The organism is Paenibacillus rhizosphaerae (genome assembly GCF_014192015.1).
GTDB classification, from domain to species: domain Bacteria; phylum Bacillota; class Bacilli; order Paenibacillales; family Paenibacillaceae; genus Paenibacillus_AQ; species Paenibacillus_AQ rhizosphaerae.
The window spans coordinates 576715-670580 of record NZ_JACHXJ010000003.1; the positions used below are offsets into that span (position 1 = coordinate 576715).

Below are 93866 nucleotides of genomic sequence, written 5' to 3' on the forward strand. Positions count from 1 at the left end.
CAAAGTCATTCTCTATCTGGACGTACAGATGAAACCGGGTGCCGCGGAAGAACATTACAACCTGATCCAGGCGCTGCTCGGCAACGCCATCACACCGGAGGAATTCGCCAAAAAGCAGGAAGAGGCACTAAAGGCCGGAAAGTAACCGTCGCGGTAAGGAGATCAAGGACGAACCGGGTGTTATGACCGGTTAGTCCTTTTCTCTGTCCGACCCGCATCGTAAGGAGGCAATCGTATTATGGACAAAGTCATGTCGAACAAAAAAATCATCGCCCTGTACGTGCTGCCGTCCCTGCTTCTGATTATGGCCATTATTTATATTCCCATCGTCCTTACCGGATACTACGGCCTGATGAAATGGGATGGCGTCAGCAGCATGAGTTTTATCGGGATGGAGAACTACGCCAGCCTGATGAAGGACGACGCATTCTGGAACAGCGTGTACCACTCATTTTTATTTGCGGTACTATCGACGGTGAGCCTGGCCGTCTACATGATCGTTGCACTGATCCTGGCCGGAAACATCAAGGGGGCGGGGCTCCTCCGGAAAATCTATTTGATTCCAATGCTGCTCTCTTCCGTGGCCATTGCCCAGCTGTGGCTTAAAATCTACCACCCGACAAACGGCATTCTGAATTCGTTTCTCGTGTCGCTGGGTGTGGAGGATCCCCCCGCCTGGCTGTCGGATCCGAAGCTCGTGCTGTACGCCTTGTTCATTCCGATTCTGTGGCAGTACGCCGGTTTCTACATCCTGATCTACTACGCCGCCCTGAAAAACATCCCGGCATCGCTCATCGAAGCAGCCCGGATCGACGGAGCCAATCCGTGGCAGATCGCCCTCCGAATCAAGCTGCCGCTCGTTTCCGAGGTCGTCAAAGTCACGATTGTGCTGGCCGTCGTGGGCTCGCTGAAATATTTCGACTTGATCTATGTCATGACGGACGGCGGGCCGAACGGGGCCAGCGAAGTGATGGCGTCCTACATGTATCAAAAGGCGTTCCGCGGATTCGACTTTGGCTACGGCAGTGCCATCGGCTTCTTCCTGCTGATCATCTGCATGGTCGCCACCTGGGCGATCCGCAAGGCAACCGCCTCCAAAGACACGATTCAATATTCATGATAAGAGGAGGTGCTTATGATGAGAACCGCAAGTCCGGCCGTATCCGTTCCCGTGATGCGGTCTTCCCGGCCTGTCGGCGCCAGAATCGGCTCCGGCCTGCTCTATGTAGTACTGATCGCGGGAGCGGTCCTGCAAATTTTGCCGCTGGTATGGCTGCTTTTGTTTTCCCTGAAGAATAATCAGGAGGTATTCAATCTTCCTCCCTTCGCCCTCCCCAGCCATCCCAAATGGGAGAACTATGAAAACGTATGGCAGCAGGGAAATATCGGCCGTTATTTTATGAACAGCGTCCTGATCACCGTCGTTGCCGTCGTGCTGACGATTCTGCTGGCCAGCTTTGTGACCTTTGCGATCACCCGGATGCGCTGGAAGCTCAGCTCCCTCGTCCTCGGCCTGTTCATGGTGGGCATGATGATCCCGGTGCATTCGACCCTGATTCCCTTGTTCATCCTGTTTCAAAAAGTGGGGCTCACGGACAACCAGCTCAGCATCATCTTGTCCTACACCGCCTTTAATCTGCCGATCACGATCATGATTCTGCTCGGCTTCTATTACGCGCTGCCGCGCGAGGTGGAAGAGGCCGCCATCATGGACGGCTGCTCCGTGAACCGCATGTTCTTCCGGATCGTCATGCCGATGACACTCTCGGTTATCGCTACGGCTGCGATCATTAACATGATTTATAATTGGAACGAGTTTATTTTCGTCAACACCTTCATCAGTTCAGACAACCTGAAGACCTTGACGGTCGGCGTCCAGAACTTCGTCGGACAATACACGACCGATTGGGGCGCCATCGGGGCGACCCTGATGATCAGCATCCTGCCGATTCTCGTCATCTTTCTGGTGCTCAGCAACCGGATCGTGGAGGGCATCGCAGCCGGGTCGGTCAAAGGCTGATACGTCTAGGCACACATAAAAAGGGCTGTCCCAAAGGTCACAAACTGACCTAAGGGCAGCCCTTTTTACTGATTCCCCGTTAATGCGGCACCTGGCTGCTGAAGTCATCCCTGCTGGATTGATCGGTCAGGTAAAATACAACGTCGCCGTCTTTTAGCGTAAACCGGTTCCCGAAGGCATCCTGGATGTTCCGGTTAAAGCCTTCCATCTGCCACTGATTCATCAGCGGGGCGTAAATGTACTGCAAATGCGGATTTTTCAAGTCGCCCGCCTGAATGGATTCGATGTTGAAGTTCACGACGATGTAGCCGTTCTTCAGAAAAATCGGGGACTTGTCATCCAGCCCGCCGTGCGTGCGCCCATATTCCGCGACATTCGTCCCCGCTTCGACCACATAGGGATCGGCCGGCAGGCTGTACTCGCCGTACCATTTCTGGATCGATACGTCAGCCCGTTCGCGGTCCACCGATTCGGGTACGGGATCCTTCAGGCTGAGAAACGTCCGCAGCTGCTCAGGCAGAATCAGCAGGCTGTAGCTTCCGACCGGCGTCTTTTGCTTCGTATACTTGTTTACATAGCTGCTGATGTATTCGTTCCGGTTCTGACCCCCGCTTGCGCCGCCATGATTAAACTTGTAGCCAGCCGTATCCCGCAGCTCCTGCGCGGGCACGTTCCGCAGCCGGTCATTTAAGATGACGTAACGCTGCACTTGATCTGCGGACGATCCGATTTTCACAAAATGCTTCGAGCTTGTGCTGTAGTACAAATCCACCGGTATCCGCGTATCGCCGCGGCTGTTGACGGCCTTCCCGTCTTTTCTGACATAATAGAAGCTTGGCGTGATGCGGATGCCGTCCAGCGGACCGAACATATTCCCTTTCGTTTTAAAATCAAACTTGAAGTGGTATCCGGTCTTGACGGACACGTTCTTGAAACCCTGCAGCGGGCTGCTCCCCGGACGGACCGGCAGCGTAAAGACGGCTGCATTGCCCCGCGGATCGCCATCGATCCCTTTCTGACCGACCCAGTAGGAGACGCCCGTCTGGAGCGCGCTGCCCTTCTGGGACCGGAACACGGTCTCCCAATTGTAGTCGGCAATATCGGTCACGTGAAAATCGTACAGCCGCCCAATGACGTCAACCGCCACCTCATCGTATGCGGCATGATGCACCAGACTGGTATTGGCGTTATTTTGCAGCGTATAGTCCGCCGGGGCATTTTCGGCAATATTGCGAAAGGCGATCTGGTATGGACCCTCGTCCACCCACACCGGCAAATCAAAGGTCGTGTCCAGCTGGCCGACCGGAATGTCCACCCATGTGTTTTTCGGAATAAAGGCGGTCCGGTTCCCATCATAGACGTCAAAAGGGAACTTGACCTGCTTGGTACGGAAATAATTGGCGTAATCCCGGTTGCCGTAGCCTGGGTAGCTGACATGCTGGCCGCTCGTCGGAATCCGGACGGTGAACGGACGCTCCAGTATCAGGGCGGACCGTCCGGCGTCCGGATTCGTTTTCTGGTTGTGCGCCGCATCGTCCGACACGGAGGAATAGTTAACCACCGGCGTATGGACCGTCACGGTGTTGATGCCGTAGATCGGAAATTCCTGGTTCTGCCCGCCGTTCATATTTCCCGGCATCAGGTCATATTCGATTTGGCCCGCGCTCGGCGTATCCTTTTTATTGGTTTTGCTGGGATCGATCAGATTTCCCGGGCTGTACAGCACGCTGTCGCCGATCTGGGGCGGCTCGGGAATTTGCGACGGTGTCGGGCCCGATTCCGCAACCTTCTGGTTGTTCATAATCGTCTGCCCGTTAAAGACCAGCGAGTCATTCGTCACCTGGATTTTGCCGACGGCTTTCTCCGCTTCCCCTTTTAGGGCGCCTTCGTCATTCGGCACCGACGGCTTGGACTTGCCTCCGGTCAGCGTCTGTCCGGCAGCCGTAAGCTCTCCGGGCGGAGCAGGCGGATCGTAATTCCCGCTCGTGGCGGCGGCATAATACGGTGGACTGTAGCCGCTCGGCTGGATGGCAATCCGGCCGCCCGGCAGGGCGTAATTGTCGAGAATCGCCTCACGGATTTGGTAGACCTCCAGGTTCTCGATTTTCCAGAAAGCATACCGCCGCTCAATTTGGTAGGTATAGGTTTTGCTTTCGGTTTCGCTCTGCGGGTCCGGCTCGGTATGCGTTCCTTTACCGTCAGCGTTTGGCACTTCTTTGCCCGGGTCCCATTTCAGCGTATACTCCTTGGTCACATTGACCGTATACGTGCAGGTCCCGGTCATCTGTACGAACTTGTCCTGGTACAGGTGATTCCGGGCGAGCACATTGCCGTATAAGCTCTCGGAGGTCGGAATGCCCTGGAGCACGTCAAACCGCTCGCTGCCGCGGGCATCCGCTTTGATTTTGGCCGTCACAACGGGGTCCATGTATTTGCCGGTGATGGACTGGCCTGGCGCCGGCTCGGTACAGCTTACCGCGGGATCCGGGGGGTCGACCGGAGGCGGTCCGTCCCCGCCCCCATCGCCGACAGTCACGGTAGCTGTGCCGTACAGGTAGTAGAGGCCGCTTTTCCATACGGCCGTGATTTTGGCCGTGCCTTTGCCTATTGCGGTGACGTTCCCGCTGCTGTCCACCGTCACCACCGAGCTTTTGTCCGAGCTCCACTTCGTCTCGGTGCGGGTGGTCACATCGACGAAGTCACCGAAGCTCGTATCGCCCTTCGCGCTGAAGGGCTTCGTACGCACTTCGGCTTTAAAGTTCTTCTTCTCACCAGGTTTCATCGCCGCACTCGTAGGGGTCACCCGCATTTCTTTGATTTCTTTGGCGGTGCCTTCCCATTTAAGGTCTAGATCGATATCATATTCAACAAGAAATTTTGGGTATCCATTTGGCCTGTTGTTGATATCCAGCTTCTCTCTATGAGTAAATGTTTCACCTCCAGTGATAACCCACAGAAAGAGACTTATATTATCTTCGAGAAATACTAAATTGGGTACATGCTTAGTGCCTGGCTTAAAATAAATACTATCAGTAAACTTTGTTCCGTCTTTCATCAATTTCAGGTTTTCTACAGCGCTTTTGGGAACAGGTTGACCGGCTAAATCTAAAAAATCACTCGGGGAGTAGTCCAATGTATTGATTTTTGCACCAGTTTCCGTCTCCAATGGGTATGGTGCGTTGTCTTTCCCTCCCATAGCAGCAATATCAGTGATTCCATTATCATTTCTATCTGCTTGAAACGAACCGTCATTTAATTGGTACCAAAATACTCCCGGATTAGCATGTGCCTTAGCGGTCACCGATTTTGTAACTACTTGGCGAATCTGAGGCCCAGTGGGAGGAGAAACAATGCTGTCGGGCGGGTAACTTTCAGCGGAGTATATATGTCTAAAAGGGAGACAACCAATCATTACTAAGGATAGAGTAAAGATTAACGATGATTTTTTTATGGACTTAACCAATTCGATAGTCACTCCCAACTATCATTTCTGCAATAAAATGGCGCCATAAGAGCCATCGTCAGCAAAGACACTTTCAATTTCTGAATTACCAGCTGTTAGATTTCTCTCTACAGAAGATGAACTCCATAATCTAGTCTCTACTCCCTTTTTAAACATATTAACTGGCCCTTCACTTGGAAGAGTAGTGTAACCAAATCTAACTGAAGTCAAGCCAAAAACTCTGCTTCCCCCTTGTAGACGATATTTAAGTCCATTTGAATAACTTCGTAAGTCAAAACCTTCTTTGTTTGCAATTACTGACGAATCTATAAACACTAAATAAGAATTTTCAAAAAATATTTTATCCGTATCCACAAACATCCGCCCATAAATACTTCCCGTCTGGTTCGCACTCAAACCACTCATAAAAATATAATGATATATTTTCACTTTTCCGGTATTGTTTCTAAGGCTTACGTCCTTACCCAGGATCGTTTTAAGCTCATGCCCCTCAGCATACTCATACGCCGGAATCACCGTCCGGAGGTTCGTCCCCGTCGTCCCCACTTCCCGCAGCTCGTTCAGTCCCTTGAACGCGCTCGGCGCCTTCGTCTGCGTCGTTTCGAAACGCTGAATGATCACCGCGACCTCCGCGCGCGTGGTCGTTTTGCCGCCGCCGAAGCTGTCGTCCGGATACCCGGACATCAGCCCCGTTCCGAGCATGACCGACACATACGGATAGTCGGCTTTGTTCAAACCGCCCTTGTAATACTCCGTCACCGGCACGATGGTGTCCTTCGTGTCCTCGATCGCCTGCATGTACTCTCCGTCGCGGGCCGCCAGTCCGGAGGCCATCCACTTCGCCATTTCCACTCGCGTTAGCGGAGTACCCGGCTTAAAGCCATTCGTGTAATCGGTCGGGCTGAAAAAGCCTTTCCCCGCCGCCTCGCTCACTTCCTTTTCGCTCCAGTGCCCGGCCAAATCGGAAAATACCGCTGTTCCGCCAGCGTTCTCGTTCGTCGAAACTCTGGCCAGAATCGCTGCAAATTCAGCCCGTGTAACCGGGTCCTTCGGTCTGAATTTACCGCTGCCGTCTCCTTTTAGGTAACCCTTGAATACCGCATCGTTAATGGCCTGATTCGCCCAATGGGACGCCGGTACATCTTTAAAAGCCGCCGCCGCGGCTGCAGGCACGGGCAGTTCGATCGCTCCTGCCGCTCCGAGGAGCATCGCCCCGGCCAAAATGATCATCAACATTGATTTGAACATGCTTCTTCCGCTCCAATCTTTTAAAATATGCAGCTTCTTGCATTTCCTATTTCCTCTTAAATTCACTGATCTTCAAGCTTCCTTATCCTCCCTGACATGCTGGTACAATCTAACTTCCTGATTCTTCCTGGTACCGTCTGTGCTACTGCTTCCTTTGTAGCTCTAAACCGAAACCCTCTTGCTAAATAAGTATGATTTTCTTAACCGACGGGACTGCTTGCCCACGCGTGGCCCTAAGCAGCCGCACCTCCTTATGTATTCCTGTGAAACTTCTTTCCTATTTGACATAGGACTACTTGCAGTATACTACAGCATTTTCGCAAAATTTGTCATTAATTGTCATGTCTCCTCATAACTTCTATTATATGGGTCTAATGGATATATAAGATGCATGTTTAGTGAAAAGTTCTTGCCCCATCCAACACAAAAAAACAAAGCAGGAATGCATTCCTGCTTTGCCGTCAATCCTTATATTTTACGAAAAAGCGCCCGCCTGCACCCCACCGAACCGGTTCGGCCGGAACGCTCCACACCACTCCGGCAGCGGCTTGCCCTCCACGCTGTCGGCGATCAGCGCGGCCGTGATTGGGCTGAGCAGGATGCCGTTGCGGTAATGACCCGCAGCCACCAAAATATGGCCGGCATGATCCAGCCGCCCGATCAGCGGCCGGCCATCGAGAACCGCCGGACGCAGTCCCGCCCAGCGGTGAAATGGCTGTACCTCACCAAGGACAGGCAGGACCTGTTTGTTCCACTCCGTCAGCCGCCGGATCCCTTTGTCTGTGACAGACGTATCGAATCCGGCGATATCCTCCGAGGCGCCGCACACGAGCGTTCCGTTCGCTTTTTGCACCAGGTACCCCTGGCTGGTGAACACAAGATGCCGAAGCGGCTCGCGCTCCTCGTTCCAAGCGTAGGCACAAATTTGTCCACGGATCGGGTACACAGGAATCCGGATGCCGAGGGTTTCCGACATCTCCTGCACCCACGCACCGGTGCTGATCAGCAGCCGGTCCGCTTCAAACCGCTCGCCACTCTGCGCCCTCAGCGCCACCCGCTCCCGCCATTCGGCCAGCTCGATCCGGCCAAGATGCTCATGAATCCGCACGCCGGAGGCCAGGCAGGCCCGTTTGACCGCTTCCGCCAAATCCGGGGCATACACATGGCTCTCCACCGGTGTACGCAGGGCGGCAACCGCTTTGCGGGTCAGCCCCGGCTCGGCAGCGAACAGCGCGCTCCCCGTTAATATTTCGCCCCCGGAGCCCCAGCTCCGCTGCCATTCCAGCCGGCTCTCCAGGGCCAGCAAATCCGCCTCGTGCCTAGCGACGTACAAGCTGCCGGTTTCGGCATATTCGAAGGAGACGCCGGAGATGTCCTTCACCGCCTGCTGCCACTGTGGATACAGCGACAAGCTCTCGCGGCACAACCGGAAGAACTCGTCCGGCGATTCCACGTTCTCCGAATACGGCGCGAGCATCCCTGCCGCCGCGCCGGAGGCCTGCCCGCCGCAGGGACCCTTTTCGACCAGCGTGACGTTCAGGCCGCGGCGGCGGAGCTCCAGCGCGCAGGATAATCCGATGATGCCGCCGCCCATTACGATGATGTCTCCGTTCATTGTACAGCCCCCTGTCATCCTTTTTTATTCGATCACAAGTGACTCCAGACCGCTGCTGGCCGAAGCATACCTCTTCTTCGGAATCCGCCCGGACAAGTAAGCCAAACGCCCCGCTTCAATCGCCAGCCTCATCGACCTCGCCATCATCACGGGGTCTTTGGCTTTGGCCACCGGGGTATTCATCAGAATGCCGGAGACCCCCAGCTCCATCGCCAGTGCCACGTCGCTGGCCGTCCCCAGACCCGCATCCACGATGACAGGGACTGACAGCTCCTCCACGATCAATCCGATATGGTACGGATTCAGAATACCGAGGCCAGTGCCGATGGGCGCTGCGCCGGGCATAACTGCGGCTGCCCCGGCCTCCTCCAGCTTTTTGCAGATCACCGGATCGTCGGAGATATACGGAAGTACCGTAAAGCCTTCCTTGACCAGCGTTTCCGTCGCTTTTAACGTTTCAATCGGATCGGGCAGGAGCGTGCGCTTATTGGCGCTGATTTCCACCTTGATCCAGTCGCTGAGACCCGACGCCCGGGCCAGCCGGGCGATCCGGACCGCCTCATCGGCCGTTTTCGCCCCGGATGTGTTGGGAAGATAAATATACTTCTGGGGCTCCACATGCTGCAGAATCGAGTCATCCTCCACCGAATCGAGATGGATCCGCCGGATGGCGAACGTCAACACCTCCGTACCGGAAGCCTTGATCGCCTCCATCTGCACATAAGGGTCGGGGAACAGCCCGGTACCCAGAAACAACCGCGACGACAGTTCCTGTCCGCCAACCTGCCAAGTATCTCTGCTCATTCTTTTCCTCAACCTCCCGCTACAAAATGGACCAGCTCCAGTTTCATCCCGGGCACGACCGGCGTCGTCTCCCACTGCTCGATCTTCAGCACCCGTCCGTCCGCTTCCACCATGACCGGCCTGCCGGACAGTCCCAGCAGGCGGAGTACATCGGCTACCGTCTCGGCCGCCAGCTCCCGCTTTGTTCCGTTAATGATCAGCTCCATCCACCGCTCCTCCTCTACTTTCAAGCTTGTGAATGAACGCCCGGCACACCGCTTCCGGGTCAGGGCTGCCGACGATTTCGCTCACCGCGCATACGCGGCTCGCACCGGCCCGGATCACTTCGTCCACGTTGCCCAGCTTAATGCCGCCGATCGCCACAAACGGGATCCGGATGAGCCCGGCGACTTCCCGAATGTACGAAAGACCAACCGGATCCACCACGTCCGCTTTCGTAGCCGTCGCATAGATCGGCCCGACGCCGATATAATCCGCCCCTTCCGCTTCGGCGCGCTGCGCTTCCGAAATCGCATGGGTGGATATGCCGATGATCTTGGAGCCGACAAGCTTTCTGGCTTCCGCGATCGGCATATCGCCTTGACCGAGGTGAATCCCGTCCGCGTCCACCTCCATCGCGATATCGACGTGATCGTTCACGATGAACGGAACGCCGTAGCGGCGGGTCAGCTCCCGCAGCTCCGCCGCCTTGCGCAGCAGCTCCACCCTGCCGCTCGTTTTGTCGCGGAACTGCACGATGTCCGCGCCTCCCCGAATGGCTTGCTCCATCACGTCCACCAGCCGGCGTCCCGGATGGAACGTCTCGCCGGTAATCGCATACAGACGAAAATCGACCATAACTGTTGCTCCTCTCTTTTCTTTTTACCTCCATTTCATGCCGGCTTCTATCATCGCGAAGGGTAAGCCTTCAGTCCGCGTAAGCGCCCTCTTACCCGGTTAACACAAAAAAACCATTCGAGAAAATACACGAATGGCACCGCAATTCGAATGATATTCTCTACGCCAGCATTACCTGGATCAGATTAACGGTCCGCAGCATAAGGCTGCCATCTCAGCCGGACTTCATCCAGCACCCGCATTCCTATTTAATTTCACAACCACTATAGCCCAAACCGCTGACTTTTGGCAATAGCCAGAGTAAGATCACCGCCAACGGAACGCGATCTCATCCATCGTAACGATTCTCGCAAAATTTCATATATTTGGGTGCGGCGAACTTCTTATTTTATCTCTCGCGTCATCACATATCGTCCCCGCCCGTGAATATAAATGTTTAACAAGCCAAAGTTTGTGCTGAGTATGGGAACATGGGAGGTGCCTGAACATGCCATCAGACGATCATTCGCTGTTTGTGGTGTCCAAGGAGGACTGGTCACTGCACCGGAAAGGGTACCAGGATCAGGTCCGCCATCAGGAGAAGGTTAAGGAGATTATCAAGCAGAACCTGCCCGACCTGATCACAGAAGAAAACATCGTGATGTCGGACGGTAAGCAAATCATCAAGGTGCCCATCCGGAGCCTCGATGAATACCGTTTCATTTATAACTACCAGAAGCAAAAGCATGTCGGCCAGGGAGACGGCGACAGCCAGGTGGGAGACGTGCTGGGCAGGGATCCGGTGCAAAAGCCGGGTCAAGGTGAAAAAGCCGGTGACCAGCCCGGCCAGGACATTACAGAAGCCGAGGTCAGCATGGAAGACTTGGAAAACATGCTGTTCGACCAGCTGGAGCTGCCGAATATGAAGCCGAAAGAGCAGCAGGAAGTCGAAACCGAATCGATCACGTTCAACGACATCCGCAAAAAAGGCATGCAGTCCAACATCGACAAGAAGCGGACGATCCTGGAAAATCTGCGGCGCAACGCCACCAGCGGCAAGCCGGGAATCCACCATATCAGTCCCGACGATCTGCGTTACAAAACGTGGGAGGACGTCGTCGTTCCCCATTCCAGCGCGGTCATCATCGCGATGATGGATACGTCCGGGTCGATGGGCACATTTGAAAAATACTGCGCGCGCAGCTTTTTCTTCTGGATGACCCGCTTCCTGCGCCGCCAGTATGAAAAGGTCGACATCGTCTTTGTGGCCCACCATACGGAGGCCAAAGAAGTCACCGAAGAGGATTTCTTTACCCGGGGCGAAAGCGGAGGCACGATCTGCTCGTCCGCCTACCAGAAGGCGCTGGAAATCATCGACCGGCGTTACCCGCCCGCCAAGTACAATATTTATCCGTTCCATTTCTCGGATGGCGACAACCTGACTTCCGATAACGAACGCTGCGTGCGGCTGATCGGCGAGCTGCTCAAAGTCAGCAACATGTTCGGTTACGGGGAAGTCAACCAGTACAACCGGAGCAGCACGCTGATGTCCGCGTACCGGAATATCAAGCTCGATCAGTTCATGTATTACGTCATCAAGGAAAAAGGCGAAGTCTACCAGGCGCTGCGTACGTTCTTTAAAAAGCAGGAAGGCGCACTGACCTAAGCCGAAGCACCGCTTCCTGGAACCCAAAATGATGGCATATAAAAAGTCGTTGTCCGGTTACGCTGAGTAACCGACAACGACTTTTTTTGCATAGCCAGATGACCTCTATATTGCATGACCCTTGATTTGCAGCCTTTTTCGGATGGGTAATCAAGCGCTCTTGGGCAATCCGGCCGACCACAATTTCGCCGTTTTCGTCCACACTGACGATGGACGGCGTCAAATGTTCTCCGAGCACGTTGGGAATGACCACCGCGTGGTCCTGAGCCCAGCAGGCCACCAGGCTGTTCGTCGTTCCCAGATCGATTCCGATCACAGCCAATGAAATCCCCCTCTTTCCTGTATGTTTCCTATTTCATTAGCCGGCCCGAGCCTTTAGCTCAGGCCATTCTAGCAATCCGTTCTCTATTCTACCAGCAGCCCCCTCTTTAATCCTATAATTGGACCGACTTAAGCAAGGCTTCCAAAATAATTGCTATACGGCACAAAAGTCTCCAGTACCTCTTCCACGCGCTTGACCCGCTCCTCCAGCGATCCTTTCAACGGGATATAAGGAATTCGGCGCTCCTTCAAATCGGCGATAATCTGCTTGTGAAACACATGCCGCTTCTGGTCTCCGCTGCGGTCCCACGTATCGTCATATGGAATATCGTCCTCACACAGGAAAAAGAGATCGTATCTGCCGGCGTTCTCCAGCGCCAGCCGGGTCAACAGCTCCGGAGCCCGGCCGTGATAATCCAGTGCAAACATATACGTCGTAATGGCATTCGTATCCACGAACAGGTACCGTTTCGCTTCAAGAAGCGCCTTCTCTTCGCGCTCGATATGCCCTACCGCAATCTCGTCAAAAGCCTCGAAGCTGATCCGCCGGTCCACCTGATGCTCCGTCCAGTAATCCCGGCCGTATTCGCTGGCATACGTCGTATTGTATTTGCCGGCCAGCGCTTCCGTCAGCGTTGACTTGCCGGTCGACATCGCTCCCACGAAGACCACCTTCGTAATAAGATCACGGTATACGATGTCACTTACAAATTGCCGATGCTTATACGGATCCTCCCGGATCATCGTCGCCGAGATCGGCACTACGCCCCTCGCCTCATCGACGCGGCGATCGACGGCGCCGAGCGCCTTGCTCATGTGATCGCCGTAAAACTCGCTCGAATAGAAATGCGTAACCAGCTCGCCGTCAAGCAGCCCCAAAATATACTGCTCCTCCCGGATTTCATGCTCCCGGTCATTCGAATAGCCGTCCGGACCGTCCCACGCTTCGATCACCCTGACGCCCGGATACAGCTTCCGGATCCAGCCGGCGCGGATATGCAGCGGAACGGTCGTGACCGTCGTATCGTAAATGACCACGATCAGTTCGTCCACTTCCTTCAGCGCCGTCTCCACCATGTATTGATGCCCTTTATGAAAAGGGGCGAATTTCCCCAAGGTCAGTCCCAGCGTTTTCATCGGTAAGCCTCCTTTGCCCCTTTGTTCCAGGTGTAATAGCCGTATGCCGCATTGATAAGATACGCGCTCCACATGACGATCATGAGCAGCCCGTCAGGACTGCCATCCAGGGTACGCAGCACCCACAACAGCACGGTAAAAGCATTCAGCACGATATACACCAGCCATTGTTCCTTATAACGCCATACCATCAGACAGGTCGCGACAACCGACAGCACGTTGGTGATCGCATCGATATATGGCGAGTTCTGGGTCGGGATCAGCGACAGGAAAAAACCGATCATCACGCTGCCCAGCACACAGGCGGCTCCGGTCCACAGAATTCCTCGGAGGTTCATGCGGCGCATCTCAAGCTTGCCGCCGTCCTGATGCTTCCGCCACAGGAAGAAGCCAACCACGTTCATCGGAACGAAGAACAGCAGATTCAGCAGCATCTCCCCATAAATCCCGTTCGTATAAGCCAGGTACGCATACCCGAACGTGTTGTACATGCCGAATACATAACTCATCAAGTTACCCTTCGCCGCCAATACCACGCACAGCACTCCGGTCAAAAACACGGTAAAGCCGAACAAGCTGTCCTTCATGATCACCGTAAGTCCGACCGCCATTCCGCAAAATACCCCGAGCCATACCAGCTCGTAGGCGCTCCATCCTTTAAACCATTTCCCCATGTCCGTCCCCTCCAGCTGCCCCATTACGCCTTCACAGATCGCCGTGACCGATGAGGGTAATGATGAATTATTCAATAATATCAATTTGATATTATCATTCTGTTGTTTACATCTTAGCAGGATGTTCTTCCGGAAGCAATGGTTTTTTTGAAAAAAAACAAACAAGGGCCCCGGGATAAATCCCGGAACCCTTGTTCCTCTGATCAGGCCTGCTTATTGAGCGCTTCCGCTCCAGAGCTCGACTCTTTCCTTGATCAGTTCCGTATATTGTTTTTCGATTTCCTGAGCGCCTGCGGCGTCCAGCTCTTTCAGCATGTTGTCATAAATGCTGTCGAACTGTTCCGGTTTCGCCAGGATGGCTTCCGGAATCCGCTTGCGGATGATATCCTGCGTTTTTTGGTAGATAACGTTATAGTTGCCGTCCTGAGGAGTGGCCATGTTGTAGGCTGCGCCCCAAGGTTTAACCGGGAAGTCCTTTTCAGACGGGAACAGATCTTTCCAGGTTGTTGCGCCGTATGCTTTCAAAGTATCTTTCTCCGGCTGCGTATAAGAAGCCACGATTTGATCCGGGAAGTTCGTCGTGTAGTAGTTGCCGGATGGATCTTTTACGCCGTCGCCGTAGTGAGCGGAGAAGGTAGTGTACAGTCCGATGCCGGACGTTTTCGTAAAGTTGGTGTTATCGTTGACTTTCTTGTCCTGTACGTCATCAGGAATGACGCGTTTACCGTCAACCATATTGTAGTGCTTGCCTTCGATACCCCAGTTGCGCAATACTTGGCCTTCGTCCGAAGCAAGGTAATCCAGGAATTTGATCAGACGAACCGGATCTTTACAAGCCGTTGTAATGCCTACGCCCCAGCCGGCTACAAATCCTGTATCCTGGAAGGAATGGTCTTTGTATTCATCACTCAGCGTTACAGGGAAGTGAGCGTAAGTGCGGTCCGCTTTGCCTGCGGTTTTGAGCGCATTCTCGGCATCGGAGTATCCCCACTCTTGGTCAATCAGACCCAGAACGCGGCCGCTGGCGATCTTGGATTTATATTGGTCGCTCTTTTGCACGAACGTATCCTTATCCAGCAGACCCACATTGTACATATGGTTCAGCCAGCGGAAGTATTCTTTCTCCTCCGGACGCTTGTAGTGCAGCTGAGCTTCGTTAGTTTCTGGGTTAATGAAGTACTCGCCGTCATCCGGAGCGCCTGTCGTCAAGAAGGCCGGATTCGTTACGGTGATCATGATTCTCCAGTCATCCGCGTCCAGCGTCAGTGGAATCGTCGGCTTGCCGTCGATCGTCGGATGTTTGTCTTTATACTGCTGGAGAACGTTTTCAAAATCCTTAACGGTTTTCACTTCCGGATAGCCAAGCTCTTTCAGCACGGCATTCTGGATTTCAAATCCGCCGCCGGCGTCAAAGTACTGCTGATCCACCGCTCCGTTCGTCGGAAGCACATAGATGGATTTGTCTTCATTGCTGTACGGCAGACGGTCCATGTACTTGCCGTATACCTTCTTGAGGTTCGGTGCGTACTTGTCGATCAGGTCGGTCAGGTCGATCATCGCGCCGGCTTCAACCAGTTTGTCGACGTCGCCTTTGGCGAAAATCAAATCAGGATAGTCACCGCTCGCGGCCATCAAAGAAATTTTATCTGTTCCTGCACCGGATACGGCATATTCCGCGTTGATGGTCACGCCCGTTTTCTTCGTAATTTCTTTACCGACTTCATCCTGCATCTTGTTCCAGTTCGGGCTGGCGTCAGCGCCAAAAAACGAGAACGTGATCGGGCTCGTATCGTCAGCCTTCGCTTCCTGCGCCGCATTGGAAGACGAGCTTCCGGAATCGGCGGACTTACTGTCGCCTCCTGAGCTGCTGCAGCCTGCGGAAACGAGCAGCATACTGGCGAGGAGCAGCATTCCAAACTTCTTCTTTGTGTTTCCCTTCATGTGAATCATATCCCCCTTCATTACTAATGGATAACATCATGCTGCATTCAAGTGCCGGCATGGCATCTACGCCATCACTGACGCAGGGCATTGCCGCATGTTGTGCCGAAACCTAGATGAATTGAATACGTTTACAAAACTCGGACTAACTAAACTTCCTCACTTCACTTCTCTGGTTTCTTGTTCGACTCCACCTCTTTGTTTAAAACGTTTTCGAAAACAGCTTGTAGGGAAAATGTGTAATGAAAGTGCTTTCATATTTGAATCATAAAAGATTTAAAAACGACTGTCAAGTCATTTTTATACATATTTTTAGAATTAATTTTCGATCTGTTTCCGATCGATATTTATCACAAATATGCTGATAAAAGAGCACTTTTTAGCTTGTATATTATATAAGGTACAAAAGCAAATAAAGTCATAAAAATACATCACAAATAGGACCTACTGCTATGAGCAGGCCCTACCTGATGAACTTATTGCCACTTTTTAAAAATTCGGATTACTTCGCTTCGGTCGTTCCGCCCCACAACTCGACACGGTCCTTAACCAGCTCGGTGTATTGCTGTTCCATTTTTTCCGCACCGGCAGCGTTCAATTCCTTGATCATGTTGTCATAGACTGCGTCGAATTTGTCCGGCGTCGTCAGGATCGCTTCCGGAATGCGCTTGCGGATAATGTCCTGCGTTTTCTGGTACGTTACGGTGTAATCGGAGCCTTCTTCAACCGAAATGTTGTATGCTGCTCCCCAAGGCTTAACCGGGAAATCCTTTTCTGAAGGGAACAGGTCTTTCCAGGTCGTAGCGCCGTAAGCTTTCAGCGTTTCTTTCTCCGCTGGCGTGTAGCTGGCCACGATTTGATCCGGGAAGTTCGTCGTATAGTAGTTGCCGGATGGATCTTTCACGCCGTCACCATAGTGAGCGGAGAAGATCGAGTACAGGCCAATGCCCGATGCTTTCGTAAAATTGGAAGCGTCGTTGATTTTCTTGTCTTGAATTTCTTGAGGAATAACGCGCTTGCCGTCCTCGACATTGTAGTGCTTGCCTTCGATACCCCAGTTGATCAATACTTGCCCTTCGTCGGAAGCGAGCCAATCCATAAATTTAATCGCCCGAACCGGATCCTTACAGTTGTTCGTGATGCCGATGCCCCATCCGGATGTAAAGCCTGTATCCTGGAAGGAGTGGTCCTTATATTCTTCGGACAAGGTTACCGGCAGGTGAGCGTAAGTTCTTTCATCCTTGCCGGAAGATTTCAGCGCGTTCTCTGCGTCGGCATAACCCCATTCCTGGTCGATCAGGCCAAGCACGCGTCCGCTTGAAATTTTGGACTTGTACTGGTCGCTCTTCTGCACAAATGTTTCTTTATCCAACAGGCCTTCGTTGTACATATGGTTCAGCCAGCGGAAGTACTCTTTTTCCTCCGGACGCTTGTAGTGCAGCTGAGCCTCATAGGTTTGCGGATTGATGAAATACTCGCCGTCGTCCGGGGCTCCCGTTGCGAGGAACGCCGGGTTCGTTACGGTGATCATGATTCTCCAGTCGTCTGCGTCCAGCGTTAACGGAATGGTTGGCTGGCCGTCAATCGTCGGATGCTTCTCTTTATAAGCCTTCAGCACGTTCTCAAAATCCTTGACGGTTTTTACTTCCGGATAGCCCAGCTCTTTCAGCACGGCATTCTGGATTTCAAAGCCGCCGCCAGCATCAAAATACTGCTGGTTCACCGCCGCATTGGTCGGCAGCACATAGATGGCTTGGTCATCGTTGGTGTACTTCAGACGGTCCATATAGTCGCCGTAGACCTTCTTCAGGTTCGGCGCGTATTTGTCGATCAAATCGGTCAAGTCGAGCATCGCGCCGGCATCCACCAGCTTGTTGATGTCACCTTTTGCGAAAATAAGATCCGGATAGTCGCCGCTTGCGGCCATCAGAGAAATTTTATCCTGTCCTCCGCCGGATACGGCGAACTCCGCATTGATTGTAACCCCTGTCTTCGCTGTAATTTCCTTGCCGACTTCATCCTGCATTTTGTTCCAGTTTGGACTCGCATCCGCACCGAAAAAACTGAAGGTGATCGGCGAAGTTGTATCGCCTGTATCTTTGGCCGCGGTATCCTCCTTGCCTCCGCCGCAGCCCGCAACCGCTAGCATTGATGCGATGATCAGAGAAATCGCGGTTACCTTGAACGCTTTCTTTGGCATTGCGTAAACCCTCCCCATGATGTCTAATCTTTTTCTTTATCTATTTTGTATAACAGGCTAGCCTGCTGATACCTTTATATAAGAATGTAACTTCTGAAAAAGCGTTTTTTACGATTTGACCGCGCCCAGCGTCATCCCGCTGACAAAATATTTCTGCAGGAACGGATAGACGATCAGGATCGGCACGGTCACGACGATGGTAATGGCCATCTTGATCGATTCCGGCGAAATCTGGGCCATTTGCTTGGCCATGTCGTTCGCGTTGATCGCTCCGCCGCCCTGCTGCGTGCTTTGCAGCACCTTCATCAGCTCGTACTGCAGGGTGGTCCAGGTGCCGTTGCTGCCGTTGTACAGGTACGTATCGAACCAGGCGTTCCACTGACCTACGGCAAGGAACAGCGCGATCGTCGCAAGTACCGGTTTACAAAGCGGCAGGATAATGCGCCAGTATACTGTAAAATCGTTGGCTCCGTCCAGCTTGGCCGATTCCTGAAGGGCATAAGGCAAGCCGTCGATAAAGGAACGGACGATAAACACGTTGAATGCACTGACGAGACCCGGCAGAACATATACCCAGAACGTGCCGATCAGGTTCAGGTCGCGCATCAGGATATATCCCGGGATCAGGCCGCCGGAGAAGTACATCGTCATCGCCAGGAATGTCGATACGAACTTCCGGGCTTGAAAATCGGGCCGGCTGAGCGTATAGGCCAGCATCGATGCGCTGAGCAGTCCCAGCAGCGTACCGACGATCGTGCGCAAAATGGAAATTTTCAGGCCTTGCAGCAAAGTGTCGTAAGCAAAAATTGTCTTATAATTTTCAAACGTGAACGCGCGCGGCCAGATGGTGATGCCTCCACGTACCGTATCGATGGAATCGTTCAGCGATATGGCGAGCACGTTCAGGAACGGATACAGCGTAACGATCAGCACGATCACCATGAAGATGGTGTTACATATATCGAAGATCTTATCGGATCGGGTCGCATTAAACGCTTTGTTTGGCATCTCGACTTCTCGCCTCCTACATAATGCTTTCTTTCGTAATCTTTTTGAAAATGCCGTTAGCCGTAAACAACAGGATGATGCTGACTACGGAGTTGAATATGCCGATGGCGGTACCGTATGAGAACCTGCCCATATTCAGACCGTAATTCAGTGCGTACAGATCGAGAACCTCCGAGTAATCCGACACCAGGTTGTTGCCGAGCAGGAACTGTTTCTCGAAGCCGATGCTGATCAAATGGCCAATCGACATAATCAGGAGTACCGAGATCGTCGAGCGGATACCCGGCAGCGTAATGTGCCACATCTGTCTCCAACGGCTCGCGCCGTCGACGCGGGATGCTTCGTACAGCTCCGGATCAATCCCTGTAATCGCTGCCAAATAGATGATCGTATTCCATCCTGTTTCCTTCCACACATCGGAACCGGTTACAATGTACCAGAACCAGCTTCCCTTCGCCATGAACTGTATAGGCTCGTCCGTGAGGTGGAGCGCCATCAGAATCTGGTTGACCGCACCGCCGTCGATTGAAAGCATTTTCGTAATAATGCCTGCCACAACGACCCAGGATACAAAGTGCGGCAGGTAAGAAACCGTCTGCACGAACCGCTTGAAGAACATGCCCCGCAGCTCATTAAGGAGAATCGCGAAGAAAATCGGAACTACGAATCCCAGAATGAGGCCCATGAAGCTCATCGCCAGCGTGTTCCGCAGGACCAGATAAAACCGGTCGTCTTGGAACAGCTCATGGAAATATTTAAATCCTACCCATTTTTGTTCGGAAAATGACCTCGCCGGTTTATAGTTTTGAAAGGCCATCGTCCAGCCCCAAAGCGGCAGGTAACTGAACACGAACACCCAAATGACAAAAGGGAGCGACATTAAATATAAATATTTTTGCTGGAGCACCGTACTCCAGAAGCCGCCCTTTCGTTTACGCTTTGGTGCTTTAGCAGTATCTTGACCGCCGCGGGGAATGGTGTTAGGTGTGAGCGCTTCCATTCAATAACCCCTCCTCTAATTGATAACTTCATCTTACTAAATGAAGCGCTTATAAAAATACCCATCGGATTTCACCTAAAATCATATAAAAATTAGATATAACGCTTTCATAGTCGAAATTTGACATGACTTTTTCACAAAAACCCCCCAAAAAATCTAATTTTCAGGGGGGGAAATCGCCTCGAAAACGTTTTTGAATGGCAGCATAGCCAATCTCATCCCCCAGCATCATGAAAGTCAGGAGACTACTCGGACGGCTCCTTTTTCCGGAATGAGGACGGGGAAGCTCCGACGTATTTCTTGAATTTGCTGTGAAAATAGTCCACGTTCGCATATCCGACACAAGCCGCCACTTGATGCACCTTGAGTCCCTGGGATAACAGATCCTTCGCATGCTCAATCCGCACGTTATCGAGGAAAGCGTTGAAGTTCTCGCCCGTATAGTTTTTGAACATTTTCCCCAAATAAGCGCTGTTATAATTAAACACCTGGGCCAGAAGCTCCAGCTTCAGGTTCTCTTTGTAGTTCCGGTGAATAAAATCGATCATCTGCTTCAGCACGGCATCCTTGCTCCCGCCGCCGATCCGTTCGATCAGGCTGCTCAGATGGGCGGCCGCCACGGCTTTCAGCTGCTCCCATGTCGGTTGGCGGAACGCCTCCGTAATGAACAGGGGCGCATCCTGAAGCAATGGATACAATGCCTGGTTCTGTCCCGACAGCTTGTTGATGGCCATGGTCAAAATATGGGTCACCGCCGACTTCACGGCCTGCTCAGCATGCCCGAAACCGACAATCCGCCCCTCCAGTTCGTCAAAAAAGCGGCCGACCGCTTCCATGCTCCGGATGTCGAGCGCATAATACAGCATATCCGACAGTTCGATTTCTCCGTTTGGATCGAGCGGCGCCTTCTCCGGGTAAGCCTCTGCTATTTGGCTCAAATCTCCGGGCAGCATCAAGCGCTCTTCATGGAACAGAAAACGATGGTGCAGCAGCTCGGCCGCCTCCGCATACGACTGTCCAATGAGCGAAATATCGGTGACCGCTCCCCCGGCGGCGGCAAACCAACCTTTGTTGTCCGGCAGCAGGGCACTCCATTCCGCGTAACAGCGGGAGGCATCGTCTTCCCGGGACATCCCCCGGTCCCACAGCACAGCCGCAAACGTTCCCGCCGGAAATACAATGACACGCTCCGCGGCGTCAAAATGGCCCGACAGCTTTCGTCTTAAGGTGGCCAAAGGTGCGTCGTCCGCCGATCCATGGATTTCGAGCAGGACGATCTGATACTTCGGCCAGTCCAGCCCCAGCTGCATGACCATCGCCGGATCCCGAAGCGCTTCTTCCTGCAGCAGATAGGATTCAAGCAGGTGCTCACGGAAGACATGGTCTTCTTCCGCCGAACGATGGGATTGTTTCTCCCGGGTCAGAATCGCGCCGATCCGCTGCAGCTCCTCCCCGAGCTCCTCCTCATCCAGCGGCTTCAGCAGGTATCCGTTCACGCCGTAACCGATCGCCCGCTTGGCATAATCAAAATCGGCATATCCGCTCAAGATTAGAAAATGCGTCGAGATCATGGCGGCCCGGGCCTCTTCGATGACGTCGAGACCGGTCATGCCCGGCATGCGGATATCGATGATGGTCAGCTCGGGCTTCAGCTCTTTGATTTTATCCAGCCCTTCCCGGCCGTTCGCAGCCGTATCCGCCACCGTAAACCCGAAGCTCTCCCAGTCGATGATCGTCTTGAGGCCTTCGCGGATCATCGGTTCGTCATCCACAATCAAAACGTTAAACATGCATTTCTCCCCCTGTTGGTATCATGAATTCCATCTTGGTTCCCTGTCCCGGGATACTCTTAATATGCAGTCCGAAGTCTTCTCCATACGTTAGCTTAATTCGCTGATGGATGTTCCGCAAGCCGATACGGTTTCCTTCCTCCTCTTCCGCATCCAGCGTCGCCAGAACAAATTGCCTGCGTTCCTCCGTCATGCCGGCTCCGTTATCGATAACCTCAACATGCAGCATATCTTCGCTCATCGAGCAGCGGACGCGCAGCATCCCGTCCACTTCCTTGCCTTCCAGGCCATGAATAATCGCATTCTCCACCAGTGGCTGAATGATCAGCGGCGGCAGCAGCACCCGTTCGGTCTCCGGCTCGACGATCAACTCGTAGTTCAAGCGGTCCTCATACCGGAATTTCTGGATTTCCAGGTACGCGCGGACAATTTCCATTTCCTCTTTCAGCGTTTTTTTCACACTGCCGATTTCGAGGTTTTTGCGCATCAGCTTACCCAGCAGCCGCACGATGTTGGCGATCTCCTTCTCCCCGTTCAGATGAGCCTTCATCCGGATCGATTCCAGGGCATTGAACAAAAAGTGCGGATTGATCTGGCTGGCCATCATTTTGAGCTTGATTTCCTTTTGCGCAACCTCAAGCTTGGTGTTCTTCTCATTGCTCTCATACACCTGGTTCAGCAGGTCGTTGATGCTTCGGACCATATAGTTGAACTGGCGGGAAAGCTGCCCGATTTCGTCGTTGCCGTCCAGGAAGGAAATCGTGTCGAAGTTCCCCCGGGCCACCTTGTTCAGCTGTCTGCTCAAATGCAGAAGCCGGTTGGTCGTCAGCTTGGATACGACGAATATCAGCGTAAGCGCCAGGATCAGCACACCGATCACCAGCCCCATGCCGATCCATCCGACCTTTTTGGCGTCCTGGACAATTCCCTGGGTCGAAAAGACCGATACGACGCTGAGCCCGTTCAAACTCGTCTGCGGCGTCAGCTTGTCCACGATAATGTTGGAGGAGACCCCGTTGACGCGCCGGCTGATCGTCTGTTCCTGTCCTTGATGCATATCGACGTCCAGGTCCAGCTGCTTCAGCGTTTTGCCGACGTTCTGCGGATTTTTGGCGGCTACGATGTATCCGCTGTCATCCGCGATGAGCGTATTGAACGTTTCCTTGCTCAGGATCGAGTTAAGCATGCTCTGGTTGAGCGTAATGACCAGGACTCCCGGGGTCCGGTAATCCTTGAACTTGATCCGGCGGACCAGGCTCAGCTTCATTTCGGTACCGATGTCACTGCCCTCCATAAAAAACCAGCCGATCCGCGGGTTGTTCATGGCCGTTTGGAACCATTCCTCTCCCTCGATCTTGGCGGTAACGTTTATAAACTGGGTGTTGTTGATCATCGTCTTGTTGTAATGATAGAAGCGGACGTTGCTGATCTCGTTATAGAGCCGCGGAAGCTCTTCAAAATCGTTATATTTCGAATAGGCCTGCACCATTTGCAGAATGGTCGTGTAATTCGTATTGACCAGGTCCTTCAGGTTATCGTCCAGATATAGTTTGTTGGAAATCGAGATGGGCACGGACAGCATGGTGGACAGCTGGCTTTTGATTTTATCCACATCGTTGGCTGTCTGTTCTATCGCATTGTCCAAAGCATCCTGTCTGAAATAGGCGGTAATGATGCCCCCCACAATCAGCACGGGGATCATGACGACGAACAGGTAGGAAAAGATCAATTTATTCCGGATCCTCATGTTGTTGGTTGCTTGCACAAAGTACTTCCACATGGTAACGCAGTCACCGCCCGCAAAAATATAAAACGCTTTCGTAAATATGAAACCTTAGAGTCATGCTCTTATATTCTAACATAAATCGACATAAAGACTGCATTATTTTCCGGGCTGCTGGGATTTGCCAAAACATGATTTCAGTGGCAGAATTCGGACTTTCGTCCGGTGATGTCAGTTCATACTTGAGGTGCTGCTGAATATATTGAAATATAGCCCCGATATCATATTTTATTCTTCCGCAGAAGGAAGGAGCAATGAACGAATGAGCGACGAGATCAAGCAGCTGGAATACGCCATTAGTGAAATTATGGAGATCGCTGACGGCTTCGGCCTGGATTATTATCCGATGCGTTACGAAATTTGTCCGGCGGACATTATTTACACCTTCGGTGCTTACGGAATGCCTACCCGTTTTTCGCACTGGAGCTTTGGCAAAACGTTCAACAAAATGAAAATGCAGTACGATTTCGGCCTGAGCAAAATCTACGAGCTGGTCATCAACTCCAATCCGTGCTACGCTTTTTTGCTCGACGGCAACTCCCTGATCCAGAACAAGCTCATCGTGGCCCACGTCTTGGCGCACTGCGACTTTTTCAAAAACAATTACCGCTTCTCCGCCACCAACCGCAACATGGTCGAAAGCATGTCGGCCACCGCGGAGCGAATCAGCCAATACGAACTGGAGCATGGCACCGAAGTCGTGGAGCGCTTCATCGATGCCGTGCTGGCCATCCAGGAGCATGTCGATCCGCAGCTGATCAAGCCGCAGCACCTGGATAAGCAGCGCTACATGGAAATGAAGCTGAAAGCGCAGAAAGAGTCCGGCAAAGTGCAGACCCAGCCCGGCGAGTACGACGACTTGTGGAGCCTCGATCACAAACCTGAGCCTGAGGCTCAGGAAACTGCGGCTAACCGTAAATTCCCGCCTGAGCCGGAAAAGGACATCGTCTGGTTCATTCAGGAATTTTCCGAAGTGTTGGAGGACTGGCAGCGCGACATCATGACCATGCTCCGCGACGAAATGCTCTATTTCTGGCCGCAGATGGAGACCAAAATCATGAATGAAGGCTGGGCTTCGTACTGGCATCAGCGGATCATCCGTGAGCTGGACTTGACGAGCGACGAGACAATCGAATTCGCCAAGCTCAACTCTTCGGTCGTGCAGCCGTCCCGGCACAGCCTGAATCCATACTATTTGGGGCTGAAAATCTTCGAGGACATCGAACGCCGCTGGGACCATCCGACCAAGGAGGAGATCGAATTCGGCGGCCGCAAACCCGGCCAGGGCCGTGAGAAAATTTTCGAGGTGCGTGAATTCGATTCGGACACTTCCTTTATCCGTAACTACATGACGAAGCAGCTAACCGAGGATCTGGACCTGTACGTCTTTGAGAAGAAGGGCCCCGAGTGGAAAATTACCGACAAAAGCTGGGAGAACATCCGCGACCAGCTCGTCTTCGCCAGAGTAAACGGCGGCAGCCCTTACCTCGTCGTCGAGGACGGCGATTACCTGCGGACTGGCGAGATGGTGATCAAGCATATGTACGAGGGCATCGAGCTCGACCTGAAGTACATGGAGCGCACGCTGCCTTACGTGTACCAGCTGTGGGGCCGCGCCGTTCATCTGGAGACGATCGTCGAGGACAAAAAGGTGATGTTCTCCTACGATGGCAAGAAGCTGCATCGGCGGTTCGTGTGAGGGGATCACTCTCGCACGCTGCTGCATACTCCGGTGGACACTTTTCTCTTTAGCCGACCGTAGCGCTCTTCTTATTGCATGATCAAAGAAGCAGATCTTACAGATGCCAAATATTGCCCCCCAGATTTCCCGATCGGTAACATGCCACGGTGGAAATCCGGGGACAAAGGCGACCGCTGCCCGCTTCTCCAGAACGATTCCGTCCTCTCCGCTGGTTCGAGCAATCCCGGTACGTGTAAATAACATCAAATACCTCTTGAACAGAAGAAAGTCTTTACGCAAAAACCTCCCGAGCCGCATGGTAAATCCGTGCATACACGCTCGAGAGGTTTTTAGAATTGGTAAGGAAAAGCCCGACCCAACTGACACTCAATCGGAGTTTCGCCCTCTACATAAAATTCGCGCTTCCTGATGAGCTATGCAATTGTGCAGACGCCTAACGCTCTGCACAATTGCATAGCTCATCGATGATCCTCACTCCTCCCTATTTAAAATGAGACGTCTAACCTCCGAGCAGCTTTTTTGGCTTCCTCCTTATGCCCAAGAGGATGAAGGCCACATAAATTACGATCGCAATCGAGTCAATTAACGAATCCGTAAGGGCCGAAGCGTCTTGAATTGCGGTTACGCCCAGAATAACCATCAGCCGGACAATCAGAAGCGACACGATCATCCATGCGGCAAACCGGACCTTCGATCGATCGCCTTGGAATGACATCAAAATAAACACGACCCCGAAAACCAGATTTTCCGCCGTAATGATATGCCAGACATACATGAATACCGTCCGTGTATCCGTAGAAATTGCATTTACCTGGAGCGCCGGAAGAACAGCGGATTGCCCGTTCCATGCATGTGTAGCGGCAAACAGTACCGCAAGAATGCCTGCAATCAAGAAATAAAAATTGCTAACCTTGATGCCCATCACATCCCTCCTCGAAAATTCCTGTTTCCTTCTTACGGATACCCTGATAAATTTCACGAACGAGCTCAGCCAGCCGCTGGTCTTTTTCTGGATTGAAGTCTCTTAACGTTTCGGCGGCTACGTCGAGCAGCTGACTGACCTTTTGAAGATGGTCAATCTTTTTGCGTGTCTCCGCATTCTTGGCATCGAGGAACGCAGCAACCTCCTGGCAGTAAGCAGGGTCTACCTTCTCCATCCTGTGGAACCCAAACTTCCCCTTGATTTCGTCGAGTGAAAAGTCCGCATACTGCATAATTTGAATATTCATCAGGTCGATGAGGTCGTTCTTCGAGTACTTGCGGTACCGATTGTTTTCCCGGGAAGGCGAGACAACTCCGATACGGTCATAGTAGCGGAGCGTATCCTTCGGGATTCCGAGTATCCGTGAAACTTCTTGTATAGAATAAAGTTTTTCCATAAGTTCACAATAACATTGGAGCAGACTCCAAGGTCAAGTCGATTTTTACATTTTTTTCTTATACAAAATCAAGAACCGCTGTCTACCTCCATTCATTGAAGTTCTCTAGGCGGATTGAATTCAGGGGCTCGCTCAACTATATACAGAAAAAGCCACCACGTTGAGTGGTGACTTATTTTCTAAATAGGACCGCCATCGCCTGCATCGACACACTACCCGCGCCCAATAACGTCCTTGCGGTGCTGCGCAGCCACCGCAAGGACCTTACCACCCCACTCGCCGCTGGCAGCAGCGGAGCGGGCGGAATCATGACGGAGAAGCGCCAGTGGTCGCCTTTGTCCCCGAATTTTCACCTTCTACACCATTCCCAAAAAATTCGGGGGCAACAGCGATCGGAGGCATGATCCGCACGCGGAGCGGGCTTTCCCGCACACATACGCTCATCCGTCGAACGCTCTGCACCGAAGAATCGCCAAAGCTCTGCACCAAAGCACAGCCCTACGCCATGCCCCGTCCTTGCGGTGCTGCGCAGCCACCGCAAGGACCTTACCACCCCACTCACCGCTGGCAGCAGCGGAGCGGGCGGAATCATGCCGGAGAAGCGCCAGCGGTCGCCTTTGTCCCCGAATTTTTACCTTCGATTCCATTCCCAAAAAAATCGGGGGCAACAGCGATCGGAGGCATGATCCGCACGCGGAGCGGGCTTTCCCGCACACATACGCTCTTCCGTCGAACACTTTGAACGCGCAACCTGCAGCGTCAATGCTCTGCAACGAAGTACTGCCCACGCTCATCATCGCACGCACGAAGCCTGCACGCTCACACATCCTTCCGCTCCGCCGCTGACCGCGGCGATCACTTCAGATGGACCACATATGTCACATTATTCGACTTCTCGCCTTCGTACACGGTCTGGTACACCATCAGCGACTTGCCGTCCGGGCTCCAGACGGCCGGAGAGTCATAGGCCTGGATCTCCGTGGACAGCGGCGTCGTTTTGCCGCTCGCCTTGTCGAACACGTACATGCCTTTCATGCCCTGCTCGCCCTCGGTGTACACCGAGAAGGCGATTTTGCTGCCGTCCGGCGACCAGCTCGGCCGGCCGAGGAGCGTTCCTTTCGCCACGGTTCCAAGCTTCTTGCCGCTGGCATCGATGAGTTGAAGCTCGGCGTCCTTGGTCGTGTTCCACTCGCGTTTCTCCAGGGCGATCGCGCTGCCGTCCGGCGACAGGCTGAACGTCACGACGCCTTCCTGGATCGTCTTGGCTTCAGGCGCCGAAGCCGTAAACGACTTCAGCACGGTGTAGCCTTTGTGGACGCCCAAATAGAAATAACGGTCGCCCGCTTTGCTCGCCATGCGCGGCACGTTGTCGGACAGCTCCGGATCGGAGAATTGGACCGGAGTCCTTTTGCCCTGGAGGTCGATCAGCTGAAGCTTGCTGTCATCCGTGCTGACGAGGACATGCTGCTCATCGGTCCAGAACATATCGGACAGCATGGAGAATGCGCCCGTTTTCGTTACGGTTCCGGAAGCCGCATCCAGGAGATAACCCCCGATATCGTACTTGTCCTTCGGGTTGCCCCCCGTAAAAAAGACATGCTCTCCGTCCGGCGATGCGGCGGCCAGATATTGACCGGCTGTGGCCGGATTTTCCGTCAATTTGCGTTCGACATTGGATGCAAAGTCATGGATCATCAGCACATTGTTTCGTTCCACGATGGCTTCGTGATCCGACAGCCAGGTTCGGCCGTACACGTCTTTTAGCTTTTCGATTTGCTCCACCTGGATTTCTCCGGTATTTTTCCGGCCTTCGGCGGCCGTATCTATAACAGTGATCTGCTTGCCCGGCTTGTCGATGACTTCCCGGCTTGCATTGTTCTGCGGCGAACCGCAACCGGCCAAGAGCGCACCTGCCATCATCACGCCGATCACTGGAGGAAGTAGTTTATGTCGTTTCATTTTGAGCTTCATCCCTTCCTGATTTCTTACCCCCATCCTACACGTCAATGATATCCGGCATACGTCGAAATGTTTCCAAGTTGTAAACTTTTATTGAAAAAAGCATCAGCTAAAGCCCGGTTCATTCCCTGTGGGAGAAACATCGGCTGTGTTTTCCTAGTTCTCCATGCTGGAGTGTCGCGGAAACGTAACGGTAAAATCGGTCTCCTCCGCATCGGAACGGACGAGTTCTAGCCGGCCCCCCTGCCTCTCCGCGAGCTGGGACGCCAGCGGCAGGCCCAGGCCGGTTCCGCCGGTGGAGCGGGCGCGGTCCTGGTGCAGCGTGGAGAACGGCTCGAACAGATGCGCCCACCATTCCCGGGGAATGATCCGTCCCGTGTTGCGGACCGATACGCTCACTTCATCTCCCGAAGCCCGGCTTTGAATGACAATCCGGCCGCCGGGCCGGTTGTACTTGATCGCATTATCCAGCAGATTCATAAATATATGAATGAAATGGTCCCGATCTCCCCACACCCGGGCAGGCTCGAAGTCGGTCTGTATCGTTAAATCGTATTTGGTAGCCTTGGCGCTGATCCGGGATACGACATCCTGCAGCAAGTCGGCAAGCTCCACTTCCTGCGCCTGGGATTCAAAATCGTACTTTTCCAACAGCGACAGGCGCAGGACATCCTCGACCAATTGATACAGCCGCTCGGATTCTTTGGCGATCGCGCTGCGTGCTTCCTCGATCAGCTGCGGATCGTCACCGTACATGCCTAGCAAATCCGTATACGCCTGGATCGATGTCAGCGGCGTTTTAAACTCGTGGCTCACGTTATTGATAAACTGCTTCTGCTGCTGCTCGAGTGCCTGCAGCTTCTCCACGGCCAATTGCAGATGGTGCTTCTCCTCCTGAAGCGCAGCCATATGCCCTTTGATGTCGCGGCTCATATGCAGAATGCCGGTTCCGAGCTGCCCGAGTTCGTCTTTCCGACGGAGCGGGGACCGCTCCGGATACTCCCCGCGGGAGATCCGGTCCGCTTCCGCCTTCAGCTTCACGATGTCCCTGACCTGACGGTATACATAAATAAATCCCAGAATAAAGCTCAGCAGCAATACAATGCCGCCTGTCCAAACCAGCCGGTACGCCATCCGGTTATAGAATTCATGCTGTGCCTTCAGCGACGTATGGAGCTGGACCACCCCCAGCATGCCGTCAGGCCCCTGCATCGGCGCAAGATAGATCAGGGAATCCGCCTCGGTAATGTAGGCGATTTTACCTTTCAGCGCGTAAGACAGGGCATCCCCGACATCCGGTTTTTCCGCCAGCGGCAGGGAATTGCCCACCTCTTGGCCCTTCGCGTCGTACAGGATCACCCGCATGTTGGTGGAAATGCCAAGGTCCACGGCCAGCTCCTGCCCCTGTTTTCCCATAAAATCGACCGGTTTCAGCCGTTCGCCCGTCAAATAATCCTGTTTGACCCTCATTTCGGCTACGTCGGCCTGCCGCTGCAGGCTCTCTTCCATCTGCTCGCGCTGATTGGTCCTGATTCCGCTGAGTACAAGCCAGCTGAGCACGCCGGTCGTAAACACCAGCAGCACCGCCAGAAAAAGCGGAAACTTCCATTTCAGGCCGAGGCTCATGAGCCCTCCTCCAGCGCCTTATAGCCGATCCCATATACCGTCTGCAGCATATAGTGGGCGTCGCCCAGTTTTTTCCGGAGCCGTTGGATATGGATATCCACCGTTCGGGTGCCTCCCGCATACTCCATTCCCCATACGAGATCCAGCAGATCCTCGCGGGTGTACACCCGCCCGGGGTGAAATACGAGCAGCGACAGCAGATCGAACTCCTTCGGCGTCAGCTCCAGCAGCCGGCCGCTGATTTCCGCCGTGCGTTTCGCGGCGTGAACGGTCAGCTGTCCAAGCACGGCTTTTTTTTCGTCCGGTACAGGCACGGGATCCTCCACTTTATCCAGCCGGCGGACGATCGATTTCACCCGCGCCACCAGCTCGCGGATATCGAACGGTTTGGTCATAAAATCGTCGGCCCCAAGCTCCAGACCCAGAACCTTGTCGACGATATCGTTTTTAACAGTCAGCATCAAAATGCCGAGCCCCTTGCGGTTTTCCAGCCGCCGCAGCACCTCATAGCCGTTGGCCTTGGGCATCATGACGTCCAGCACCAGCATATCCGGGCGGAAGGCATCCGCCTGCTGCAGCGCCTCCTCACCGTCCGCAGCCGTTTCAACGGCGAACCCCTCCCGTTTGAGCGCATAGGAAATCGCGCTGCGGATGCTCGGCTCATCGTCGGCCACCAGAACTCTTTTTTCCTCCATCGACTATCACGTCACTTTCATCCGTTGATTATAAGCGGTGCCTGATTTCCTATCATTATAAGATATTGTGCACCATTCACAACATTTCTTGTTCCAAGCCCCTGCCCTTTTTAGTATTGGGATGTCCCGGCCAATCATAGACCATCAGACGGGATGCAAAAAGGGACATGCCTGCCCGGCACATCCCTTCCCCTATTTTACCGCGATTGATCTTAAACCTTCACTTTGCCGGTCGACTGGCGGATGACCAGACTAGCCGGCTCCATAATTTCAGGCGGCGAGTATTCCGGATTTTCGATCATGGAGATCAGATGCTCAATCGACTTGGCGCCGATATTGTGTATGTTCTGGTTGACAGTCGTCAGACTCGGCTTAAACACCTTGGCCTCAAAAATATTGTCAAACCCGACAACTGAAACATCCCCGGGAACGGAAAATCCCCATGCTTCAATTTCATGAATCGCCCCCATCGCAGCCATATCCGAGGTGCACACGACAGCCGTCGGGGGAGACTGAAGATGCAGGAGCTTCCTCATGGCGACTATGCCGCCTTCAAAGGAATAGTCGCACACTTCCAGATACTTGTCCCTGTATTCGATGGAACAGTCCGAAAGACCCTGCTTATATCCCTGAAGCCGCCTTTCAGCTACCGTATGGCCGAGGGTACCGGCGATGTAGGCGATGTCCCGGTGACCCAGCCCGTACAGATGGGAGACGGCCATATGGACGCCGTTCACATTATCCGACGTAATATTTCCGACCCGGTTTCCCATGACGTCCGTATCCACAAACATGGTAGGAATATCGGAGCGGATCAATTCGCCGATAATCCGGTGGTCCCGCTCTACGCCGAAGATGACGACCCCATCCAGGTTTCTGCTCTCGCAGTGGTCGATAAAAGAATAACTGTCTTCGTTAAGCCGGGCAGAGAGGCGCATAAGATCATAACCGCTGTTCTCCAGCGCCGTTTTGATGCCTTCCAGAAGTTCAGCCACATACGGGTTCGTAAAGGGAATGTTGATCAGCACCCCCACGGTCCATGATCTCCCGGTAACGAGTCCGCGTGCAATGGCATTAGGCCGGTAACGAAGAAGCTCAATCGCCGATCTTACTTTTTTCCTAGTTTTATCGCTAACGTCCGGATAATGGTTAATGACTTTGGAAACGGTTGCGACAGATACTCCAGCCTCTTTCGCCACATCATGAATGGAAGCCACTATACAATCACCTCAAATACAAATCAGTTGCCGATCAGTTCAAAAATTTACGATTTCGAATATTCATGATGACGAATCTATTATACCTGAATGGTGAATGATGAGGTACTGGAACAAATGAAGCCTCCTTGACGCTCCTTGTCCGCGTTTACTGGTGATTTTGAATCTCCGCCAGATCCAGCGTCAGCTTCTCAATCGTCTTCACGAAAGCCGCCAGTTCCTGGGAGCTCTCCGCCTGTGCCCGGGCATGGACCGATGTCTGCCGGGTTTCCTGCTGTACGCTTTCCAGCCGGACCATGATGCCCGACACTTTATCCTGGATCGTCTCCAGCGCTTCCTGCGAATGGGCTGCGAGCTTACGCACCTCGCCGGCCACGACGGCAAAACCTCTGCCGGAATCCCCGGCATGCGCCGCCTCGATCGCCGCGTTCAGTCCGAGCAGATGGGTCTGGTCGGCGATGCCCTTGATCAGGCCGCCCATGTTCTCGATTTGGGTGACATCCTCCTGGAGCTCGTCCATCAGCGAATGGGCCAGGTCCTGGGAAGCCGCGGTCACTTTCGCCGTCTCGGCGATTTGGCCGGCACTCTCGTTCAGCTCGGCAATCATGCCGGTCAGCTGCTGAACGACTTCGGTTACCGCCCGGAGCACCTGCTCCCGCTCGTCGGCAAGCTCTTGGATCTTTTCCTTTTCCTTCATGTCGTAAGCTTCCAGAACCAATTGCGAATCGAGGTTGAACATCTTGGTCAGAGGATGGATCACCTCGATCCAGCGGTCCGGAATGGCCTTCTTGAACAGCTCAACCGCGATATCCAAATAAACCATGTAGCTGCCGAGATAATAGTCCGTGTTTAAGCCAACGCGCGAGTGTACCAATCCGATGGCGATTCTTTTCTCCAAAAACGGCTCGTCGATGACACCTTCGGCCAGCGACATCCAGTACTCCCGCTGGGTCGTCTTCAGCCTGTCGATCGTCGTTTTCCGTTCAATGATACGCATAAGCTCCGGCTCCGAAGTGATGTGCCGATAAAAATGGTCCACGACTTCATCGACCACTTTGCTGAATACGGGCTGGTGCGCCCGCAGAATCTCCAAATCCTTTTCCGTCAGTCCAATAAACTTCAGTTGGTTGTGCCGCGCTTCCGATACTTGAATCATGTAAAATGGCTCCTTTAGATATTTCCTGATTATACCAATTTCCATCAATCCATATAGATTGAACTAAAGTTTCGCATTGAACTTCCTGTTATAACCGCCCGGTAAGGCCTTTAACGTTCATTTCTTTAGTTCATTCTATATAACTTTGTCTATTATAGTCTATATCGACGACTAACCTACTAAAATATAGGGCGTCCGGGCTTATATTTTTAATACGGCTTTACGAATGAACTGGTACAACTCCCCGTCCATTCCAAATGGAAGGGCCTGATCGGAGTGATCCCGGTAATAACTTTCCGCCGACCGGCTCAACTGGTCATAATCACCCGCCGCATCCTGAAGGCAGCTCTTCCATCGTCTTGCAAGGTCTAACACGACGGGATCGTGCTCCGGCGTTCCTTTCTCCATTTCGGAGCGGAACCCGGAAATCAGCCTCCGGAATTCCTCATTCTTCTCCCTTATTTGTTCTGAATTCATAGAAGTATAATTCCGCTGGATGTTTTTTGCCATCTCCCGGCTAAAATGCTTGCTCCGGCTTATATTGATCATTTGCACGACTTCCATGAACCGGGAGGGGTCAACGGGCTGTCCGCGGTGCATCAAGCTGTAAATATCATTTAACCGATCCCTTAAGTCCAGCTGCATTTGAATGTGTTCATTGATCCGTGCAAGTTGGTGTTCCAGCAAATGTAAAGGATTAAAAGCCGGATCGGTCATCAATCGTTTTACTTCTTCCAGCGAAAATCCCAATTGTTTAAGTAAAATGATATGGTGAAGCCGCTGCAGATCGTCCTCTACGTACAAACGGTGTCCTTTTTCCGACGTGTGTGCCGGATGCAATAAGCCGATCTCGTCGTAATGGTGAAGCGTCCTGACGGTAAGGCCGGTTAATTGGGCGATTTCCCCAACTCTCCAGATTTTCATCGTTGTTGATCCTCTCTTGGTTTGATAAGGGTCATGGAATCGTTCTTCTCCGTTGCAATGTGTTGAGCAAGTTCTGAATCTCGATGGGACTAAATACATATTTCTCCCCGCAGTGGCTGCAGACCACTTCAGCCGGCTCTGCCTGCAGGACGAGATTAGAGAGCTCCTTCGGGTCGAGGCTCAACAGCAGCCCGCTAAGCATTTCCTTTGTGCATTCACAGTACCAATGCAGCGGCTTGATTTCCAGAAGGGCCCCTCCGCCCGGCGGGCTCAGAAGCAGCTCATGGGATGCCTCATGCTGTTGATTGGGGTACAGCATAAAATCGCACTTGTCCACCGCCTCCTGTACTTGCTGCATCAGCCCCGGATCTGCGCCTGGGAGCAACTGCGCTAATACGCCTCTGGATGACGTTACCCGCTGCTTCTGATGATCGATGCAAATGTTTACGGTGACCCACGTCGGTGTTTGTTCGCTTTGGCCATAATAATGAGAAATATCATCCGTGATATTGGCGTAAGGCATATCCGTAATTCCTGTAAACATCCGATTCGTTCCTGTTTCCTGCACCACCTGGATATTGCCCCTGCTCCCGATAATCTGCCCAAGCGATAAGCCCTCCGATGGCCGTTGAAACCACTCTTCACTGAGATATCCCCGAACGTGACCGGAAGCGTCCGCTTCCGCAAATATGTTTAAGCCCGCGCTGCTTGCACGGATTTTCAGGCTCATTTGCTGCGGATCTTTTAAAAGGCCTCCAATCAGCCCTGCCGCCGATACCGTTCTGCCCAATGCCTCCTTCAACACCTGGCTCATTGTTCTTCTATGAAAGATTTCTTGGAGCAAATAGGTATTATCCATAAAAATGATACGCACTTTTCCGTCAAACGCAATTGATTTTGCAATCCAGCTGCTCTTCATTGTCTACAATCCTTTCCGCGTTTCCAGTATCCCCACATCTTACTTCCTAACGTGACGTGAGGTTCAAGACCCGAAAAGGAAAAAAAAGACCCCCGAAATAATCGGGAGCCATTTTGCCGATGAAATACAATAGGAATGTCGGGCTGATTACCGGTTCAGCAAGCTTCCCACATAGCGCAGCAGCTCGTTCGCGCATACCGGGCAATAGCCGTGCTCATCAATCAGCCGTTTGCTCACTTCGTTAATCCGCTTGAGCTGGGCCGCATCCGGCGTTTTGGTCGACGTCGTTATTTTCACGATATCCTTGAGGTCTGTAAACAGCTTCTTCTCAATCGCTTCGCGCAGACGGTCATGATTATGGTATTCGAACTTTTTGCCCTTGCGGGAATAAGACGAAATCCGGATGAGGATTTCTTCACGAAACGCTTTTTTCGCATTTTCGGAAACGCCGATTTGCTCCTCGATGGAACGCATCAGCCTTTCGTCCGGATTCATCTCTTCATCGGTCAGCGGATCACGGATTTTCGTCCAGTTGCAGAACGCTTCGATGTTGTCGAGATAATTCTCGAACAGCGTTTTGGCCGACTCTTCAAAAGAATAGACAAACGCCTTCTGCACTTCTTTTTTCGCCAGCTCGTCGTATTCCTTTCGGGCCACCGCAATAAAGTTCAGATAACGCTCCCGTTCGTCCTTCGTAATGGAGGCGTGCTGGTCAAGCCCGTCTTTGATGGCCCGCAGCACATCCAGCGCGTTAATGCATTGAAGGTCCTGCTTAATCAAAGCACTGGAAATCCGGTTGATGACATACCGCGGATCGACGCCGGACATGCCTTCTTCCAAATATTCAGACTGCATTTCCTTCAAATCGGCTTCTTTATAGCCTTCGATCTCTTCACCGTCGTACATTCTCATCTTTTTGACGAGATCCATTCCCTGCTTCTTCGTCTCCTTCAGACGGGTCAAAATGGAGAAGATCGCAGCGGAACGCAGCGCATGCGGCGCAATATGGATATGCTTCATGTCGCTTTGCGAAATGAGCTTGCCGTAAATTTTTTCTTCATCCGATACCTTCAGGTTATAAGGAATCGGCATGACGATCATCCGGGACTGCAGCGCTTCATTTTTCTTGTTGGCGATAAAGGCCTTGTACTCGGATTCATTGGTGTGCGCAACGATCAGCTCGTCGGCGGAAATGAGCGCAAATCGGCCTGCCTTGAAATTGCCTTCCTGCGTGAGCGAGAGCAGGTTCCACAGAAACTTCTCGTCGCATTTGAGCATTTCCTGAAATTCCATCAGGCCGCGGTTGGCCTTGTTCAGCTCTCCATCGAAACGGTAGGCGCGGGGGTCGGATTCCGAACCGAATTCCGTAATCGTTGAGAAGTCGATACTGCCGGTCAGGTCGGCGATGTCCTGTGACTTCGGATCCGACGGGCTGAATGTACCGATACCGACACGGCTGTCTTCCGAGATCACCACCCGGGTGACGGGCATTTTCTCGATATCACCGTCGTATTCGGTCTTCAGGCGCATTTGGCAGGAAGGGCAGAGATTGCCTTCGATCCGCACGCCCAGTTCTTTTTCCACTTCCGGCCTCAGGTCCAGCGGAATGAGATGAAGCGGTTCTTCATGCATCGGGCAGCCGTCAATGGCATATACCGCGCCTTGGGGCGTTCTCGAAAATTTCTCAAGACCCCGCTTCAGCAGGGTCACAATCGTCGATTTCCCGCCGCTGACCGGCCCCATCAGCAGCAGAATCCGTTTACGGACGTCGAGCCTGCGGGCCGAGGAGTGGAAATACTCCTCCACCAGCTTTTCAATGGCACGATCCAGGCCGAAAATTTCCTGCTCAAAAAATTTATAACGTTTATGGCCGTTGACCTCTTCCACGCCGTATGATTTGATCATGTCATAGACGCGGGCATGCGCCGTCATCGCCGGTGATGGGTCCTGACGAAGAAGGTCGATGTATTCTTTAAAGGTGCCATTCCATGCCAGTTGATCGCTCTCTGCCCGATATGCCGCTACGCGTTCGAAAATATCCATGCAAGTACCTCCTATGACTCGGTTATGAAATCGCAAGCTACTCCTACAAAAATGCGTCAAGGGTCAACTGCTCCCATCGATTCTTAAAAAGTGTATTACATACCTATGCGGGACTGTGGGATTAGTTGACCTCTTTTTTCGCCCATGTCAGATTGTCTTTTTCTATAAAAGCAAGGGCGCTCCGACTTTCCCGGCGGGATATCTGCCCCTTATGATTCGGGTTCTTCTGTTGAGATGATATAATGAACAAAGAATTCAGAAGCGGATCACCGCAGAAGGAGAGCCTGAATATGTCCGTCCAGCATGAAACCGAACTTTACGAGCCATTGAAGGCTTTTTTTGAGCGGCAGGGCTACGAGGTCAAAGGCGAAGTTCGCCACTGCGATCTGGTGGGCTTGCATCCGGACGAGGAAGAGCCGCTGATCGTGGAAATGAAAAAGACGTTCAACCTCTCCCTGCTGCTGCAAGGAATCGAACGTCTCAAGCTGAGCCCTCATGTATATTTGGCGGTGGAGCGCAACCGCAGCAAGCGGGGTGCCGTGAACCAGCGCTGGGATGACATCACCGGTTTATGCCGCAGGCTGGGCGTCGGCCTTCTCACCGTTACCTTCTATAAAACCAAGAAGCCGCTGGTGGAAGTGCTCTGCGAGCCGGGAACACCTTACGTGCCAACCCGCAGGATGAAGGTCCGCAAGTCCCGGCTGCTCTATGAATTCCGCGAACGCAGCGGCGATTATAACGTCGGCGGCACCACCCGGGCGAAGCTGATGACGGCCTACCGGGAAAAAGCGCTTCGCGTCGCCGGCGCCCTCGCAGGCGCACCGGAAGGCGGCTTATCGCCGGCGCATTTGCGGGAGAAAAGCGGCGTGCCGAATGCGGCGGCCATCCTGCAGAACAATTATTACGGCTGGTTCCAGCGGATCTCCCGCGGCCGCTACCAGCTGACGCCGGCGGGCACCGCCGATCTGGAGCGCTATGCCGGCATCCTGGAGACGGGTGCATCCGGTTTGCCCGCCCTTGTGGAAACGGCCCAGCCGGCGCGTGCCTCACGCCGCAAAAAGACTTAGCTGCGCGCAGTAAATTCGCCGATCGCTTCGCCGATCAGATTCATGCCCAGCAGCAGCTCGTCACGGCCGGGGTGGGTAAAATTCAGCCGAATCCAGCCGCTTCCCCGGCCGTCCGGGTAGCACAGCGTACCCGGAAGAAAGGCTGCGCCCTTGCCCAGGGCGCATTTCAAGAGGGCCAGACTGTCCAGCCCATCCGGCAGCCGAAGCCAGATAAACATGCCCCCCTTGGGGATGACATATCTGGTATCCTGCCATGCCGGCCGCTGCAGCAGCCCGTTCATCAGCTTCAGGCGGGTGTCGTATTCGCGGTTCAGCATTTTGATATGCTCATGAATATCGAAGGCGGAGGATTCCAGCATATTGTGCAGAAAGCGCTGGTTCAGCGTGCTGGACTGCCAATCGGCCAGCTGCTTGGCGGCGGCCAGCATATCGATCAGCGGCCGGCTTCCCGCGGCCCAGCCCGTACGCAGGGCAGGGGCGATCGTTTTGCTGAACGAACCGATGTAGAGCACCCCCTGTCCTCTCCCCGAGCCGTCCAGCGCAAACAGAGAGGGATACAGGCTGGTAAATTCCGGCTGCGATAACTTTTCGAAATGAAGATCCCCGTAAGAATTGTCTTCTATAATGAGGATGCTGTGCTCTCTGCACAGGTCAAGCACTTCCTTGCGCCGCTCTAAGCTCCAAAGGACCCCCGTCGGATTGGAGAAATTCGGTGACGCTACCAGCAGCTTCGGCTGCGTCCGTTCAATCTGTTCCAGCAGACACTCCGGGATCAGTCCATTCTGGTCGCTGTCTACCGGAATGACGACAGCCCCCTGCATCTTGAACACCTGCAAGTACCCCGGCGAAGCCGGACTTTCCACAAGCACACGGTCTCCCGGCTCTACATAGATTCGGGCCATCAGATCCATTGCCTGCTGCACACCGGTCGTCAGCAGAATTTGGTCGGGACCGACATCGATGCGCTTGGTGCGCTTCCAGTCGTCCGACAACCATTCGCGCAACGGCAAAAAGCCCTGCGGCTCCCCATACTGAAGTGCCGTAGGACTATTGGAAATCACTGCTGCCGCTGCCGCCTCCAGCGAAGAAACGGGAAACAGCTCTTCGGCCGGAAGCTCCTCCGCAAAAGAAATAAAGGACTCCCTGTTCGCTAAGGACCGGATGAGATGAAGCGGTGACGACAGCATGACCGCCGTACGGGCTGCAAAGGAATACTGCATGGTCTCTCCTCCCATTAATCTCTATTGGGTTCGGTCTCTCTATATAATTTACAACCCTAAAGTATGTATTCGGAGACGCATGGAATTATGCCGTATTCAAATGTATACCGCTCGCTTCTGGCGCGAATGAAGCGCAAATTTTTCGATGGCCTGGGCCCGTGTGGACACCCCTAACTTGACGTAAATTTTGCGCAGGTAGTTATCGATGGATCTTCGGCTGACGGTAATTTCCGTTGCAATCTTATCGTAGGTAATCCCCTGTACGATCCGTTCCATAATAAAAATTTCCGTCTCGGTCAGATCAAACATCCCTTCGGCCAAAGGAGCCGCCTGCATCTGCCAGATCCCCTGCTTCAGCCATTCAATCGGAAGGGCGGCAAAGCCTTCGCGCAGCCCGTCGATCATCAGCATGAGCTGGGAGGCTGAGGCCTGTTTCGACAAAATCCCGCTTCCCCCGTGATGAATGATCGGATGCAGCAGCTTCAAACCGTCATGATCCGTCAAGATGAGGACATGGCTCTCCGGAGAATTGCTCTTCAGCTTCTCCAGCAGCGGTTCCGCCGTTCCCTCGGGCATCTGGTAGTCCAACAGAACCAGATCGGGCTGGTGCTCGATCACCAGCACCAATCCTTCGTCCCAGGTTGAGGCCATCCCCGTTACCTTCAGATTCTCGCGTTCCTCCAGTATTAACTTGGTGCCCAGCATACTTGTGGGGTGGCTATCGATAATCACAACCCGCCAAACTCTCGTCATTTCAATGGTAACCTCCTGGTACTGATCGTATTGAATATAAAGTACAGCAGCGTTTCTCCCCCGCTCACAAACGCGTTAAACGCTTGTTTAAAGACGTTTCTATTTTCATATCAAGGCTCGTTAAACGGTTATGTAATATATAAATCTATCAGTCTTAAACAGATTGTATCGCACCCCTATTATTTCGTGCAATCTATTTTTAGGTATTTTTATGACTTGTGTTCATTTTTGCGAAAATAATAGGGTAATGATAGAATGGGGACTGGAAAAAAATCAACAAAAACCGAGGTGATGAAATTGCAAACTTCGACAGGGCCTTCCGCACCATTCGGAAACCAGCCCAAGAGGGAGAAGCAACCCTCCGTCAAGTTCGTGCTGCTGATATGGATACTGCTGATTGTACTGGGCGTCGGCGCTGCCTATTTATATAGCAATCATGTGAAACAGGAAATGATAAAGCAGCTTCAGGCAAGTACGGAAAACCAGATGAACGATTTGCAAAAGAGTTACGAGGCTCAGTTTAACGAACTGTCCGGCCAAGTAAAGGAGCTGGAGAGCAAGGTACAGTCCTTTAACGAACTGCTGACGTTCACCAAGGATAACGCCACGAGCAAAACCGACAACAGCAACAAGCTGTATACCCAGCTGAACGAAGTGAAGAAACAGCTGGACACGCTGCAGAAGAAGATGGATCTGCTCAAATGAATGTAAGCATCAAACAGATCAACCGCTTTTTTCTGCTCGTGACCGCTCCGTTCGTTGGATTGTTCATCTATTTGCTGTTCAGCATCGGTCCCCTACATATCCAGGTCGATACCGCAGCGTACGTTCCGGCGGATACGCTTAAGCCGCATACCGACTCGCTGCTGAAGGAGCTGGACAAGGCCGACAAGACTGTGAAAGCAACCATTTCGTCCATCAGCAAGACGTCCAGGCTGTACAAGCAGACGACCGCGGCGATGAATGCGATCGAAGCGACGGCTAAGACACAAGCCGGGCGTCCCGAGCTCATCTATAATAAACGGATTACATCCAAGCTCGGCGTTCCTGTCGAACGCGTCGAAAGCGACCGGATCCGGATCGAGCTCTACAAGGTCAACCCTGGAGTGTATAAAGGATATGCCATGAAGGTGAAGCTCAAGGATCCTTCTGCCATGGGCATGAGCCTTGCCAAAGACAAGCTGGGAAGCTCCGAAACGACGCTGCAGGCCGTAAGCCGGCACGGCGCCGTGGCCGGGATCAATGCCGGAGGATTTGCCGACAACAGCGGCAAGCGTTATCCGCTCAGCACCACCGTCATGAACGGAGAGTATCTCACGGGGTTCCAGTCCAGCTTCAAGGATCTCTTTTTCGTGGGGTTGAACAAATCCGGCAAGCTCATCGGCGGCAAGTTCCGGAATCAATCCGAACTGGACCGCCTGCAGCCCAAATTCGGGGCGACCTTCGTGCCGGTGCTGCTCAAAAACGGCCAGCCCGTTGAAATCCCGCTCAAATGGAAGCAGTCTCCCAACCGTGCGCCGCGGACCGTAATCGGGAGCTACAAAGATGATCAGCTGCTGATCATCGTCGTGGACGGGCACAACGAAAACGGCAGCTCGGGAGCCACCCTCCAGGAACTGCAGAGCAAAATGCTCCATCTCGGCGTCATCAATGCCTATAATCTGGATGGCGGGGGCTCTTCTACCTTGGTGCTTAACGGCAGGGTGGTCAATCACCCGTCGGACGGCAGCATGCGGCCGGTCCCGACCAACTTTCTTTTTTATAAATAAGTATCCTTAAGCAGCAAAAAAATTATGAACAAAATGACGAATTCATTTATTTTTCCAGCAAGTGTGGGTATAATAGGCTTATTGAGCAATGGTAGTTCAGCGGGAGGTGGCCTTAAATGTCGTTCTCATTAACTTTTTGGATTTGTATGGTGGTGCTGCTAATGTTCCTGGTCGGCATCCTAACCGCAGCTTATAACGATGATAAAACTAAAGGACTGTAAGGCCGAAGGGGCTTCCTATATAGGAAGCCTTTTTTCATGGAAACCTGATCCATACAGGACCAGGTCATAAACGCAGCGGGCTATAAAAGAAAAACACCACGAAAATTCGTGATGCCCAAATGAATGTTATGCATGCTTTTGCAATTGCAGCATGTCGGATTGACACTGGCCGCAAATATACCGCTCTTTGAACTCCGTCACTTCGTCCATCGAACCGCAAAACACGCATTTCGGACGGTAACGCTCCAGAATGATGTGGTCCCCCTGCACCAAAATCTCAACAGGATCTCCTTCGTTCATCTGATAACGTTTTCTAAGCGACTTCGGCAGGACGATCCTTCCGAGCTGATCTACCTTGCGTACAACACCGGCAGGTTTCATGTTCAACACCTCTCCCTATGACTAATCAAATGTGAAGTGATTAGAAAGTACCCCCTGTGATCATTATTCATACTTTCCAATCCTGAAATATGGGTCTTTTCTAATAGTTCGATGTGACGATGTCGAATCCTGCTCCGGATCAAAATTTTATTACTTTATTTTAGAAGCTGAATTTTTCCGTGTATTTTATCCAAATACAGTCCTTATTCCATGCCCGGATAATCGAGCTGCCGCAGCGCTTCGTACACGATGATTGCCGCTGAATTGGACAGGTTCAACGAGCGGACCTTGTCCGTCATTGGCATGCGCATACACGTATCAGGGTTGGCAGCGAGCAGTTCCTCCGGAAGTCCCTTCGTTTCCTTGCCAAATACGAGAAAATCCTCGTCCTGGAACTGAAAGTCCGTGTAGCGTTTGTCGGCTTTTGTCGTCGCATAGAAGAAACGCCGGCCGGCATACATCTCCTGCACCTCTGCGAAAGATTCATGGTATTCAATATGAACCGCATACCAGTAATCCAGACCCGCGCGCTTCAACGTCGCATCATCGGTGCGAAAACCAAGCGGCTTCACGAGATGCAGGTGGGCTCCCGTCGCTGCGCAGGTTCTGGCGATATTGCCGGTATTCGCGGGAATTTCAGGTTCAACAAGTACAATGTGCAATGCCATAAATCGATGTCCACTCCCATTCAACATTCTATATAAAATGAACTAAAGCTAATCTTGCTTCTTCCTTGAATCCAATCTGGAATACAGGCGAAGTGCTTTCCCTTTACTTCAGTTCAATTTATATGGCTTAAGTTTAAAAAGCCTCTCGCCGACAAACGGCGAAAGGCGCTTCACTCATGGATGTTCAAGCTTCAGGCTTCATTACCCATGATTCTTTTGAAAATGGTTCATAAAATCGGCCAGTGCTTTGACACTCTCGTAAGGAACGGCATTGTAAATCGAAGCGCGCAGACCGCCGACACTGCGGTGTCCCTTCAGACCTACAAAACCTTCCTGCTCCGCTTCCTTAATAAACTGCTTCTCCAGCTCTTCGGAAGGAAGACGGAATGTAATATTCATAATCGAGCGGCTGCCCGCCTCCACCGGTCCGCGGTAGAAGCCTTCGCTGCTGTCTATTGTATCATAAATCAAGCCGGCTTTCTCCCGGTTGATCTTCTCCACTCCAGCCAGAGAGCCTTGTTCTTCGATCCACTTCAGCACTTCGTTGACCATGTATACCGAAAAGGATGGTGGGGTGTTGTAAAGAGAGTTGTTCGCCGCATGCGTGCTGTAGCGCAGCATCGTCGGAATATGCTTCGGCGACTCGGCCAGCAGCTCTTCGCGGGCGATGACGACCGTTACGCCGGAAGGTCCCAGGTTCTTTTGCGCTCCCGCATAGATAAAGTCGAACTGATTCACGTCGAACTCGCGGCACAGGATGTCGCTGGACATGTCCGCGATCAGCGGTACGCTGCCTGTATCCGGATACTGCTGGTACTGGCTGCCTTCAATCGTCTCATTGGACGTTACGTGCAGATACGCGGCATTTTCCGGAATTTCGATGCTGCTCAGGTTCGGAATCGACATAAATTTATTGTTCTCCGAAGAAGCGGCAATATGCGTCTCCCCGATCAAGCGCGCTTCCTTCTCCGCTTTGCTGGCCCAGCTGCCTGTCAACACATAGCTTCCGGTCTTGCCGGCCGTCAGAAAGTTCATCGGCACCATTGCAAATTGGGTGCTGGCACCGCCCTGCAGAAACAGCACCTGGTATCCCGAAGGATTACCCAGAAGAGACAGCAAACGGCTTTGCGCTTCGTTATGGACTTCCTCGTAAACCTTGCCGCGGTGCGACATCTCCATGATGGACATGCCCGTCCCCCGGAAATCCACGAATTCGGCTTGTGCGCGTTCCAGCACTTCCAGCGGCAATGCGGCAGGGCCGGCGTTAAAATTGTATGCTCTCTTTGTCAAAACAACTCCCCATCCTCTCTCTTATAGCGAATGATAATACGGCAATGATAGCAGTATTCCCAAAGGCCATCAAGTACAAAAAAGCACATAGTATGGCACCTTGCGGACGTTTGGTTTTTTTTCTATTACTTTAACACAGTTTGTTTAACGGAGTAAAGCGCTGCAGGAAGAGCAAATCAAAAGTCGACGGCATTCGGCAGAAACAGCCAGGGGATCCTCGGTAGTCGTCATCACCGGAGTTTTCCCAACAGTCCTACTCCTGCTCGCTGCCCCCGAACTGCCCACACTTACTTCCCTGCCCAGCGGAGCGGACACCGCAATTCCGAAAGCAGCGCAGCGGTCGCCTTTGTTTTCCCGTTTCTACCGCGGACAGCGGCTAAATTCAGGAAACGGGAAAACAACACGCGAGTGGAGGAATGCGGTGGCTGCGGAGCGTCCCCACAGAATGCGGTGGACGCGAACGCTGGCCCGGTATGGCATATGCTGCCGCATGCAGGCTTGGCTCTCCTTGGCAGATACATCCCCCTCTTCATAGAGGCTGCTGACGTGTCGTCTCCCTGAGCACCAGCACAACTACTTCCCTGAGCCGCCCACACTTACTCCCCTGCCCAGCGGAGCGGACATCGCAATTCCGAAAGCAGCGGAGCGGTCGCCTTTGTTTTCCCGTTTCTAACGCGGACAGCGGCTAAGTTCAGGAAATGGAAAAACAACACGCGAGCGAAGGAATGCGGTGGCTGCGGAGCGTCCCCCCCAAACAAAGAGGCTGCCCCTCCAGTCATTTCTGACCGGAGAAGGCAGCCATTTCTTGATACGAATTAGCAGTCGAAGTACAGACCGTACTCGTGCGGATGCACGCGGATCGAAACGGCTTTTGCTTCAGCACGCTTCAGGCTAACGAAGTTATCAATGAACTCTTTGGTGAATACGCCGCCTTCCAGCAGGAAGTCGTAATCAGCTTCCAGAGCGTCCAATGCTTCGTCCAGGGTGCCCGGTACGCTGCGGATCTCCGCTTTTTGATCGTCGGAGAGCTCATAGATGTTTTTGTCCATCGGTCCGTATCCGAGCTCAACCGGATTGATTTTGCGCTTGATACCGTCCAGACCGGCCATCAGCATGGCCGAGAAGGCCAGGTAAGGGTTCGCCGTGGAGTCCGGCGTACGGAATTCGATGCGGCAGCCTTTAGGCGTTACAGCCGCGACTGGAATACGGATCGCTGCGGAACGGTTACCTTTCGAGAACACGAGGTTAACCGGTGCTTCGTAGCCAGGAACCAGACGCTTGAAGGAGTTGGTCGACGGGTTCGTGATGGCAATCAGGGCCGGAGCATGGTACAGGATACCGCCGATGTAGTTCAACGCCATTTCGCTCAGGTTCGCATATGCGCCTTTTTCGTAGAACAAAGGCTCATCGCCGTTGAAGATGGATTGGTGAACGTGCATGCCGCTTCCGTTGTCGCCAAAGATCGGTTTTGGCATGAAAGTCGCCACTTTACCGTATTGACGTGCTGTGTTGTGAACAATGTATTTGTACAGCAAGAGGTTATCCGCTGTTTTCTTCAGAGTATCGAAACGGAAGTTGATTTCCGCTTGGCCTGCAGTGGCCACTTCATGGTGATGACGCTCGATGCGGAGGCCGGCTTCTTCCAGCAAACGACACATTTCGCTGCGGATGTCTTGTTGGGTGTCGACTGGTGCGACAGGAACGTATCCGCCTTTCACGCGTACTTTGAAGCCAAGGTTACCGCCTTCTTCTTTACGGTTCGTGTTCCAGGAAGCTTCTTCGGAATCCACGAAGTAAGAAGAACTGTTCATACCGCTTTCGTAACGGACGTCGTCAAAAATAAAAAATTCGGATTCAGGCGCAAAGAAAGCTGCCGTACCAACGCCGCACTGTTGCAGATATTCTTCGGCTTTGGCCGCGATGCTGCGCGGATCGCGCTCATAGCGCTCGCCGTCCGGCGTGTTGATGTTACACATGATGTTTAGTGTCGGATGAGCGGTGAATGGATCGACAAAAATCGATTCCGGATCTGGCATCATCACCATATCCGATTCTTCGATTCCCCGGAAACCGGCGATGGAAGAGCCGTCGAACGCAACCCCGTTCACGAACGTTTCTTCATCCACTTCAGAGGCAGGCAAAGAAATGTGATGCGCACGGCCAGCCAAATCTACGAAACGGAAATCCACCCACTCAATTGCTTTCTCCTGAATTGTTTTTAATACGTTTTCAACCGACATGCTCTCTTCCTCCCAATTTCCGAACATTTCCCCGCATTTAAAACGTAAACGTTCAGTATCTAATGATTTATGTCGTCATTATAAAACTTCAAACCTGACATCGTCAATATGTATGTAAGGTATTTTTAAAAATGGTGTGAGGTATCCTTACACTTTTCAACACATTATTTGCACTAATTGCAAATAGCCTGCACGGACTGATTTTCCGGGGAAAATCAGCCGGCAGGCTTCGATGTCTATCCGGTATTACCGGGGAAATATTATACTCCTACTTTAAAGGCTTCAGCAGGCGCCTTGGACGTACTGAATGTGCGCCCAACAAGCGGAGCCAGCTTCTCCAGGTCTTTAAGAAGTGCGGCAAACTGGTCCGGGAACAGCGACTGCACGCCGTCACCTGTCATTGAGTTGTCCGGATCTGTATGCATCTCAATAATCAGTCCGTTAGCACCAGCCGCAACCGAGGCTTTGGACATAGGCTCAACCAGCTCTCTGCGGCCTGTGCCATGACTCGGGTCGGAAATGACCGGCAGATGGCTCAGCTGCTGCAGCACAGGAATAGCCGACAAATCCAGCGTGTTGCGGGTATAGCTTTCGAATGTACGGATTCCGCGCTCACAGAGCATAACGTCTGGATTGCCGCCTGCGAGGATGTACTCGGCTGCATTCAGCAGTTCGTCATAGGTGGCGCTGAACCCGCGCTTAAGCAGTACCGGCTTACCGCAAGTTCCCAGCTTGCGCAGCAGGTCAAAGTTCTGCATATTCCGCGTACCCACCTGCAAAATATCAGCATACTCTGCACAGATATCCACGTATTCCGGTGTCATGACTTCCGTAATAGTCAACAGGCCGTGCTTTTGTCCGGCTTCAGCCATCATAATAAGACCTTCGACACCGATCCCTTGGAAGCTGTATGGTCCTGTCCGTGGCTTGAAAGCCCCGCCTCTCAGCACCTGTCCGCCGGCAGCCTTCACCAGGCCCGCAATTTCATCAATCTGCTCGGGGGATTCAACCGCGCAGGGTCCTCCCATGACGACGAGCTCGTCGCCGCCGATTTCCACGCCTTTTATCTTGATCACCGTGTTCTCCGGATGAAAATCACGGCTTGCCAATTTGTATGATTTGGTAATCTTCACTACATTCTCTACTCCCTTCATTTGACGCAAGTGCTCAGCAAGCTGCGGGTTGACCTGACCGATCAGCCCAATGACCGTCCGGTCTGCGCCTTTGGAGACAGAAGCCTGCAGTCCTTCCTTCTCAATCACACGCACAATATCCGCAATTTGTTCTTCCGGTGTCGTATTGGATGTAATTACGATCATGGCTTTTTCATTCCTCCTGTGAAGCGCCTCGCTTTGGCGTGCTTCAAGTATATTCTCAAATGATTCGGTATCTTTATCTGGTCTACCGTTCTCGCCTCTCACTTTACTAATACGCTTAAACGCGTTTTCGCTTTTAAGCTTTTATCCGCTAAAGCAACTATATCGGAAAACCACCCATCCGTCAACCCCTCAATCTAAAATGGGCATCATCTCCATACCGATTTATCTGGTCTATTTTGTCAAAAAAGAGCCAGATCATATCAGGGACAGCAAAAATCATGGTCTGGAAATAAAAAAGAAGCAGGCCTCCATTCTCGGAAGTCCTGCTCCTTTTCGTCCGGCATTATGCCTTAGTACCGCCTGCCGCCTTTACTGGCGGAAGCAGCTTATTCATATTAACCGTGCGCTTAATTTCCCACGTATCCGGGTTCTCCGGATCATACTGCTCCAGATACGCGATCACTTCTTTCGTGATTGGGGTTGGCGTCGAAGCGCCCGAGGTGACAGCCACCTTGGATATACCTTCAAGCCACTCGCGTTTCAGCTCGGTAATGTCGGCAATCCGGTAGGCCTTGACGTTGGCAATTTCTTCGGAGACCTGGGCCAGCCGGTTGGAGTTGTTGCTCCGCGGATCGCCGACAACGATCACCAGATCCGCTTGTCCAGCCTGCTCCGCGACCGCTTCCTGCCGCACCTGGGTGGCCAGGCAGATCTCATTGTGAACCTCGGCGGACGGATACAGCTCCAGCAGCTTTTTCATAATGGCCTTAATGTCCCATTGGCTCATCGTCGTCTGGTTCGTAATAATGATGCGCGAGGCGGATATACGCAGATTGGCAATCTCGTCTTCCTTCTCGATCAAGTGAACGTGATCCGGCGCAATGCCGATAGCGCCTTCGGGTTCCGGATGGCCCTTCTTGCCGATGTATATCACTTCGTAGCCTTCCGCCACCTTCTCGCGGATCAGATCATGGGTCTTGGTGACGTCCGGACAAGTCGCGTCTACTGTCGTAAGACCTTTGTCCCGGGCCAGCTTCCGGACTTCCGGCGAAACGCCGTGGGCGGTGAAGATGACCGTGCCGCTGTCCACCTGCTTCAGGATGTCCATCCGGTTCGGCCCGTCGAGCGTGATGATCCCTTCGTCTTCAAAAGAATTCGTGACATGACTGTTGTGCACGATCATGCCCAATATATAAATCGGCCGGGGGAGGTCCAGGTTCTGGGCCGCCTGGCGCGCCAGCACCATGGCATCGACCACGCCGTAGCAGTACCCCCGGGGCGAAATTTTAATCACTTCCATGACTTTCACCTGCTTTCTCTGGCATGCCTTAGCCTAACCATTATACCCTATTCCAAAGGGACGGGAAAGACGACCGGCAGCCAGATAATAAAGGTAGTGCCTTCTCCCTGCCGGGTAACGACCTCGACCGAGCCGTTCAGCTCGTCGATAATCCATTTGGCGATGGACAGGCCCAGCCCGATGCCCTCGGTCATGCCGCGGGACTGATCCGCCCGGTAGAAGCGGTCAAAGATATACGGCACCTCGTCCTTGTCCATGCCGATGCCCGTATCGGCAATCCGGATGCCCACCTGATCCTCATACAGCAATGCGTCAAACGTCACTTGGCCTTCGGGCGTATACTTAAATGCGTTTTCAATAAAAATGAACAGCATCTGCTGCATATAGTCCTTATTGCCGTTGACATAGACACCGTTCAGGATCGAAAAGTCACCGGTAATCCATTCGGCCTGCCGCGGCAGGAATTGGGCCCTTCTGGCTACTTCCTCCACGAGAATTTCAAGCGGAATCGGCTGCTTGTCAAATGTACGCCCCGTGTCTGCCCGCGCCAGAGAGAGCATGTCGCCGACGAGCCGGCTCATCCGTTTGGATTCGTCCGCAATGTCGCTGATGGCCTCCCGGGTCATCTGCTTCAGCGTCGCTTCATCCAGCTTCGGACGGTCTCCTTCATCGTCTGACCACATTTTTTCCAGAAGATCCACATTGCCGCGGATCGTCGTCAATGGTGTCCGCAGCTCGTGCGACGCATCGGATACGAACCGGCGCTGCGTTGCGTATGACTCCTCTAGATTTTTATAAAAGCCCTCCATGCGCCCCAGCATGCTGTTAACGGTGTCGATCAGCTGCCCGACTTCATCCTGGGGCCCGTCGTAATCGATGCGGACGCTGAGGTCCTGGCCATTCTGGATCTGACTCGCCGCTTCGATGACGTTGCCGATGGGGCTCATCGATTTGCGGGCCAGGAACAGACCGAGCGAGGAGGCCACGATGATCATGATCGTTGCGCTGATGACCAGAATATTCCGCAGCAGCGTCAGCAGTTCCACTTCATGTCCCGTATAAATGGCTAGCTGAAGCATTGCAACCACCTGGCCGGTGTTGCTTTCCGTAATGATGCCCTGGTATAGGTAAAAAGGGTTTCCCTGGATATACACGGTTTTAAAACCCTGCTGTTTTGGCGCATGGTTGTAATCGGGATAAGGGAATTTAATGTTTAAAGCCCCCAGGTTTTCGGACACGGATAATTTATTGTGGACATAATCAATCATCTGCACAAAAGTCTGCGAGGTCAAATCGGAAGGCACTTCAAAACTTAAATAATTACTCCTGCGGTTCCAGTTCAAAACCACGGTCGGCTCAATTTTATTATATTGCTGAGCCAGCCGCTCCCTCACGGAATTATACGTATTAAAATGGACGACCCCGTACACCGCCGAGCCGAACACAATTAGCGTTACGGCGAGAATGGCAGTGTACCAGGCGGTCAAGCGCAATCTTATGGACATTTCTTATGAATCCCCTCTCAGGATATAACCTGCACCGCGGATCGTTTGAATGACACGCTTCCCTCCGTGTTCTTCCGTCTTCTGACGGAGCATCGCAATGTACACTTCCAGCACGTTGGACTCACCGCTGTAATCGTAACCCCAGATTTTATCCATAATTAAGTCGCGGGACAGCACCCGCTTCGGATTTTGCATGAATAAATGAAGAAGCTCAAATTCCTTGGCCGTCAGCTCGAGGCGTTTACCGCCGCGCAGCACTTCCCGGGAGTCGACATCCAGCACGATGTCCTCATAGGTCAACCGATGGTCGCCGGCTTCCTCCTGCCCCGGCTTCCGGCGCAGCAGCGCGCGCACCCTGGCCAGCAGCTCTTCCAGCGCAAACGGCTTGACGAGGTAATCGTCCGCCCCAAGGTCGAGCCCTTTGACCCGGTGCTCGATTTCATCCTTGGCGGTGAGCATCAGGATCGGCACCTGGCTGCCGCCTTCCCGAAGCCTGCGGCACACCTCAAATCCGTCCACCTGCGGCATCATGACGTCCAGCACGACGATATCGGGCTCCCCGTTCAAAATGACCTTCAGTCCCTCTGCCCCATTGTTAGCGGTACTGACGTCGTACCCTTCAAATGCCAGCCCCCTGCGCAGCATGGAAATGATCTTTTCATCATCGTCAATAATCAAAATTTTCGATCGCATCAACGGACTACTCCTTTATCTCTTTATCTTGTATCATGGCAAATACCTCTGCTTCTTATTGTAGCAGTGAACATTTGCCTTTGCACCACGGTACGACAACAGCGGAAGGGGTCCCCCTTCCGCTGTCTTTATCAACGTATGGATTACTGGCCGCTGACCGCGCTGTTGTCCGTGAATTTATTTTTGTCGCCGATGGTGACCTGCAGATCCATCTTCTTGTTGTTGCGGACGATGTTCAGCGTCACTTTCGAACCGACCTTTTGTTTCTGGATATACTCCGTCAGTTCCGTGTTGGTTTTAAAGCTGGTACCGTTCACGCCGGTAATAATATCGTAAGGGCGGAGGTCCGCTTCGTAAGCCGGGGATTTATAGACGACCTCGGCTACAACGGAGCCTTCTTTCACATCCGTACCCATTTGTTTAGCCACTTCTTCAGTCATCGTCATCAAGGACGCCCCGATAAACGGAACCGGATCCTTCGGAATTTCCTGGTTTTTCTCCAGCTTGTCGACGACATTCTTGATCGTGCTTGTCGGAATCGCGAAGCCGATGCCCTGGGAATCGGCGCTGACGGCCACGTTCATGCCGATGACCTGGCCGTTCAGGTTGAGCAGCGGCCCGCCGGAGTTACCCGGGTTGATTGAAGCGTCGGTTTGCAGCAGATGCTGATATTTGCGGGTGCCGCTGCCGGATTCCTCGCTGATATCGATGGAACGTTCGCGGGCGCTCAGCACGCCTGTCGTTACCGTATGGTCAAAGCCCTGCGGGTTACCGATGGCTACAACCGGCTCGCCGACTTTCAGGCTCGAAGAATCGCCGAGCGGAACGGTCGGGAAGTTGTTGTTTCCTTCGATTTTCAGAACGGCAAGGTCGAGATCCTTGCTGCTGCCCAGAAGCTTGGCTTCATAGATCTTCTCGTCGTTCTCGATGGTGACCTGAATGACGTCGGCATTCTCGATCACGTGCTCATTGGTCAGAATATAACCTTCCTTGTTGTAGATGAAGCCGGAACCGATGCCGTAAGGAACGAGCTGCGAAGAGTTCGAACCCGAGCCCTGGGATTGGGAATCCGATCCCGATCCGCCGGAACCCGAATCGCCGCCGAACTGGTCTCCAAAGAAATAGGAGAACGGATCGTTCAGATAAGGATTACTTTGGGAATTGCTGCGGCTGCCTTGCTTAACGAGCGTTTCAATTTTAACGACCGCCGGGCCTGCTTCCTGCACTACTCCGGATACATCCGTCGGCTTCGATAGCGGCAGCGAGGTCGTATTCGCCTTGCCGGTCGTCTCGCCGTTGTCGGCTGCAGCCGAAACCGTCGTAGCTGTTTCGGACGTGAGCGACGTATTAGGCGTAAAAAGATTCATCCGATCCGCCGTAAACATCAGCCCCGTGATGACGACCATGCCGGCAAGGAAGGAAATCAGCACCGTTTTTACCGATGTCTTCGGACGCTGGTTAAACTGCCAGTTACCGCTGTTGTTGCCGCCATTGCTTCCACCCCCGCCACCTGTGCTTCCGCTGCGTCCGGGGCTGCCGGACTCTCCGGAGCTGTGGTACTGGCTGGAGGTTACCGGAAGCTGTCTGACCGGATTCGGAGGAGTAATCTCCACTTCCTCCGCTTGCGGCCTGTCGGAGGACTCACTGCCTGGATGCTCTGTATTGTTGTCTTTTCCAAGGGACTTAAACGGCCCGTAGGAATAGTAATAAGATGAATTATTCGAATCGGAAGACGGCTGTTCACGCTTTGTTGGCTCTTGATCAAACGAATCTTCCGGCTGGCCAAATCTGTTTCTTTCGTCCATGTGATTCATGCCTCCTGCTTTCCCTGATTTATAGCGTTCCGTTAGGGATATTATTTAACTGTTTATATCATGTACTATAAACCTTAATGACAGATTAAAAACAATTAAAAAGCAGATAAAACATGTCGGGAAAGACTATGACTGCACCCATCCTTTACGGTGGGCGTAGATGGCCAGCTGCGTCCGGTCCTCCAGCTCGCATTTCATCAGCAGATTGCTCACATGGGTCTTGACCGTCTTGATGCTGATATGCAGCTCCTCAGCGATATCCTTGTTACTTTTGCCTTCGGCGACGAGCAGCAGCACTTCCTTCTCGCGTTCGGTCATCCCGGTAGAATCTCCCTGGACGGTCCGCTGGCGGATGCCTCTAGTCAGGGCCTGGGATACGTCCCCCGTCATGACCGGCATGCCGCGGTTGGCCCCCTGCAGCGCGTAGATCAGTTCGTCGGCCGATACAGTCTTCAACACGTAGCTGACGGCTCCGGCTTCCACCGCGTCCACCACCAGGTCGTCTTCGAGAAAGCTCGTCAAAATGACGATCTTGATCGAGGGGTATTTTGCCAGAACGGCCCTTGTCGTTTCGGCACCGTTCATCACCGGCATCATCAGATCCATCAGCACCAGATCGGGATGCTCCTCCTGCGGCCGCTGGTCCAGCCAGACCAGCAGCTCTTGGCCGTTGCCTGCTTCCCCGATCACTTCAAAGGAAGGCTCCAGCATCAAATATGTTTTCAGTCCCATTCTGACCATATCATGATCATCCACGATGACCACCTTCACGCTATCTGCCATTTCGATTTCCCCCTGCCTGTATTGATGATCCGTTCTAAACTAAGTAAACTTCGGTATATGTACACGGATGGTCGTGCCCGAGCCTTGCCGGCTCATAATTTCGACCTGTCCGCCCAGTTTCTCGGCCCGCTCCCGCATCGTTGAAAGTCCGTACGATCCCGGTCTGTGCGGAATCGAGTCAAACCCCTGGCCGTCGTCGCTGATGCTGAGCACCACCTGCCGGCTCTCTTCGCGAAGCGACATGCTGACCAGTCTGGCGTGGGCATGCTTCACGATATTGGCCACCGCTTCCTGAATGATCAGAAACAGCTGATGCTCGATCGCTTCCGACAGACTGCCCTTCAGCTCGACCTCCTTCATGCCTTTGAGGCCGTTTTGGCGGCAGTAGTCCGGAAACCACACCTCCAGGGCTTCGGCCAGACTTTTCCCCTCCAGCTCGACGGGACGGAGCTGCGCAATCAGCGCCCGCATCTGCTTCTGGGCCATCTGGGACATCGTGATGAGCTGCTCCATGACCACTTTGCCCTGCTCCTCGTTCCGTTCAAGCACCCTCGGCAGCGAAGATGCCGACATATGAATGGCGAACAGCTGCTGACTGACGGTATCGTGCAGATCCCGGGCCATCCGCCGGCGCTCTTCGATGACAGCCGATTCCGCGGCTTTTTCCTTTTCGATGACTTCCTGCTCGCCCATCCGCTGCAGCAGCTCCATTTTCTTTTCAATGGAATCCATCACATTGTTGAACTCATGATAGAGCCGGGCAAACGTCGGGTCATCGGTTTCGCCGATCCGTACCGACAGATTTCCTTTGGAGACCTGAAGCATGTTAAACTCCAGCACATCGATGCGTCTCTGGATCCGCTGTCCGGCCATGTATCCGATGATGATCGACAACAGCAGAAACCCCAGGCAGGAATAAATCCATACCCAGGTTCCTTTAATGACGAGATATCCGCTGTCGCTGCCGATATAGAAAATCGCCGTCATCAGAAGGCCGGTCAGCAGAAAGTAAAACAGCAGCATCCATTTGGTGTTTTTCATGATACTTTTCATTCGATCAACCTACTTTGTTTACTTTAATATCACCGATAAACGCGCTGACGTTGATTTTGATTTTTTTGCGCGCTTCCTTGTAATACGGCGTACGGGTCGAAACGTTGCCTGCAAATCCGCTCCGCGATTCGTTCAGCACCGACATATCCCCGATAAAAGAGCTCGAGTTCACCGTGACGCCCAGATCGGTATCATCCGGGATGTACACCTTGATATCGCCGATAAACGCGGAGATGTTGATCTTGGTCTCCCCGTAAGGAATATGCGCACGGGTCAGGTCCAGTACCGTGTCTCCAATAAATTGGGACAGGTTGGTCGGCTTCAGCTGGAAGGAGTCACGTCCGAGATAAATATCCCCGATAAAAGAGGACTTGTTGATTTTCCCGTCGTGGTCGGATTCGCTGAAAGGACCGTGGTGATCCCAACCATGGTCTTCCGGTTCACGGAACGGTCCGCCCCGGCGGGCTTCCTCTCTGGCGTAGTGCTTGTAGTATCTTCTGTAGTGCCGCTTGTACTTGTTCTTGTAGTGCTTCTTCATCCGATCCATTTCGTCGTCATCGTCCGGATCCAAATCGTCCATATCCACGTCTTCCTCATAGGAGGATTTCGGCGGAACGCCCTGCGGTCCCTTCTCCTTGCTGTACGGGATGCCGAATTTTTCCTCGAACTGCCGGTCCAGGGACGAACCGTCAAGCTCTACAGGCTCCGGCGGCACCGGCGGTTCCGGCGTAAACATAGGCTCCTCGGGACGGCGCTTGTCGGCTGGCGGAGGGGTCCGGTCATTCGGCTTGAAAATGACGTACAGCCCGCCGATAATCAGCAGCGCTGGAATGATGATTTTAAACAGATTGCCCGGCGAAATCCAGAGCCATCCCAGATTACGTCCCAGGAAATAGGCCCCGATCAGGAGCAGTATCGCCCCGCCAAAGAATGAGCGCCGGCCCTTGGCCAGCTCCTTGAGTCCCAGAACGACCAGAATCACCGGCCAGTAGTCTCCGACCAGCCCCCAGAAGCTGACGTCGATATACCCAAGCTGATTCAACAGGAATACAACTCCGATCGCGATCAGCACCAGGCCTCCAAAAAGGCGGTCTACCCATTTTTTTTGCATAACCGTATCTCCTTTAACTCCATTGTTCATATCCCATAAAGTTCGCGTCGCTTGCGAATCTGATATCAGTGTACAATAACGGCGGCCTGGCCGACAGCGGCGGCGGAATGATCCTGTTCTCGGTCCCCAGACCGAGGTATATACCTTTTTTTTCCAGACAAAATAAAACACCCGCTTTTCAGCGGGCATTTTAGCAAACTTGACGGAAGAATGATTATTGTTGGTCATTTTGTTTGAATTCTTCGTCAAACTTTTGGTTAGGTGTTTTGAAGTTGCTGCTTTGGAATTTTTGCTTTTGCGTAGTGGAAGATGCGCTCTCGTTTCCGATTTCTGCAAACTCCTCGTCAAACTTTTCGTTTGGCGTTTTGAAGTTGTCTTGTTTCTTTTGCATTTGGGTTCACCTCCCTGTAGCTTGTCTGGCCGGGGATTCAGCATCGCTTTGCCCCTGTCGTAGTATGTGAAGCCTCCTGGAATTTATACCGTTCTACGGCAAAGTTAAAGGTTGGGAATCGATACTACATATATGGCACCAAAAACAATAAAAGCCCTGGAGCGCCGCGTTCCGGGCCCAAGGCTTTCAAATCAATTTAAGTTAACCTTATACCGCTTCATCCAGCAGTGAAGCCGGGACGGTCTTATACGTCTGGATCGCTTTCCCCAACGTCCGCAGCATATCCTCGCTGCATTTACCGTTCCCCCGCTTGATCACAAAAACGTCCACCTCTTTTTTCCCCCACTCCTTATACACCTGCTTGGTTGTGGAGAAATACAGGTCGATCTTGCGGCCCTTGATGGCCGAACCGGTATCGGCAACAACACCATAACCGTACCCAGGCACATACAGGATCGTGCCGAGCGGGAATAATTTCGGATCGGCCGCGATCGTCGAAATCGTATTTTTATCCCTGCGCACCTTCACACCGGAATACGTAATGCCATATGACGGATGGCTCGGATGTTTGCCCGTGGATTCATAACCCGCGGTATATCCAGTCGCCGTGACTTTGACCGTGCGGATAACCTGCTCCTGGCGCGGCATCAAGACCGGCATCGACGGCTCCTTTACGGCACCCGCCTCCTGCTGCGGCTTAACCTCGGCTTTGCCGATCGCGGGAACAGCCGCCCTGGCTGTGTATTTGGGCATAAACTCATTTTGCTTAAATACGTTCTGTTCCGCCCGCTTTTTCAAATCAACCACCTGAAACATTTCCGGCTTCGTTGCATATTTTAACGGCTTTTGATAATAATCATTAGCCGCCAGCATCGGACTCTTCCCACTTTCATTCCCCGTAACCCCGTCACTCCCCAGCAGCGAGAAGGATGCCGCGTACATCTTCGGGGCTCCTGCAAGCATGCCAAACAGAAACATACAACACAAAATCCTCTGCCATGTTTTCACCTTGTTCATATGAAATCCTCCCCCTTTACTTGCGAGGATGTCCATATGTTCCGGCGTTTATACATGTAAAATTGAGGTCGTCTCACTTTGCAGAGGATTGTGCAAGCTTGTTATGTTATCGTTTTACGCTAGTTTGGTCTTAGAAAATTTCGCGTTTCGCGATTTGTTCACGGAGCAGCGAAATCGCCTCTTCCACGGTTTTGGCCCCGATGTCGCCTTCGCCGCGTTTGCGGATCGATACGGTTCCCGCGTTCATCTCGTTATCGCCGACGATGAACATGTACGGAACTTTCTCCAGCTGTCCTTCGCGGATTTTGTAGCCAAGCTTCTCATTGCGCACGTCCGCTTCCACGGATACGCCTTGAAGCTTCAGCTTCTCAGCCACTTCCTTGGCATAGCCTTCGAATGCGATGGAGACCGGAATGACTTTGACCTGCACCGGAGACAGCCACAGCGGAAGGTTGCCGGCAAAGTTCTCCAGCAGGAACGCCGTAAAGCGTTCCATCGTGCCCAAAATACCGCGGTGGATGACCACCGGACGGTGCTTCTGCCCGTCGTCGCCGACGTATTCCAGTTCGAAGCGCTCAGGCAGCAGGAAGTCCAGCTGTACGGTCGACAGCGTCTCTTCCTTGCCGAGGGCGGTGCGGATCTGCACGTCAAGCTTTGGACCGTAGAAAGCGGCCTCGCCTTCAGCCTCGAAGAACGGGATGCCCGTCTCCTCGACAACCTCGCGCAGCATACGCTGGGACATTTCCCACATGGCGTCGTTCGGGAAGTACTTCTCGGTGTCCTCCGGATCGCGGTAGGACAGGCGGAAGCGGAAGTCGTGGATGCCGAAGTCCTCATACACCTTCGTGATCAGCTGAATGACGCGCAGGAACTCTTCCTTGATCTGATCCGGACGGCAGAAAATGTGGGAGTCGTTCAGCGTCATCGCGCGCACGCGGTGCAATCCTGTCAGTGCCCCGGACATCTCATAGCGATGCTGCATGCCAAGCTCGGCGATCCGGATCGGCAGATCGCGGTAGCTGTGCATTTCGCTCTTGTACACCATCATATGATGCGGACAGTTCATCGGACGCAGGACCAGCTCTTCGTTGTCGAGCTCCATCTTAGGGAACATGTCCTCTTGGTAATGCTCCCAGTGTCCGGATGTCTTGTACAGCTCTACGTTACCGAGAACCGGCGTGTAGACATGCTGGTATCCCAGGCTTTCTTCAAGATCCACGATGTAGCGCTCAAGGGTGCGGCGCAGCTTGGCGCCTTTCGGCAGCCACATCGGCAGGCCTTGTCCCACCAGCTGGGAGAAAGTGAAGATTTCGAGCTCTTTACCGAGCTTGCGGTGGTCGCGCTTCTTGGCTTCTTCAAGGAAGTGAAGATGCTCATCCAGCTGCGCTTTCTTGACAAAAGCGGTTCCGTAAACCCGCTGCAGCATTTTGTTCTTGCTGTCACCGCGCCAGTATGCACCGGCCACGCTCATCAGCTTGAACACCTTGATCTTGCCGGTGGAAGGCAGATGCGGTCCACGGCACAAGTCGAAGAATTCGCCCTGCTCATAGATGGTGATGACACTGTCCTCAGGCAGTGCGTTGATCAGTTCAAGCTTGTATGGATCCCCGAGCTCGCCGAAAATGTCCAGCGCCTCCTGGCGGCTGACTTCCTTGCGGACGATCGGCAGGTTCTCTCCTACGATGCGCTCCATTTCTTTTTCGATCTTCTGCAGATCTTCCGGATTGAGCGGATGCTCCAAATCCATGTCATAGTAGTATCCGTCCTCGATGACAGGTCCGACGCCGAGCTTGACCTCTTTGGCGCCGAACAGGCGCTTCACGGCTTGTGCCGTCAAGTGCGCCGTACTGTGGCGCATCACTTCGAGGCCTTCCGGCGAATCGAGCGTGACAATTTCCACCGCGGCTCCTTCCACGAGCGGAGTGGACAAATCGACCACGATGCCGTTCAATTTCCCTGCGGCCGCATTTTTCTTCAGGCCGCTGCTGATCGAAGCGGCGACGTCTTCAATGGTGCTTCCGTCCGCATATTCGCGGACCGAGCCGTCTGGCAGTTTGATGCTTACTGACACGTTGTATTCCTCCTTGGCATTTCGGCGGACAGCCGCCCTTTTCAAAATAGTACAGGCAACGCAAAAAAACACCCATCCCTATACAAGGGACGAGTGTTTTACCCGTGGTTCCACCCAACTTCGACAGAACTCCATATTCCCTGTTGCCAGTGAATACGAAATTGCTGTCCTTCAGCATCAGATAACGGAATGACCCGGCGGCTTATACTGCGCTTCCCCGACTGATCGAGATTCGGGAAAACAGGTTCCAAACCGCAGCTGTAGAGGGGTAGACCGAAGCCGGAATTCGTGAGGAAATTTCAGCCAAGTTCCCTCTCTCTGACCGTCCGTATCTTCAGGTCCATGTCTCTGTCGACGCTTTTATCGAATTATGAGTTATTATAAATCCCTGCTCAGCGGCGAGTCAAGCTATATCTTCCCCGTTTCGCGGAAATAGGCGTGGCAGTCCGGGCAGTAACGGCAAATTTCCACCCGCTCATCAAAAATCTGCATCAGCGTGCGAACGACGGTCATATGCGGTTCGCGTGTGTGAATGACAATTTTGGCAGGCGACACGGAGATCAGCGTCGTGACAACCGTATCCTCCATTTGCAGGTCCTGCTGGTCCAGACGCTCCACCACAACGCCTTCGTCATGGCGGTACTCCAGCGGCCTTAAGTCGCCGTCCAGCACGAGCAAATCCTGGCCTCCCTTATGAATGACATGGGCGATCGGCACCTGCGGCTGCTGGAAATAGACGAAGTATTTCAGAATGCTGACAAACTCCTCATACTGCCGGTCCATCAAAAACTCATCCACCGCGTACTCCACGACTTCCTTCAACTCTTTAACGTAAGCAGCGGCACGAAAGGTTAGAAACCCGTCCACATGGAGCAGCGGCCGTTCGCTTAAGCACTGCTTGATGCCGCGAACGAGCATATCGTAACGGCGGGACCATGCGCCCCCTTCGGAGTTTTTTTCCAGGCTCATCCGGCAGTGCTTCAAAATTTGCTCTTTTTCCTCCGGATCAGGAAATTCAAAATCATCGGCCAGAATCTTCTCGACCAGCCGCTGCTCCTTTTCCTGCAAAATGTAGTGGGCCACCGTCTTGGCGGCAGCGGCGTAAACCTGCTGCAGATGATGCTCCTTAAAGAACCGCGGATCGTCCTCCCGGCAGCTCCACAGCATCATATCCTCATGGACCGTACAGCTGATTGCGAGTGATTTGTACTTGTTATGTAAAACCTGGTTCGCTTCCGAAACCATGCGCTTATATTCCTCCGCTTCCTGCGGACTAAAGGTTCGGGCTGCTATGCTGAACAGTTCCATGGAGAACACTCCTTTCAAATTCCTTCTTACAAAGTATATGTTTTAGCCGGGGGGATATACGGGAGGGATCGATGGAAAACAGGCTAACATTTCTCAGTTAAAATCGACATGAAATGCTTGGTAAACGGGCGTTTCCGCTGAATAAAAAAGATACCTTTTGCCGGGAAATAATAAAGGGCCACCCCCTTTGAACAACAAAGGAAGAAGCCCCTATTCATATCTGAAATCGATCGGTACAAAAAAACCGCTTCGTCTTAACGAAGCGGCTCGCTCGATCATGAAATATTTAATATTAGTTCTGCATGACGAAGTCGTTTTCCACTTGGGAACCTTCTTCGAAGACGCGAAGCGTCTCGTATCTCGTGTTCCGCTGCGCCGGGATTTTACCTGCTTCGCGGATCAGCTGCAGGATGGAATTGATGTTAACCTTGTGCACCGCACCGGCGGAGGACACGACGTTCTCTTCCATCATGGTGCTGCCGAAGTCGTTGCAGCCGTAGCTAAGCGACAATTTGCCCACTTCCGGTCCCATCGTTACCCAGGAGGACTGCAAATTCGGCACGTTGTCCAGCACCAGGCGGCCGATTGCCACCGTCTTCAAATACGCTTCCGGCGTTTCGCGTTCCCGCTTCAAGCCCGTATTGTCCGGCTGGAACGTGAATGGAATAAAGGCGAGGAAGCCTTTGGAGTCATAACCGTTCGCAATACATTCATCCTGCGCGTCGCGAATGCGCAGCATATGCAGGGCACGCTCTTCCATCGATTCACCGAAGCCGATGACCATCGTGGCCGTCGTGTTCATGCCGATTTTGTGCGCCATTTGCATGACGTCCATCCAGTCGCGCCAGGTTCCTTTATGCCGGCTGATCTTGGAGCGGATCCGGTCGTCGAGGATTTCGGCGCCGCCGCCCGGCAGGGAATCCAGTCCCGCCGCTTTCAGCTCGCGCATGACTTGTTCCAGAGACAACCCTGATACTTCCACCATTTTGCGGATTTCGGCCGGTGAGAAGGAGTGCATCGTGATGTTCGGGAACCGCTGCTTGATGCCCTTCAGCAGGTTCGTGTAGTAATCGAACGGCAGATAAGGGTTTGTTCCGCCCTGCATCAAAATTTCCGTGCCGCCGACGTCTTCGGTTTCCTTGATTTTTTGGAAAATCACTTCGTCCGGCAAGGTGTACCCTTCTTTGTGCCCAGGGACACGGTAAAATGCGCAAAATGTGCAGTATGTATCGCACACGTTTGTATAATTGACGTTCCGTCCGATGACGAAAGTCGTAATTGGATCGGGATGAACCCTCTTCATCATGATATCGGCAGCATGACCCATTTTCTCCACTTCGTTGCTATCGAACAATGTCACGCTGTCTTCCAAATTCAGGCGTTCGCCCCGCAGTGCTTTATCCAGGATACGGTCAACCGCACTCATATTTGGCAGCCTCCTATCATATGTGAATTTTGTAACATAAATTAAACATGACCACTACCATCTTAACACAATTGGCGCATGGGGCAAACGAAATTCATAGAATCCGTTGGCCGAATCCGGGCTGACGCGGGTGGCGTGGCTGGACGAAGGAAAGGCACCGCCGAAGCGGTGCCTGAGTTGATGATTTAGCCTTGAAGCGCCTGATCCAGATCGGCGATCAGATCGTCGACGTCCTCGAGGCCGACGGAGAAGCGGAGCAGCCCGTCGGTAATGCCGCGCTCCAGCCGGACCTCAGCCGGCATCGCCGCATGGGACATCATCGCCGGATAGGACAGAATGCTCTCCACCGCGCCCAGGCTGACGGCCACGAGCGGGATTCGCGCGCGGTTCAGCACCTGCTTGGCCCGCTCGCCGGAGCCCACGTCAAACGAGACGACGGCTCCATAGCCGGTGGACTGCTTCTCGTGAATTTCTCTGCCGGGATGATCGATAAGCCCCGGGTAAAAGACCTGCGTAATATCCTGACGCCCTTTGAGCCAAGCGGCCAGCACGGCGGCGCTCTCTTCGCTGTGCTTCATGCGCGCCTGCAATGTTTTCATGCCCCGCATCAGCAGCCAGCTCTCCTGTACGCCCAGCACTGTTCCCAGACCGTTCTGCAGCTGCTTCAGCTGGCGGCCGATTTCCTCGGTGCGGGCGACGGCCAATCCGGCCAGCACGTCGCTGTGTCCGCCAAGGAACTTCGTCGCGCTGTGCAGCACGATATCCACGCCTACCTCAATGGGACGCTGGTAATACGGCGTCATAAACGTGTTATCCACCATGGTGAGCAAATCATGCTCCTTGGCCCACTTGGTGACGGCTTCGATATCGGTAATCTTCAGCGTCGGGTTCGATGGGGTTTCCATATATACGGCCTTGGTGTTCGGCTTCAACGCAGCCTTCACCTGATCCAGGTCGGTCATATCCACGAAAGTGCTCTCTATGCCGTGCCGGTTCAAGATGCTTGTAAGCAGGCGGTAAGTTCCGCCGTATACGTCCTCGGTCACGATCATGTGATCGCCGGCCGACAGAAGCATAAACGTGCTCGAAATGGCGGCCATGCCCGACGAATAGGCGAACCCGCGCACCCCGCCTTCGAGCAGGGCGATATAGTCCTCCAGCGCCTGGCGCGTCGGATTGCCCGAACGGCTGTAATCATGCACCGGCGGATTGAAAATGTCCGCATGGTGGAACGTAGACGCCTGATAGATCGGCACGCTGGAAGCGCCCGTCGCGCCATCGATTTCCGAGCCGAAATGGAGCAGCTTGGTTGCGAATTTCAAATCCTGCTTGCCTTTGTCCTGATGTCCTTTGCCCAAATCACTCATCCTTGGCTGCTCCCTTCCACTTCCTTGATCGCGGCATCCAATGCGCCGCCCAGATCCGCAATGAGGTCATCGATGTGCTCGATGCCCACCGAGAAACGGAGCAGACGGTCGTCGACGCCGACGGCCTTGCGGATTTCTTCGGGAATATCAGCATGCGTCTGTACCGCTGGATAGGTCATCAGCGATTCCACGCCGCCAAGGCTTTCCGCAAAGGCGATCAGTTGGATGTGGCGAAGCACAGGCTCCACGTAGCGCGCGTCCTTCACTTTAAAGGAGAAAATACCCGTATTCCCCCGGGACTGCCGGTTCTGGATGTCATGTCCTGGATGATCCGGAAGCGCCGGATAAAACACTTCGGCAACCGCCGGATGCGTCTGGAGGTACTTGGCCATCGCCGTGGCATTGCTTTCATGGCGCTCCATCCGCAGGGCCAGCGTCTTCATTCCTTTCATGAGCTGATAGGAATCCGTCGGCCCGAGCACCGCACCGATGGAATTGTGCAGAAACGCTATTTCCTCGGACAGCTCTTTGCCTTTGGTCACGATCAGGCCTGCAAGGACATCGTTATGACCGCCCAGGTATTTGGTCGCGCTGTGCACGACGATATCCGCGCCGAGCTCGATCGGACGCTGAAAGAACGGCGTCAGGAGCGTATTGTCCACGATGGACAGCAAGCCGTGGCGGTGGGCCCAATTGGAGACGGCCTCGATGTCCGTGATCATCATGAGCGGATTCGTCGGCGTCTCGATAAACACCGCCTTCGTATTCGGGCGTCTGGACTGTTCCAGCTCGTCCAGGTTGTTGGTGTCGACATACGTTGCGGTAACCCCGTATTTGGAAAGGATCCTTTCCAGCAAGCGGTATGTACCACCGTACAGATCCAGCGAAACGATCAGGTGATCGCCCTGGCTGAACAGGGTGAAAATGGTTTGCAGCGCAGCCATGCCCGAGCTGCAGGCAAAGCCGGCGTCCCCGGATTCCAGCTTCGCCGCTGCGGCTTCAAGCACCTTGCGGGTCGGGCTGGCGGTCCGGGCGTAGTCAAAACCGGTGCTTTGGCCAAGCTTCGGATGGCGGAAGGCTGTTGCCTGATAAATCGGGAAGTTTACTGCTCCGGTCACGGGTTCTTCGACGGAGCCGATTTGGGCCAATCTGCTTTCAATTTTCCATGGGTCCTTTTCCATGTGCGTATCCTCCTGTAGGGTCGACTAAATTTGCGGCCAGACTTCAAGACTCTCCCCGATATCATAAGGAGTTTCCTGATATACATAGTAATTCAGCCAATTAGAGAATAATAAGTTGGCATGCGAGCGCCAGATAGCGAGCGGGGCCTGACTCGGATCGTCGTTCGGGTAGTAGTTGACCGGAATTTTCATGTCCATGCCTTTCGCGATATCGCGCTCATACTCCCATTTCAGCGAATCCGGATCGTATTCGGAGTGGCCTGCCACAAAGATCTGCTTGCCGTCCCTGCTTGCTACCATATGGATGCCGGCTTCCTCCGATTCCGAGAGAATCTCCAGCTCCACAACATGCTCGATATCCTCGCGCCGCACCTCGGTGTGGCGGGAGTGCGGTACATAGAAAACATCGTCGAAGCCGCGGAGAAGCTTCACGTTGTTCTTCATCACCCGGTGCGGGAAGACGCCGAAGCATTTTTCCTTCAGGTCCCACTTGGGAATGCCGTAGTGGTGGAACAATCCGGCCTGGGAGGCCCAACAGATATGCATCGTCGAGGTGACGTTCGTTTTGGTCCAGTCCATGATCTCGCGGAGCTCATCCCAATAGTTCACGTCCTCAAAATCCATCTTTTCGACTGGCGCGCCGGTGATGATCATACCGTCAAAACGGCGGTGCTTCACTTCTTCGAACGTTTTGTAGAACGACTTCAGGTGCTCCGAAGGCGTGTTCTTGGAAATATGGGAGCCCGGATGAAGCAGCACAATGTCGACCTGCAGCGCCGAGTTCCCAAGCAGGCGGAGAAGCTGGGTTTCTGTCGTTTCCTTGGTCGGCATCAGATTGAGAATCGCGATGCGCAGCGGACGAATGTCCTGGTGATACGCTTTGGTATCGTCCATGACGAAAATATTTTCCCGGGTAAGAACTTCTTTCGCCGGTAAAGTGTCGGGAATCTTGATCGGCATCGTTATCATCTCTCCTTTTTTCTGAAAACCGCGAAAATCGTAGCTTGAGAAGAAGCCGAGTATACAAAAATGACCTTTCCCACACAAAAGAGAAAGGTCATTACACGCTCATTACTGCGCCTCTCTCATCTGTCAGGAGACAACGCCTAATAAGCCGCTGCCATGTTCCTGCAAGAATTAGCACCGTGCGTAAATACCGCCGGTTGCCGGGTTTCATCGGGCTAGTCCCTCCACCTGCTCTTGATAAGATTTCGCTGTATTCAATTTTTCATTGTCTTGTTCCTTACTTTAAATCATAAGCCCATCCTTCGTCAAGACGCGGATTTGTCATTTTCGGCAGCATTTCGTGCACCGATCGCTGACCGCTTCCATACCCTGTTATCGGGACCTGCCGGCCGCCATTTTGTTCTTGAAAGGAATAAAACCCGGCGTTATACTAGACAAGTGTTTCATACCCCGATATGACTGAGGTGACATGAAAGATGGAAGGCGACCCGAGCCCGAAGCTGAATGCATGGAAAACACAACTGCATAGATCAAAGATCAGCTTGCCGGCAGAGGGAAGTTTTCATTTTCGTGCCCGTACGTTTCTACAGCAATCCCCCGAATCCCGCTGACCGGCAGCGCTGATTTCTTTTCTATGCTCAAACATCTTGAGCAAGGAGTGAAATCATATGAAAATCCGGTTGGTAAACGAAGGAGTATTTAATCCGATCGATGACCTGCAAACTGTACTGACCCCGCCTTTGGCCGGCTTTTACTGGATCGACGCTGACGTCGACGACCTCGCGGAGCTGCAGCCGCTGTTTTCGCTGCATGATCTGGCGGTTGAGGACTGTCTCAGCGAAGAGGAGCAGCGCCCCAAGATCGAAATTTACGAAAACCACTATTTTATCGTGGTCAACAGCATCCGGTTTGACGACGAGGAAATTTTTCTGCGCGCACTGAACGTTTTCCTCGGAAGACACTTCATCATTACGGTGACGAAACAGAAAATCAACGAACTGCGGACGCTGAAGCCGATCCTGTGGGAACAGGAAGTCAGCGGGCCGGACCGTTTTCTGTACCTGCTGATTGACCTCGTGGTTGACAACTACTTCGTGGTCGGCGACCGGATCGAAGCCAAAATCGAGAAGCTCGAAGAAGACATTCTCATGCATACGAAAAAGTCCCATTTGAACGAAATTATCGGCCTGCGAAGCGAGATCCTGTGGCTGAAAAAAGTGCTGGGTCCGCAAAAGGATGTCATCAATACGTTAAATAAAAAAGACCTCCGGCTGATTGACGATCAGCTGCAAAAATATTTCAGCGACATTTACGAAAATGCGGTCAAGATTTCCGAAACATTCGATACGTACCGCGATCTGATGAGCAACTTGCGCGAGGCGTACCAGTCAAGTATCGCTAACCGCGCGAACGAGATCATGAGAGTGTTTACGGCCATGACCGTTATCTTCATGCCTTTGACGATCATTACAGGAATCTATGGCATGAACTTCGATAACATTCCGGAAATTCATTGGAAATACGGCTATTTCATGATCCTCGGCATCATGCTCGTCCTTGGTCTCGGTATGGTTGTCATTTTCAAGAAAAAGGATTGGATCTGAAAGTCAGCGCATAACCCCATCATGATAAATTGGAAAACAGGACGAAGGAGACGGCCGCACGCGGTTAGAGCCTTCGTCCTTTTGCATGTCACTGGCCATATGCCCGTGCAAGCTCCGTTTACCCTGCGCTTCTGTGGCTCTCGGGCTGCCGGCGGAACCGGATGCGGATCAGCCGGATCCGTTCATAACGCTGCTCCATACCGCTTCCCGCAGCGGCATCCTCTCCGTATACTTGCAGCAGCACCGGCTTCAAGAGCGCGTCGCCCAGCTCCTCCAGCGCGGCCCACACCCGCTCCTGCTCCTCCTGCGATATCTCCTTCAGCTCGCTTTCGATCAGCCGCTCCGTGTCATACCCTTCCTTCTCCAGCTGCTCCAGCGCCTCCACCAAATCTCTGCGCGGCAGACCGCATTCCTGTTCCAGCTGCTTCAGGTTCATTCCCTCATAGATTCCCTTCAGCATGGTGCGCCGGATACGGTATTTATCCAGGTCCTGCTTGTACTTATGCTCCTTCTGCTTGTAGGTCCACGATAGATACGACTGGTCGTCCAGGGCGTCATTCACCCAATCCAGCGGAAATTCATGGCTGCGCTCCACCGTTCCCGCAATTTCGATCAGGTCGGCTCCGTACTCCGACGCCTTGCTCTCCCCGACGCCCGGAAGCTGCAGCAGCTCTTCGATCGTCTGCGGCACGAAGGCGCTGATCAGGCGGAGCACCCGGTTGCTGGCGATAAAATAAGGGGCCTTGCGTTCGCTGGCCGCCTTCCTTCTCCGCCAGGCGGTCAGCTCGGCGTACAGTTCCTCGTTGTTGTGCAGTTCGCTATAGCAGTACAGCTTCTGGACGGTATGGCTGCGGCCCTTCAGCTCCTCTTCCTCATGGAACGTGCCGTCGATCAGCGGGCGGAATCCTTCGCCGAGCTTGACGGCGAGGCCGTGCCTGTAAATGTACAGCATCTCATTCCAGGAACCGCCTTCATACCATTCGGAATCCATGGCTTCCCCGGTCATCTCCAGATCCCTCCAGCCGAGATGCCAGGTCCCCTCCTCTTCGCCAATCCATACCTGGGCGAGCTTCTCATCCTCACTTCCGGCATCCTTCACAAGCCGGTTCATAAATACGATCTGCATGTTTACCAATTCCTCCATCCACATAGGGTAATCAGCACAACGCAAAAAAGCACCTCTCTTAAGTTAAGAGAGGTGCTTCCCCATTCGTACAGATGTGCTGTTATAGTTGATCATACCATATTATGTAAAATGGTCAATGGGTTTTAGCCAAATCTTCGCCAATTAATATTTCATTTGGTTCATCGTAAATGCCCGGATCCCTTGGTAAAAAATAAATCATGCGATTCCAATCCGAGAATTTTTCTGGAAACCAAGGCAACTCCGCCAAAGAGCGTTAATTCATGAATATGGTGGTCTAGCGAAATAATTTGCGTGGAGCCAAGCGGATCAAGTGATGAATATTCTTTAATAATCTCGTCTAGTAGGCATGGGAAAAAGGCGATAAATCGTGAGGAAAGGAACACAGCATCCGGAGCGCTGTATTGGATTAAATTATAAGAGATTTGTGCAATTGCTATGACCCATTCCTCCATGATAGCCGCAATTTGTTCATCCTTTAACTCCATTAACAGAATAAAATCATCCTCTAACGTAAATCCTGGTCTGTTTTTCAATTTGCCGATCCGGTCAAGCACCGCTTTTTCGGAATAAATCTCTTCTAAACGCCGATTTTTTTTATTTTCCGACATGATAATGGATCGTCCTATTTCACCGGACAATCCGTTTAAGCCTTTATACAGGCGTCTCTCGATAATCGTTCCTACGCCTATTCCGTTATGAATGTTTAAAGCCAGAATGTTATCGAATTGAATTTCCTCGGTATGACGGTAAAAATCCCGGATATAAATCGCCGTGAGATTGGCTTCATTCTCGATGATAACGGGAACGTCGATCAGTTCCTTCAACGCATCGATTAAATTAAAGGATTGAAAGTCCAGGAAAGGACTATACAGGATCTGATTATCCAATACCGGTGCGTGAAGCGAGATGGAGATTCCGACCAATCCGTTGATCGTATCATACTTTTCCAAATTCAAAATCACATTTTTCATCAATGCAAAAATTTCTTTTACTTTGTTGGTATATAATTTCAAAGACACATGATGAATAAGCTCGCCATTAATATAATTGATGGAATATTTTAAATAATTTACGCCCATATCAAACGCCAATACAAACCCAAACTTACGATTAAAGCGTATTAAATTGGGCCGACGCCCGCCAATGTTGGATGCTTCTCCTATGCCTAGCTCTTCAATCAAACCTTGGTCTTGAAGCTCACGTACAATAGAAGAAACCGTGGATTTCTGAAGATTGATTTGGTCGGCTATTGAACTTCTAGACGTCTGATCAGTATTAAATAGAGCTTTTAATACTAACTTTTTGTTATTTTCTCTCATAACATCCTGATCAGTTTTCATAATCATTTGTTGTAATCCCTTTCAAATGTTATCGTACTTAGAAGTATAGCATATTAATTCACATTACTACTAAGAAAGAGCCGGAAGTCATATTCTTCCAGCTCTTTCGGGGATCACAATTAATTATTTTCAAGCTCTTTATACATAAAATAATCGAAATCCGCCGGCAAATCATAACCGGAATAATCAACATTAGCCATCCCGACAAACGCTCCCGTAAAGAAGCCGCCGTAGGACTGTACCACGTAATCGTCGGACAAAATCGCGGCATCCAGCGTTACGTCGATATCCGTCCACTGCTCGCCGTCGAAGGAATAGGCGTAGGTATACGTTTCTTTCCGAACCTTCACTTTAAAATGCACGTATTCCGCATGTTCGGGAACTTTAACGGCTTTATCCTTCAGAAAGCTCGTCAGAACGCCACGGTCATTTTGCGTTACTTCAATAACTCGTCCATTGATTTCGTTCCATGTCACATGGATCATCGACCAATGTCCCGTATTGTAATAGTTCACGAGTCCCGCCATCTGCTGGAAGGTGTAAGGCGAATACGCAACTGCCGTCTGTGCGTCGAAATAAAAGGACTGCCAGCGTCTTGCGACAAGCGACTGCTCGTGTTCATTCGTTAAGGAACCTTTGCCGAACAAGCGCAAGTTCCCCGGTTTCTCCGTCAGAGAACCCATCTTCTCATCAAACGGAACGCGCAGCGTACTAAAATTGATATTTAATGCCGCGGAATCAAAATGATCCGTTTCCGGATAGGTCGGCGCATACTTCGTTTCCGTGCAGCCTTTGGGAGCTTCGACAAACCGGCTTCCCTGCTTGCCGCCTACGATATACGGCCATTTTTCCTCGTTCCACTCCACTTTTTGAATCGCCGTTTCTCTTCCCAGCGTGCACCAGCCGCGCGGATCGCGGATCGATTCCGTCTCGCGGTGCCAGGGGCGTCCCGTCAAATGCGCGAAATACCATTCGCCCGACGGCGTATCTACCAATGAGCCGTGCCCGCATTTTTGAAGCTCCCCGTCAGGAGAATCAAACGCGGTCAGGAATACATCGCCAGGCTGCGTTTCGTAGGAGCCGAATAGTTCTGCCGAACGGGCAACCACCTCTTGGTGGGAATAAACCGTTCCGCCTTCCGCACAAAACAAATAATAATACCCAAATAATTTATAAATATGAGGGCCTTCCACCAGCTTAACGTCGGTCCCTTTATAAATGATTTTTGCCGTCTCCGGAAGCAATCTTTGTTGCTCAACCGAGTATTCCGTCAGCTTTATGCCGTTAAACGGATGGCGATACTCTCGATGATCCCATTCCATCTGGACAAGGTATTTTTTTCCGTTGTCGTCATGGAATAGCGAAGCGTCAAACCCTACTCCGTTCAGCTTAATCGGGTCGCTCCAAGGACCTTCGATGCTTTCGGCGGTAGTCAAGTAATTAGTCATGTCCTTGAAGGCGCCTTCCGTCACTTTCACGTCGGTATAAACCAGCCAAAATTTCCCGTCGGCATAGGACAAATCCGGTGCCCAAATGCCTGCCGAATCCTTGTTCCCTTTCATATCCAACAGTGTTCTCGTGGAGAGCGGGTGCGTAATCAGCCGCCAGTTGACCAAATCCTTTGATTCGTGGATTTGCACGCCCGGAAACCATTCGAAGGTTGAGGTTGCAATATAATACGTTTCGTCAACCCTTACGATGGACGGATCCGGATTGAACCCCTTTAATACCGGATTTTCGATTTGCATAAAAGTATCCCCCTGATCTATTCAATCTATCAATTCTTGAAGTTGTGTTCAAAATCACCTTTTACGCTTTCATTTCAGCGCGTTTTTCGTCAAGTTGTTTGTTGATGCTGTCAACGTCCTTATCAGACAGTGGATAGAATTTCATCACAATCATAGAAACAACAGCAAGAGCAGCAGGTATCCAAATAGCAGTCACATTAATTCCTGATACGGCAAGAGCTGTTTGTTGATCGGCATGTTCGTCAAATCCATAAGCGGCAAGGAACCACAGTGGAACGGCACCGCCAATCGTGAAGCCAATCTTGAAGAACAGCCCCATAATCGCGTTGATGATAGCCGCATTACGTTTCCCCGACTTCAATTCGCCATATGAAACCACTTCAGGAACAAGGGCCCACATGAAACCAGTCGCCGAAGTCAAACCCCACTGTTTGATGAAAGTCGAAACATAAGCCAACCAAAGTTGATCGTGCATACCTTCAAGACTCCAAACCCAAGTCAGGATTTCGCCGACCACAAACATACCGAGGAAGAAATAGAAGAAGCCTTTTTTACCGAATATTTTCTTGAGTTTTGGCCAAAACGCCGCAAAAGCGATACCAGGGATGGAGGCAATCAGCCCCACAGCACCCATCCACTCGGAGTGATCAACGGTATACTGGTTAAAGTATCCGTTAACCGTATTCATGAAGAACATAAATGTAAATGCCAACATGAAGAATACTCCCAAGATAACCAATGGCTTATTATTCTTAAATTCAACAAAGAAATCGGAGACTTTAACATGTGCCGACTGCTCTGCATTGGCGACAACGCGTTCTTTCGTCAGCTTGTAGCAAAGGAACAGCGCAATGGCCCCAATAACCATATAAACGGCATAAACGCCAAACCAAGCGTGATCTGCAGAAGGGTCAGTATAAGTTCCCATATGAAGTTTTAGCCCAAACAAGCCGGTGTCTTTGAGTTCACGGTCTTTAGGTGCAGCCATTTGAACAAACATTGGGAACAAGGTATAGACAAGAAGATTGGCACCGTTTGCAAGCATCATACGCGTTGTTGTGATTTGGTCAACAGATTTAGGATCACGGGTCAATGAAGCGTTCAACGAACCGTAAGGAATATTGACGACGGAATAAACCAAGTCAAGCAAGAGATAAGTGATGAAGGCATAGGGCACAGAGTCGCGAATCCCAGGAATCGGCGCAAACAGCAGCGCAGCCAAAATAACGAGCGGAATGCCTCCACGAAGTAACCAAGGACGATATTTGCCTGCTTTTGATGAGCGTTTATCAACAAAGGTTCCGACCATTGGGTCCCAGATAACATTGATGATCCGGACTATGGCGAAGATAAAACCTGCTGTTGCTGTACCGATAGAATTGACAGTCGTCATGTAGAGGGCAAGGAAGCCTCCGACTGTACCAAAGACAAGGTTTTGAGCAAAGTCTCCAAAACCGTAGCCAAGACGTTCAGAAAGACTAAGCTTGTGATACTCATTTTCCTGAACTTGTTTTGTGTTATCACTCATGATGAAAACTCCTTCTAAGATGTTAATTTTACCAACAAATTAGGTCTACTTGTCACTTCACTAAACTTCTAAACCCAAGTTAATCTTCTCACTTCGTAGGGGAAAAATTCGTTGAATACGAAAACTAAATAAAAGCCCTTACATTTTTACAAACTCGTATGAAGCTTTTAATTAAAAATAAAAAATTAGCTCAATTGCTTATCATTCCGACTCATTATTTTTCCCCCTGATAAATTAAACCTTTGAAACTTATATTAGTTCGTCCATCAAACGAACTAAGTATAAATTAACACAATACTTATCAATTATCAACTTCATGATTTAGACATTTATAATATTCACTACTTTGGGCACGATTTATTAATCATCTCGGAGCAGCTCCATCGGAAGAGAAACACTGCAAACGAAAAATGTTGATACCCTGAATCCATCCGTTCTAGCCAGTCGTAAATACGCGACCCAATAAAACATTGTTTTCGCCTCCAGTTTCACCCAACTGTATCCGTTCAGAAAACATAAAAAACCCGTAATTATTTATAATTACGGGGCTCAAAACTTATAATTTCTGTTATTTTTTTTGTCAGGTGTAAAAAAACTCTAACGAAATGATTCAGGGATGAACCTAAACTTCATTCGGCATAAATGCGAAAAAGAGGGCTATTCAGCCCTCTTTCCTTTTTTTCAATGCAAGCCATCACATGAAAGCCCGCTATTCGGTCTGAGCCTTGATCTTAACCCGCAGCCAGCGCTTTCTTGGCGAGCGCGAGCGCGCCGCACAAGCCGGCGTTGTCGCCAAGCTGAGGCGGAACGATGTAATTCTCGATATCGTCCATGATGGCTGGCACCTGAACGTAGCCGTTCAGCTGTTTGCGCAGCTCAGCATGAATCAGCGGGAACAGCTGCAGCTGCTTCATGACGCCGCCACCCATAACGATTTTTTGCGGAGACAGGATCAAAATGTAGTTCATCAGCGCCTGAGCGAGATAGTAAGCTTCCATCGCCCAAGCCGGATGGTCGGGGGTCAATTCCGCACCCGGAACGCCCCAGCGTTTGGACAAGGAAGGTCCGGCTGCCAGCCCCTCCAGGCAATCGCCATGATAAGGGCAGAAGCCTTCGAACTTGTCCTCCGGATGACGGCGGACCAGAATATGTCCCATTTCCGGATGGGACAGGCCATGGATCAGCTCGCCGCCCACAACCGCGCCGGCGCCGATGCCCGTGCCAACGGTAATGTACAGGCAGCTTTCGAGCCCCTGGGCTGCCCCCCAAGTCGCTTCGCCCAAGGCGGCTCCGTTGACGTCGGTATCAAATTCGATCGGCAGATCGAAGTGCGAGCGCAAATGCCCGACCATATCAAAATTGCTCCAGTAGGGCTTCGGCGTCGTCGTAATCCGTCCGTATGTAGGACTTCCCTTCACCGGATCAATCGGCCCGAATGAACCTGCTCCGATCGCCGCGATGTCTTTGCCCTTAAATAAATCGACCACCTGGGCCATCGTTTCCTCCGGCGTCGTTGTCGGAAAGCTGATCCGTTCCAAAACGGTACCGTCCTCTTGACCGATTCCGCATACGAATTTTGTTCCCCCTGCTTCAATAGCTCCTAATAGACTCATCGTAGTCGTTCCCTCCTGCAGCGGGCCTCCCCAGCCCTGTATAAATGCCATATACCTTTATCTTGTCTATCTAACAATCACGGGCATTATAGCCCAGTTAATCCGTGAAAGTCAATCCGGGTAGAGCACAAAAGAGCCGGCGCTACAAAAACGCCAGCCCTCTGCACCCGCTAGCCGATGGCCAGTCCCATAAGAGAACACAGGCTCTTCATTTCCAGTTCTTCAAACTTGCTGATCACCTGATGGTGATCGAGAGACAGCTGGCACACGTCCAGCGAGCAGGCGACTGGCACGCAGCAGTGAATCTCAGCCAGCTTGCGCGACAGGTGCAGCATGTCGAGGTCGGCCTCGATCTTGGCGCGTACACTCTTGGACAGCTGGTCCAGATGATCCAGAATGCCTTCAACGGACTCGTATTCCTGCACGAGCTTGATCGCCGTTTTCTCGCCGATGCCCTTCACGCCGGGGTAGTTGTCGCTCGTATCGCCCATGAGCGCCTTCACGTCGATAATCTGCCGCGGGCGCAGCTGCTTCTCTTCATACAGGGATTCCGGTGTATACACTTTGTAGTTGCCGTGCCCTTTTTTCATAATAATGACCGTCGTCTGATCGCTGACGAGCTGCAGCAAATCGTTATCGCCGGACAGGACCATCACGTCCATCTCCCGTCCGAACTGATCGGCCAGCGTACCGATGCAGTCGTCCGCTTCATACCCTTCCGCGCTGATATTCGGAACGCCGAGGCTGTCCATCACGTCGCGGATCATCGAAAACTGCGGAATCAGATCATCCGGGGCGTCCGGGCGATTGCCTTTGTAAGCGGCAAACTGCTGTCCGCGGAACGTGCCGCCGCCGAGATCCCAGCAGCAGACCACATGGGTCGGATTAAACGTTTGCACGGCATCCCAAAAATAACGAATAAAGCCGTAGATCGCGTTCGTCGGAACTCCCGCCTTCGTGCGGCGAATGTAGCCGCTGGACGCGGTCGCGAAATAAGCTCTGAATAATAAGGCCATGCCATCCACCAGCATCACGGATTGGCGTTGTTCATTTGCTGTCACTTCTTGTTTCTCCCCTTGTCTGCCTGTTTCCCCTGGATTCCAAGGTTCGGCACTGCTTCCTCTAGTATAGCATATCCGCCGGGGCATTAGGCCCTTCCTGATATGACCATTCCCGGCTCGTTCCTGCCTTTTTGTCCCGCCCGTTCAAGTCATAAACCAGACAGCCTGTAACATAAAATTTGTGAAGAAGATCTCCCTTCATCCTGAATCACCCGGCAGGAGTTTTTCTCCAAATATCGAATCTTGAAAAGGATAAACCCACCTAATAAGCAGGAGGAATGAATATGGGAAAAACGATCAAGGTCGCTGTCATCGGCTGCGGGACCATTGCCAGAGCGGCGCATATCCCCAACTATTTGAAACATCCGGACGCCGAAATCAAATATTTTTGCGACTCGGACAAGAAGAAGGCGGAGCAGGCGGTCAAGGATTATGAATGCGGCACCGCCGTGGAAAATTACCAGGACATCCTGGACGATCCCGAGATCGATGCCGTCTCCGTATGTACCCCCAACGATGCTCATGCCGCCATCTCCATCGATTTTTTACGGGCGGGCAAGCATGTCTTGTGCGAAAAGCCTGCGGCCCGCACCTACGCGGAAGCGCTGGAGATGCAGAAAGTGCAGCACGAAACGGGCAAAGTACTGAATATCGGTGTCGTGAACCGGTTCAACAAAAGCGTGAACATGATCAAGAACCTGATCGAGAGCGGCGAGCTTGGCGAACTGTACCATATCTATGCAAGCTTCCGCGCTCACCGCTCCATTCCGGGACTTGGAGGCGCGTTTACCACCAAATCGATTGCCGGCGGGGGCGTCCTTATCGATTGGGGTGTCCATTATCTGGACATCGTCATGTACTGCGCCGGCGATCCGCGCCCGCTGACGGTATCGGGTCAGGCCTACTCCAAGCTGGGACGGGACCTGCCGAATTATGCCTATCTGAACATGTGGGCGGGGCCCCCGAATTACGCCGGTACGTATGATGTCGACGACTTCGTTACGGCCATGATCCGCACCGAAGGGCCGGGCATTACGATCAACGGCGCCTGGGCGCAGAACATCGGCACGCCCGAAACCTACATCGATTTTCTGGGCGACAAAGCAGGGATCCGGCTTCAATACGGAGGCGACTTTACCATCTACGGGGCCAAGGACGGTGCTTTGCTGGAAACGAAGCCCAAGTATTCATCGAGCGACCATTTCGAAAACGAAATCAACGGCTTTCTCGAATGCATCCAGACCGGCGTGAAGCTGCCGTCCCATATCGATACCGTCATCGTCACCTCGAAGATGATTCAGGCGATCTATGACTCTTCCGAGCAGCGCAGGGAGATCGAGCTGTAATAAACGACTGAGGGGGATTGCTGCTTGAAAACGATCGGTTTTATCGATTATTACCTCGATGAATGGCATGCCGAGCATTATCCGAAGTGGATCGAACAGGCATCGGGCGGCACCATGAAGGTGGCCTATGCCTATGGAATGGCCGATTCGCCTGCCGGGCGCACCAACGTACAGTGGAGTGAAGACAAAGGAATCGAGCTGCTCTCTTCGATTGCCGAGGTCGTGGATCGAAGCGATTACATCATCGTCCTCTCACCTGACCATCCGCAGTACCACGAGCCGCTCGCTCAACTTCCGCTGCAATCCGGCAAGCCTACCTATATTGACAAAACCTTTGCCCCGGACCGGCAGACCGCTCTGCGCCTGTTCGACCTAGCTGTGCAGCACGGGACACCGCTGTTCTCCAGCTCGGCGCTTCGGTTCGCCGGGGAGTACGCCGGGGCTGAGCGCGCCGGCATCGAGAACATCATCAGCTTCGGTCCGGGGCGGTACGACAATTATTCGATCCACCAGATCGAGCCAATCGTCTCGCTGCTGGGCCCCGGCGTCCGCCGGATGATGTATACCGGAACGCCTCACGCCCCGTCGTGGCTGATCGGATTCAGCGGGGGCCGCCAGGCCGAGATCCATCATCTCGGCGGGGGATGTCCCTTTTCGCTGACGGTCAGCTATGATTCCGGCGAGACGAACGTGCTGAAAGCGGACTCCGATTATTTCGGGCTGTTCGCTGGGGCGCTCGTCCGCTTCTTCGAAACCGGCGTTCCGCCTGTCGATCCGGCCGAAACGGTAGCGATTATCACGATCATCGAACAGGGCTTCAAGGCGAAGGAAACGCCTTATCAATGGGTAGAGCTTCCTTCGGAATAGATCCTCGAACGCAAAACAAAACGGTGGCATGGCCGCAGGGAACTGCTAGAAACCTCTCCCTGTTGGTCTTGCCACCGTTTTTTTACGGAATCCCAGGCTACGCCCAGTTCTCCTCAAACAGTTCTTCTTTATAGCCGACCGTCACCTTGCTGCCGTCGGTTACGATCGGACGTTTGATCAACCGCCCGTTACTGGACAGCAGCTTGATCTGCTCTTCCCGGCTCATGGCCGGCAGCTTGTCCTTTAAGCCCAGCTCCTTGTATGCCTCTCCGCTGGTGTTAAAAAACTTCTTCAAATCCAGCCCGCTCTTCTCGACCAAGCGGGACAGCTCGTCCGGAGCCGGCGGTTCCTCCCATAAATGCTGAAGCTCCAGCTCGTGGCCGTGCGCTTCCAGCCATTTAACCGCACTGCGGCAAGTACCGCATTTGGGATAATGGTACACTTTCAATTTGCTCATCGTTACTCACTCTTTTCATTGATCAAGGTCATGTTGCTTCGCCTCGGTAATCAGGCGGGTCATGTCGGGCGGCAGCGGCGCTTGAAAGGTCATCCGCTCCCGGGTGACGGGATGCTGGAAGGACAGCTCCCAGGCGTGGAGCGCCTGCCGCGAAATGCTGTGATCCAGCAGCACCGCCGTCTGCTCGGATGGGGTGAATCCCTCCTGCAGTACAGACTCCGCCGTCCACTCTTCTTCAGGCGGCAGCTTTCGGTAAACCGGATGCCGATACAGCTTATCGCCGATCAGCGGGCAGCCGATACTGGTCATATGGACACGGATCTGGTGGGTTCGGCCCGTTTCCAGCTTCAGCTGGACGAGCGAAGAAGACGAACCGTACGCTTCAACAACCTTATACCGCGTCAGCGACGGATACCCGTCCGGCGTGACGATACGCCGATGCGGCTCCTCCGGGTCGCGGTCGATCGGTCCGTCCATCTCCCCTTCTTCCGGAGACGGAACGCCATGAACGAGGGCCAGGTACCTTTTGTCCACCTCATTTGCAATCATTTGTTCCGAAATATGCTGGTGGACATATGGATTTTTGGCGATGGCGATGACGCCCGAAGTTTCCTGGTCCAGCCGGTGGACGGCTCGAAAGCGGAACGCCTCGCCCTTGTCCCGCCAATAGTGAACCACACCGTTCGCCAGGGTTCCCGTATAGTGCCCGTGCGTCGGATGCACGATGATGCCGGCTTCCTTGTTCACGATCAGCAGGTGCTCATCCTCGTACAAAATGCGAAAAGGAATGGGCTCCGGCAGAATATCATCCGAAATTTCCTTCTCCATCCGGATTTCCACCACATCCCCATCCCTGACCCTAACGCTGATGTACACTCTTTGGCCATTCACGGTAATCCCCTGTTCCGTCAGCTTCAGGCGGGACTGCAGCTTGCGGGATACGTGGAGTCTCTTCTGCAGAATCGTCTTCAGCAGCCACCCGTCTTCCGAAGGCGGGACGGTATATGAAATCGGGGGATAGTATTCGCTCATTTTTTCCGTCCGAATACCTTTTTGCTGCGCACATATTCGATATCCGCCACGCCGCTGCGGGCGTTGGCCGTCCGGGCCACGACGAAGAAATAGTCCGACAGCCGGTTCAAATACCTGCGCACGTCGGGATTAATCTCTTTCTCACGCCCCAGCGTGACGACTCTACGCTCTGCGCGGCGGCAGACCGTGCGGCATACATGCAGCGTGGATGCCAGCAGGGTGCCCCCAGGCAATATAAAGCGCTCGAGTTCCGGCGTTTCCTTCATATAAGCATCCATCCACTGCTCAAGCCGCGTCACTTTATCGGGGCCGACCTTATATTTGCTCTCACTCAGCTTCACAAATGCCAGGTCGGAGCCGCAGTCAAACAGCTCATGCTGAATCTCGATCATATTTTCTTTCAGGTCTTGCAAAGACTCCGCTTCCATCAGGCTAATCGCCTGGCCCACAAAGCAGTTCAGCTCGTCAATCGTGCCGTAGGCCTCGACCTGCAGGTCATCCTTCAGAACGCGCCCGCCAATGACGGACGTTTCGCCTTCATCGCCTGTGCGTGTGTAGATTCTCACGGGCTTCTTCTCCCCTTTATCGCGTATTAACCTGCATCAAAGGAATCGCGAAAGCCGCGTCCCCTGTGCTGGATTTTTTACTCCGCTAATGCCTTAAGCGCCTTTACCGCATTGTCGACCGATTTGGCCGAGATTGGAATAGTGGCATACAGCTTCTCCGGTACGTATTTCTCGTCTTTGAAAAATTTCATTTCACGGACAGGAATGCCGTACAAATGCTCGGTCGTGTCCGTCGTGCCGTCTTCTTTTTCCTCATTGCTAGCGAATACGCCGGCCGGATATTTTTTCGGGTCAAAATACGAATCTAGCACGGTATGGCCGCCCATTTTGGCGTAATTCTTCATATCATCCTCCGGCAGAAAAATGATGTCATGCCCGCCGGCAGCATATTCAACCATCAGCTTCTCCGGGTTATAAATCGGACTGGCCGATACTTTGACCTTCAGGTCGGGCCCCATCACTTCCTGAAGCTTGTCCTGCACCTTCTCATACACCTGAGACGGATCGGATTGATTGTCAATCATAAAGACCGATAACGCGTTTTTATCTCCCTTGCCGCAACCCGTCAGCAATACAACGGCAAACACAACCAGCAGCGCCAGCTTCCCGTATACCTTCAACTCCTGCTCCCCCTTTTCTCCGATAGGTTCAATATATCACAACCTGATGAGAGAAAAAAAGAAGACCCCGTTCCGGGGTCTTCAGCCTGCCGATTAAGACTTCTTTTTCGGGCAGCTTTTCATATATTCGTTTATTTTCAAATCCAGCAAACTGCTGATTTCGATTACGATTTCCGATGTAAAAGACTGTTCCTGCATAAAGATCTGTTCCATTTTTTTGCGGAGCATCATGATTTCGTCTTCCAAGGATAAAGTTTTCGTCTGATCTGTCGTTTTGGTTGACCATTTTACATTGTTACTGCCTTCAGCTGCGTAGTGTCCGCGGAATGCAGGCAAATCGTATTCAGCGCAAAACAAGGTCATCCCTCCTTGGCAAGTCAATTTTTGCTCCCAAAATAGAATTATAACATACAAATAAATAAATAAAAGTGAAATTTATGTTAAATTCTACTAGAAACAGGGAATCATTGTTCAGCTGGTTTTCAGTTTGTGGACAAATTCTCCAATGCGCCCCAGCGCCTCAGTCAGCTGGGCGACAGAGGTGGCGTACGAGCAGCGTAGGAAGCCTTCTCCGCCTGATCCGAAGGCCGTTCCAGGCACAACGGCAACCTTCGCTTCCATCAGCAGGCGCTGGGCGAATTCATCCGAGGACAGCCCGGTCTCAGCGATGCTGGGGAAGGCGTAAAAGGCCCCTTGCGGCTCATGACACGGCAGTCCGATATCGACGAAGCCCTGCACGATCAAACGGCGCCGCTGGTTGTAGGACTCGATCATCCGGTCCTTTTCTTCCAGCCCGTTGGTCAGCGCCTCCAGCGCAGCCACCTGCCCCATCACCGGCGCACACATGACTGTGTATTGGTGAATCTTCAGCATGGCGGCAATCAGGTCGGGATGGGCACAGGCATAGCCCATACGCCAGCCGGTCATGGCGAATGCCTTGGAAAAGCCGCTGACCAGAACCGTCCGGTCCATCATGCCCGGAATCGAGGCGAAGCTGACATGCTTTTGCGTATACGTCAGTTCGGCATAGATCTCGTCGGAAATGACGATCAAATCATGCTTCTCCACTACTTTGGCGATCGGCAGCCAGTCTTCATACGTCATGATGGCACCGGTTGGATTGCTCGGGTAGCATAAAATCAGTACCTTGGACTTCGGCGTGATTTTGGCCTCAAGCGCCTCAGCCGTCAGCTTGAAGTCGTTCTCCGCGAACGTCTCGATGCCGACCGGAACCCCGCCGCCGATCGAGGTGATCGGAGAATAGGATACGTAGCAGGGCTCGGGAATGAGAATTTCGTCCCCAGGCACAATCAGCGCCCGCAGCGCCAGATCGATCGCCTCGCTGCCGCCGACCGTCACTAGAATTTGGTTGGACGGCTGGTAGGAAACCTGAAAGCTGTCATACAAATACTGGGCGATAGCTTCCCGGAGCTCGATCATCCCGGCATTGGAGGTGTAGGCCGTGCGCCCCCGCTCAAGGGAATATACGCACGCTTCTCTCACATGCCATGGAGTCGTGAAGTCCGGTTCCCCTACGCCCAGCGTAATAATGTCCTTGCTTCCTTCGGCCAGGTCAAAAAATCGGCGGATTCCGGATGGCGGAATATCACGGACCAAAGGAGCCAGATAGGATTGCATCGATTTCGAATTCTGCTGATTCTTCGTTTCTTCATTCACGATCATGACACATCTTCCTTTACGGTGAGATCATGAGACGGTTATCTTCTTCACGGTCTTCAAAAATAATTCCGTCCTGCTTATATTTCTTCAAAATGAAATTCGTCTTCGTCGACAATACCGAATCAATCGGCGACAGCTTCTCGGAAACGAAGTTGGCCACTTCCCGCAGGTTGCGCCCTTCCACTTCCACAAGAAGGTCATAGGCTCCCGACATGAGATACACGGATTTGACCTGCGGATACAAATAGATCCGCTCCGCGATCCCTTCAAAGCCCCGCCCGCGTTCGGGCGTAATCTGCACTTCGATCAAGGCGGTTACCGTCTCGTCTTCAATCTTGCTCCAGTTCACGACCGCCGCATATTTTACGATGACATGGTCTTGTTCCAGCTCCGCGATCGCTTCCTTGACCGCTTCCTCTTCAACACCGATGAGCGTTGCCAGCAGGGCCGGGGACCGTCTCGCGTCTTCGTTCAACAGGTCGAGGACCTTCAGTTTCAAATCCGTCAGTTGTTTCATACAGCATCCTCCAGCGCTTGTTCCACGGGCCTTCTTCACTATTACGACAAGGACCCGGGTTCGAGATTAATACTAATATTACATGAAATTATCATGCATGCAAAGCAAAACCGTCTCCCCGGCGTGGGCCGAAATGGAGACGGCAAAATGGGTCCATGCTTCATAGAAGCAGGATTTCGGGTACTTATTGTTATCCGCTTGGTGACGCCGCGCATGAGAACTACACGGCGCCTGTACCTCTGGCAAATTACATATAATACGGATTTTGGGAGCTTTGCTGCTGCTGGTACGGATTGGATGCCTGGGCATATTGGCCCATGGCGCTTGTTTTTTGCTGCACGAACTGACGGTTCTTTTGCTGCAAATTGCGCGCATCCTGAATCGACTTGTCCACATCTTGGCGAAGCGCCTTGGAAGACGTGGAGTACATATTCAGCTGCTTCATTAGATTGTACAAATCTCCCTGCATGCGGAGCGTATCGTTCGTCAGCTGCGTGAACATTTGCCGCACGGTCGGACAGGAGGATTCCGTCGTTGCCGTGGTGTATTCACGGACCGTTCTTTTCAGATCGGCCAGGATCGTGTACAAGAGGTCCTCGTCCTGCATGAACTGCGAGTTATTGGAAGTTTGATAATACATTGCGCAAATGCCTCCTAAGCTATCATTGTTGGGGACTCGTCGGCGCCAGCGGCTGGTGCTGCTGAATGGCCTGTACGAGCAAATCGATATGGTGGTCCAGCGACCGGATGTATTGCTGGCATGCCTGCTGAATCGTCGGGTTCTGCGTAGCAGCGGCCGTTGCCGCACACTGTTTGATCAGCAGATCCTCATTGGAAATCGAATCGACGATATATTCCAGCTCCTTGCCGGTAATCGCCTGCATTTGATTGGACTGCATCGGTATTCCTCCTCTAGATATCTCTAACTCCATCCGTATTATGTCCCGGAGAAGGTTTTCTATGTATTGTCAGGCAGGCCTCTTTCATCAGCCGATCTGCCGGAACAGCTATAAATTGCGCATGTGGAGCAAATACTTTGAATACTACCGATAAGGGGCGAAACACACATATGATTCTGAATAAAGGGAACTTGGCATGGCCGTCTACATTGAAGACGGCACCCGCTTATCCGGAGCTTGCGGAAGATCTCTCCTGCGATGTACTGATCATTGGCGGCGGCATGGGTGGAGCCCTTCTCGCCCACAAGCTGTCCGGGGCCAATCTTCAAGCCGTTTTGCTCGAGAAGGGACGGATCGCTGAGGGAAGTTCTTCAGCCAATACCGGCCTGCTTCAAAGCTTCAACGATAAATCGCTGACCTCCATCATCCATACGTTTGGCGAGCAGACCGGCATCACCTTTTACCAAATGTGCAGGGACGCGATGCGCCAGCTCAAAGAAGCAGCCCGCGTCCTCAAGCTGGAACCCGAGCTTATTCCCCGGAGCAGCTTGTATTACGCGAGCACCGAGGAGGATGTGGCTTACCTGAAAGAGGAACACGAAACTCTTCGCAAGCACGGTTTTGAAACGTCATATTGGGATTCGTCCGATATCGCATCACGGTTTCCCTTCTCCAAACCCGCGGCGTTGTATACGGCCGGCGATGCCGAAGTCAACCCGTTCCGGTTCGTTCATGGCCTCGTTCAGTATGCGGCGGATCATGGAGTACGGGTGTACGAAAACAGCCCGGTCGTTCATTTGGAATATGAAGAAGACGGCGTGGTTTGTTATACGCGCACCGGCCGGATCTTCGCCCGCAAAGTCGTCCATGCGAGCGGCTATGAAACACAGGAAGAGAAACCGGACCGCAATGCACTGCTTCAGACGACCTATGCGATTGTCACGAGCCCCGTACCCGATTTTACCGGCTGGCACGAGCGCTGCCTGATCTGGGAAACGGCCCGGCCGTATCTCTATATGCGGACCACCCCCGACAACCGTATCGTGGCAGGGGGACTGGACGAGCATCCGGTCGCTCCGGAGGAGAGGGAGGGCCGGATCCGGCATAAAAGCGAAATGCTGCTGAACGAGATTAAAGCTCTTTTTCCCCGTTACGCCGGCATCCAGGCCGACTATGCCTGGGCTTCGCTTTTCGGACTCACCCACGACGGACTGCCCATGATCGGTCCGCATTCCCGCTATCCTCACAGCTATTTTATTGAAGCCTATGGCGGCAACGGGACGGTCTACTGCATGATTGCGGCGGATCTGCTAAGTGATGTTCTTTGCGGGAAAACGCGCCCCGAGCTGGAGATCTTCGCTTTGGAGCGGACCTCGAAGCCGTCACCGAAAGCTCAGGTCCCCGGCTTCGGATTGACGGATTAGCAGCCACGCAGCCAGGGTGGACTTCCGAAAGCTGATCTTTTCCCCGTACCCAAAAATCCCCTGACTCCGAATGAAGGAATCAGGGGATTTGCTGTGTAACGCGATTGTTCAAGTGCGTGCCGATTTCCCCGGCTTGAGCAGCCGTCTCACGCAGATCCAGCTGAGGATCGGTGATGCGCCCAGCACGAGCATCAGCACGGTAATGGTGCTCTGGTCTTTGCTGAAGGACAGCACGATGATGAAAATGAGCGTACCGAGAAGGCGGCCGACCATCAGGCTGAGCTCACGCAGAACGACCAGCTCGACCCGCTTTTCTACGTTTTCGTCGCTGGTCCCCATCAAGTCGAAGCCGGACGAGACCATCGGCAGGATGTACAGCGGCATAAAGATAGCCGTTCCTATGCCGAGCAGCAGCAAGGTGAAATAATTGACCTTCCAGATGAGCGGTACCATGACCACCCACAGCAGCAGGGCGCCTACCAGCATGCCCACGCTCCGGTAGGCCGGTTTGAACCATTTGCCCGCCAACCAATACGTGGCCAAGGAGACCGCGGACGTAATAAGCGAGAATTGTCCCAGCTTCGACTCCTGCTTCGTGGCTACAAACACAAGGAGATTGATCAGAAAGGCGAACACCCCTTCCCGAATCCCCTGCGCCGCCAGACCCGGAGCCATCAGGCGCCAGGGGCTGCCCTTGTCCTTCAGCTGCTTCACGGGCTCGAGCCATTCATAGGTTCCGCCCTTCTTCCTCTTTTTCAGAAAGAAGCTGAGCACCACGCCAAGCGCATAAATGATCAGGGACGCCGTAAAAATGATCCGATACCCCCGGTCACCCTTCAGCATGGAAATGAGCAGGCCGGAAAACCAGGGCCCGACAATGCCCGTAATGGAGCCGAGCAGACCGACCCACCCGTTAAACAGGTCGCGGTTCTCGGGATCGGTGACTTCGAAATACACCACGTTAAACGCGATCCAGAAAAGCCCGATCGCAATCCCCAGCAGTATGCCGAGCGGCCAAATGTAGTAAATTGCCTTTTCCCCGACCCACAGAACCAGCAAATAAAAAAGGCCCGTCAGCCCGATCCCCAGCCTGAGGGCGTTCATTTTGTTATACTCCTTCACCCATTTGCCTGCCAGCCAAAAGGTGAGCCCGACGGCCAGCTGCTGGGCGACAGTAAACCATCCGATCATCGCGTAATCCTGTTTGCTTTTCCATAAATATACGTTGAGAAACGTACCCGACAAGGCGCCGGATAAAACGATCAGCCCGTTAACGGCAAGCAGCAGTATCGTTTGCCGGTTCAGCCGTGCAGATGATTTCGATTTCATAATTACCCCCTTCATATCCGGGTCTACTTCATTAGTAGTTCCCTAAAAGGGGGCAAATCATCGATCGGTTTGCTTTTTTTACGATTTCTTCTCTTGGCTCAAGTGGTCAACCATCCGCAGCCGGTCTTCCTCGGCCAAATTGTATTCGACATGGAAGCATCCCGTGCAAATATACATTTGAACTTGAAAAGGCGGCGTTAATACCGGACCTTGGAGTACGCCGAAAGCCGCGGGCTGAAATGGATCTTCAACCTGATGCGTGCCGGCAAGCACCATGTAATCCCGGCATTTCGGGCATTCCGGCACTTCTTCCTGCTCATCCAGAATTTGCTCCACCGTCTCCTCGTAATTCATGAGGTCATGGCTGTCCTCATACTTATCGAGCGTCCGGATCGACGGAGACAGCTGCTGCGTGTCTTCCTGATTCCAAAACGGAATGGTTTTATCGTCATCCTCAGGAAGCTCCCAATCCGTACCTTCGATTCCCTCATGCTCTTCATTTACGTCCGCTTCCTCTTCCTCTTCACCCAGCTGGATGCTCAGCGTCCGGTAACCTTTCAGCTCATTGTGGCAGTATGGGCATTCATCCTCGGGGCCCAGTTCCTCGTCCCATACGATTTCCGTCTGGCACCAAGGGCAAACCGTGGTTTCCATATGATCCATCTCCTTAATGTTTCATCAAATATACGACGCCCACAACAAAAAAGGCGACCGCAGCGACGAACAAAATCCTCGCCAAATTTTTCATGTGTTCCTCCTACATTAAACAGGCTCCAATCACATATGAAAGGGACACCGGGATCAGCATAGAGATCAGGCCGACCGCCCGGTTATCCCGTTTAATTTCTTCGTCCACGGAAAACACCGGGGTTAAAAATTCGTACAGCAGGTAGGCGATAAACAGCAGCAGAAAGCCGTAGAAGGCCCACTTCATCATGTCATAGATCGACGTTTTGGACTCGATGCTGTACCTCAGCACATTGCAAAGGCCGAATATTTTGCCTCCGGTAGCCAAAGCGGCGGCGATATTGCCTCGTCCGATTTCATCCCAGCACTGGTACCTCGCCACGATTTCAAAACAGTACAGAAAGACGATCAAGCCCAGAATCGCTACCGAAAAATAACCAATCAGCGTACCGATCGGATAGGCCAACAGCAGATCAGCCCCGTTCTTCACTCCCAACATCCCCCTGTTCCCGGCTGAAATTCAGGCTCACACCCATATTATTTAAGCTCAACCACCGTCACGCCGGTTCCGCCTTCGCCGTAATTTCCCAGACGGTAACTTTTAATATGCTTGTGCTTGCGGAGATATTCCGAGATTCCCTGTCTCAAAATTCCCGTGCCTTTCCCGTGAATCAGGTATACTTGGCCGAGGTTGCCCAAAAACGCTTCATCGATAAAACGGTCGACTTCGATCAGCGCCTCTTCCAGATTCGCGCCCCGCAGATCCAGCTCGCTGCGGATGTTGTCATCCCGCGTGCGCTTGACCGTAGTCGCATGCCGCTGCACCTGCTTCTCGGCCGGTTTGTTCGCATTCACCAGCTCGAGGTCGTCCAGGCTGACCTTCATCTTCATAATGCCGAGCTGCACCACGGCCTCCTTTGCGCCTGACAGCTCCACGACATGGCCCTTCTGGTTCAGGCTGTAGACCATGACTTCATCACCGGGCTCAATCTGACGCGGCGCCTTGGCCTTCGGTTTGGCCGCTCCCTTCTTGCCCTGCTGCGGCTCAGCCTCATCCAGCTGCCGGCGGGCGGCGATCAGCTTATGCTCCTTGACCGAAGCCCCTTCCTCCTTGGCCAGCTGCCGCAGATCGGCGATAATCTGCTCCGCTTCGCGGCGGGCTTTGGCAATGACTTCCTTGGCTTCGGCCCGGGCCTTCTCGATCAGCCGGTCGCGCTGCTCCTCGAGCTTCTCGAGCTCCTGCTGGTGCCGGCTCCGGAGCTGCTCCATCTCCTGGCGCAGTTTCTCGGCCTTTTCGCGTTCGCTTTCGGCACCCAGCCGGTTTTCCTCCAGGGAGGCGATCATATGCTCAACGCGCTGATCCTCTTCTTTCACTTCCCCGCGGGCATAATCCAGGATCACCTGCGGAAGTCCAAGCCGCTCCGCAATCGCAAACGCGTTGCTTCGTCCCGGAACGCCGACGAGGAGCCGGTAAGTCGGACTCAGCGTGTTCACGTCAAATTCCATACTGGCATTAATGACGCCTTTGCGTTCATAAGCGTAAGCTTTAAGTTCGCTGTAGTGGGTGGTAGCCACCATCCGGCAGCCCAGGCTGTGGATTTGTTCCAGAATGGAGATGGCGAGGGCCGAGCCTTCGGCCGGATCGGTCCCGGCTCCCACTTCGTCAAGCAGCACCAAACTCTTCGGCGTCATATGGTTCAAAATGCGGATAATATTGGTCATATGGCTGGAGAACGTACTCAGGCTCTGTTCGATGCTCTGCTCGTCTCCGATATCGGCATAAATGGCGTCGAACACACAGAGCTGGCTTCCTTCCTCCGCGGGAACGAACAGACCGGACATCGCCATCAGGCTCAGCAATCCGATCGTCTTCAGCGTGACGGTTTTACCGCCGGTATTCGGCCCGGTCACGATAATAGACGTATACGAGTTGCCCAGCTCCACGTCGATCGGCACAACCTTTTCCATGTCGATCAGCGGGTGGCGCCCCTTCTTCAGCTTCAAGTATCCACGGTCGTTCATTCTCGGCTGGCTGGCCTTCATGACATGCGCCAGACGTCCTTTGGCAAAAATAAAGTCGAGTTGTCCCAGCAAATCGATATCGAGCAAAAGAAGATCCGCTTGTTCCCCGACAAGCGCCGTGAGCTTTTGCAAAATAATTTCAATTTCACGTTCTTCCTTCATCCGGGTTTCGCGTAGCTTGTTGTTCATCGCCACGATCGATTCCGGCTCAATAAAGAGCGTCGCCCCGGAACCGGACTGATCATGCACAATCCCGCCAAAATAGGAACGGTATTCCGCTTTAACCGGAATGACAAACCGGTCCCCGCGGATCGTAATGAGCTGGTCCTGTAGCATTTTGGCCACGCTGGAGGAACGGATCATCGAATCGAGCTTCTCCCGGATCCGCACCTCGCCGGATCTCAGCTCCCGACGTACCTGGGCAAGCCCCGGACTGGCGGAATCGAGCACTTCGGCGCTCTCGTCGATGCAGGCTTTAATGGCATCTTCCAGCGGCTTCTGCTCGGATAAATTTTCGCTGATCCCTTCCAGAAGGGGAATCGGCTCGTCCTCGTGAACATTCGCGATGAACCGCTTGATCCGTCTCGAACCGTTCACGGTGTTGCCGATGGCCAGCAGCTCGTGCGGGCTCAAAGTGCCGCCGATTCTGGCGCGCTTCAACGGAGCGGCAATGTCCGTGATGCCGCCGAAGGACGGATTTCCCTTCAGACGGTCTACGGTATACGCTTCGTCGGTTGCCTGAAGCAAACGCTTTACCGACTCCAGATCGGTATCGGGCTTCAAGGTCTCGGCCGCCTCCCTCCCCATCGAGGTTTGGGTATAGGCAGCGCATTTATCTAAAATCTTGCGGTATTCGAGCGTATGCAAAATCTTGTCGTCCAACAGTATTCACTACTCCTCTCGTGCAATGCTTATATTATATACGAAATGTTTGCCGCTTCGCCATTTGCAGCGTTAAATCATTCCATACATAACATGGCGAAAATTGAATACAATAAGGTTTGCATAACACAGTATTCATGTGTAAAGGAGGCCAGTTGCATGCATTTTCTGGGTCATGTCGTTCGCTTTATCGTGTCCGCCATCGTCCTGCTGATCGTAGGCTGGATCGTTCCCCAGTTTTCTGTCGGGGGATTCTGGAGCGCCCTGCTGCTCGCTTTGGTTATCGCTCTGCTGGGTTGGATTATTGAAGGAATCTTCGGCAAAAGGGTTACTCCCTTCGGACGCGGGATCGTCGGCTTCATCGTCAGTGCCCTCGTCATATACATCGCCCAATTTATTGTCAGCGGCGTTGAAGTCACCCTTCTTGGCGCCATTCTCGCCGCTCTCGTCATCGGTATTATCGACCTGTTTATCCCGGTGTCCGCGTTTAATGCCGGAAGGGACAAGCGGTAAGCCGTTTCCCGAATGAAAACCCCTGCCTAAGGACAGGGGTCTTTCCTTTTTTATCCGGCATAATCGGCTGCGTCTTCTCCCGCGGTCACCACTTTGTTTTTCCCCGTCCGTTTGGCCTGGTAGAGCGCCATGTCCGCTTTTCGAAATAATGACTCCTTGTCGTCCCCCTGCTGGAAATTGCAAAGTCCGATGCTCACCGTAACCGGCTTCACCGTATGCGGCAGAGCGGTTCGGGCAATCTCTTCACGCAGCTGTTCGGCCATGTCTTCTGCTTCTTCCAGTGTCTTATCCGCCATAATAATGGCAAATTCCTCTCCGCCGTATCGGGCGGCGAAATCATTCGGCGTCACCGTTGACATCACCTTCGAGGCAACCTCTTTCAGCACGACATCGCCCACTCGATGCCCGTAATTATCGTTGACCTTCTTAAAATTATCGATATCGATAATCGCCAGCTGCAGCGGAAGCTGATACTTCTCGCAGTGCTCGAGCAGAGCCTCCAGGTATTCGTGAAACGCCTTGTGATTGTATAACCCGGTCAGTGCATCGATTTTGAGCAGCTTGTCCGATATCGTTCTTTCCACCAGGAGCTGCTGCTCCGATTTCATGACCGATTCCAGATGGCGCATAAATTCCTTGACCCGGACCAAAATCGTATGTCCAATCATTATGCTGACAATAAACACGCTTTGAATTTGGATGAATTCCTGAATGGGTTTCTGATAAAGGGAGCGTTCGGTGAGATAGATGAGACAGTAAAGGAGGATCGTTAACGTGCCAAAGCCATATAGCAGTTTGCGGTCAAAATAAACGACGGAAATGAGAACGGGCAGCAGGAGTGCCATCTGTGCCCCGTCCACGATCGGCTGAATGATGAAATAGAACAGGTAGGAGAGCAAAAATCCGCAGCCAACCACGACCTGCTTCCTGTATTTAGGTTCGAATCGCAGCCAGGTCTGTGCCGCCACCATGAGCAGCAAGATGCAGCCATCCGGGATGCCCAGACGCAGCCAATCCTCCGGCCCGCCCCCGGCGGTCACGAAAGGAATGCAGCCTAGCAGCAGCAGAACCGCCTCCGCCGCGAAAAACATCAGCGTCACAATCCAATAGGCGTTCAATATTTTGCGGTGCCATAAATCTTCCAAAATCAACTCCGTGCGATCCATTGGAATGTCATTCCCCTAATCTTCTAAACAAGAATATTTGCGGGCTTCGTACATCGTCAATGCTCATTATATCTTAAACCCAAGATAAGTACTATCTTTTTTCCAGCCAATCCTTTTCCTGGGCATGTTCAATCCAGCAGTGCCGCGTTCACCAATTTTTCAAATGCGCCTCGCCCGGACATATCCAATTTAAGGTATGATAAGGCTTGGAACCATGTTGAAATGATGAAGGTGTACATAAAAAGGAGGATCACAAGTGAAGAAGACCCTGGCTGTCGTCCTTTCCTGCGTGCTGCTTCTGGTGCTGGCTGCTTGCGGACAATCCAAGAGCGACGATTCCGCATCGAGCAGCGGAGTCACCGAAACCGGTGTAGCTCCGAGCGAGGAATTGGTGATCAAGGCGACAAACTATGCATTCGACCAAAAAGAGTATCATCTCAAAAAGGGCGTTCCCGTCAAAATTACGCTCGAAAACGACGAGGGAAACCACGGCGTTCTCATCCCGGATCTCGAGCTGCAGCTTGACGGCAAAAAGAAGTCCGCGGTCGTCACGCCGGAAAAAGCCGGCACGTTTGAAATGGCCTGCTCGGTGTTCTGCGGAGCGGGACATTCCGGCATGATTGCCAAAGTCATCGTGGAAGAATAAACATAGCGGACTTGAACCAAAAAAGATAAAATCCCCTCGAAGTATGCTTCAGGATGATGCATGATCCGTCCTGCCGCTTACTCCGAGGGGATTTTCATTTAGATGTAAACTGTGGATGGTTCAAGAAGTCAGCTCTGATCCTGTTCGATCAGCTCGATCCACTCGTTATATTCGGTCTGCAGCTTGGAATACTCGTCCTGAAGCAGACGGTACTCTTCCTCCAGCTTGCCGGTCTTCTCCAGCTGAATCTCATGCTCTGCCTGAAGCAGGCGGTATTGATGCGTCACCAGCTCGAAGCTTTCGCCCACCTGGCGAAGCTCATCCGCGACCATCTCCTTCTCGCTTTGGATCCGGGTAAGCTGCTGCTCGCCGGCAGCGATCTGCTGCTGCCAAGCCTCAAGCTCTTCTTGCAGCTCCAGCTCACGGCTGCCCCAGACTTCCTGCTGGTCCATCATATCCTTCAGCTTATCCTGATAAGACTGCATGGATTGCTCGGCACTGCGCAGTAGTCCGCGCAGCTCAGTCTCCCGGTCGGCCGCTTCATCCAGCTGCATCGAAGCTTCCTCCAGCTTCTTCACCGCAGCATCTTTTTCCTCCAGCAGAAGCAGGTATTCGATTTCGGTATCCTCCTGGCGGCTCTGGGCTTCCTTCACCTGGCGCTGCAGCTCCTCATACTGCCGCTGCAAGCCCTGATACTGCTGATTCAAGCTGTTGTACTGCTCGCGCTGCGCTTCGGTCTGGCTCCGCAGCTGTTCATTCTGCTCCTGAGCGGCCCGGTTCACCCGCTGCAGCTCTTCGTACTGAGCCTGAACGTCCTTGGCCTGAAGCTCCAACGCTTCAAACCGGGCTTCAGCTTGCTCCGTCTGCCGGCGCAAAGTGCCGTTGTCGCGGGCATATTCCTCGGACTGCAGCCGCAGGCTCCCGATCATTTCCCGGCTGTCCGCAAGCTGCTGCTCCAAGTCCGCAAGCTGCTCCGCTCTGGCGTCATGCGCCTGCTGCAGCTCCTGATACAGCTCCTGGTGGTCATCATATTCCATCCGCAGCTCGTGATACTGCTCCTGCCGTTCTTCCAGCCGGAGCTGCAGCGTACGATTCTGCTCTTGATGGCCTTCGTTCTGCCGCTGCAAGGTCAAATATTGCTCTTCGAGGTCT

At 52.7% G+C, this 93866-nt stretch carries 81 protein-coding genes, 2 pseudogenes and 2 riboswitches (1 of these 85 running past the window's edge); of the genes and pseudogenes, 14 read left to right on the forward strand and 69 right to left on the reverse strand.

The features are described 5' to 3' along the window. The 3 genes from FHS19_RS19280 to FHS19_RS19290 form a co-directional block, all read left to right on the forward strand. A protein-coding gene (locus FHS19_RS19280; protein WP_183583455.1) for an extracellular solute-binding protein crosses the window boundary here: on the forward strand, window positions 1-145 show its 3' portion. 1193 nt of this gene lie to the left of the window's left edge; 145 of the gene's 1338 nt are visible here — the last part of the coding sequence; its start codon lies beyond the left edge, outside the window; it ends in the stop codon at window positions 143-145. Between the two features lie 93 nt (window positions 146-238). Further along, a complete protein-coding gene (locus FHS19_RS19285; protein WP_183583456.1) occupies window positions 239-1120 on the forward strand; it encodes a carbohydrate ABC transporter permease in 882 nt (293 codons plus the stop codon). Window positions 1121-1174: 54 nt separating this feature from the next. Then, on the forward strand, window positions 1175-2020 hold the full coding sequence (locus FHS19_RS19290; RefSeq protein ID WP_376771942.1) for a carbohydrate ABC transporter permease: 846 nt from the start codon (window positions 1175-1177) through the stop codon (window positions 2018-2020). Between the two features lie 79 nt (window positions 2021-2099). Here the strand turns inward: FHS19_RS19290 and FHS19_RS19295 are convergent, their stop codons facing one another. The 6 genes from FHS19_RS19295 to thiE form a co-directional block, all read right to left on the reverse strand. After that, on the reverse strand, window positions 2100-4976 hold the full coding sequence (locus tag FHS19_RS19295; RefSeq protein WP_446686415.1) for a DUF5704 domain-containing protein: 2877 nt from the start codon (window positions 4974-4976) through the stop codon (window positions 2100-2102). Window positions 4977-5504: 528 nt separating this feature from the next. Next, entirely contained in the window at window positions 5505-6731 is a 1227-nt protein-coding gene (locus tag FHS19_RS19300; protein ID WP_183583457.1) for an S-layer homology domain-containing protein, read from the reverse strand. A gap of 475 nt (window positions 6732-7206) precedes the next feature. Beyond that, window positions 7207-8346, reverse strand: a complete 1140-nt coding sequence (gene thiO / locus FHS19_RS19305; RefSeq protein WP_183583458.1) for a glycine oxidase ThiO — start codon at window positions 8344-8346, stop codon at window positions 7207-7209. Between the two features lie 24 nt (window positions 8347-8370). Further along, entirely contained in the window at window positions 8371-9150 is a 780-nt protein-coding gene (locus FHS19_RS19310; protein WP_183583459.1) for a thiazole synthase, read from the reverse strand. A gap of 8 nt (window positions 9151-9158) precedes the next feature. After that, window positions 9159-9356 (reverse strand): sulfur carrier protein ThiS, encoded by a 198-nt coding sequence (gene thiS, locus FHS19_RS19315; protein ID WP_183583460.1) that lies wholly within the window; start codon window positions 9354-9356, stop codon window positions 9159-9161. Further along, window positions 9340-9987, reverse strand: coding sequence for a thiamine phosphate synthase (gene thiE / locus FHS19_RS19320; protein WP_183583461.1), 648 nt, complete (start codon window positions 9985-9987; stop codon window positions 9340-9342). Before thiE ends, thiS begins: the two co-directional genes overlap by 17 nt. Before the next feature lie 140 nt (window positions 9988-10127). Next, a riboswitch (TPP riboswitch) is annotated at window positions 10128-10237 on the reverse strand. A gap of 237 nt (window positions 10238-10474) precedes the next feature. Between thiE and yhbH the strand changes: the two genes are divergently transcribed. Beyond that, entirely contained in the window at window positions 10475-11632 is a 1158-nt protein-coding gene (yhbH, locus tag FHS19_RS19325; RefSeq protein WP_183583462.1) for a sporulation protein YhbH, read from the forward strand. A gap of 127 nt (window positions 11633-11759) precedes the next feature. Here the strand turns inward: yhbH and FHS19_RS34980 are convergent. The 9 genes and pseudogenes from FHS19_RS34980 to FHS19_RS19370 all read right to left on the reverse strand — a co-directional run. Continuing rightward, window positions 11760-11954 (reverse strand): annotated as a pseudogene (locus FHS19_RS34980) (Hsp70 family protein); the annotation flags it as partial. Window positions 11955-12082: 128 nt separating this feature from the next. Beyond that, on the reverse strand, window positions 12083-13090 hold the full coding sequence (locus FHS19_RS19335) for an AAA family ATPase (RefSeq protein ID WP_183583464.1): 1008 nt from the start codon (window positions 13088-13090) through the stop codon (window positions 12083-12085). Then, window positions 13087-13764, reverse strand: coding sequence for a nicotinamide riboside transporter PnuC (pnuC, locus tag FHS19_RS19340; protein WP_183583465.1), 678 nt, complete (start codon window positions 13762-13764; stop codon window positions 13087-13089). Before pnuC ends, FHS19_RS19335 begins: the two co-directional genes overlap by 4 nt. 213 nt (window positions 13765-13977) lie before the next feature. Further along, on the reverse strand, window positions 13978-15705 hold the full coding sequence (locus tag FHS19_RS19345; RefSeq protein WP_183583466.1) for an ABC transporter substrate-binding protein: 1728 nt from the start codon (window positions 15703-15705) through the stop codon (window positions 13978-13980). Between the two features lie 502 nt (window positions 15706-16207). Next, window positions 16208-17905 (reverse strand): ABC transporter substrate-binding protein, encoded by a 1698-nt coding sequence (locus FHS19_RS19350; RefSeq protein ID WP_183583467.1) that lies wholly within the window; start codon window positions 17903-17905, stop codon window positions 16208-16210. Between the two features lie 108 nt (window positions 17906-18013). Beyond that, complete coding sequence (locus FHS19_RS19355; protein ID WP_183583468.1) at window positions 18014-18913, reverse strand: carbohydrate ABC transporter permease; 900 nt, start codon at window positions 18911-18913, stop codon at window positions 18014-18016. Between the two features lie 16 nt (window positions 18914-18929). Beyond that, a complete protein-coding gene (locus tag FHS19_RS19360; protein WP_183583469.1) occupies window positions 18930-19913 on the reverse strand; it encodes an ABC transporter permease in 984 nt (327 codons plus the stop codon). Between the two features lie 245 nt (window positions 19914-20158). Further along, window positions 20159-21703, reverse strand: coding sequence for a response regulator transcription factor (locus FHS19_RS19365; protein WP_183583470.1), 1545 nt, complete (start codon window positions 21701-21703; stop codon window positions 20159-20161). After that, the gene (locus tag FHS19_RS19370) at window positions 21696-23483 is read right to left on the reverse strand and encodes a sensor histidine kinase (RefSeq protein WP_183583471.1); all 1788 of its coding nucleotides are present in this window, start codon (window positions 23481-23483) and stop codon (window positions 21696-21698) included. Before FHS19_RS19370 ends, FHS19_RS19365 begins: the two co-directional genes overlap by 8 nt. 265 nt (window positions 23484-23748) lie before the next feature. On the opposite strand from FHS19_RS19370, the gene FHS19_RS19375 reads away from it, so the two are divergent. Continuing rightward, a complete protein-coding gene (locus tag FHS19_RS19375; protein WP_183583472.1) occupies window positions 23749-25185 on the forward strand; it encodes a SpoVR family protein in 1437 nt (478 codons plus the stop codon). A gap of 502 nt (window positions 25186-25687) precedes the next feature. Here the strand turns inward: FHS19_RS19375 and FHS19_RS19380 are convergent. The 11 genes from FHS19_RS19380 to FHS19_RS19430 form a co-directional block, all read right to left on the reverse strand. After that, window positions 25688-26110 carry a hypothetical protein gene (locus FHS19_RS19380; protein ID WP_183583473.1) on the reverse strand — a complete coding sequence of 141 codons (423 nt, stop codon included), beginning with the start codon at window positions 26108-26110 and terminating at the stop codon, window positions 25688-25690. Then, window positions 26094-26567, reverse strand: coding sequence for a MerR family transcriptional regulator (locus FHS19_RS19385; protein WP_183583474.1), 474 nt, complete (start codon window positions 26565-26567; stop codon window positions 26094-26096). Before FHS19_RS19385 ends, FHS19_RS19380 begins: the two co-directional genes overlap by 17 nt. 440 nt (window positions 26568-27007) lie before the next feature. Continuing rightward, on the reverse strand, window positions 27008-27394 hold the full coding sequence (locus tag FHS19_RS19390) for a hypothetical protein (RefSeq protein ID WP_183583475.1): 387 nt from the start codon (window positions 27392-27394) through the stop codon (window positions 27008-27010). Between the two features lie 28 nt (window positions 27395-27422). Continuing rightward, the gene (locus tag FHS19_RS19395) at window positions 27423-28526 is read right to left on the reverse strand and encodes a PD40 domain-containing protein (protein WP_183583476.1); all 1104 of its coding nucleotides are present in this window, start codon (window positions 28524-28526) and stop codon (window positions 27423-27425) included. Between the two features lie 156 nt (window positions 28527-28682). Further along, on the reverse strand, window positions 28683-30152 hold the full coding sequence (locus FHS19_RS19400) for a sensor histidine kinase (RefSeq protein ID WP_183583477.1): 1470 nt from the start codon (window positions 30150-30152) through the stop codon (window positions 28683-28685). Then, window positions 30149-30847 (reverse strand): response regulator transcription factor, encoded by a 699-nt coding sequence (locus FHS19_RS19405; RefSeq protein WP_183583478.1) that lies wholly within the window; start codon window positions 30845-30847, stop codon window positions 30149-30151. Before FHS19_RS19405 ends, FHS19_RS19400 begins: the two co-directional genes overlap by 4 nt. Before the next feature lie 212 nt (window positions 30848-31059). Next, the gene (locus FHS19_RS19410; RefSeq protein WP_183583479.1) at window positions 31060-32064 is read right to left on the reverse strand and encodes a LacI family DNA-binding transcriptional regulator; all 1005 of its coding nucleotides are present in this window, start codon (window positions 32062-32064) and stop codon (window positions 31060-31062) included. Window positions 32065-32212: 148 nt separating this feature from the next. Next, entirely contained in the window at window positions 32213-33220 is a 1008-nt protein-coding gene (locus FHS19_RS19415; protein WP_183583480.1) for a globin-coupled sensor protein, read from the reverse strand. 201 nt (window positions 33221-33421) lie between these two features. Further along, complete coding sequence (locus tag FHS19_RS19420) at window positions 33422-34144, reverse strand: MerR family transcriptional regulator (RefSeq protein WP_183583481.1); 723 nt, start codon at window positions 34142-34144, stop codon at window positions 33422-33424. Between the two features lie 31 nt (window positions 34145-34175). Next, the gene (locus tag FHS19_RS19425; RefSeq protein WP_183583482.1) at window positions 34176-35063 is read right to left on the reverse strand and encodes an Hsp33 family molecular chaperone HslO; all 888 of its coding nucleotides are present in this window, start codon (window positions 35061-35063) and stop codon (window positions 34176-34178) included. Between the two features lie 147 nt (window positions 35064-35210). Then, complete coding sequence (locus tag FHS19_RS19430; protein ID WP_183583483.1) at window positions 35211-37106, reverse strand: ATP-dependent protease PrkA; 1896 nt, start codon at window positions 37104-37106, stop codon at window positions 35211-35213. Between the two features lie 290 nt (window positions 37107-37396). On the opposite strand from FHS19_RS19430, the gene FHS19_RS19435 reads away from it, so the two are divergent. Then, window positions 37397-38173 carry a DUF2161 domain-containing phosphodiesterase gene (locus tag FHS19_RS19435; protein ID WP_183583484.1) on the forward strand — a complete coding sequence of 259 codons (777 nt, stop codon included), beginning with the start codon at window positions 37397-37399 and terminating at the stop codon, window positions 38171-38173. Here FHS19_RS19435 and FHS19_RS19440 read toward each other — a convergent pair. Continuing rightward, a complete protein-coding gene (locus FHS19_RS19440) occupies window positions 38170-39393 on the reverse strand; it encodes an aminotransferase-like domain-containing protein (RefSeq protein ID WP_183583485.1) in 1224 nt (407 codons plus the stop codon). The two genes, FHS19_RS19435 and FHS19_RS19440, sit on opposite strands and share 4 nt — an antisense overlap. Before the next feature lie 96 nt (window positions 39394-39489). Next, a complete protein-coding gene (locus FHS19_RS19445; protein ID WP_183583486.1) occupies window positions 39490-40146 on the reverse strand; it encodes a response regulator transcription factor in 657 nt (218 codons plus the stop codon). 297 nt (window positions 40147-40443) lie between these two features. Here FHS19_RS19445 and FHS19_RS19450 point away from each other — a divergent pair, with 297 nt between their 5' ends. Both FHS19_RS19450 and FHS19_RS19455 read left to right on the forward strand, forming a co-directional pair. Beyond that, window positions 40444-40851: a hypothetical protein gene (locus tag FHS19_RS19450; RefSeq protein WP_183583487.1), complete on the forward strand. Its 408-nt coding sequence runs from the start codon at window positions 40444-40446 to the stop codon at window positions 40849-40851. Then, a complete protein-coding gene (locus FHS19_RS19455) occupies window positions 40848-41915 on the forward strand; it encodes a phosphodiester glycosidase family protein (RefSeq protein ID WP_183583488.1) in 1068 nt (355 codons plus the stop codon). The genes FHS19_RS19450 and FHS19_RS19455 overlap by 4 nt, the downstream gene beginning before the upstream one ends. 347 nt (window positions 41916-42262) lie before the next feature. On the opposite strand, the gene FHS19_RS19460 is transcribed toward FHS19_RS19455, so the two are convergent. From FHS19_RS19460 to metA, 20 genes are all read right to left on the reverse strand, one after another. Further along, window positions 42263-42517, reverse strand: a complete 255-nt coding sequence (locus tag FHS19_RS19460) for an AbrB/MazE/SpoVT family DNA-binding domain-containing protein (protein WP_076170632.1) — start codon at window positions 42515-42517, stop codon at window positions 42263-42265. A gap of 203 nt (window positions 42518-42720) precedes the next feature. Continuing rightward, window positions 42721-43185, reverse strand: a complete 465-nt coding sequence (gene trmL, locus FHS19_RS19465) for a tRNA (uridine(34)/cytosine(34)/5-carboxymethylaminomethyluridine(34)-2'-O)-methyltransferase TrmL (protein ID WP_076170633.1) — start codon at window positions 43183-43185, stop codon at window positions 42721-42723. Window positions 43186-43386: 201 nt separating this feature from the next. Continuing rightward, on the reverse strand, window positions 43387-44475 hold the full coding sequence (gene serC / locus FHS19_RS19470) for a 3-phosphoserine/phosphohydroxythreonine transaminase (protein WP_183583489.1): 1089 nt from the start codon (window positions 44473-44475) through the stop codon (window positions 43387-43389). A gap of 815 nt (window positions 44476-45290) precedes the next feature. Further along, entirely contained in the window at window positions 45291-46715 is a 1425-nt protein-coding gene (glnA, locus tag FHS19_RS19475) for a type I glutamate--ammonia ligase (protein WP_076170635.1), read from the reverse strand. Between the two features lie 260 nt (window positions 46716-46975). Beyond that, entirely contained in the window at window positions 46976-48034 is a 1059-nt protein-coding gene (aroF, locus tag FHS19_RS19480; protein ID WP_076170636.1) for a 3-deoxy-7-phosphoheptulonate synthase, read from the reverse strand. Window positions 48035-48377: 343 nt separating this feature from the next. Further along, window positions 48378-49334, reverse strand: a complete 957-nt coding sequence (locus FHS19_RS19485) for a 4-hydroxy-3-methylbut-2-enyl diphosphate reductase (protein ID WP_183583490.1) — start codon at window positions 49332-49334, stop codon at window positions 48378-48380. Window positions 49335-49381: 47 nt separating this feature from the next. Further along, a complete protein-coding gene (locus FHS19_RS19490; RefSeq protein WP_183583491.1) occupies window positions 49382-50839 on the reverse strand; it encodes a sensor histidine kinase in 1458 nt (485 codons plus the stop codon). Between the two features lie 3 nt (window positions 50840-50842). Continuing rightward, entirely contained in the window at window positions 50843-51532 is a 690-nt protein-coding gene (locus FHS19_RS19495; protein ID WP_183583492.1) for a response regulator transcription factor, read from the reverse strand. Between the two features lie 143 nt (window positions 51533-51675). After that, the gene (locus tag FHS19_RS19500) at window positions 51676-53337 is read right to left on the reverse strand and encodes a S1C family serine protease (protein ID WP_183583493.1); all 1662 of its coding nucleotides are present in this window, start codon (window positions 53335-53337) and stop codon (window positions 51676-51678) included. A gap of 135 nt (window positions 53338-53472) precedes the next feature. Beyond that, window positions 53473-54129, reverse strand: coding sequence for a response regulator (locus tag FHS19_RS19505; protein WP_183583494.1), 657 nt, complete (start codon window positions 54127-54129; stop codon window positions 53473-53475). Window positions 54130-54168: 39 nt separating this feature from the next. Then, window positions 54169-55182, reverse strand: a complete 1014-nt coding sequence (locus FHS19_RS19510; protein WP_183583495.1) for a sensor histidine kinase — start codon at window positions 55180-55182, stop codon at window positions 54169-54171. Window positions 55183-55186: 4 nt separating this feature from the next. After that, window positions 55187-56293: a cell wall-active antibiotics response protein LiaF gene (gene liaF, locus FHS19_RS19515; RefSeq protein WP_183583496.1), complete on the reverse strand. Its 1107-nt coding sequence runs from the start codon at window positions 56291-56293 to the stop codon at window positions 55187-55189. A gap of 214 nt (window positions 56294-56507) precedes the next feature. Next, window positions 56508-56684, reverse strand: coding sequence for a hypothetical protein (locus FHS19_RS19520; RefSeq protein WP_181909105.1), 177 nt, complete (start codon window positions 56682-56684; stop codon window positions 56508-56510). A 207-nt stretch (window positions 56685-56891) separates the two neighbouring features. Then, window positions 56892-57437: a 3D domain-containing protein gene (locus FHS19_RS19525; protein ID WP_376771943.1), complete on the reverse strand. Its 546-nt coding sequence runs from the start codon at window positions 57435-57437 to the stop codon at window positions 56892-56894. A 394-nt stretch (window positions 57438-57831) separates the two neighbouring features. After that, window positions 57832-59772: a threonine--tRNA ligase gene (gene thrS, locus FHS19_RS19530; protein ID WP_183583498.1), complete on the reverse strand. Its 1941-nt coding sequence runs from the start codon at window positions 59770-59772 to the stop codon at window positions 57832-57834. A 408-nt stretch (window positions 59773-60180) separates the two neighbouring features. Next, window positions 60181-61080, reverse strand: a complete 900-nt coding sequence (locus FHS19_RS19535) for a putative sporulation protein YtxC (protein ID WP_183583499.1) — start codon at window positions 61078-61080, stop codon at window positions 60181-60183. Between the two features lie 292 nt (window positions 61081-61372). Further along, on the reverse strand, window positions 61373-62506 hold the full coding sequence (gene mqnC, locus FHS19_RS19540) for a cyclic dehypoxanthinyl futalosine synthase (RefSeq protein ID WP_183583500.1): 1134 nt from the start codon (window positions 62504-62506) through the stop codon (window positions 61373-61375). 185 nt (window positions 62507-62691) lie between these two features. Beyond that, window positions 62692-63873, reverse strand: coding sequence for an aminotransferase class I/II-fold pyridoxal phosphate-dependent enzyme (locus FHS19_RS19545; RefSeq protein ID WP_183583501.1), 1182 nt, complete (start codon window positions 63871-63873; stop codon window positions 62692-62694). Then, a complete protein-coding gene (locus tag FHS19_RS19550; protein ID WP_183583502.1) occupies window positions 63870-65054 on the reverse strand; it encodes a PLP-dependent transferase in 1185 nt (394 codons plus the stop codon). Before FHS19_RS19550 ends, FHS19_RS19545 begins: the two co-directional genes overlap by 4 nt. 24 nt (window positions 65055-65078) lie before the next feature. Next, window positions 65079-66014 (reverse strand): homoserine O-acetyltransferase MetA, encoded by a 936-nt coding sequence (gene metA / locus FHS19_RS19555; RefSeq protein ID WP_183583503.1) that lies wholly within the window; start codon window positions 66012-66014, stop codon window positions 65079-65081. Window positions 66015-66136: 122 nt separating this feature from the next. Further along, a riboswitch (SAM riboswitch) is annotated at window positions 66137-66264 on the reverse strand. Between the two features lie 424 nt (window positions 66265-66688). Between metA and corA the strand changes: the two genes are divergently transcribed. Continuing rightward, window positions 66689-67624: a magnesium/cobalt transporter CorA gene (corA, locus tag FHS19_RS19560; protein WP_183583504.1), complete on the forward strand. Its 936-nt coding sequence runs from the start codon at window positions 66689-66691 to the stop codon at window positions 67622-67624. A 118-nt stretch (window positions 67625-67742) separates the two neighbouring features. On the opposite strand, the gene FHS19_RS19565 is transcribed toward corA, so the two are convergent. The 6 genes from FHS19_RS19565 to FHS19_RS19590 form a co-directional block, all read right to left on the reverse strand. Continuing rightward, window positions 67743-68750, reverse strand: a complete 1008-nt coding sequence (locus FHS19_RS19565) for an HRDC domain-containing protein (protein WP_183583505.1) — start codon at window positions 68748-68750, stop codon at window positions 67743-67745. A 179-nt stretch (window positions 68751-68929) separates the two neighbouring features. After that, window positions 68930-70117 carry an ROK family transcriptional regulator gene (locus FHS19_RS19570; protein ID WP_183583506.1) on the reverse strand — a complete coding sequence of 396 codons (1188 nt, stop codon included), beginning with the start codon at window positions 70115-70117 and terminating at the stop codon, window positions 68930-68932. A 113-nt stretch (window positions 70118-70230) separates the two neighbouring features. After that, window positions 70231-71859, reverse strand: coding sequence for a glycoside hydrolase family 43 protein (locus FHS19_RS19575; protein ID WP_183583507.1), 1629 nt, complete (start codon window positions 71857-71859; stop codon window positions 70231-70233). 61 nt (window positions 71860-71920) lie between these two features. Beyond that, the gene (locus FHS19_RS19580; protein WP_183583508.1) at window positions 71921-73387 is read right to left on the reverse strand and encodes an MFS transporter; all 1467 of its coding nucleotides are present in this window, start codon (window positions 73385-73387) and stop codon (window positions 71921-71923) included. Window positions 73388-74118: 731 nt separating this feature from the next. Next, entirely contained in the window at window positions 74119-75000 is an 882-nt protein-coding gene (locus FHS19_RS19585; RefSeq protein WP_183583509.1) for an ROK family protein, read from the reverse strand. Window positions 75001-75170: 170 nt separating this feature from the next. Further along, window positions 75171-76031: a 5'-3' exonuclease gene (locus FHS19_RS19590; protein WP_183583962.1), complete on the reverse strand. Its 861-nt coding sequence runs from the start codon at window positions 76029-76031 to the stop codon at window positions 75171-75173. Between the two features lie 314 nt (window positions 76032-76345). Here FHS19_RS19590 and FHS19_RS19595 point away from each other — a divergent pair, with 314 nt between their 5' ends. Both FHS19_RS19595 and FHS19_RS19600 read left to right on the forward strand, forming a co-directional pair. Further along, window positions 76346-77407, forward strand: a complete 1062-nt coding sequence (locus tag FHS19_RS19595; RefSeq protein WP_183583510.1) for a Gfo/Idh/MocA family protein — start codon at window positions 76346-76348, stop codon at window positions 77405-77407. 24 nt (window positions 77408-77431) lie between these two features. After that, window positions 77432-78274 (forward strand): Gfo/Idh/MocA family oxidoreductase, encoded by an 843-nt coding sequence (locus tag FHS19_RS19600; protein ID WP_183583511.1) that lies wholly within the window; start codon window positions 77432-77434, stop codon window positions 78272-78274. Between the two features lie 97 nt (window positions 78275-78371). On the opposite strand, the gene FHS19_RS19605 is transcribed toward FHS19_RS19600, so the two are convergent. The 9 genes from FHS19_RS19605 to FHS19_RS19645 all read right to left on the reverse strand — a co-directional run bounded on the left by FHS19_RS19605 (window position 78372) and on the right by FHS19_RS19645 (window position 84045). Further along, window positions 78372-78731 (reverse strand): arsenate reductase family protein, encoded by a 360-nt coding sequence (locus FHS19_RS19605; protein ID WP_183583512.1) that lies wholly within the window; start codon window positions 78729-78731, stop codon window positions 78372-78374. Window positions 78732-78746: 15 nt separating this feature from the next. Continuing rightward, entirely contained in the window at window positions 78747-79763 is a 1017-nt protein-coding gene (locus FHS19_RS19610; protein ID WP_183583513.1) for an RluA family pseudouridine synthase, read from the reverse strand. After that, window positions 79760-80329: a cob(I)yrinic acid a,c-diamide adenosyltransferase gene (locus FHS19_RS19615; protein ID WP_183583514.1), complete on the reverse strand. Its 570-nt coding sequence runs from the start codon at window positions 80327-80329 to the stop codon at window positions 79760-79762. The genes FHS19_RS19610 and FHS19_RS19615 overlap by 4 nt, the downstream gene beginning before the upstream one ends. 77 nt (window positions 80330-80406) lie before the next feature. Continuing rightward, entirely contained in the window at window positions 80407-80949 is a 543-nt protein-coding gene (locus tag FHS19_RS19620) for a hypothetical protein (RefSeq protein ID WP_183583515.1), read from the reverse strand. Window positions 80950-81042: 93 nt separating this feature from the next. Beyond that, entirely contained in the window at window positions 81043-81306 is a 264-nt protein-coding gene (locus tag FHS19_RS19625; RefSeq protein ID WP_076170672.1) for an aspartyl-phosphate phosphatase Spo0E family protein, read from the reverse strand. A gap of 114 nt (window positions 81307-81420) precedes the next feature. Further along, window positions 81421-82632 (reverse strand): aminotransferase class I/II-fold pyridoxal phosphate-dependent enzyme, encoded by a 1212-nt coding sequence (locus tag FHS19_RS19630; protein WP_183583516.1) that lies wholly within the window; start codon window positions 82630-82632, stop codon window positions 81421-81423. A 13-nt stretch (window positions 82633-82645) separates the two neighbouring features. Continuing rightward, entirely contained in the window at window positions 82646-83146 is a 501-nt protein-coding gene (locus FHS19_RS19635) for an Lrp/AsnC family transcriptional regulator (RefSeq protein ID WP_076170676.1), read from the reverse strand. A gap of 247 nt (window positions 83147-83393) precedes the next feature. Next, window positions 83394-83786: a spore coat protein gene (locus tag FHS19_RS19640; RefSeq protein WP_183583517.1), complete on the reverse strand. Its 393-nt coding sequence runs from the start codon at window positions 83784-83786 to the stop codon at window positions 83394-83396. Between the two features lie 22 nt (window positions 83787-83808). Continuing rightward, window positions 83809-84045 carry a hypothetical protein gene (locus FHS19_RS19645; protein WP_076170680.1) on the reverse strand — a complete coding sequence of 79 codons (237 nt, stop codon included), beginning with the start codon at window positions 84043-84045 and terminating at the stop codon, window positions 83809-83811. Window positions 84046-84215: 170 nt separating this feature from the next. Between FHS19_RS19645 and FHS19_RS19650 the strand changes: the two genes are divergently transcribed. Further along, window positions 84216-85469 carry an NAD(P)/FAD-dependent oxidoreductase gene (locus FHS19_RS19650; protein ID WP_183583518.1) on the forward strand — a complete coding sequence of 418 codons (1254 nt, stop codon included), beginning with the start codon at window positions 84216-84218 and terminating at the stop codon, window positions 85467-85469. Between the two features lie 108 nt (window positions 85470-85577). On the opposite strand, the gene FHS19_RS19655 is transcribed toward FHS19_RS19650, so the two are convergent. The 4 genes from FHS19_RS19655 to FHS19_RS19670 all read right to left on the reverse strand — a co-directional run bounded on the left by FHS19_RS19655 (window position 85578) and on the right by FHS19_RS19670 (window position 90389). Next, window positions 85578-86798 (reverse strand): MFS transporter, encoded by a 1221-nt coding sequence (locus FHS19_RS19655; protein ID WP_183583519.1) that lies wholly within the window; start codon window positions 86796-86798, stop codon window positions 85578-85580. Between the two features lie 78 nt (window positions 86799-86876). Further along, complete coding sequence (locus FHS19_RS19660; RefSeq protein WP_183583520.1) at window positions 86877-87452, reverse strand: hypothetical protein; 576 nt, start codon at window positions 87450-87452, stop codon at window positions 86877-86879. A gap of 103 nt (window positions 87453-87555) precedes the next feature. Further along, entirely contained in the window at window positions 87556-87975 is a 420-nt protein-coding gene (locus tag FHS19_RS19665) for a DUF350 domain-containing protein (protein WP_312887269.1), read from the reverse strand. 47 nt (window positions 87976-88022) lie between these two features. Further along, the gene (locus FHS19_RS19670; RefSeq protein WP_183583522.1) at window positions 88023-90389 is read right to left on the reverse strand and encodes an endonuclease MutS2; all 2367 of its coding nucleotides are present in this window, start codon (window positions 90387-90389) and stop codon (window positions 88023-88025) included. Between the two features lie 159 nt (window positions 90390-90548). Here FHS19_RS19670 and FHS19_RS19675 point away from each other — a divergent pair, with 159 nt between their 5' ends. After that, the gene (locus FHS19_RS19675; protein WP_145025485.1) at window positions 90549-90902 is read left to right on the forward strand and encodes a phage holin family protein; all 354 of its coding nucleotides are present in this window, start codon (window positions 90549-90551) and stop codon (window positions 90900-90902) included. A 50-nt stretch (window positions 90903-90952) separates the two neighbouring features. Here FHS19_RS19675 and FHS19_RS19680 read toward each other — a convergent pair whose 3' ends face one another. Further along, entirely contained in the window at window positions 90953-92068 is a 1116-nt protein-coding gene (locus FHS19_RS19680) for a GGDEF domain-containing protein (protein WP_183583523.1), read from the reverse strand. A 256-nt stretch (window positions 92069-92324) separates the two neighbouring features. Between FHS19_RS19680 and FHS19_RS19685 the strand changes: the two genes are divergently transcribed. Next, complete coding sequence (locus FHS19_RS19685) at window positions 92325-92714, forward strand: cupredoxin domain-containing protein (protein ID WP_183583524.1); 390 nt, start codon at window positions 92325-92327, stop codon at window positions 92712-92714. A 128-nt stretch (window positions 92715-92842) separates the two neighbouring features. On the opposite strand, the pseudogene FHS19_RS19690 reads toward FHS19_RS19685, so the two are convergent. Further along, window positions 92843-93866: pseudogene (locus FHS19_RS19690) on the reverse strand (hypothetical protein); the annotation flags it as partial.

Coding starts and splice junctions, on each gene's coding strand:
- FHS19_RS19285 (WP_183583456.1), top strand. CDS start 239: ATGGACAAAGTCATGTCGAACAAAAAAATCATCGCCCTGTACGTGCTG.
- FHS19_RS19290 (WP_376771942.1), top strand. CDS start 1,175: ATGCGGTCTTCCCGGCCTGTCGGCGCCAGAATCGGCTCCGGCCTGCTC.
- FHS19_RS19300 (WP_183583457.1), bottom strand. CDS start 6,731: ATGTTCAAATCAATGTTGATGATCATTTTGGCCGGGGCGATGCTCCTC.
- thiO (WP_183583458.1), bottom strand. CDS start 8,346: ATGAACGGAGACATCATCGTAATGGGCGGCGGCATCATCGGATTATCC.
- FHS19_RS19310 (WP_183583459.1), bottom strand. CDS start 9,150: ATGAGCAGAGATACTTGGCAGGTTGGCGGACAGGAACTGTCGTCGCGG.
- thiS (WP_183583460.1), bottom strand. CDS start 9,356: ATGGAGCTGATCATTAACGGAACAAAGCGGGAGCTGGCGGCCGAGACG.
- thiE (WP_183583461.1), bottom strand. CDS start 9,987: ATGGTCGATTTTCGTCTGTATGCGATTACCGGCGAGACGTTCCATCCG.
- yhbH (WP_183583462.1), top strand. CDS start 10,475: ATGCCATCAGACGATCATTCGCTGTTTGTGGTGTCCAAGGAGGACTGG.
- FHS19_RS19335 (WP_183583464.1), bottom strand. CDS start 13,090: ATGAAAACGCTGGGACTGACCTTGGGGAAATTCGCCCCTTTTCATAAA.
- pnuC (WP_183583465.1), bottom strand. CDS start 13,764: ATGGGGAAATGGTTTAAAGGATGGAGCGCCTACGAGCTGGTATGGCTC.
- FHS19_RS19345 (WP_183583466.1), bottom strand. CDS start 15,705: ATGAAGGGAAACACAAAGAAGAAGTTTGGAATGCTGCTCCTCGCCAGT.
- FHS19_RS19350 (WP_183583467.1), bottom strand. CDS start 17,905: ATGCCAAAGAAAGCGTTCAAGGTAACCGCGATTTCTCTGATCATCGCA.
- FHS19_RS19355 (WP_183583468.1), bottom strand. CDS start 18,913: ATGCCAAACAAAGCGTTTAATGCGACCCGATCCGATAAGATCTTCGAT.
- FHS19_RS19360 (WP_183583469.1), bottom strand. CDS start 19,913: ATGGAAGCGCTCACACCTAACACCATTCCCCGCGGCGGTCAAGATACT.
- FHS19_RS19365 (WP_183583470.1), bottom strand. CDS start 21,703: ATGTTTAACGTTTTGATTGTGGATGACGAACCGATGATCCGCGAAGGC.
- FHS19_RS19370 (WP_183583471.1), bottom strand. CDS start 23,483: ATGTGGAAGTACTTTGTGCAAGCAACCAACAACATGAGGATCCGGAAT.
- FHS19_RS19375 (WP_183583472.1), top strand. CDS start 23,749: ATGAGCGACGAGATCAAGCAGCTGGAATACGCCATTAGTGAAATTATG.
- FHS19_RS19380 (WP_183583473.1), bottom strand. CDS start 26,110: ATGGGCATCAAGGTTAGCAATTTTTATTTCTTGATTGCAGGCATTCTT.
- FHS19_RS19385 (WP_183583474.1), bottom strand. CDS start 26,567: ATGGAAAAACTTTATTCTATACAAGAAGTTTCACGGATACTCGGAATC.
- FHS19_RS19390 (WP_183583475.1), bottom strand. CDS start 27,394: ATGTGTGAGCGTGCAGGCTTCGTGCGTGCGATGATGAGCGTGGGCAGT.
- FHS19_RS19395 (WP_183583476.1), bottom strand. CDS start 28,526: ATGAAACGACATAAACTACTTCCTCCAGTGATCGGCGTGATGATGGCA.
- FHS19_RS19400 (WP_183583477.1), bottom strand. CDS start 30,152: ATGAGCCTCGGCCTGAAATGGAAGTTTCCGCTTTTTCTGGCGGTGCTG.
- FHS19_RS19405 (WP_183583478.1), bottom strand. CDS start 30,847: ATGGAGGAAAAAAGAGTTCTGGTGGCCGACGATGAGCCGAGCATCCGC.
- FHS19_RS19415 (WP_183583480.1), bottom strand. CDS start 33,220: ATGATTCAAGTATCGGAAGCGCGGCACAACCAACTGAAGTTTATTGGA.
- FHS19_RS19420 (WP_183583481.1), bottom strand. CDS start 34,144: ATGAAAATCTGGAGAGTTGGGGAAATCGCCCAATTAACCGGCCTTACC.
- FHS19_RS19425 (WP_183583482.1), bottom strand. CDS start 35,063: ATGAAGAGCAGCTGGATTGCAAAATCAATTGCGTTTGACGGAAAAGTG.
- FHS19_RS19430 (WP_183583483.1), bottom strand. CDS start 37,106: ATGGATATTTTCGAACGCGTAGCGGCATATCGGGCAGAGAGCGATCAA.
- FHS19_RS19435 (WP_183583484.1), top strand. CDS start 37,397: ATGTCCGTCCAGCATGAAACCGAACTTTACGAGCCATTGAAGGCTTTT.
- FHS19_RS19440 (WP_183583485.1), bottom strand. CDS start 39,393: ATGCAGTATTCCTTTGCAGCCCGTACGGCGGTCATGCTGTCGTCACCG.
- FHS19_RS19445 (WP_183583486.1), bottom strand. CDS start 40,146: ATGACGAGAGTTTGGCGGGTTGTGATTATCGATAGCCACCCCACAAGT.
- FHS19_RS19455 (WP_183583488.1), top strand. CDS start 40,848: ATGAATGTAAGCATCAAACAGATCAACCGCTTTTTTCTGCTCGTGACC.
- FHS19_RS19460 (WP_076170632.1), bottom strand. CDS start 42,517: ATGAAACCTGCCGGTGTTGTACGCAAGGTAGATCAGCTCGGAAGGATC.
- trmL (WP_076170633.1), bottom strand. CDS start 43,185: ATGGCATTGCACATTGTACTTGTTGAACCTGAAATTCCCGCGAATACC.
- glnA (WP_076170635.1), bottom strand. CDS start 46,715: ATGTCGGTTGAAAACGTATTAAAAACAATTCAGGAGAAAGCAATTGAG.
- aroF (WP_076170636.1), bottom strand. CDS start 48,034: ATGATCGTAATTACATCCAATACGACACCGGAAGAACAAATTGCGGAT.
- FHS19_RS19485 (WP_183583490.1), bottom strand. CDS start 49,334: ATGGAAGTGATTAAAATTTCGCCCCGGGGGTACTGCTACGGCGTGGTC.
- FHS19_RS19490 (WP_183583491.1), bottom strand. CDS start 50,839: ATGTCCATAAGATTGCGCTTGACCGCCTGGTACACTGCCATTCTCGCC.
- FHS19_RS19495 (WP_183583492.1), bottom strand. CDS start 51,532: ATGCGATCGAAAATTTTGATTATTGACGATGATGAAAAGATCATTTCC.
- FHS19_RS19500 (WP_183583493.1), bottom strand. CDS start 53,337: ATGGACGAAAGAAACAGATTTGGCCAGCCGGAAGATTCGTTTGATCAA.
- FHS19_RS19505 (WP_183583494.1), bottom strand. CDS start 54,129: ATGGCAGATAGCGTGAAGGTGGTCATCGTGGATGATCATGATATGGTC.
- FHS19_RS19510 (WP_183583495.1), bottom strand. CDS start 55,182: ATGAAAAGTATCATGAAAAACACCAAATGGATGCTGCTGTTTTACTTT.
- liaF (WP_183583496.1), bottom strand. CDS start 56,293: ATGCAAAAAAAATGGGTAGACCGCCTTTTTGGAGGCCTGGTGCTGATC.
- FHS19_RS19520 (WP_181909105.1), bottom strand. CDS start 56,684: ATGCAAAAGAAACAAGACAACTTCAAAACGCCAAACGAAAAGTTTGAC.
- FHS19_RS19525 (WP_376771943.1), bottom strand. CDS start 57,437: ATGCCCAAATACACAGCCAGGGCGGCTGTTCCCGCGATCGGCAAAGCC.
- FHS19_RS19535 (WP_183583499.1), bottom strand. CDS start 61,080: ATGGAACTGTTCAGCATAGCAGCCCGAACCTTTAGTCCGCAGGAAGCG.
- mqnC (WP_183583500.1), bottom strand. CDS start 62,506: ATGAGTGCGGTTGACCGTATCCTGGATAAAGCACTGCGGGGCGAACGC.
- FHS19_RS19545 (WP_183583501.1), bottom strand. CDS start 63,873: ATGAGTGATTTGGGCAAAGGACATCAGGACAAAGGCAAGCAGGATTTG.
- FHS19_RS19550 (WP_183583502.1), bottom strand. CDS start 65,054: ATGGAAAAGGACCCATGGAAAATTGAAAGCAGATTGGCCCAAATCGGC.
- metA (WP_183583503.1), bottom strand. CDS start 66,014: ATGCCGATCAAGATTCCCGACACTTTACCGGCGAAAGAAGTTCTTACC.
- corA (WP_183583504.1), top strand. CDS start 66,689: ATGAAAATCCGGTTGGTAAACGAAGGAGTATTTAATCCGATCGATGAC.
- FHS19_RS19565 (WP_183583505.1), bottom strand. CDS start 68,750: ATGCAGATCGTATTTATGAACCGGCTTGTGAAGGATGCCGGAAGTGAG.
- FHS19_RS19570 (WP_183583506.1), bottom strand. CDS start 70,117: ATGATTATGAAAACTGATCAGGATGTTATGAGAGAAAATAACAAAAAG.
- FHS19_RS19575 (WP_183583507.1), bottom strand. CDS start 71,859: ATGCAAATCGAAAATCCGGTATTAAAGGGGTTCAATCCGGATCCGTCC.
- FHS19_RS19580 (WP_183583508.1), bottom strand. CDS start 73,387: ATGAGTGATAACACAAAACAAGTTCAGGAAAATGAGTATCACAAGCTT.
- FHS19_RS19585 (WP_183583509.1), bottom strand. CDS start 75,000: ATGAGTCTATTAGGAGCTATTGAAGCAGGGGGAACAAAATTCGTATGC.
- FHS19_RS19590 (WP_183583962.1), bottom strand. CDS start 76,031: ATGCTGGTGGATGGCATGGCCTTATTATTCAGAGCTTATTTCGCGACC.
- FHS19_RS19595 (WP_183583510.1), top strand. CDS start 76,346: ATGGGAAAAACGATCAAGGTCGCTGTCATCGGCTGCGGGACCATTGCC.
- FHS19_RS19605 (WP_183583512.1), bottom strand. CDS start 78,731: ATGAGCAAATTGAAAGTGTACCATTATCCCAAATGCGGTACTTGCCGC.
- FHS19_RS19610 (WP_183583513.1), bottom strand. CDS start 79,763: ATGAGCGAATACTATCCCCCGATTTCATATACCGTCCCGCCTTCGGAA.
- FHS19_RS19630 (WP_183583516.1), bottom strand. CDS start 82,632: ATGATCGTGAATGAAGAAACGAAGAATCAGCAGAATTCGAAATCGATG.
- FHS19_RS19635 (WP_076170676.1), bottom strand. CDS start 83,146: ATGAAACAACTGACGGATTTGAAACTGAAGGTCCTCGACCTGTTGAAC.
- FHS19_RS19640 (WP_183583517.1), bottom strand. CDS start 83,786: ATGTATTATCAAACTTCCAATAACTCGCAGTTCATGCAGGACGAGGAC.
- FHS19_RS19645 (WP_076170680.1), bottom strand. CDS start 84,045: ATGCAGTCCAATCAAATGCAGGCGATTACCGGCAAGGAGCTGGAATAT.
- FHS19_RS19650 (WP_183583518.1), top strand. CDS start 84,216: ATGATTCTGAATAAAGGGAACTTGGCATGGCCGTCTACATTGAAGACG.
- FHS19_RS19655 (WP_183583519.1), bottom strand. CDS start 86,798: ATGAAATCGAAATCATCTGCACGGCTGAACCGGCAAACGATACTGCTG.
- FHS19_RS19660 (WP_183583520.1), bottom strand. CDS start 87,452: ATGGAAACCACGGTTTGCCCTTGGTGCCAGACGGAAATCGTATGGGAC.
- FHS19_RS19675 (WP_145025485.1), top strand. CDS start 90,549: ATGCATTTTCTGGGTCATGTCGTTCGCTTTATCGTGTCCGCCATCGTC.
- FHS19_RS19680 (WP_183583523.1), bottom strand. CDS start 92,068: ATGGATCGCACGGAGTTGATTTTGGAAGATTTATGGCACCGCAAAATA.